The organism is Streptomyces sp. NBC_00440 (assembly GCF_036014215.1).
GTDB lineage: Bacteria > Actinomycetota > Actinomycetes > Streptomycetales > Streptomycetaceae > Streptomyces.
The window spans coordinates 230,687-346,029 of record NZ_CP107921.1 but is presented as its reverse complement, the minus strand read 5'-3'; the positions used below and the strand labels follow the sequence as shown (position 1 = coordinate 346,029).

Genomic DNA, 115,343 nt, shown 5'->3' with positions numbered 1-115,343 from the left:
GAAGTCGAAGACGGCCTGGGCGCCGAGCCCGCCGGTCAGCGCACGGACCTTGCCGGCCGCGTGCTCGTCGGAGAGCACCGCCTCGTGGGCGCCCACCGTCTTCGCCAGCGCGAGCTTGTCCTCCGTGACGTCGAGCGCCACGACCCGCGCTGCGGACATCGCCCGCAGCAGCTGGATGGCCACGTGCCCGAGGCCGCCGGTACCGATGACCACAGCGGTGGAGCCGGGGGTGAGCTTCGCCAGTGAGCGCTTGATGGCGTGGTACGGAGTCAGGCCGGCATCGGTGAGCGGCACGGCCCCGACCGGATCGAGGTCGCCGAGCGGCACCAGATGGCGCGGGCTGTCCACGATCATGTACTCGGCCATCGCGCCGGGGGAACCCAGGCCGGGCGGGCGGATGCCGAGTTCGGCGGCGCGCAGGCAGTAGTTCTCCTTGCCCTCGGCGCACTTGATACAGGTGCCGCAGCCCCACGGTCCGTAGACCGCGACGGACTCGCCCTCGGTGAGGCCGGTGACACCGGCGCCCAGCGCGGCGACCGTGCCGGCCCCCTCGTGCCCGAGGGTGAGCGGAAGCTCGTACGGCAGGCTCTCCGCGGGCCGGCTCATCACGGCGATGTCGGAGTGGCAGACGCCAGCGGCGGTCACCTTCAGGAGGACCTGTCCCGGCCCCGGCTCGGGGTCGGGGACGGTGACGACCTCGGGTGCTGCCCCGACGGTGCGGTACTGAACTGCTTTCATGGTGTGCTCCTCAGCTGAGCAGCGGGCCCGCCCCCGATGTCGGCCCGCCGCGGTGATCGGTCAGCGCGCGGCGTAGCCGCCGTCGACGAGGTGGTAGCTGCCGTGGATGAACGAGGCGCGGTCCGAGAGCAGGAACGCCGTCAGCTCCGCCACTTCGTCGGCCGTCCCCAGACGGCCCGCCGGGTGCAGCGAGACGAGCTGCTCCCGCATCGGGTTTTCGGTGCCGTGCAGCAGCGGGGTGTCGATGAAGCCAGGACCGACGGCGTTGACGCGGATGTTCTGTGCGGCGTATTCGAGCGCCGCGGTCTTCGTCAGCCCGACGACGCCGTGCTTGGCGGCGACATAGGCGGGGGATCCCGCGAAACCGTTGGTGCCGAGGATGGAAGCCATGTTGACGATCGCGCCGCCGCCCGCCGCGAGCATCGCGGGCAGCTCGTACTTGAGCGAGTAGAAGACGCCGTTGAGGTTGGTGTCGATGACGCGCTGCCAGTCGGCCACCTCGTACTCACCGGTCGGCCGGCTATGGCCGCCGATCCCGGCGTTGTTCACGGCGAGGTGCAGTGCGCCGAAGGTGTCGGTGGAGTGCCGCACGGCACGCTCCACCGATGCGGGGTCGGTGACGTCCACGGCGACGGCGGTGGCGCGGGCCCCGGACGCCTCAAGACCGGCGGCGGCCTTGCGGGCGCCTTCCTCGTTGTAGTCGGCCACGACGACCGCGGCGCCGCCGCGGGCGAGCCGGCCGGCGATGGCCAGGCCGATGCCGGACGCGCCGCCGGTGACCAGCGCGGTCCGGCCGGCGAACTCATCTGTGGGGGTGGTGTTGCTCATGGTGCCTGTGTTCCTTTCGTGCTGTGCGCCGCGGTGGCGTCACGACAGAGGCAGTTCGCCGGTGAGTGCGGCGAACGCGGCATGAACGAGGCTGGGGAGAGCGTCCTGGCGGGAGCCCCGGACCCAGGCGGACTGGGCCGCCACGAGGGCTCCCGCACCCACGGCCACCAGAACGGCGGGGCGCAGGTCGTGCTCGTCGCGGATGCCCATCCGGGCGGCCAGGATCCGGATCGAGTCCGCCTGGGCCTCCACCCGGATGTGCTGGAAGGCCGCGTACAGCGTCGGCTCGCCGTCCGCGATCCGCATGAGTTCGAAGATCCTCGGGCGCCGGTGCCAGGCCGGGTGTGCGTCGTCCGTGAGCCAGTCGTCCACCGCGTTGCGGTAGGCCGCGAGCGGGGTCTCTTCGGCCGGCCGCCCGCTGAGGGCGGCGTTGATCCGGTCGCCGTCGGCCCGTACGGAGTCCAGCACCGCGTCCTCCTTGCTGGAGAAATACCGGCTGAACGTCCGGCGGGCGACGTCGGCGCGGTCGGCGATGTCCTCGACCGTGACGGCCTTGAGCCCACGGTCGCACACGAGGGTGCAGGCGGCTTCCGCAAGCGCTTCACGGGTGCGGCGGGCCTTGCGGCTCCGCCGGTCATCGGTGGTTCCCGCATCGTTCATACATGCACCGTACACCTAAAAATGTCCCACTGGGACATGATGCCCAGTGGGACATTTCTGTGTGCACGGGTGTGCTCAGGTGCTCCGGTGCTGCTCGGGCGGGCCGGGGTTCCGGCGTTGCGGGCGGTGCCCGGTCAGCAGGCTCCCTTGTCCCGCCAGACGCCCCAGTCGCCCGTGGTCCCCGGCTCCTCGTTCTGGGTCCACCACTGGGCCTGCCAGGTGTGTCCGCCGTGGGAGACCGTGTCGCCGCCCGTGTAGGTCGCGGTGCTGCTCCAGGCGGCCGCGGTGCAGGTGCCGCCGGGCGGTGTGGGGGAGGTGGAGACGGGTGGTGTCGTCGGAGGTGTGGTGGGTGGTGTCGCCCCGGCGAACGTCACCGCGTACTTGGCGAACTCCCAGTCCGTCTGCGGCACGCTGCTGCAGGTTCCGGATGTGGTGCCGTTGTCCGGCGGGCTGCACTGGCGGTCGCGGTTGAGTGACCAGAACGTGAAGCGGTCCATGTGGTGGCTGGTGGCGAAGTCCAGGACGGTCTGGAAGTCCGCCTGCTTGAAGTACTCGCCGGTGTCGCTGCGACCGTTCATACCGGAGAAGCCCTCGTGGGCGTAGGCGGTCGCTTCGTCCCAGCCGAACGTGGACTGCAGGATGGTGTTGAAGTTGGTGAGCGCGCTCGTCTGCGAGGCGGCCCCGCTGAACCCCCCGTCGAAGGGCATGATCGAGAAGTTGTTGGGCGTGAACCCCTGCGACTTGGCCTCGTTCAGCATCTGCTTGCCGAACCAGCCGGTGCCGTCGGCCGTGCCCGCGGTGGTGACCGACACATACAGGCCGGGGTTGTTCTGCTGGAGGATCTTCGCCGCGCCGATCTCGTGCGCGACGGCCGCGGTGTTCTCGTACTCCGGCTCCTCCAGGTCGAAGTCGATAGCCTTCAGCTGGTACTTGGTGATGACCTGCTGGTACGCGGCGGCAGTCGATGCCGCGTCGGAGCATGCCTGGCCGAGCTTGGTGCCGCCGTACCCGCCGATGGAGACTGAGACGTCGCCGCCCTTGGCGCGGATCGAGCTGATGACGGAGCCCACCGCGGTGTCGGACGACACGGCAGATGTGCCACCCCAAGTCGGGCTGCAGCCCCCGCCGTTGGGGGCCAGGATGAACGCGAGCTGGAAGGCCTTGAGTCCGGTGGCGTCCATGATGGCACCGGCGTCGGGCGGGTTGTTGTCGGTGGGCATGAGGTAAGGGGCCGCCGCGTACCAGCGGTTGCTGAGCGCGGTGGCCCCGGTGGTGCCGGCGCCGGTGGTCGCTCCGGCCGCCTGGCCGGTACTGAATGCGGCCAGCCCGGCGGCGGCCAGCGCGGCGGTCGCCACGCCGCAGAACAGGGCTCGGATGCGAATGCGTTTCATCTGACGGTCTCCTGAATGGGGGAGTGGCCGCCAGAATCGGGTCCTGTCGGGTGCGCGTCAACGACTTGGACTAGACCATTGCCAATCCTTGGGGAACGCCGCTGCGGGGAAACGGCTTGAGCGGAGGGCCGGCGGGGCTTCAGTCCGCCGGCAGCTCCTCACCGCACCGGGAGCAGAAACGTGCGCCGGACTCCTGCGCGAGGCGCCCGCAGCCGGGGCAGACCAGATGGAGCAGACATGCCGCTTCGCCGCCTCCGTACTCGACGGCGGAGGAGGCGGAGGCGGCCGTGGGAGCGGGGCCGACGGTGAGGCCGGGGCGGCGGCGGTGCACGGTGAGATAGCAGAGCCCGTCCGGTCCGGCGGCGAGCGAGCGCCGGACGCCGTGCGGCAGCCAGACGACCGCGCCCGGCGCCAGCTCCTGGCGTCCCCCGGCCGTCTCCAGCAGCCCGCCGCCGCCGACCACGCACACGAGCACGTCGAGGTCCGGTTCCACATGTCCGGCGACCTCGGCGTCCGGTGCCAGCCGGATCACGTTCGAGTCCAGCTGCCGCCCCGGCTCGGCCAGCCGCCAGAGCGCACCCCGGTCCCCGTCGGAGGCGTCGCGGACGAGGCGGGCGGTGTCGGTGACGACACCGGGGGCGGGGGTGCTGGACAACGGATCCTCCTGCTGCGGACGTACGGCCGGCGCAGCGGAAATGCTACGCCCGCCCGCCGCAGTCAGGACCTGGTGAGCACCACCACGGGGATCTCACGCTCGGTCTTGGTCTGGTACTCGTCGTACGCGGGCCAGGCGGCAGCCATCTTCCGCCACATGTCCGGCTTCTCGCCGGGCTGCGCGGTCCGGGCGTGCGCCGTGAACCGGTCGCCCTTCACCTGCACCTGCACCTCGGGCTCCGCCTGGAGGTTCAGATACCAGGCCGGCGGCTGGTCGGAGCCGCCCTTGGAGGCGACGACCAGCACGTCGTCCCCGTACTCCTGGTAGATCAGCGGAGTGCTGCGCTGCTGGCCGCTCTTGCGGCCGGTGGTGGTCAGGATCAGGGTCGTCGTGCCCTGCCAGTCATGTCCCTCGGCGCCGTCGGTTGCGACGTAACGCTCGACATGCTCCTTGCCGAACAGCATCTCTGACCCCATTCGTTGTCGGAATCCTCAGGTACTCCGGTGCCCAACCTACGCCGCTGCGAGGCTGGTTCAGCCGCCGACGCCCAGGCGCTCGGGCACGCTGCCGGGTGTGTCCAGCTGCTGTGTCGTGTCCTGGTGGAGCAGCCCGATCAGCCGGTCCGCCTCGGCGCGCGTCAGATGGAGGAGCATGGCGTCCTCGGGATGCGCGGGACCGGGCGGGGCGATCACCAGCCGCGCGGTGCTCGCACCGGCCGAGTCGGTGGTGAAGGACGGCGGGAACGCCTGGCGCCAGTTGACGAGCGCGTCCCTGAGCCGGCCGTGCGGAGAGCTGAGATCGCGCGCGACCCAGCCTGTCGTCACCTGGGCGAGATGATCCAGTTTCTGAGAATTCGTCACCGTTCCATAGTGGCCGCACGGCCGTTGGCGCGCTCGCTGGAGGCACGCGGAGGGGTGACGCCACCTGGTAGAGCCCTGCCGGGCCCCTCGTCAGTACTCGGGCGGGCGCCCGGCCGACGGGACCTCCTCGGCCGGTGCGACCGGAGCCGGCGGTGTGCCGTCCCCGAACGGGCGGCCGCCGAGCTCCTCCCGGTAGTGCGGGGTGAACCAGCCGCTCAGGTCCGGGCCGAGCGGCACGATGCCGGTCGGGTTGATCCCCGTGTGCACCTGGTAGTAGTGCCGTTTGATGTGGTCGAAGTCGACCGTGTCACCGAAACCGGGTGTCTGGTACAAGTCTCTCGTGTACGCCCAGAGCACCGGGTCCTCGGTCAGCTTCGACCGGTTGCACTTGAAGTGGCCGTGGTACACGGCGTCGAACCGCACCAGTGTGGTGAAGAGCCGGATGTCCGCCTCGGTGATCGTGTCTCCCACCAGATAGCGCTGCCCGGTCAGCCGCTCGGACACCAGGTCGAGCCGCTGGAACACATCGCGGTAGGCGGCCTCGTACTCGCCCTGCTCCGACGCGAACCCGGCCCGGTACACCCCGTTGTTGACGTCGCGGTAGATCCCCTCCATGACCTCGTCGATCTCGCTGCGCAGCCGCTCCGGATACAGGTCGGGCGCACCGGTCCTGTGCAGCGCGGACCACTCGGTGGCGAGGTCCAGCGTGATCTGCTGGAAGTCGTTGGTGACCAGCTGCCCGCTGGGTACGTCGACGATCGCGGGGACGCTGACACCGCCGGGGTAGCCCGACTCCCGTGCGTCGTAGGCCTCGCTGAGGAAGCGGATGCCGAGGACCGGGTCCCGGCCGCCCGGGTCGAGGGTGAAGCGCCAGCTGCGGTCGTCCTGGATCGGGTCGGTGATGCCCAGCGACAGTGCGTCCTCCAGGCCGAGCAGCCGCCGTGACACGAGTGCGCGGCTCGCCCACGGGCAGGCCCTGCTGACCACCAGCCGGTACCGCCCGGCCTCGGCCGGCCAGCCGTCGCGGCCATCGGCGGTGATGCGGTCGGCGAAGTGGCTCCTCGACCGTTTGAACGGCTTCCTGCCGTATCCGGAGTTGCCGTCGTCGTCGCCGCCGTTGCCGGTGTCGTCGCTGTCGGTGGGGTGGTTCATCACCGTGATCCTTCCCGTCGTCCGGTGCCCGGTGCCCGGTGTGCGGTCGCCCGGTCTCCTGCCCCCGCACCCGTCGGCGGATACGCGGGAACCGTGCGCCCCCTCCAGGCTGACACCGTTCGCCCGCACCGCACAGCCGAAGGCGGTACGGGCCTCGGCCGGGCGGGGCGGCTGCCGCGCTCAGGAAGAAGCACACTCAGGAAGAAGCGGGCACCGTGGCGCCCACCGGCTCCCTCCGGACCACGTCCACCAGCGACCGATCCGTGATCTTGAGGCTGGGCGACACCGCGAGCGTCAGGGTCGACACGCTCATGAACGGGTTGAGGTGGTCCCAGCCCCACTCCGTCAGCGCGGTCCGCACCGCACCCGACTGCGCGGCGATCTCCTCGGCCGGTGCCGGGGACATCACGCCCCCGACCGGCAGCGGCAGCCTGGCCGCCACCGTCTCGCCGTGCACGACGGCGACCCCGCCGCCGTCGGCGAGCACCGCGGCCGCGGCCTTCGCCATCGAGGTCCTGGACGTCCCCACGGTCACCAGGTTGTGACTGTCATGGGCGTACGTCGTCGCGACCGCGCCCGCACCCAGCTCCCGGCCCAGCAGTGGGGCGAAGACCGTACCGGAGCGGCCGTAGCGGTTCCGCACCCGGACCAGTATCACCCGGCCCTCCCACTGCACCTCGCCGTCCAGGACCGGCAGTTCGGCCTCCGCGGCGTCGGTGTACGTGTCACGCGAGTTGACCCGCATCGCCCGGAAGCGGTGCATCCCGTCGGGGAGCTCCACCTGCCAGCGGAAGCCCTCCGGGGTCTGCGGCTCGACGTCGAACGTGCCGGACAGCGCACCGGCCACCGGCTCCGTCGCGTACACCGGTTTCCCGTCCCGTGCCACGGTCCGGCCGCCCGCGATCACCAGTGCCGGGTCGAACGCGGCCAGCTCGCCGCGGAGCAGGACCAGATCGGCCCGCTTGCCCGGAGCGACCACCCCGCGGTCGTACAGCCGCAGCCGCTGCGCCGGGTTCCAGGTCAGGGCGCGCAGGACGTCGACCGCGGGCAGCCCGGCCCGGACCGCGACGCGCGCGATGTGGTCGAGGTGGCCGGTGGAGAGGATGTGGTCGGCGGCCAGATCGTCGGTGACCAGGCACAGTGGCGGCAGCTGCGGCAGCGCAAGCAGCGCCTCGATTACCTCGGGGAGCAGGCACTTCTCCTGGAGCATCATCAGCATGCCCATCCTGGCCTTCTCCAGGACGACTTCGGTGCGGTTCTTGGTGTGGTCCGAGTCGACGCCGGTGGCCATGTACGCGCTGAGTTCGGCCCCGCTGAGGTTCGGGCAGTGGCCGTCGAGGATGACTCCGCGGTCGCGGGCCGCGCCCACGATGCCCCGCATCCGGGGTTCGTCGGCCACCACGGCCCGGTAGTCCATGACCTCGCCCAGCGCGATGACGCCCGGCCACTGGAGCATCGCGTCGATGTCGTCGGCGGAGAGACTGGCGCCCGCGTGCTCCAGGCCTTCGAGCGCGGGAACACAGGACGGCACACCCCAGAGCTGGGTCTGCGGAGTGCCCTGCCCGGCCTCGGTCATCCAGCGCATCGCCTCGGCGCCCGCGACATTGACGATCTCGTGCGGGTCGGCAAGGACCGTCGTCGTCCCGCGGGCCAGCGTCAGCCCGGCGAAGGTCTGCGGGGTGAGGAACGAGCTCTCGATGTGCATGTGCGCGTCGACGAAGCCCGGCACGACGAGCATCCCGGTCGCGTCCACCTGCTCCCGCGCGTCGCCGGGCGCGCCGGGCGGCAGCACACCGGTGATGCGGTCGCCGCGCAGCAGGACATCGGCTGCGAACTCCTCACCCGTGAAAGTGGACACCACCCGGCCGCCGCTGATGCGGACGTCGTGCGGTTCCGGCAGGTGCTGCTGGTCAGTGGTCATGCGGTAGGTGCTCCTCAGCGAGCCGTCGGAGTCCAGGACCTCTGCCCCGAACCCTCGGGGCGGCGGGGTCAGGGGACGAGTGTGTAGAAGTAGTAGCCGAGCGGGATCATCACGATCCACAGCCCGAGCGGGATCTCCCGGAACCGGCCCGCGGCGGCCTTGACCAGGACGTGGGCGGCGAGGCCGACGGCGATCCCGGTGCCGAAGTTGCCGAAGAAGATGGTCGTCGCGACGACCAGCGCGGCCGGGATCGCGTCCGTCGGGTCCCGGAAGTCGACGTTGCGCAGAGCGCCGAGCATGCTCAGACCGATGTACATCAGCACCGGAGCGGTCGCGGCCGACGGGATCAGGGTGGCGAACGGCGTGACGAGCAGCAGCGCCGCGAAGCCGAGCGCCGCGTACACCGAGGTGAGGCCCGTACGGCCGCCGCTGTCCGCGCCCGCCGACGACTCCAGATACGCGGTCATGCTGGGCGCGCCGAGTCCGGCGCCGCCGATCACCGCGCCCGAGTCGACGTAGAACGGGCGCCGGATGCCCGGGACGTTGCCGTCCTTGTCGGTCAGACCGGCCCGGCCGGCCACGGCGAGCAGCGTGCCCGTCATGGAGAAGAACTCCGAGACGAAGAAGGCGAAGATGTACGGGAAGTACGCGGGCTTCAGCGCGCCCAGGATGTCGACGTGGAACATGACGGGACCCGGGCCGGCGGGCGCCCCGAAGAAGTGACCGGGCAGCTCGGTCACCCCGCACGGGATGCCCGCCAGGGTCACCACGGCCATGGTGATGAGGAACGCGCCCGGCACCTTCCGGGTCACCAGGGCCGTCAGCAGCACCAGGCCGCCGAGCGCGAGCAGGGCCGCCGGCTGCGAGATGTCGCCGATGCTCAGCGAATTGCCCGCGGGCTTCGCGATCACCAGCCCGCTGTCGCGGAAGCCCAGCAGCGCGATGAAGAGCCCGAGGCCGCCACTGATCGCGTACTTGAGGTTGAGCGGCATCAGCCGGGTGATCAGGTCGCGGATACCCAGGGCGGTGAGCACCAGGAACGCCACACCGGACCAGAACACCATGCCCAGTGCGGAGCTCCAGGGGACCCCGTCCTGGCCGACGATCGTGACGGCGAGCAGCGCCACCCCGCCGAGACCGGGTGCGAGGACGAACGGCAGGTTCGCGAACAGGCCCATCGCGAGCGTGGCCAGCACGATCGCGATGATCACGGCGGTGGTGACGGGGCCGAGCGGGAGGCCCGCCTTTGCCAGCTGGCCGGGCACGACCACCGCCGCGTAGGCGGCCGCGACGAACATGGAGAGGCCGGCGACGGCCTCGGTCCGTGGTGTGCTGCCGCGCTCGCGGATGTGGAACACCCGTTCCAGCAGCGAGGAGCGTGGCCCTGGGGCGTGCGCGTCCTGAACGTCGGGCGCGTCCTGTACGTCGGGCGCGTCGGGTCGGTGCATGAGTACCTCGGCAGGATGAGGGGGCGAGGCCGGTGTTCCGGGTCTTGTGCACATCTCCGGCGCGACTCCGCTGTGCCGCGCCGCCGGACTTTCTGCAACCGGTCTCTGTAACCGGTTGCAGAGACCGGTTGCGGATAGGATGGCACGACCGGGCCGCCACGTGAACCCCGTGATCGGTCACACTGCGGTCACACGGTTCGTACGGAGGCGCGTGCCGACGGCCGACCCGTACGGCGGACGGAGGGGGATCCGACGATGGCGACGCTGGCTGACGTGGCCCGTGCGGCAGGTGTGTCCAAGGCCACGGCCTCCCGTGCGCTGATGCGCCCGGAGATGGTCGCCGAAACCACGCTCCAGCGGGTGCGAGGCGCCGCGGAACGTCTCGGCTTCCACCCGAATCCGGCCGCCCGCGCTCTGACCACCGGGCGTACCGGCATGGTCGGACTGATCGTACCGACCCTCGCCAACCCGTTTTTCGCACCGCTGGTCCTGGGCGCTCAGCAGGCCGCCGAGGAGACCGACAGCCATCTGCTGCTCACCGTCTCCGAGTACAGCGCCGAACGTGAGGCGGCGCTCGCCGACCGGATCTCCGAGCAGGTCGACGGTCTGATCATGGTCGCGCCCGTCGGCTCGGACGCGGCGCTGCGCGAGCGGGCCCGCCGCCGCCCGCTGGTCCTGGTCGACCGCCGCTCCGGCCGGCTGCCCGCCGTCGTCCTCGACACGGCATCCGGCACGTCCGCCCTGGTCCGGCATCTGCTCGACCTGGGGCACCGCGACATCGCGTATGTGTCGGGTCCGTCCGGGTCCTGGGCCGACGCGCAGCGCCGCGCTGCCATGGCGGAGCAGGCCGAGGCCGCCGGAGCGCGGCTGCGGGTGCTCGGGCCGCTGCCGCCCACCTTCGACGCGGGGATCGGGGCCGCCGCGGCGCTGCCGTCCGGGGCGACCGCGGTGATCGCGTACAACAGTTATCTGGTGCTCGGCCTGCTGCACGGGCTCAAGGCGGCCGGTGTCCGCGTCCCCGAGGACATGAGCCTGGCCGCGGCCGACGACCTCACGGCGCTCGGGGCGACATCCCCGGCCGTCACCGCGCTGGGTGTCCCGGTCGGTGAGGCGGGAGCGCTCGCGGTGACCCGGCTGCTGGAGGTCTGCGCAGGCAGCCGAAGGACCGTCGTGACCGAGCTGCCGACCGTGCTCCACCGCCGGGAGTCGACGGCCGCACCGGAGCGCCCGGCGGACGGTCCCCCTTCGGTCTGATCACGGTCCGGGCTGGTTACGGTCCGGCCTGATCACGGTCCGGGCTGATCAAGTTTCGGACCGGTCGGGGGTTCTGGCTGATCGCGGTTCGGCGGGAGTCGATCCGCCGGCAGACGATCGGCCGGTGGACGATCCGCCGGGAGTCGATCCGCCGGTGGACGGTCTGATCGTCCGCATCCGTCCGAACGCGTAGACGCACCCGGCCAGCGACAGGTCGGAGAGCAGCATGAAGCCGATCGAGTAGGTGCCCTTGGCGCTGTAGATCGCCCCCATGACCAGGGGCGGAACGAAGCCGCCCAGTCCGCCCATCGCCCCGACGATCCCGGTCACGCTGCCCACCTGGGGCTGCGGGGTGACCTGGGAGACCAGGGCGAACACACTGCCGCTCGCTGTGCCGAGGCCCGCCGCCATGAGGAGCAAGCAGACGGTGCCGGTGGGGTTCAGCTGCGGATCGAAGGCCTGGACGATCGCCATCAGCGCGACCCGGGCGAGGGCGCCCGCGGTGACGACGGCGGGGTGGATCAGGTCGGCGAGGCGTCCGCCGACGGGCCGGAAGACGACGGTGACGAGCGCGAAACCGGCGGCCTTGGTACCCGCGTCGGTGGGGGAGAGGTTGTACCAGGTCTTCAGATACGTGGGCAGATAGACGCCGAACGCCACGATCCCGCCGAACCCGATCGCGTACAGCGCCGACAGCTCCCACGTCACCCGCAGCCGTCCGGCGCTGCCGAGCCGGGTCGCCAGCGTGGTGGTGGGCACCTGCCGGTCCGGATGGTCGGTGATCAGCAATGCGCCGAGCCCGGCGAACGCGGCCAGCGCGATCGCCACCACGATGAACGGCAGGTTGACGCCGTGCTCGGCGATCCGCGTCGTGAAGTAACCGGAGAGGGCGACTCCGCCCATGCCCATACCGAACACACGGAGCGCCAGGCCCCGTTCGGAGGGCGGGAACCAGGAGTTGACCAGCGGGATGCCGATCGCGAAGGTCGTACCGCCGAGCCCCAGCAGAAAGCCGACGGCGAGCAGCGCGCCGTACGAGTTCTTCGCGGGGATCAGCAGCAGCACCGGCACGATGGTGAACGCCGTGACCAGCGGGAACATCACCTTCGCGCCGCACCGGTCGGTGAGTGCGCCGACCGGGATCCCGCCCAGTGAGCCGACGATCACGGGCACGGCGACCAGCAGCGACTGCTGAAAGGAGCTGAGCCCGAGCCGGTCCTTGTAGTCGCTGCCCAGCGGTGCGATCAGGGACCACGCCCAGAAGGTCAGAGTGAAGCCGATCGTCGCGAGCACCAGGTTCCGGTACGCGGACGCGGTGGGTTTCGTGGGTGCGGGCGTCGGGGCGGCGATGGGTGTTGCGGTGCCCATGTTCCTCCGGCTTCCTCTGCGCTGCCTATTTCCGAGGCTCGGGTTCTTTCCGAGGCTCGGGGCGGCCGTGGAGTACCGCCACTTGGCGCATCCGAATGGATCTGTACGGACAGGCGCGACCGGGCTGAGCGGCGAGCGGGCTGAGGCGGGTTGCGCGCCGCCGGATCGCCGTGCGGCGCGCGCCCTGTGCGTCAGCGGGCCGAGGGAGCCCGCCCGAAGCCTTCGATCACCGGGTGCCACGTCGGCCGGAGCTGCGGCAGCGTCGAACCGACCGCCCAGACGGTGGGGCCTCCCGGTCTCGGGTGCGGGACGGTGGCGACGCCGAAGAGCGAGGCGCCCTTGCCGCCGGGTCCACTGTCGGCGGGCACGGTGTGCCACGCCCTGCCGTCCCAGCGCAGGGTGAACGCCGGTGTGGCGACGCCCTGTTGCTCGCCGGCCGCCCAGAGCCCGCCGTGCGCGTCCGCGGAGACGGAGTGCAGGTCGGCGTCGGCCGGGGGCGTCGCGACCGAGGCCCAGATGTGGCCGTCCCAGTGCAGGGTCAGCGGGTGCGAGGCCCCGGTGGCGGGCCCGCCACCGCCGACCGCCCAGACGTCATCGGGTGCGACAGCGGTGACCCCGTCGAGCGACTCGCCCTGGCCCGCCGTGTGCGGCGCGTCGACGATCCGCCAGGACCTGCCGTCCCAGTGCTCGGTCAGCGGGCGGCCGGCGCCCTGCGCGTCGTACGCCACGCCGACGGCCCACACGCCTCCCGCGCCGTCGGAGGCCGCGCCCTGCAGCAGGGCGTCGCCACCGGTGGACGGGGTGGGGACGGACGACCAGCGGTGGCCGTCCCAGTGGTAGGCCAGCGGCCGGGGTGTGCCGACCCGGTCCTCGGCGGTGACTCCGACCGCCCAGATGTCGTCGGGGCCCATGGCGGCGAGCGCCGAGGGATAGGCCGACCGGTTCGCGGGTTCGGCGGGCAGCGGGACGGTGCGCCAGGTCCGGCCGTCGAAGTGCTCGGCGAGCGAGCGGTCCTGCGCGGCCGGGGCATCGTTCCAGGTCCCCACAGCCCATACGTCGTGGGCGGAGAGCGGAGCCACGGCGTCGAGCCGGCCCGACCCCGAGTGGCCGGGCACGGGCGTCGCCCGCCAGGCCCGGCCGTCGAAACGCTCGGCGACGGGCACGTCGACGCCCGCGCCGTTCTCGCGGTATCCGACCGCCCAGGCGTCGGCCGGGCCGCGGGCCGCGACTCCACGCAACTCCTCGTCGCGCTGGGGCCCGGCCGGACTCCAGGTGTGCCAGCCGTCGCCCGGCGCCCCGCCGGCCGCCAGGGCCGGGGCCGCCATCGCCAGCGAGGCGGCCAGCGTCACGAGAGCGAGCCTCCCGCTGTGCCGTACTGCTCTGCCGTGCATCCGTACTCCCTCTGTCGGTAACCGTGCGTAACTGTTCGTACGGTCGCCGTGCCAAACGCCGCCGGGCGGGCCGAGGGTGCGGCGGCTCACCCGGCTGAACACGGCTGCGGACCAGTCGGCAGTTGCGCGCTGTGCGCCGGACCGGAATACGGACGGGGGGTCGGCCGTTGTACGATTCAGTTCAACATTCAACTACTAATCGAGCAGTCAAAGCCAGAGCCAGAGCTTCGAGAGGTGAGCGCGATGCAGTTCGGAATCTTCACCGTCGGCGACGTCACGACCGACCCGACCACGGGGAAGGCGCCGTCCGAGCACGAGCGGATCAAGGCGATGGTCGCCATCGCGCTCAAGGCGGAGGAGGTGGGCCTGGACGTCTTCGCTACCGGCGAGCACCACAACCCGCCGTTCGTGCCGTCTTCCCCCACCACGCTGCTCGGCCATGTCGCGGCCCGCACCGAGAACATCATCCTCTCCACCTCCACCACCCTCATCACGACGAACGACCCGGTGAAGATCGCCGAGGACTACGCGATGCTCCAGCACCTGGCCGACGGCCGCGTCGACCTGATGATGGGCCGCGGGAACACCGGGCCGGTCTACCCGTGGTTCGGCCAGGACATCCGGCAGGGGATCCCGCTCGCCGTGGAGAACTACGCACTGCTGCACGAGCTGTGGCGGAACGACGTCGTGGACTGGGAGGGCAAGTTCCGTACACCGCTGCAGAGTTTCACCGCCACGCCCCGCCCCCTCGACGGTGTGCCGCCGTTCGTCTGGCACGGCTCGATCCGCAGTCCGGAGATCGCCGAGCAGGCGGCGTACTACGGCGACGGCTTCTTCGCCAACAACATCTTCTGGCCGAAGGACCACTTCAAGCGGCTGATCACGTTCTACCGGGAGCGCTTCGCCTTCTACGGACACGGAACTCCCCGGCAGGCGACGGTGGGACTCGGCGGGCAGGTGTTCATGCGGAAGAACTCGCAGGACGCCGTACGTGAGTTCCGGCCCTACTTCGACAACGCGCCGGTGTACGGGCACGGGCCCTCGCTGGAGGAGTTCACCGAGCAGACACCGCTGACCGTGGGCAGTCCGCAGGAGGTCATCGAGAAGACCCTGACGTTCCGGGAGTCCTTCGGCGACTACCAGCGCCAGCTGTTCCTGATGGACCACGCGGGCCTGCCGCTGAAGACCGTCCTCGAACAGCTCGACATCCTCGGCGAGGAGGTGGTGCCGGTGCTGCGAAAGGAGTTCGCGAAGGACCGGCCGGCGGACGTGCCGGACGGTCCCACCCATGCGGCGCTCGTCGCCGAACGTGACCGCGGTCTGCGGGCCGGGACCGAGGAGGCAGTGGTATGACCGCGCTGAAACTGGTGGCGGTATCGGCCGGTCTCGGCCGGCCGTCGTCGACCAGGCTGCTGGCCGACCGGCTGACGGAGGCCACGTCCCGCGCGCTCGACGGCGGCGACGTCGAGGTACAGGTCATCGAGATCCGTGATCTGGCGACCGCCATCGCCAACCACCTGGTGACCGGCTTCCCGAACCCCGCCCTGCGTGAAGCCATCGACGCTGTGGCAGAGGCCGACGGCCTGATCGCGGTGACGCCGGTCTTCACCGCCTCGTACAGCGGGCTCTTCAAGTCGTTCTTCGACCTGATCGACAACACCGCGCTGGCCGGTACCCCGGTGCTCGTCGCCGCTACCGGCGGCACCGCACGCCACTCGCTCGTACTGGAACACGCGATGCGCCCGCTCTTCGCCTATCTGCGGGCGGTGGTCGTCCCCACCGCCGTCTACGCCGCATCCGAGGACTGGGGATCGGACGGCGACGGCGACGGCGGGAGCCTTCCGGGCCGCATCGAGCGGGCCGGCCGGGAACTGGCCGCACTGATGGCGGGCAGGTCCGCGACGGCCGGAGCGGAGGACATCTACGAGAACGTGGTGCCGTTCGCGCAGCAGTTGGCCGGACTCCGCGCCGACTGACCCTGCCAGGCAGGCACCGGGGGAGCCTGCCGTGCCGATGGGCCGCCCGGGGGAAGATGCCGGGCGGCGGAATAGGCGCCGGACCGAAAGCGGTTGGGGTTTCCATGACCTCTGAGAGCTCTGACGAAGTCGCGCGATTCGGCACCATCGGCATCTGGAGTGCGGCTCTGCACCCCGCGGGTCCCGACCGCGGCGGTGAAGTGACCGAGGCCGTGGCCGAGCTGGACGAGCTCGGCTACGGCACCCTCTGGATCGGCGGCAGCCCGTCCATGGACGACGTGGTGCCCTTCGTCGACGCGACGCGGCGCATCACCGTAGCGACCGGCATCCTGAGCATCTGGCAGCACAGCGCCACCGATGTCGCGGAGCAGGTGGCGGGGATCGAGAAGCGCCACCCGGGCCGGTTCGTGCTCGGGATCGGGGTCAGCCATGACGCACTCGCCCCGAAGTACGCCCGTCCGTACTCGGAGATGGTCGCCTACCTCGACGCCCTGGACACCGCGTCCGTCCCGGTGCCCGCCTCGCGCCGGGTGCTGGCCGCGCTCGGCCCGAAGATGCTGAAGCTCTCGGCCGAACGGGCCGTGGGCGCCCATCCCTATCTGGTCACCGCCGAACACACGGCGCAGGCGCGCGAAGCCCTCGGCGCCGACGCCCTGCTCGCTCCCGAGCTGAAGGTCGTACTCGACACCGATCTCGACCGGGCGCGCACCGTCGCGCGCGGCACGCTCTCGATGTACCTGCAACTCTCCAACTACACCAGCAATCTGCTGCGGCTCGGTTTCGAGGACGCCGACTTCGCCGACGGCGGCAGCAACCGGCTCCTTGACGCACTGTTCGCGCTGGGCGACCTGGAGACGGTGCGGGCCCGGGTGGACGCGTACCGTGCGGCGGGCGCCGACCATGTGGCGCTCCAGGTGCTGACGGGGGACCGGCGCAGCGACCTGCCCCGCGCCGAGTGGCGCGAGCTGGCGTCGGCCTTCTCCCTCGGCTGACCCCGCCCGCACCGGACCGGCCCTGCGCCACTGACCGGACCGATCAGTACCACTGTCCGGATGGATCATTCACCCATATTTCGACGGCCCCGCGGCCCGGTCCGCGGGGCCGTCGCCGTCGTTCGGGGGAACTCGCCGCCGGACCACGCCTATTGACGCCTCTGTCCACCGCTCCTAAGGTCTCGAACCACTCGACACATGACGTCTGACGTCATGCGTCGATGTTCAGTGGTCCACGAGTTCCCCGCACCCTCCCCATCGCACCAAGGAGCGTTCGAGCAGATGGCATTGACGTGGAGAGCACCAACGTCCCTGCGGAGACTGGCTGTTGCCCTGTCGGCGGTGGTGGCGGCACTCGCCGCCGTCGCCGTGGTGACAACGGGCCCGGCCGCCGCGGCCGACGGCAGCCAGTCGGCCGTGGTCAGCCAGGACTGCACCAGCAGCCGGATCCGGGTGGCGCTGCTCAACCCCACCGCCGCGGCCACCACCTTCACGGTCACCTGGCCGGGCAACGGCACCTGGACCCGGGCGGTGGCCGCCGGTGACCGTACCGATCTGTACTTCTCCAAGCCCAGCGGTACGGACTACTCGTTCCGCACCACCACACCCCAGGGGCTGGACAGGACCACGACGGGCACCCTGGACTGCGGCCGGTCGATGGCCGCGCAGGTCAGCGCGGAGTGCCCGCGCGCCGCTGACGGTTCGCCGGCCGCGACCCACCGGCTGAAGCTCACCCTGGTCAACCGCTCCGACACATCGAAGACCTTCACTGTGGGGTGGGAGGGCCGCTCCGGCTCCCCCTGGACCCGGACCGTGGCGGCGCGCAGTTCCGACGACACGCTGTCGTGGACGGTGGCCGACGGAACCCCGTACCGGATCAGGACGACGGCCACCGGCTTCGACCGCACCGAGAGCGGGACCGTGCGCTGCGGGCTGGCCGCGGGCACACCCGGAATGAACGCTCGGACGCTCTTCGCCGCGCACACCTCCACCAGCGCGGGAACCCCGATCGCCGGTCTGAACCGGGCCAAGGCGGACGGCAGCGGCTACGAGACCTACACCGGCACCGCCGCGTCGGTCCGTATCCCCGCGATGGCCGTCACCGACAACGGCACGGTCATCGCCATGGCCGACGCCCGCATCGACAGCTCCGGCGACCTGGGCGGCAGCAGCAACAACATTCAGGTGGCCATGCGCCGCAGCACCGACGGCGGCGCCACCTGGACGGGCGCCTCCACGGTCGCGCACGCGGCGACGACCAGCGAGGGGTACGGCGACAGCAGCCTCCTGGTGGACCGTTCGGCCGGTCCGGACGGCAAGGTCTACGCGTTCATCAACTACTCGCCCGCGCCCGGCATCGGCTACGCGGGCTCGTCGGCCGGCTCGAACTCGGCGACCGACACCACCGCCATGCACATCCGGGTGATCTCCTCCACGGACAACGGTGCCACCTGGAGCCGCCCGGTGGATCTGAACCCGCAGGTCAAAAGCGTCAAGTGGGCCGGGATGTTCGCCTCTTCCGGCCACGGCATCCAGCTCTCCGACGGCCGCCTCGTCCAGCCGATCGTCTACAAGCAGGACGGGGCCGACCACGCGGGCAACATCTACTCCGACGACCACGGCGCCACCTGGCACGCGGGCGCCGCGGCGGCGACCGGCGTCAACGAGAACAAGGCGGTCCAGCGCGACAGCGGCCAGGTGGTGCAGAACCTGAGGTCGGACAGCGGAGGCAACCGCTGGTACGCCACCGCCGCGGACACGGCCGCCGGCCGCAACGTCGCGGGCGCCTACGGTCCGGCCTGGAACTCCGGCCTGATCGACCCCGGTTGCAACGGCGACGAGATCTCGTACCTCAGGCCCACCGATGTGGGATCCGGCGGATACCCGGCCCTGACGCCCGTCACGGTGCAGAGCAACAACGCGTCCGGCGATCGCAGTGAGCTGACCGTGCGGACCAGCGAGGACGACGGTGTGACCTGGCCGCACCAGGTGCTGATCAAGTCGGGCGCGGCCGGCTACTCGACCACGGCGGTCCTCAACGACGGGGTGATCGGCGACCTCTACGAGATCGGCGACACCGGCGGCATCGTCTTCAGCAGCTTCACCCCCGACTGGGCACGGCAGTCCTGACCCGCACGTGATCCGGTGCTTGCGGTGCGGTCAGCCGATCAGTTCCCGGACCCGGGTCGGCTGGCGGGCCCGGTGCGGGCGTACGGGCCCGCCCCCTCGTCAAGGTGCGGGGGCGGGCCCGGAGTTCCGGAGGGGCGGGTCAGCCGGCCGGAGCCGCCGCCCGTGCCTCCTGTACCCGTCGCCTGACCGGTGCGTAGTGCTCGGCGATGGCGCGGGTGAAGGCCTCGGCATCGCCGGCGCGGGCGGCGTCGACGATCCTGCGGTGGTTGGCCACGGTCTCGGCCTCGTCCTTGCTGGTGATCACGCCGAGATGCGGCACGACGATCGTGTAGACATCCCAGAACGCGAGCGACAACTGCCCTATCAGCTCGTTGCCGAGGGGCTCGACCAGCAGGGCGTGGAAGGCGCGGTCGGCCTCGACGAAGCCCGTACCGTCGCCGCTCCCCGAGCGCTCCATGTCGTCCACGATGCGGTAGAGGGTGCGGAGGTGGTCGCTGTCCAGGGAGGTGAGGATGCGCTCCGCCATCCCGCGCTCGAACAGTTCGCGTACGTCCACCAGGTCCGACATGACCTTGAAGTCGTCGTCACGGCTGAGCAGTCCGCGGAAGGTGAGCCCCTCCACCAGAGCCGAGAGGGTGAGCCTGCCGACGTAAGTGCCGTGGCCGTGCCGCACCTCCACGATGTCCAGCGCGTCGAGGGTCTTGACCGCCTCGCGGACGCTCGACCGGCTGGCGCCGAGCGTGGCGCTCAGTTCGCTCTCGGTGGGCAGCGGATCTCCCGGGCGGAGTTTGTTCTCCAGGATGTACCGCTTGATGCCCTCGCTGACCTCCTGTCTCAGCAGGGAACGCCCCTGACGTCCTTCCAGGATGTGTCGGCTCTCCACCCCTTGACCCCTCTCCTCGTCCCAGCTACGTTCACACGTTACCAGCCATCAGACATCAGACATCAGACAAATTTCTGCACCCGATGCCGTCGCTGTTCGGTTCCCCCGCATCGGGAGGACCCCCGGGTCTCAGAGCACGAGCACCGTCTCAGCGCACGAGTACCGCGGCCGGGACCAGGCAGCTCACGTCAAGCGGAGGCACCAAGCCCCCGCCGAACCGCTCGAACTGGTCCGGCTCGCCCCGGAGCGCACCCTGCGGAGCTACCCGTACGAGCTCTCCGGCGGGCCGGCGCCGGCGCGTCGCCATCGCACGGGCGCTCGCCCTGGAGCCCGAGCTGATCGTCGTCGACGAGCCGCGTGCCGGACACCGCGCTGACGTCTTACGGCGACCCGGACCTGGGCAGGATGATGGCCCCATGAGCGATCACGACGAGACCGCGGGCAGCCGGAGCGCTTTCGACGAGGAGGCACGACAGGTCCTCGCGACGGGCGCACGCGAGGAGAAGCTGCGCCGCCGCTACCCGATCGAATCGACGTCCTTCGAGCGGACCCGGATGGCGCCGTACACCGCGTACGCGGCGATGGTCCTCGAAGGCGCGGGCTGGCGGCAGATGTTCCCGGCCCAGCCGAGCGAGGACGAGGCGCGGCTCGATCTGGCAGCGGTCCTGCGCGGTACCACCGAGCACCCGCAGGTCACGGCGGTCCGCTACGCACAGGCGGCCGACGCCGTCGAGAACGGCGCGGACCAGGTGGTCCTCGGTGAGAGGGTCTACCGCATCGTGCGCGTCGAACAGACGGTCGTCATGACGGAGTACGGCCCCGAGCCGCCCCAGGGCACGGACTGTCCCTTCCCCGAGGAGTTCGACGACCGGGAGTCCGAACACTGAACCGGCATGTCCGTCAGGCCAGTTCGGCGAGGGTGTTCCAGAACATCAGCTCGTAGCTCTGCAACAGCCGCCCGTGCCGGCGGGCGGCTGCGGTGTCCAGGCCGCCGTCGAGCCCGGCCTGGACGGCGGCCGCTGCCTGCGTTTCGAGACCGGGCGCGGGCTCGCCGAAGAAGTCGAAGAACCCGCAGGCCTCGTCGTCGAAGCCGTAGTGGGTGCGCAGCCCCTCCGCGATCGCCGCGCAGTAGCCACCCCAGGCGGCGAAATTGGCGGTGAGTGCGAGGGCCGCCTCCGCCGGTGCGGCGGTCAGCGCCAGCCTGGCCACGTACGAGGGGTAGGCCTGGCAGCCGGCCGTCGGTTCGTACGCCGCCACGTCGGCGCTGTCGAGTCCGCACGCGGAGGTCAGCGCTTCGAGCCGCTCGGCCGCGGTGTTCTCGCCGCCCGCGAGGGAGGCGAAGAATACGGCACAGGCGTCCTCCCGGCGAGCGGCCGACCGCTCGGCCAGATACGCGAAGGCGCTCCGGTCGCTCGCGATGATGTACTGCTGTTCCAGCGCGAGCGCCGACAGTGCGCCGGGGTCCGCGGTACCCGCGGCGATGAGCGGCACGAGCCGGTTGTCCGCCGCGCCCGGTGCGAGCGCGGCCGTGGTGCTCCTGAGTACGTCCAGCGCTGTACGGTCCATTCCGGTCCCCTTCGTCACGGGTACGCGGTACCCGCCCAGAGTGTGTGCGGCACCTGTCGTGCGCACCCCGGGCGGCGGTGCCATACTCGGACATGTTCACTCGAACGGCTGTCCCTGTCCGAAAGGACGACGCCATGACCTGGGCTTCGTGGACCACCAGCGGAATCTTCGCGGGACCGGGCGGAGTCCGTACGGAAGAGGTCGGTGTGCTGACCGGCGACCTGACGGTGCACACCACGTGGTCGGAGGACCAGGCGTCCTTCGCCGTGCAGTACAGCGGGTCGTCGGACTGGTTCACCCTGGTCGGCAGCCCCGTGCCCTGCGGCTCGGAGCGAGCCAGCCGGGAACTCCACCAGATCGTCGTCGAGGCGGTCCGCACCGGCGGCGGAGCCACGGCCCAGACCGTCACGTACAACGCAGGGCCCTGGACGACTCAGCAGTAGGGCACGCTCACCGGCGCGGTGTGCGTAGCCGTACCCGGCCCGTCAGCCGCGGGAGCCCGCCGTGCCGGCCGCGTCCGCCGCTTCGGGGGCCCGCGGGGCCGTCGGCGGTGCGGCTGTCGTTCCGCGGCGGAGCCGGCGTGCCAGCGGCTCGGTCCAGCGGGCGGTCAGCGGGCCCACGATGACCAGGATCAGGACGTATGCCGTAGCCAGCGGGCCGATGCGCGGCTCGACGCCGACCGCCAGACCCGCGATCACGATGGAGAACTCACCGCGCGCCACCAGTGTGCCGCCGGCCCGCCAGCGTCCCGCCGGTCTGATCCCGGCCCGGCGGGCCGCGTACCAGCCCGTGGCGATCTTCGTCAGCACCGTCACGATCGCGAGCAGCAGCGCGGGGACGAGGACGGGCGGAATGTCGGCGGGGTTGGTGCTCAGCCCGAAGAAGACGAAGAAGACGGCGGCGAAGAGGTCACGCAGCGGAGTCAGCAGATTGTGCGCGCCTTCGGCGACCTCACCGGAGAGCGCGATACCGACCAGGAACGCACCGACCGCCGCGGAGACCTGGAGCTGCTGCGCGATCCCCGCGACGAACAGCGTCAGCCCGAGGACCACGAGGAGCAGCATCTCGGGGTTGTCGGACGAGACCGCCCGGCTGATGAACCGGCCGTGGCGCAGCGCCACGTAGAGGACCGCGCCGACCGTGCCGAGAGAGATCAGCAGAGTGAGGCTGCCCCCGGCCAGGCTGAGCCCGGCGAGCAGCGCGGTGAGCAGCGGCAGGTAGACGGCCATCGCCAGGTCTTCGATGACCAGCACGCCGAGGACGACCGGTGTCTCCCGGTTGCCGAGGCGGCCGAGATCCCCGAGCACCTTGGCGATCACTCCCGATGAGGAGATCCAGGTGACACCGGCGAGCGCGACGGCGGCGACCGGGCCCCAGCCGAGGATGAGCGCGGCGGCAGCGCCCGGGGTCGCGTTCAGTACGAAGTCGACGATCCCGGAGGGGTACTGCGTCTTGAGGTTGGTGACGAGTTCGGACGCGCTGTACTCAAGTCCCAGCAGCAGGAGCAGCAGGATGACGCCGATCTCGGCGCCGGTGGCGGTGAACTCCTCGCTGGCGTCCAGCGGGATGAGGCCGCCGTGGCCGAAGGCGAGTCCGGCCAGCAGGTACAGCGGAATGGGGGAGAAGCCGATGCGGCCGGCGAAGCGGCCGAGGAGGCCCAGGGCAAGGATGACCGCCCCGAGTTCGATGAGCAGCGCGGACATGTCGTGCACAGGCGTCTATCCTCCGGTGATCAGTTCCGCGACGGCGTCCACGCCTTCGCGGGTGCCGACGACAACGAGGATGTCGCCACTGGCGAAGCGGAAGTCCGGGGTGGGAGAGGGGAATGCGGTGGTCCGCCGCAGCACGGCGACGATGGAGGCGCCGGTCCTGGTGCGCGCCTGAGTGGCGCCGAGGACGCGCCCCGCGTACGGGGACCTCTTGGTGATCGCGATGCGTTCGCTCACCAGGTCGATCTCCAGGTGCTCGTGCAACTGGGCCACCGGCGCCGGTGTGAGCAGCCGGGACAGCGCGGCCGCTTCGTGCGAGGCGAGCGGAGTCGAGCTGCGGCAGCTGTCGTCGTCCTCGGGGTCGTGGAAAGCGAGGATGCGCCGGCCGTCCTGATGTGCCACGACCGAAATGTGCTGTCCGGCATCGGTGTTGAGGTCGTACCTGGTTCCGACTCCGGGCAGGCCGGTTTTCCGGATGCGGGCGGCGGGTTCCATGGAAGGCTCCATCAAGGCATTGAGGGGCGGTGTACGGACACGGTTGCCGGAGGCGCGGCCCGACCGCGCTCGGTCTCGGTGGATCCGGTCCGGTGGGCAGCCGGTAGCCCTGCTCATACTCTAGCGCAGGTCAAGTAATGGTAAATAGTGCGGTCTTTATGGGGTGGTTGGTGGCTTTATGGCCGAATTATCAAGGAAGCGAGACCGGTGACGGCAGTGCTCTGCGCCGAGGCCGCCCGGTAAAGGTGTGGTGCCGGGCCCGCCGCTGTTGCTGGCATGATCGGGGGCATGGCTGAACGCGTTATCGCCGCGTGTGACGGGGCGTCGAAAGGAAATCCGGGACCTGCCGCATGGGCCTGGGTCATTGCCGACGGTGCGGGGGCACCCGTCCGCTGGGAGGCGGGTCCGCTGGGCACGGCGACCAACAACGTCGCCGAACTGACGGCTCTGGAGAGCCTGCTGGCAGCCGTGGACCCGGGCGTAGCGATGGAGATCCGGATGGACTCCCAGTACGCGATGAAAGCGGTCACGACCTGGCTGCCCGGCTGGAAGCGCAAGGGCTGGAAGACGTCGGCCGGCAAGCCGGTCGCGAACCAGGAACTCGTGATGCGGATCGATGAGCTGCTCACCGGCCGTACCGTCGAGTTCCGCTACGTCCCCGCGCACCAGGTCAACGGTGACCCGCTCAATGACTTCGCCGACCGGGCCGCCAGCCAGGCCGCGATCGCGCAGCAGGCCGCTGGCAGCCACCTCGGCTCCCCGCAGCCGCCCGCCGCGCCCGACGCCGTCCGTACCGGCGGGGCGTCCCGGCGTCCCTCCGGGGGCGCCACGAAGGCCGGGCCGTCGGCGAAGCGCACCTCGTCGCGGACACTGAACGCGAAGTTCCCCGGCCGGTGCCGCTGCGGCCGTTCCTACGCGACCGGTGAGCCCATCGCCAAGAACGCGGACGGCTGGGGTCACCCCGACTGCCGCACGGCGGACGCCTGAGCCGAGCGGCCGGCCGGATCAGCCGGCCGGGGAGTACGAGTAGACCGTCGTGGACACCATGCAGGCGCCCGGCTGGACGACCTCCGCGCGCAGGGTGGACGTCTTCGGGTCGTAGTCGACGCCCTCGGACTCGAAGGTGCCGGAGCAGATGCTGCGCCGGGGGAGCTGGAGCAGTGTCGTCACCCGGCCGGTGACCGCACTGCCGTCCAGGGCGTGCGGGAGGTCGACCTGGAGCAGGTCCTTGGCCTCGTCGTCGGATACACACACCAGCCGGGTGTCCGATACGAAGTCGCAGCCCTGGATGTCGCTCACCGCGCGGTCCAGTGAGATCTGGCCGGCCTGCGGGAGCGCCCCGCCCGTGGGTGGAGTGGCCGGATTCAGCAGCGGAGCCGGGAAGACCTGGAGGCGGTCCTGGTCGCCCCACTCCCCGGAGACCATCCACTGCGAGTCCGGAGAGGCCGCGGTGAAGGAGTTGTTGAGCTTCTCGCCCGGGTCGAGTCGGTGGACGTACTCGTACCGCTTCCCGTCGGGGGTCGTCACCGCGTACATCTTCGATGTCGCGTCGTCCCCGCCCTGGTAGGCGTCGAAGACATCGCCGTCGGCGATGTCCGGATCGCCCACGTGGTTCCAGCCCTTGGCGCGGAGGTCCAGCGGCACCGACGCGAGCCCGCGGAAGAGCAGCGAGCCGTCCGCCCGGCTGGCGACGCCCTCGCCGCCGGTCAGGGAGCCGGTGTAGGAGGTGCCCGACTCGGTCCAGCCACCGGGGGAGGCGGCGGTCGCGCTGGGCAGGAACGCGACGGAGAGCGCTATGGCGCCCGTCAGGACGGCGGCAACGCGGAGCGTCTTGGGGGGCACTGATCCTCCGGCGGTTCGGCAGCGGGAGGCGAAGCGTAGACCGGACGTCCGTACGAACGCACCACCCCGGCACGGCGGTTGCCTGCTGATGGCCGGAATGCGACGTAGCCGCGAGCCCGGCCGGCTCCCAGCGAAAGGACCTAGTCGGCGGGCTCGGCGGTCCAGGTGATCAGCGGGGGCCGCACCGACCCGCAGAGCGGCTGCCCCTGGCCGTCCGTGAGGCGCAGCCGGGCGGTGAGACGGCCGGACCGTACCGCCGCGTCGAGCACTTCTGGGCTGACGGCGTCCAGCATCAGTTTGGCGCGCCGGAACATGGTGGCGGTGCCGTCCTCGTCCGCGGTGGTCCAGGACAGATAGACGAAGCGTCCGCCGAAGCGGTTCTGGATGTACGGACCGGAGATGACGGTGCCGTCGGGCCCCGGCGCCGTCGTGCACTCCAGCGTCCACCGGGCCGACGGCAGGTCGCCGGCGTGCGGTGCGGCCACTTCCTGGGGGCGGTCCTTGGCCTGGACGCCGACGTGGATGTCGACGGCGTCGGCGAAAGCGGAACTGGTGCGGCCGGGGAGGCCGGAGGCTTCGATACGGAGCTGCATGCCGCCATTGTCCAGGGCCGGGGCGTTCGGCAGATCGGCACACGCTCGTTCCGTGTTCTTCACACGCCGGACCGGGGGCCGTGGCAGTGTCCTGTGAACCGTACATGACATCAACCACGTGCTACCGCGCGCCAGTTGGAGAGGACACCCCACATGTCCCGTCTTACAGCGACGAGATGGATGACCGCCGCGGCCCTGGCGGCGGTCGCCGCGCTGAGCGTGGCACCCCCCGCGCCCGCGGCGGCCCGCCCGGCTCCCCTCCCGGCGGCGACGGCCGCCGGGGTGCTGGACGATTCGTACTACGCGGACGCCGAGGGCAAGTCCGGCGCGGCGCTCAAGAGCGCGCTCCACACGATCATCAGCAAGCAGTCGACGGTCAGCTACGCCCAGGTCTGGGACGCGCTGGAGGTCACCGACCAGGACCCGGCCAACTCCTCCGACGTGATCGAGCTGTACACCGGGAAGTCCGTGCCCAAGTCGAGCAGCGGCGGCAGCACGGGGGACTGGAACCGCGAGCACGTCTGGGCCAAGTCGCACGGGGACTTCGGTACCACCACCGGACCGGGCACCGATCTCCACCATCTGCGGCCCGCGGACGTCTCGGTGAACGGTGTCCGGGGGAACAAGGACTTCGACAACGGCGGCACGGCGGTGGCCGGAGCCCCCGGCAACTTCACCGACTCGGACTCCTTCGAGCCGCGCGACGCGGTCAAGGGGGATGTCGCGCGCATGATCCTCTACATGGCCGTGCGGTACGACGGTGGTGACGGATTCCCGGACCTGGAGCCGAACGACAAGGTGGACAACGGATCGGCGCCGGCCATCGGCCGGATCAGCGTGCTCACGAAGTGGAGCGACGAGGACCCGCCCGACGCCTTCGAGGAACACCGTAACGACGTGATCTACAGCGACTACCAGCACAACCGCAACCCGTTCATCGACCACCCCGAGTGGGTCGACTCGATCTGGTAGACGCGGGCGGTACGACAAGGGGTGGGCCCGCGTCCGGGCCCACCCCTTACTGCGTCCGGGGCGTGCCGGGGCTCAGGGGCTCTCCACGTCTCCGCTCACGTCTCCGCTCCCCTTGGAGGTGTGGGCGATGCACTCGACGTCGATCTGGTCGGCGAGTTTCGCCAGTTCGATGGTGAGGGCGGCCACGGTGTCCTCGTCGGCGTTCGACGCGTCGTCGCGCACCGCCTGGAGCCAGCCGGCGCCGAGCGTCCGCAGCATGTGGCTCACGTCGGCGGCTGCCACATGCAGCACGCCCTGTTCGTCGGGGACCAGGGCCAGCATGACGTCACGGTTCAAGTCTCTCCGCCTCCAGTGTCTGCGGAATGCTCCGCGATGCGACTCTAATGACACCTTGCGCCCTCACGCGGGACATGAGGTCCATGCCCGCCGAGGGCGCAGCCGATGCACGAGGCATCCGGGTGTGTGGTGTCAGGTGCCCGCTCACGCGCCTACCCACCCCGCACGATCGGAGCGGCACGCGGAGTCGTGGGCGGGGCCGGACCTCACCGGCGCTCGGCGCGGCGGCGCCGGATGACGGCGATGTCGATGGCCGACACGGCGGTGAAGAGAGCGCAGACGGCGGCGAGAGCCACCAGGACCGCTGTGCCCGGGGATCCCGCGGGGCGCGCGGAAGCCGCCCACAGGGCGAGGAGCGCCGCCCCCGCGGCGAACAGCGGCAGGGCGATGGCGGAGAGCACCAGGCGGGCGCCCAGTGCGCTGTAGGCGGTCAGCGGTTCGGTCCCGGTCCTGACCCATCGGGGGCCGGAGAACACTGAGTGCGAGTGCGGGGCGCGTCCGCCGTGGCCTGTTCCCAGTGCGGCACGGTGGGACATGAGGAATCCCCTTCCCGGCTGCGGCCACCGGGAACGCGGGCGGCCGCGCACCTGATCACACGGATCCTGTACCACCCAGTGTGCTCCGCCCGCGCCGCTCCCGGCCGGATCCGGAGGAGACTCCCCAGGGCCGGGGCTCCAGGTTCTGTCCGGCCCTAGCGGATGCGCCCCACCGCTGCGTAGATCCCGCTGCCCTCCGCTTCCGGGGAGGCCGTGTCCTTGAACCACTCGGTCGCGGTCACCAGGCCGGGCTCGACGAGATCGATTCCGTCGAAGAACCGGGCCACCTCGGTACGGGTGCGGAAGCCGAGCCGGATGCCGCCCTTGGCGTACTGCGCCGTCACCATGGCCGCCAGTTCCTCGTACCGGTCCGACGCGGCGTGGGACATCACCAGGCAGCTGCCCGGCGCCAACGTCTCCACCAGGGCGCCGACGATGCCGTACGGGTCCTGGTCGTCCGGCACGAAGTGCATCAGCGCGATCAGGGAGAGCGCGATCGGCCGGTCGAAGTCCAGGAACTTCCTGGCGTGGTCGATGATCGTGCGCGGCTCGCGCACATCCGCCTGGATGTAGTCGGTCGCGCCCTCCGGGCTGCTGACCAGCAGGGCTTCCGCGTGCCGCAGGACGATGGGGTCGTTGTCCGTGTAGACGATCCGCGCCGACGGCACGGTCTGCTGGACGATCTGGTGCAGGTTCGGCCGAGTGGGTATGCCGGTGCCTATGTCGAGGAACTGGTCGATGCCGCTGCCCGCCAGCCACCCGGCGGCGCGGTTCATGAACGCGCGGTTCTGCCGGGCGGCGTCCTTCGCCTCGGGCGGAAGGCTCTCGCCCACCTCCTGGTCGACGGGGTAGTTGTCCTTGCCGCCCAGCAGCCAGTCGTAGACCCGCGCGGGGTGCGGCTTGCTCGTGTCGATCCGGGGGGCGGGTGCGGCTGCCGTCATGGCGGGCTCCGTTGCGCGAGGAGTGGACGGGGCAGGCCCCTGGGTGAGGCCGGGGGAGAGGGTGACTGCCGCACTGTCGCAGTCCACCGCACCCCGGCCGACCAGCGCCTTGTCGGCGCAGTCTGCCACAGCAACTCGCCACCCAGCACATGGCATTGGCCCCGCGGAACTGAGGGGACGGGGGGAAATGAAGACGGACCGGGCCCGCCGGGCCCGGTCCGTCCTGTGCGTGGATCAGTGGTCGTGTCCGTCGTGGTCCGGCATGTCCGCACCGGACCCGGAGCCGTCGTGCGAGGCCGCCGCCTGCACGGTGAACTCGGCTGTGTGGACCTTCCCCTGGTGCTGGAAGTCCAGATACAGCCGGTACGCGGTGGCGCTGGGAAATTCCGCGTGGAAGGTGATCCCGGGCCCGGGGCGCGTGGTGCCGTCGCCGGGGGCTCCCTGCGGATGCACGTGGAGGTAGGCGAGGTCGCCCTGGCGCAGGGCGACGAGATGCCCGTACGCACCGAGGTAGGGCTGGAGATCGGTGACCGGCCGGCCGTTCCTCGCCACCGACAGGGTGAGCATGCTCGCCGCGCCGGCCGTCGCATCCCCGGACAGGGTGACGGTGTATCCGTCGACATGTGCCGTGCGGGAGGGGGCGGGCAGCGGAGTGGGCCGGTAGTCGCCCGCGACGGAGACGTCCGCGCCCAGCGTGAGTCCGCTGCCGCCCGCGGGCACGAAGTCGGTGAAGACGCGGTAGCTCCCGGCCGATCCGAAGGTGAGCGGTACCGACCAGGTGCCGTCGGCGCCCAGTTCGGGATGGACGTGCTGGAAGCCGGACAGGTCGCGGCGGGCGACGATGAAGTGCAGGTCCTTGCCGTGCGACTGCGTGTAGCGGGTGACCGGTCTGCCGTCGGGCCCCGTGATCCGGAAGCGGAAGTCGGTCTGCTTGCCGGCCGGCAGCGGATCCGACGGCGGTACGAGGGTGTACCCGTGCTCGGAGACCTGCAGGCCGCCGGGCACGGTGTCGCCCGACCCCATCGGGTCGGCGGAACCGGCCATGTCGTGGCCGGCGTGGGCCTCGGCGCTGTCACCCACAGGCCCCACCGCGTGGCCGATACCGAGGGAGGCCCCGAAGACCAGGGCGAGACCTACCGCGAACGTTGCTGTCTTGCCGATGGTGTTCATCGCTTGTCCTTCCGGGGAGCCGACGGCTCCGTGCCGATCGTGCGGGGGGCGGGATACGGCCGCCGGCGGCCGGCGCCCGCTGTGCGCGGGCCGCCGGGCCGGGGCGGCGGGCTGGATCAGTGGCAGCTGCCGCAGCAGCTCCCCGACGCCTGCTCGGGTGCCGCGGTGACCTCGTAACCGGCCTCGTCGATGGCGGCGGCGAATGCCGCGTCGTCCACGGCGGCGGTGGACGTCACCGTCACCTTGCCGGTGGACAGGTCGACATCGACCTGGGTCACGCCGTCGATCTTGGAGACCTCTTCGGTGACGGACTTGACGCAGTGCGCACAGGTCATGCCGCTGACGGTGTAGACGGCCGGGGACGCGGACGCGGTGGTGGTCATGGCGAAGCCTCCTGCTTCTCGGTCGCGCCGGCGGTCTCTCCGCCGGTCACTCGTCCGACTACATACCCCTTGGGGGTATCTCGTCAAGTCGGATCGATACGACATCGGGACTGGCGTTACGTACCCCCTGGGGGTATGTTGCAACTCCAACGATACCCCCCTCCGGTATGGGAGCACAGTGATGTCAGACTCAGCCGCACCTCCGCATCCGCGGCGCTGGACCGCGCTCGCGGTGATCGCCCTGGCGCAGTTCATGGTGATCATGGACACGTCGATCATTGGCGTGGCCCTGCCCGATATGCAGCACGACCTGGGGTTCTCGCAGGAGAACCTGTCCTGGGTCTTCAACGCCTACGTCGTGGCGTTCGGCGGGCTCCTGCTCCTCGGCGGCCGGCTGTCGGACCTGTTCGGGGCCAAACGGCTCTTCGTCATCGGCTGGACGGTCCTCGCGGTCGGTTCCCTGACCGCGGGGCTGGCCGGCGAGGTCTGGATCGAGCTGACCGGCCGCGCGCTGCAGGGCATCGGCGCCGCACTGATCGCGCCGTCGGCGCTGACGCTGCTGATGATGCTCTTCGGATCCCGCCCGGCCGAGCTCCCCAAGGCCTTGTCGCTCTACGGTGCGGCAGCCCCGGCGGGCGGCACCGCGGGCGTCTTCCTCGGCGGCCTCATCACCCAGTACGCCAGCTGGCCCTGGGTCTTCTACATCAACATCCCCATCGCGATCGCCGTCCTGGCGATCACGCCGGGCGTCATGCCGTCGGTCCCGGCGCGCCGGGGTTCCATCGACCTCGCCGGAGCCGTCACGGTCACGGCGGGGCTGGCCATCGCCGTCTTCGCGGTGGTCCGTGCCCCCGGAACGGGCTGGGGCTCGCCCAGGACCTGGCTCGTCCTGCTGGCCGGGATCGCCCTGATCGGTGCCTTCGTCGTCATCCAGTCCCGGCGGCGTGAGCCGCTGATGCGGCTCGCCATCCTGCGTTCACCCAATCTGGCGGGTGCCAATATCGCCCAGCTGCTGATGGCCGCCGCCTGGATCCCGATGTGGTTCTTCCTCAACCTCTACCTGCAGCAGGTGCTGGGGCTCGGTGCGTTCGCCTCCGGGGCCGCGCTGCTGCCCATGACGGTCGCGATCATGGTCATGATGATCGTCCTCGCGCCCCGGCTGATGGCCCGGTTCGGCCCCAAGCCGATGATCGTCACAGGTCTGTTCGCGCTGGCCGCCGGCATGGTCTGGCTCTCCTTCGTCCGCGCCGACGGCACCTTCTGGGTCGATGTCCTGCCCGCCTCGCTGCTGGCCGCGGTCGGTATGTCGCTGGCCTTCATCCCCTCGCTCGGTACGGCCCTCTCCAGCGCGCGTCCCGAGGAGGGCGGGCTGGCGTCCGGCATCGTCAACACCAGCTACCAGGTCGGCTCGGCCCTGGGGCTCGCGGCCATGACGGCGGTCGCCGCCGCGCACGGCTCCAACGAACTGGGCCATCCCGAGGCCCTCGCCAACGGCTTCTCCGCCGCGTTCATCGGTGCGGCGGTCCTCGCCGCGGCCGGCGGGGCCGCCTCGCTCCTCACCCTGCGCGGCGCGCCGGCGATCTCCGGAACGGAGGGAGCTGTGCCGCAGGAGCAGCCCGAGGCCGTCTGACGGCCCTGTTCCACCACCCGGGCCGGGCGGCCCGCCGGACGGCATACGACTCCGTCCGGCGGGCCGCCGGACCTGTGGCCTGGGGCTCCGGGGCGGACGTGACAGGATGTCTCCATGTCTAACAACGTTTTCTTCGACATCACCATTAACGGCGAGGCCGCGGGAAGGATCGTCTTCGAGCTCTTCGACGGCGTCGTTCCCAAGACCGCGCAGAACTTCCGCGAGCTCGCCACCGGCCAGCACGGCTTCGGTTACGCGGGCTCGGGCTTCCACCGTGTCATCCCGGAGTTCATGCTCCAGGGCGGCGACTTCACCCGGGGCGACGGCACCGGCGGCAAGAGCATCTACGGCGAGAAGTTCGCCGACGAGAACTTCACGCTGAAGCACGAGCGTCCGTACCTGCTGTCGATGGCCAACGCCGGCCGGAACACCAACGGTTCGCAGTTCTTCATCACCACGGTGGTGACCCCGTGGCTGGACGGCAAGCACGTCGTCTTCGGCGAGGTCATCGAGGGTCAGGACCTCGTGAAGAAGATCGAGTCGCTGGGATCCCGCTCCGGCGGCACCAGCGCGAAGATCGAGATCGCGGCTTCCGGAGTCGTCGAGAAGTAACCCCCCCCTGGGGTTTCTGACGGGGCCCTTCGGGACCCTTCCCGGCACGGACCGGAGATGTCCGGGTGCCTCCGCGACCGCCGCCAGTGCGAGCGGTCGCGGAGCCCCGGACCCGGTCGTGCCTCCTGAGGCTTCACCCACCCGGCGCGGCCAGCACCCGGGCCCGGCAGGCGGACGGGGAGCCCCAGGCCGAGCGCAGGGCGCGGGCCTTGCGGATCCACAGCGACAGGTCGTACTCGGCGGTGTAGCCGATGGCGCCGTGCAGTTGCAGTGCGGTACGGGCCGCCGCGTAGGCCGCCTCGCCCGCCGCCACCTTCGCGGCCGCGACCTCGGCCCCCGCATCCGGCGACCTGCCCGCCAGGGCCACCGCCGCACCGTGCACCAGCGGGCGCGCGAACTCCAGCCCGGTCAGCGCGTCGGCCAGCCGGTGCTTCACGGCCTGGAAAGAGCCGATGGTGGTGGAGAACTGGGTGCGCTGCTTGGCGTAGGCGACCGTCCGCTCGACCAGCGCCAGACCGACCCCCAGCGACTGGGCCGCAGTCGCGAACGCCGCCCAGTCGGCGGCAGCACGGGCCGCCGCGCCGACATCCGCGCCCGACGCGAGCGGGACTCCGCCGGCGATGTGCGGGACCGCGAGCCGCCGGGCCGGATCGACCGAGGGCTGGACGGTGCCGTGCCCGGACGCCGCGTGCAGCTCCGTCTCTCCCTGTCCCACCACGAAGGTGACGTCGGCGGTGTCCACGTCCAGGGCGTACGGGCCGCCCGCCGGCATGGCCAGCGACGCCATCGCCTGTCCCGATGCGAGCCGCGGCAGCCAGCGGTCCGCGGTCGCCGTGTCCGGGCACCCTGCGGGCCCGCCGAGAAGGACGCCCGCCGCTACGGTCTCCACCAGCGGCCCCGGTACGGCGTGCCGCCCCAACTCGATGAAGGAGACGGCGAGTTCGACGGGGAGCAGGCCCATTCCCTCGTACTTGTCCGGTACAGCGAGGGCGAAGACCCCCGCGTCGGCGATCCGCTTCCACAGCGCGCGGCCGGGGCCGGTGTCGCCAGTGCCCCAGGCCCGTACGGCGGCCGGAACGTCGGCCGATGTGAGCATCCGGTCCAGCGTCCGGCCGAACTCGGTCTGTTCGTCGTCCAGCAGGAATTTCATGACCGGCGTCCCTTCGGCAGGCCCAGCAGCCGCTCGGCGATGATGTCGCGCTGGATCTCGTTGGTCCCCGCGTAGATGGGGCCCGCCAGCGAGAAGGTGTAGCCGTCGGCCCAGCTGCCGTCGGCGGGTGCGTCCGCTGCCTCGTCCGAGAGCTCGCCGCGCGGCCCGAGGAGGTCGAGTGCCGTCTCGTGCAGGCTGATGTCCAGCTCCGACCAGAAGACCTTGTTCAGGCTGGACTCGGCGCCGATGGAGCCGCCGGCCGCGATCCGTGAGGCGTTGGCATAGGTGAACAGCTGGTAGGCGCGCGAGCGGATCACGGCGTCGGCGACCCGGTCGCGCAGCGCGGTGTCGTCCGGGTCGGCCTCGGCGCGCCACAGCGCGGTGAGCCGTTCGGCCGCGGCGGTGAAGCGTCCCGGGCTGCGCAGCGTCAGGCCGCGTTCGTTGCCCGCTGTGCTCATCGCGACCTGCCAGCCGCGGTTCGGCTCGCCGATGACGTCGGCGTCGGGCACGAAGACGTCGTCGAGGAAGAGTTCGGCGAAGGCCGGCTTGCCGTCGAGGCGTCCGACGGGCCGTACGGTCACGCCGTCGGCGTCGAGCGGGAACATCAGATAGGTGAGGCCGCGGTGCGGCCGGTCCGCGTCCGGGTCGCTGCGGAAGAGCCCGAAGGCCCGGTCGGCGAAGGCGGCCCGCGACGACCACGCCTTCTGGCCGTTGAGCAGCCAGCCGCCGGCCGTCCGGGTCGCGGTGGAGCGCAGCGAGGCCAGATCCGAGCCGGACTCGGGCTCGGACCAGGCCTGCGCCCAGATCACCTCACCGCTCGCCATGGCGGGCAGGATCCGGGCGCACTGCTCGGGGCTGCCGTGCTCGAAGAGGGTGGGGGCGAGGAGGTTGATGCCGTTCTGGCTGACGCGGCCGGGTGCGCCAGCCGCGAAGTACTCCTCCTCGAAGATCAGCCACTGCAGGATCGAGGCGTCCCGGCCGCCGTGCCGGGCGGGCCAGGAGACCACCGACCAGCGGTCGGCCGAGAGGGTCCCTTCCCAGGCGCGGTGGGCCGCGAAGCCCTCGGCGGTCTCCAGGGAGGGCAGGGGCGAGGCGGGGACATGCGCGGCGAGCCATTCGCGGGCCTCGGCGCGGAAGGTGTCCTCGGCGGCGGTGAAGTCGAGATCCATCAGCGTCCTGCCTTCTTCATCGCACCGATGTCCATACCGCCGAGCGAGTCGGCCGCCGTCTCGGCGTTGTGCGCGTGGGCGAGATGGTGCAGGCCGAACACCGAGTCGAGACCGGTGTGCAGGCCCTGAAGATCCTCGGCCTGGTTGACCGCGCGCTTGGTCAGGGCCAGCCCCATCCGGGGCATCTCGGCGATGCGCGCGGCGAGTTCACGGGTGCGGTCGGTGAGCTCGGCCGCGGGAACGACCCGGTTGACCATGCCGACCTCGTAGGCGCGCTGCGCGCTCATCCGGTCACCGGTGAAGAGGAACTCCTTGGCGATCCGCGGGGGCATCACCCAGGGGTGGGCGAAGTACTCGACGCCGGGGATCCCCATCCGTACGACCGGGTCCGCGAAGAAGGCGTCGTCGGAGGCGACGATGAGGTCGCAGACCCAGGCGAGCATCAGCCCGCCCGCCACACACGCGCCCTGCACGGAGGCGATCAGCGGCTTCGGCAGCTCGCGCCACCGCCGGCACATGCCCAGATAGACCTCGGACTCCCGGGCGAAACGGCTCTCCGCGCCCGTCTTGTCCGAGTGGTCCCACCAGAGTCCCGCCGTGCGGTCGAAGGGGAGGTGCGCGTCGCGCTCCGGGGTGCCGATGTCGTGCCCCGCGGAGAAGTGCCGGCCGGCGCCCGCCAGGACGACGGCCTTGACCTCGCTGTCGTCGGCGGCGCGGTAGAAGGCGCGGTCGAGTGCGTACGTCATCGCGGAGTTCTGGGCGTTGCGGTAGTCAGGGCGGTTCATGGTGACGAGGGCTATGGGGCCCTGCCGCTCGTAGCGCACCACGGGCTCTTCGTGGTCGGCGGTCATCGGCGGCTCCTTCTCTGGCAGGTATTCTTCCCTAACAAGTGTTTGGTAGGTTAACCTACGGCCATGAGCAGCGTCGAGGAATCCGGCACCGGGACCGCCCGGCAGCGGACCGCATCGCGAGGTGGACATCCGTGAACAAGCCCCCGCAGTACCTCCCCGGGCACCAGCTGCTCGCCGGCCGTACCGCAGTGATCACCGCGGCAGCCGGCGCGGGGATCGGCGGCGCCACCGCGCGCCGGTTCCTGGAGGAGGACGCCCGCGTCGTCCTCGGCGACAGCCACGCCCGCCGCCTCGACGAGACCGTCCGGGCCCTGGCCGATGAGTTCGGCGCCGACCGGGTCGCCGGCGCCACCTGCGACGTCACCGACGAGGACCAGGTGGGCGCCCTCTTCGACCTGGCCGAGGAACGGCACGGCGGGCTCGACCTCGTCGTCAACAACGCGGGGCTCGGCGGAACCGCCGAGCTGACCGAGATGACCGACGCCCAGTGGGACAAGGTCATCGACGTCACCCTGAACGGGACCTTCCGGTGCACCCGCGCCGCGCTGCGCCGGATGAAGGCCTCCGGCGGCGGGGGAGTCGTCGTCAACAACGCCTCCGTCATCGGCTGGCGCGCCCAGCGCGGACAGGCCCACTACGCGGCCGCGAAGGCCGGCGTGATGGCACTCACCCGCTGCGCCGCCGTGGAGGCCGCCGAGTACGGCGTACGGGTCAACGCGGTCTCGCCCAGCCTGGCCATGCACCCGCACCTGGTGAAGGTCACCACGCCCGAGCTGCTCGAACAGCTCACCGAGGCCGAGGCCTTCGGCCGGTACGCCGAGCCGTGGGAGATCGCCAACGTCATCGTCTTCCTGGCCAGCGGCTACTCCTCGTACATGACGGGCGAGACGGTGTCGGTCAGCAGTCAGCACGCGTGAGCGGGGAACGACAATGGGTCTGTGCCTACAGCCAAGAACGCGCCGGCCGACAACGTGCCGGGCAAGAACGCGACCGCAGCCAAGAAGAAGACCGCGATGAGTCCCTCGCCCGCGCGGCGCAGGGAGCTGCTCGCCACCGCCGCCGAGGTGTTCGCAGCTCAGGGCTACAACGCCACCACGGTGCGGAAGATCGCGGACGAGGCCGGGATCCTGGCCGGCAGCCTCTACTACCACTTCGACTCCAAGGAGTCGATGCTCGATGAAATCCTGACCACCTTCCTGGACGAGCTGTGGGCCCGCTACGACGCCGTACTCGCCTCCGGTCTCGGCCCCAGGGAGACCATCGAAGCCCTTGTGACCGAGTCCTTCCGGGAGATCGACCGGCACCGCGCCGCAGTCGCCATCTACCAGAAGGAATCGAAGTACCTCTCCGTGCAGCCGCGCTTCGGCTATCTCGCCGACTCGCAGGAGAAGTACGAGAAGGCCTGGCTCGGAACGCTCGAACGCGGCGTCTCCGATGGGGCCTTCCGCGGCGATCTCGACGTCCGTCTCACCTACCGCTTCGTGCGCGACACCGTCTGGGTCGCCGCGAGCTGGTACCGGCCGGGCGGACAGCACAGCCCGGAGGAGATCGCCCGCCAGTACCTGGCGATGGTGCTGGAAGGCATCGCGTCCGGGCCGCACCAGGAAACGTAGACCGACCGCCGGTTGCCGGACGGTCGGAACCCCATCAGGTTCCCATGGAGGAGCAGTCATGGCCGAGGCCTACATCGTCGAAGCGGTACGCACCCCGGTCGGGCGGCGCAAGGGCGGGCTCAGCGCCGTCCACCCGGCCGACCTCGGCGCGCATGTGCTCCGGGCGCTCGTGGAGCGCTCCGGTATCGACCCGTCCGCCGTCGAGGACGTCGTGTTCGGCTGCCTGGACACGGTCGGCCCGCAGGCCGGGGACATCGCCCGGACGAGCTGGCTGGCCGCCGGGCTCCCCGAGGAGGTGCCGGGTGTGACCGTCGACCGGCAGTGCGGTTCCTCCCAGCAGGCCGTGCACTTCGCCGCGCAGGGGGTGCTGTCCGGCACCCAGGACCTCGTGGTCGCGGGCGGCACCCAGAACATGTCGATGATTCCCATCGCCTTCGCCAGCCGGCAGGCCGCCGAGCCGCTGGGGCTGACCGAAGGGCCGTACGCCGGGTCCGAGGGGTGGCGGGCGCGCTACGGCGACCAGCCCGTCAACCAGTTCCACGGCGCCGAACTGATCGCCGAGAAGTGGGGCATCTCCCGTACCGACATGGAGGAGTTCGCGCTCCGCTCGCACCAGCGCGCGCTCCGGGCGATCGACGAAGGGCGCTTCGCACGCGAGACGGTCGCCTACGGGGAGGTCACCACCGACGAGGGGCCGCGCCGGGACACCTCACTGGAGAAGATGGCCGGACTGAAGCCGGTTGTCGAAGGCGGCCGGCTCACCGCCGGCGTCTCGTCCCAGGTCTCCGACGGGGCGTCGGCCATGCTGCTCGCATCCGAACGGGCCGTACGCGAGCACGGGCTGACGCCCCGGGCCCGGATCCACCACCTCTCGGTACGCGGCGAGGACCCGATCCGGATGCTGTCCGCGCCCATACCGGCCACGGCGTACGCGCTGAAGAAGGCGGGCATGTCCATGGACGACATCGACCTGGTCGAGATCAACGAGGCGTTCGCGCCTGTGGTGCTGGCCTGGCTGAAGGAGACCGGCACCGATCCGGAGAAGGTCAATGTCAACGGTGGTGCCATCGCACTGGGCCACCCGCTCGGGGCGACCGGCACCAAGCTGATGACGACGCTCCTGCACGAACTGGAGCGCACCGGCGGGCGCTACGGCCTCCAGACCATGTGCGAGGGCGGCGGCCAGGCCAACGTCACCATCATCGAGCGCCTCTGACACGACGGCCCCGTCGGATGCCTCCTACCGGCATCCGGCGGGGCTTCCGGCAGGCCTCTCACGCAATGCGGCCGTGCCGTTCCCAGCACCTCCAGGTGCCGGGAAGGCACGGCCGTTGCATGTCCCGGTGTTCTCAGCCGGTCCCGGTGGACGCACCAGGGACGGCGACTCCGGCCTCCAGCGCGGCCAGCGACCGCAGCGTCTCGTGGGCCTCGGACATGATCCGGCCGACGAGCTCGGCACAGGACGGCAGATCGTCGATCAATCCGGCGACCTGCCCCGACGCCATCACCCCCAGATCGGGGCGGCCGTCCACCATCGACGCCTTGAGCATCATCGGTGTGTTGGCGGCCAGCAGCACCTGACTCCAGGTCAGGTCCTTGCCGTGCTTCATGGCCAGGCCGTCGCGGACCATCTCCGCCCAGCCGAGACCGGAGTGCGCCTTGAAACCGGCGGCGTGTCGCAGCGCCCGCAGCAGCGCCGCGGGCCGCCCCGAGCGTTCCAGCGAGGCGACCAGCGGCGTACGGAGCATCCGGTGCGGCAGCCCGTCGACCTTGGTGGTGACGGTGATGTCCTTGACACCCGCCGCGAGATACTCCGCCTTCACCGCGTCAGGCACCGTGCTGTCCGAAGTCAGCAGGAACCGGGTGCCCATCGCCACGCCCGCCGCGCCCTGGGCGAGCGCGGCCACCAGACCGCGGCCGTCACGGAAACCGCCCGCCGCCACGACCGGGATGTCCACCGCGTCGACGACCTGCGGAAGCAGCACCGTGGTGGCGACCTCACCGGTGTGCCCGCCGCCCTCGCCGCCCTGCACGATGACCGCGTCGGCGCCCCACGCGGCCACCTTCTCGGCGTGCCGGCGCGCACCGATGGACGGGATCACCACGACGCCCGCGTCCTTCAGCCGGCCGATCAGGGCCTCGGAAGGGGCGAGCGCGAAGGACGCCACCCGCACGCCCTCCTCGATGATGAGGGCCACCCGGTCCGCGGCGTCGCCCGCGTCGGCCCGGAGGTTGACGCCGAAGGGCTGGTCCGTACGGGACCTGACCTCGCGCACCGCCGAGCGCAGCTGCTCCAGCGTCATGGTCGCGGAGGCCAGGATGCCCAGCGCCCCGGCGTTGGCCGACGCCGACACCAGACGGGGCCCCGCCACCCACCCCATGCCGGTCTGCACGACCGGATGGCGCACGCCGACCAGCTCGGTGAACGGGGTGGAGAGCGCGGCGGCCGGGCCCGTACCGCCGCTGTCCCCGGTCACGTACGCACCTCACGGTTGCGCAGCCCCGCAGGGTCGATGACCGTACGGATCAGCCGGAGTTCCTCCGCGCTCGGCTCGCGGGTACGGGGTACGTCGTCGGCGATCGTGAGCGGGAAGCCGGTGGCCTCGCGCACCTGGTCCGCGCTCACCCCGGGGTGCAGCGAGCGTACGCGCAGTGTGCGGTCCGGGGTCTCGAAGTCCAGCACCGCCAGATCGGTGACGACCCGGCGCAGCTCGTGGAATCGGGTGGCCGAAGGGCCCGCGGCGGCGGCGCGGTCGTGGCCGACACCGCTGACCATGTCGACCTTGTCGACGAACACCCGGGTGGAGTGCCGCGGCACCCAGTAACTCGTCGGGTTGTTGATGGTGTTGACCGGGGCGCCGCGCACACCCAGCAGCTGCCTGGCGGGCTGCTTCCAGTCGCCGATGCAGCTGATGTTCTGGTTGCCGTGCCGGTCGAGCTGGCTGGCGCCCATCATCACGTGCCGCTTGCCGCCGGTCACCATGGAGAGGTGCCGCCGGTACGGCAGCCAGCCCTCGACGACCTCCGGCGTGGCGCCGATGGCGGGGACATCGCCGATCACCAGCGCCTCGCCGTCGGTGAGCAGCAGGTCGGGGGAGAAGGTCAGCCGGGCGAGCCGGGCACCGACAGCGGGCACGGTACCCATCGGGCTGGCCAGGATCTCGCCGTCACCCCGCCAGGCCTCCGCGCAGGCGATGACGCAGTACTCGGCGCGGGTGACATCGCTCCGCTCATCGGCGGTGGCGTCCTGTGTGCTCATGCGCCCTCCTCGGCGAACGCCGCGACCGCGGCCTGATAGGTGTCCTCGTCCCCGGACAGGAAGCGTGCGGTGAACTCCCGCCAGGCGTCCGGATCCGCGGCGGCCTTGGCGTACGCCGCCTGGAACGGCTCGTCGCGTCCGTAGTCCGGCATGCAGGAGGTGAAGTGCGCCCCGTTCGGGGTCTCGACGACCCCGGTCACCGACTGCCGCCCCACCAACAGGGTCTGCGGCGCGCCCGCATCGGCGAACTCCGTGCTCGGCACGAGGCGTTCGCACGAGACGTACGCCTCGGTCGCCGCGTCGCAGAAGAGGTCGTCGAAGTACGGGTCGGGGCCCAGGTACTGGGCGTTGCCCCGTGCGTCGGCCCGGTTGAGGTGGACGAGTGCGGCGTCCATCCGCAGCGCGGGCACGGCCACCAGTTCCTCGCCGTCCGCGTACGGCGAAGTGACCGTACGCAGCTCGGGGTTGACCCGCATCACGTCCGAGCCGAGACCGGCCCGCACCGGCAGGAACGGCAGCCGGTGGGTGGCCGCGGTCAGCCCCCACATGAACATCGACTCGTCCAGCTCGGTCAGCTCGAAGTCACCGCGCTGGCGCGCCGCACGGAAGTGCGGCTCCAGCGGGATGGAGTCGAGCGTGGTGAAGGCGGCAACCAGCTTGCGGATCTTCCCGGCGGCGGCCAGCAGGCCCACATCGGGGCCGCCGTACGAGATGACGGTCAGATCGGTGACGTCCGACCGCAGCAGGGCCCGGACGAGCGCCATGGGCTTGCGCCGGGAGCCCCAGCCGCCGATCCCGATCGTCATGCCGCTGCGCAGCCGTCCGGCGACCTCGTCCGGCGACATGATCTTTCCGGTCTGCCCGGTCTCCCCGGGTGTGTCGCTGCTCACGACTTCTCCTTGCTTCCGAAGGTGTCACGGACCCGGTCGGCGACGCCGATCAGGTTGGCCTCGAAGGTGAAGCCCTGTTCGAAGCGGTAGCTGCGGCGGACGTCGACCGGGTCGATCCCGTTGATGGCCGCCTTCGCGAGGCGGATCAGAGTGCCGTCCTTGGCGGCGATCTCCGCCGCCAGCCGTACGGCCGCGTCCAGCACCTCCGCGCGCGGGACGATCTTCCACACCGAGCCATGGTGGTGCAGTTCCTGCGCGGTGGCGGTGCGCGAGGTGTAGTAGAGGGTGCGCATCAGATGCTGCGGGACCAGGCGCGCGAGGTGGGTCGCGGCGCCGAGCGCGCCCCGGTCCAGCTCGGGGAGGCCGAAGGTCGCGTCGTCGCTCGCCACGATGGCGTCCGCGTTGCCCACCAGGCCGATACCGCCGCCCAGGCAGAAGCCCGCCACGGCCGCGACCACCGGGACCTCGCACTCGTACACCGCGGCGAACGCCTCGGCGCAGCCGCGGTTGGCGCCCACCAGTGCCTCATGGCCGTCGGTGCGCTGCATTTCCTTGATGTCGACTCCGGCGTTGAATCCGCGCCCGGCCGCGGCGAGCACCACGCAGCGCACGGACGGGTCGGCGCCCGCGGCGCGCACGGCCGCTGCCAGGTCGTACCAGCCCTGTACGGGCAGGGCGTTGACCGGAGGGAAGTCGACGGTGACCACGGTTACGCCGCTGAGCGGGCTTGAGGTGGAGACACCCATGAGCAGATCAGCTACCTTTCCACCAAACATTTGTTAGGTGAGAAGGTAGCAGTGGTTCGCGTACCGCGGGAGGGGGCGCCCGGCGTCCCTGCCCGTACGACTGCCGGCGAAGCCGAAGAGACGAAGCCGAAGAAGCGAAGAGGAGAAGTGGGATGACGTCACAGAACGTGCAAGGCGCGACGGACGGCACGGCCGGGAACGGCGGGGGAATCTGCGCGGGGCGGGTCGCCGTCGTCACCGGGGCGGGCCGGGGTCTGGGCCGCGCCCACGCGCGCGCCCTGGCGGCCGAGGGTGCCCGGGTCGTCGTCAACGACCTGGGGGTCGGGCTCGACGGCGCGGGCGGCTCGGCGGGCCCCGCGCAGGAGGTCGTGGACGAGATCGTCGCGGCGGGCGGCGAGGCCGTCGCGCACGGTGGGGACATCGCCACGACGGACGGTGCGGCCTCCCTGGTCACCGCCGCGCTCGACGCCTTCGGGCGGCTGGACATCCTGGTGAACAACGCCGGGTTCCTGCGGGACAAGATGCTCGTCAACCTGGACGAGGAGAGCTGGGACGCGGTCATGCGGGTTCACCTCAAGGGTCACTTCCTGGCGCTCAAGCACGCCGGGGCGCACTGGCGCGCGGAGGCCAAGGCGGGGCGGATGCCGCAGGCCCGGGTGATCAACACCAGTTCGGGTGCCGGGCTGCTCGGCAGTGTGGGGCAGGGCAACTACGCGGCGGCCAAGGCCGGGATCCTGGGGCTGACCCTGGTCGCCGCTGCCGAACTGGGCCGCTACGGCGTCCAGGTCAACGCCATCGCCCCCGCCGCCCGCACCCGGATGACGGAGACGGTCTTCGCCGACGCCATGGCGGCCTCCGGCGACGGCGGCTTCGACGCGATGGCCCCGGAGAACGTCTCGCCGCTCGTGGTCTGGCTGGCCTCCGGAGCGTCCGGCGGAGTCTCCGGCCGGGTCTTCGAGGCGGAGGCCGGGCGGATCACCGTCATGGAGGGCTGGCGGCCGGGGCCCGGCGCCGACAAGGGGGCGCGCTGGACGCCGGCCGAGGCGGGCGAGGCGGCGCTGCGGCTGCTCGCCGCCGCCGAGCCGCCGCAGCCGGTGTACGGCGCGCAGTGAGCATCGCCGTGCGGGCGCCCGTTCGTGGCGCCCGCGCGGCGGTCGGCCCGGCGCCGGGCCGGTCGCGGCCCGTCAGCCTGCGGCCGTGTCGGCGGAGCGCGCCGCGAGGTAGCGGCCCGGTACGTCGCCGCCCCCGTGGACGGCGAGATCGGCGCCGTTCACGTACGACGCCTGAGGGCCCGCCAGGAACAGGCAGGCGTCGGCCACGTCGGGCGGCACGGCCATCCGCCCCATCGGGATGGTCCGCGCCACCGCCGCACCTCCGTCGCTGCCGTAGACGGCCGCCGCGTTCGCGGTGCGGATCAGCCCGGTGGTGATGTGGTTGACGCGGACCAGCGGCGCCCACTCCAGTGCCAGGGCGCGGGTCAGGCCGAGCAGTCCGGCCTTGGCGGCCGAGTAGGCGGCCGTGCCCGGCTGCGGATCGTGGCCCGAGACGCTGCCGATGTTCACGACCGATCCGCCCTCGTCCTGCGTCCGCATGACGCGGTTGGCCGCCTGGGCCGTGTAGAAGGGCGCCAGCAGATTGAGTGCGACGATCCGCTCGACGAACCGCGGCGAGACGGTGGCGGCGTCCGAATCGGGCGAGCCCCCCGCGTTGTTGACGAGCGTGTCCAGCCGGCCGAACCGGGCCGCCGCGTGCTCGATGAGGCCGGCCGCCGCGTCGGGGTCGCGTACGTCCGCCGCGAGGAAGGCCGCGGTGCGTCCGCCGGCGGCGGGCAGGGAATCCGGTTCACCGCGGCCGCACACGAGGACCTCGGCCCCCGCGCCGAGGAACGCCTCGGCGATCGCGTATCCGATTCCCTTGGTGCCGCCCGTGACGACGACTGCCCGTCCAGTGAAGTCCGCCGGGTTCCTGATGGTCATGAGCCGCCTCCGTGCCGTCCGGGCCCGGCTGCGCCTTGGACGGCCGGGAGCTGGTGCGACATCAACCTACCAAGCGTTAGGTAGGTGGACTAGAGTGCACTGGATTACGAGCTTTCATTCCGAGAATTCCTACGACGAGGGGTCTCCATGACGCAGGACGAGCCGGCCCGCACTGTTCCCGGCGTGCTGGCCACGACGGCCCGCAGCCACCCGGACACCGAGGCGCTCGTCGACGGCGCGACCCGGCTGACGTACGGCGAACTGGCCGCGCGGGTGCGGCGCGCCACCGCCGCCCTGATGGCGTCGGGCGTCGTCCCCGGCGACCGGGTGGCCGTCTGGGCCCCCAACGGGCACCGCTGGGTGGTGGCGGCACTCGGGGCGCTCGGTGCGGGGGCCGTGCTGGTGCCGGTCAACACCCGCTACAAGGGCGAGGAAGCGGGCTGGCTGCTCGCTCGGAGCGGGGCCAGGACCCTGTTCGTGGACAACGGCTTCCTGGGCCACGACTACCTCGGCTACCTCGGCGGGCTGCCCGCCGTACGCGGCACGGGGCTGGTCCCCGCGCTGCCGGCACTGCTCGACGTGGTGCTCATCGGGGACGGCGCGGTCCCCGGGGCGCGCGGCTGGCAGGAGTTCCTGGCCGCGGGCGGGCCCGTGTCCGACGCGGCGGCCGACGCACGGGCCGCCGCGGTCGGCGAAGAGGACGCCTGCGACATGTTCTTCACCTCGGGCACCACCGGCAGACCGAAGGGCGCACTGACGGCACACGGCCAGAACATCCGCGCCTTCGACGCCTGGAGCGAGCGGGCCGGGCTGCGCCACGGGGACCGGTATCTCATCGTCAACCCTCTCTTCCACACCTTCGGGTACAAGGCCGGAGTCCTCGCCTGTCTGGGCCGGGCGGCCACGATGGTGCTCCAGCCGGTCTTCGACGTGCGGGAGACTCTGCGGCTGGTGAGCGAGGAGAAGGTGACCGTGCTGCCCGGTCCGCCCGCCATCTACACCTCGATCCTCGACCACCCGGACCGCCACGCCTACGACACCTCGTCGCTGCGCCTGGCCGTCACCGGCGCTTCCGTCGTACCCGTCGCACTGGTCGAGCGGATGCGGGAGGAACTGAAGCTGACCGTGCTCACCGCGTACGGCCTCACCGAGTCGTGCGGCATGGTCTCCATGTGCACCGCCGACGACGACGCGCGGACCGTCGCCCGGACCTCCGGCCGGGCTGTCGACGGCGTGGACCTCTGTGTGGTGGACGCGGCGGGCAACCCGCTCGGGGCCGGGGAGAACGGCGAGATCGTGGTGGGCGGATACAACGTGATGCGCGGGTACTTCGAGGACCCCGCCGCGACCGCCGAGGCGATCGACGCGCTGGGCCGCCTCCACACCGGCGACGTCGGGTGCCTCGACGAGGAAGGCAACCTCACCGTCACCGGACGGCTCAAGGACATGTTCCTGGTCGGCGGGTTCAACGTGTACCCCGCCGAGATCGAGCAACTGCTCGCCCGCCACGGGCAGATCTCCGAGGCCGCCGTCGTCGGAATACCGGATCCGAGGCTGGGCGAGGTGGGCCGGGCCTATGTCACGGCCCGGCCGGGCGAGCGGCCGGACCCCGCGGAGGTGATCGCCTTCTGCCGGGAGCGGCTGGCCAACTTCAAGGTGCCGCGCGAGGTCGTGGTCCTCGACCGGTTCCCGCGCAACGCCATGGGGAAAGTCCTCAAGACCGCCCTGGACAGGAGCTGACCGCGATGCACGCCGCCAAGTACCGGATCCCGCCGGGTGAGTTCACCGCCGTACCGGGAGCCACGGCGTGAGCGCGCCGCGCACCCCGGCGGGTGCCTGGCGCGGCCGTGAGCTGGGGGAGCGCACCGTCAGCTACGACGAGCGCGACGCGATCCTCTACGCCCTCGCGATCGGCGCCGAAGCCACCGACCTGGACCTGGTCTTCGAGGAACGGCTGCGGGTGCTGCCCACCTTCGCGCTCACCCTCGCCCAGTGGGCGCCCGACGCACTCGGCTCGCTGGGCGCGTTCGACATCCGTACCGCGGTCCACGGTGCCCAGCGGCTCCAGGTGAAGGCACCGCTGCCGCGCTCCGGCAAGCTGTCCATGCGCGCGTACGTGAGCGAGGTCTGGGACAAGGGATCGGCCGCGGTGTTCGAGGTCGTCGTGGTCAGCGACTGCTCCGTCGCCACCTGGTCGCTCTTCGCCCCGGGATGCGGCGGCTTCGGCGGCGAACGCGGCCCGGCCGCACCGTCCGCCCCGCCGGAACCGCCCGGCCACCGGGCCGAGGTGGCGACCGCCCCGAACCAGGCGGCGCTCTACCGGCTGCTCGGGGACCGCCACGCCATGCACATCGACCCGGACGCCGCACGGGCGGCCGGGCAGCCGAGGCCGTTCCTGCACGGGCTGTGCTCGATGGCGGCCGCGACGCTGCCGCTGGCACGGGCGGTCGGCGCTCATCCGGCCGATCTGGTCAGCCTCGAAGGCCGCTTCGCGGCCCCGGTGTTCCCGGGGGACCGCCTCACGGCACACGCCTGGGAGCCCGCGGGTCCGGAGGCGCGCCCGCCTGCCGGCGCGCGCCCGGCGCCGCCCGCCGAACTGCGCTTCGAACTCCTCGGCGGCGGCCGCTCAGTGGTGTCCGGCGGACGGGCCGGGTTCAGCGCCTGACCGCACCGGCCGGAGCGGTGTAAGTGCACGGTGAGTGAGCCGGGTCACTTTCTGTTGATGTTCAGGCATAGGTAAAGGCCAATCGGGGAGGTGACCGGACCACTGGTCGAACCAGTGGATTCAGTTGAGTGAGGAAAGGCAGAACACACGTGTCGGCAAGCGAGACCATTCATGTAGACGGGATGTGGCGGGGCGCCGCATCCGGCGCCACACGGGAGGTCATCGACCCCGCCGACGCGAAGACCCTGCAAGTCGTCGCCGAAGGCGGCGCGGAGGACGCGGACGCCGCCGTACTGGCCGCGCACACCGCCTTCGCCGGCGGCCGGGGCGACTGGCCCCTCACGCCGGTGTCCGAACGCGCCGCGCTGCTGCGCCGGGTCGCCGGGCTGCTCCAGCGCGACCGCGAGGAGATCGCGCTCATCGAGAGCCGCGACACCGGCAAGACCCTGGAGGAGGGCCGGGTCGACGTCGACGACGTCACCAACGCCTTCCGGTACTTCGCCGATCTGGTGATGAACGAGAGCGGCGGCCGGGTCGTCGACGCCGGATCGCCCGACGTCCACAGCGTCGTCGTCCATGAGCCGGTCGGCGTCTGCGCGCTGATCACCCCCTGGAACTACCCGCTGCTGCAGGCCAGCTGGAAGATCGCACCGGCGCTCGCCGCGGGCAACACCTTCGTGATCAAGCCCAGCGAGGTCACCCCGCTCTCCACCGTCCACCTGGTGAAGCTCCTGGCGGAGGCCGGCCTGCCCGCCGGAGTGGCCAACATCGTCACCGGCCCCGGAGTACCCGTGGGGGCCAGGCTCGCCGAACACCCGCAGGTCGACCTGTTCTCCTTCACCGGGGGACTGGCCAGCGGTACCACGGCCGCGAGTTCGGCCGTCGCCGGAGCGAAGAAGATCGCCCTGGAGCTGGGCGGCAAGAACCCCAATGTCGTCTTCGCCGACGCCTGCTCCACCGAGGAAGGCTTCGACACCGCCGTGGACCAGGCGCTGAACGCCGCCTTCATCCACAGCGGCCAGGTCTGCTCGGCCGGTGCCAGGCTCATCATCGAGGAGTCCGTCCGGGACCGCTTCGTCGCCGAACTGGCCCGCCGCGCCGAGCGGATCAGGCTCGGCCGCGGCACCGCCGAAGGCGTCGAGTGCGGGCCGCTGGTCTCCCAGCAGCAGCTGGACAAGGTCGAGGCGTACGTGGCGTCGGCCCTGGCCGAAGGAGCGCAGCTGCGCTGCGGCGGCAAGCGCCCCGAGCCGTCCGACGAGCGGCCCGCCACCGGATACTTCTACGCGCCCACCGTCCTCGACGGCTGCCACCGCTCCATGAAGGTCGTACGCGAGGAGACCTTCGGCCCGATCCTGACCGTCGAGACCTTCCGTGACGAGGAGGAGGCGGTGACACTGGCCAACGACACCGAGTACGGACTGGCCGGCGCCGTCTGGTCGGCCGACACCGCCCGCGCCCGCCGCGTCGCAGCCCGGCTCCGGCACGGCACTGTCTGGATCAACGACTACCACCCCTACCTCCCGCAGGCGGAGTGGGGCGGTTTCGGCAAGTCCGGCATCGGCCGCGAGCTGGGCCCCACCGGCCTGGACGAGTACCGCGAGTCCAAGCACATCTACGAGAACCTCCGGCCCGCACCGGTCCGCTGGTTCACGGGCTGACTGCCCGTCTGTTCGCAGCACCGCTTACCGCCGTCAGCACTTTGCAGAAGGAGCAACGCCTCATGCCTCCGGAGATCTCCACGGTCGCCGCCGACTACGTCATAGTCGGCGGCGGCACCGCGGGTTCGGTGATCGCCTCCCGGCTCACCGAGGATCCCGCCGTCAGCGTCGTCGTCGTCGAGGGCGGCCCGACCGACATCGACCGCGACGACGTCCTCACCCTCCGCCGCTGGCTCGGTCTGCTCGGTGGCGACCTGGACTACGCGTACCCCACCACCGAGCAGCCGCGCGGCAATTCGCACATCCTGCACAGCCGCGCCAAGGTGCTCGGCGGCTGTTCCTCGCACAACACCCTGATCTCGTTCAAGCCGCTGCCCGGCGACTGGGACGAGTGGTCCGAGCACGGTGCGGCCGGCTGGGACGCGAAGTCCATGGACCCGTACTTCTTCAAGCTCCGCAACAACATCGTCGCGGTGGACGAGAAGGACCGGAACGCCATCGCCAGCGACTTCGTCGCCGCGGCCCAGCAGGCGGCCGGTGTCCCGCGTGTGGAGGGCTTCAACAAGAAGCCCTTCCACGAGGGCGTCGGCTTCTTCGACCTCGCCTACCACCCGGAGAACAACAAGCGCTCCTCCGCTTCGGTGGCCTACCTCCACCCGCACATCGAGGCCGGCGACCGGCCCAACCTCACCATCATGCTGGAGACCTGGGCCCACCGGCTCGAACTGGACGGCAACCGTGCCACCGGTGTGCACGTGCGCACCAAGGACGGCGAAGAGGTCCTGCTGCGGGCCGGCCGCGAAGTGCTGGTCTGCGCGGGCGCCGTGGACACCCCGCGGCTGCTGATGCTGTCGGGCATCGGCCCGAAGCAGGACCTGGAAGCCCTCGGCATTCCCGTCGTGCACGACCTGCCGGGCGTCGGCGAGAACCTCCTCGACCACCCCGAGTCCGTCATCGTGTGGGAGACCGACGGGCCCATCCCGGAGAACTCGGCGATGGACTCCGACGCCGGACTCTTCGTCCGCCGCGACCCCGGATCGCGCGGCCCTGACCTGATGTTCCACTTCTACCAGATCCCCTTCACCGACAACCCGGAGCGGCTGGGCTACGAGAAGCCCGAGCACGGTGTGTCGATGACACCCAACATCCCCAAGCCGCGCAGCCGCGGCCGCCTCTACCTCACCAGCGCCGACCCCGAGGTCAAACCGGCCCTGGACTTCCGGTACTTCACCGACGAGGACGACTACGACGGCCGGACGCTGGTCGACGGCATCCGCCTCGCCCGCGAGATCGCGAAGACCGAACCGCTCGCCCACTGGCTCAAGCGCGAGGTCTGCCCGGGTCCCGATGTCACGTCCGACGAGGACATCAGCGAGTACGCCCGCAAGGTCGCGCACACCGTCTACCACCCGGCGGGCACCTGCCGGATGGGCGCCCCCGACGACGCCCTCGCCGTGGTCGACCCCGAGCTGCGGATCCGCGGACTGGCCGGTATCCGTATCGCCGACGCGTCCGTCTTCCCGACGATGCCGTCGGTCAACCCCATGATCGGAGTCCTCATGGTCGGCGAGAAGTGCGCCGAACTGCTGGCCGCCACCCCCGCCCAGGGAGGTACGGCATGACAGCGACCGGCACCCCGGCCGCCTCCGGCGACGCCGGACGGCACAGCGGCGAACCGACGACGCCCGCATCGGAGGCGAAGCCCGCATCGGACGTCGCGCCCGCATCGGACGTCGCGCCCGCATCGGACGTCGCGCCTGTATCGAACGTGACGCCTGTATCGGACGTGACGCCCGCATCGGACGCTGCCGCCGCACCGGCGGACGAGAAGCGCGGCACCGTCTTCTCCGTGCGCAATCTGTGGAAGGTCTTCGGCCCCCGCGCCGACCGGATCCCCGGTGACAGCGCGCTGACCGGGCTGACCGGCGAGGAGCTGCGCCTGCGCACCGGCTGCACCGCCGCCGTGCGCGACGTCTCCTTCGACGTCCACGAGGGCGAGGTCTTCGTGGTCATGGGCCTGTCCGGCTCCGGCAAGTCGACGCTCGTGCGCTGTCTGACCCGGCTCATCGAGCCCACCAGCGGCGACCTCACCATGGACGGTGAGGACGTCCGCGCCATGGACAGGACCAAGCTGCGCGAACTGCGCCGTCACCGCGCCGCCATGGTCTTCCAGCACTTCGGCCTGCTCCCGCACCGCACGGTCCTGGACAACGTCGCCTACGGGCTGGAGATCCAGGGCGTCGGCCGGGCCGAACGCCGCACCAAGGCAGCCGAGTTCATCGAGAAGGTCGGCCTGACGGGCCTGGAGCACCGGCGGCCGAGCGAACTCTCCGGCGGCCAGCAGCAGCGGGTCGGCCTGGCCCGCGCGCTCGCCGTGGACCCAGAAGTCCTGCTCTTCGACGAGCCGTTCAGCGCGCTCGACCCGCTCATCCGGCGGGACATGCAGCAGGAGGTCGTCCGGCTGCACAAGGACGAGGGCCGCACCATGGTCTTCATCACCCACGACCTGTCCGAGGCGCTGACCCTGGGCGACCGCATCGCGCTGATGCGCGACGGCCGGATCGTGCAGCTCGGCACGCCGGAGGAGATCGTCGGCTCGCCGGCCGACGACTACGTACGCGACTTCGTACGCGACGTGCCGCGCGAGCAGGTCCTCACCGTCCGCCGGGCCATGCGCCCCGCACAGGACGGCGAGGCCGGCGAGGGCGAGTCGGTGCCCGCCGGCACGCTCATATCCGACGCCATCGACACCGTCGTCCGCTCCGGAGGCGCCGTCCGCGTCGTCGAGGGGGACCGGTGCCTGGGCATCGTGGACCACGCCTGTTTGCTCGCCGTCGTGGCCCGTCTCGACGAGAGCCCGGCCGAGAGCGGAGTGGCCGCCTGATGCGTACGCACCACGCGCCCGCGCGCCTGCTCCACCCGGCCACCCGGAGGCGCGCATGACGACCGCCACCACCACGCCCCTCGGCGCCGAAAGCCCGGCCGCGCCCGGCAGAGCCGGCCGGATCCGTACCGCACTGCTCCACCGCGGTCCGGGCAAGCTCCTCGTGCTCGCCGTCGCCGCCGCCGTCCTGGTACCGATCGCGAACTCCGTCTGGTCCAGCGGACTGTGGCCCGGTGCGCTCACCGTGGACGTCTCGGCACCGCTGGGCCACGTCAGCGACTGGATCATCGACAACCGCGACACCCACCCGCTGTTCCTGTACTTCCTCGGCTATCTGAGCAACGCCGTGGTCATCGCCGTACGCGCCGTCTATCTGGTGCTGCTCGCCCTCGGCTGGACCGGAGTCACCGCCGCGGTCACCCTGGTGGCCTGGCGGGTGGCAGGATGGCGCATCGCCGCAACCGCCCTGGTCTCCCTCCTGGTCAGCGGAGTGCTGGACATGTGGGTGCCGACCATGCAGACGCTCGCGCTGATGGTGGTGGCGGTCATCGTGTCCGCCGTCGTCGGAGCCGTGCTGGGTCTGGCGGGCGGTCTCTCCGACCGGCTGTTCCGCATCCTGCGCCCGGTGCTCGACACCATGCAGGTGCTGCCGGCCTTCGCGTATCTGCTGCCCGTGGTCCTGGTGTTCGGCATCGGTGTCCCGGCCGCCCTGCTCGCCACCGTGGTCTACGCGGCTCCGCCGATGGCCCGGCTCACGGCGCTCGGGCTGCGCGGCGCCGACGTCGGAGTCCTGGAGGCCGTCGCCTCGCTCGGCTCCACCGCACGCCAGCGGCTGATCACCGCCCGGCTGCCGCTGGCCCGCAAGGAACTGCTCCTCGGTCTCAACCAGACCATCATGATGGCGCTCTCGATGGTCGTCATCGCCTCACTCATCGGCGCCGCCGGTCTCGGCGACCGCGTCTACCAGGCGCTGGCCTCCGTCGACGTCGGCGGGGCGCTGGCCGCGGCCATCCCGATCGTGCTCCTCGCCATCGTCATGGACCGCACCACCGCCGCGGCCGGGACCCGCCTCGGCAGCGAGCCCTCCGGACCCGCCGCTCTGCGCGGCTGGCGCGGCTGGGCCCTCGCGGCCGTCGGTACCGCCGTCGTCGCGGTGGCCGGCCGGCTGGCCGGCTCCACGCTCTGGCCCGCCGGAACCACCGTGGCCATCGCGCGGCCCGTCAACGACTTCAAGGAGTGGATGGTCGACCACCTCTACTCCGGAGTCCCCGTCGTCGGCGGCACCGCCGACTGGGCCGCGCACTTCACCTCCTGGATCCTCGACCCCCTCAGGGACGGGCTCACCGGGCTGCCCTGGTGGGGCGCGCTGCTGATCGTCGCCGCCCTCGCCTGGCTGATCGGCACCTGGCAGACCGCCCTGACCGCGGTACTCGCGCTCTGCGCCATCGGCGTACTCGGCATGTGGAAGCCGTCCATGGACACGCTCTCCCAGGTCCTGGCCGCGCTGGTCGTCACGCTCGTCATCGGGTTCGCCGTGGGGATCCTCGCAGCGGGCAGCCGACGCGCCGAGGCCGTACTGCGCCCGGTCCTGGACGTCATGCAGACCATGCCGCAGTTCGTGTACCTCATCCCGGTCGTCGCCCTCTTCGCCGTGGGCCGCGCCCCGGCCGCCGCCGCCGCGGTCGTCTACGCGCTCCCCGCCGTCATCCGCATCACCACCCAGGGCCTGCGCCAGGTCGACCCGGCAGCGGTGGAAGCCGCCCGGTCGCTCGGCGCCACCCGGCTGCAGACGCTGCGTCAGGTCCAGCTGCCGCTGGCCCGCCCGGCGCTGCTGCTGGCCGTCAACCAGGGCGTCGTCCTCGTACTCGCCGTGGTCATCATCGGCGGCCTGGTGGGCGGCGGCGCCCTCGGCTACGACGTCGTCACCGGACTGGCCACGGGCGACCTCGCCATCGGCCTCGTCGCGGGTGTGGCCATCGTCTGCCTCGGCCTGATGCTCGACCGGGTCACCCAGCCCACCGAACGCCGCACCCGGAAGGGGGCCTGAGCCGTGACCCGTACCCGCACCCGTGGCGCACGCCGCGCCACGACCGTACTCGCCGCCCTGGCGTCGGGCGCCCTGCTCGTCTCGCTCAGCGGCTGCGGGGCCGCCGACATGACGAAGCAGGCCTCACCGTTCGCGGCGGCCAAGGGCGCCAAGTCCGTCACGCTGTCCGTGCAGAGCTGGGTCGGCGCACAGGCGAACGTGGCCGTCGCCAAGTATCTGCTCGAACACAAGCTCGGCTACCGCGTCGACACCGTCCAGGTGGATGAGATCCCCGCCTGGGACGCGCTCAGCCAGGGCCGGGTCGACGCGATCCTGGAGGACTGGGGCCACCCCGACCAGGAGAAGCGGTACGTCAAGGACAAGAAGACGATCACCGCGGGCGGCGACCTGGGGGTCACCGGCCACATCGGCTGGTTCGTCCCGAAGTACTGGGCGGACAAACACCCGGATGTCACCGACTGGAAGAACCTCAACAAGTACGCCGGTCAGCTGCGTACGGCGGAGAGCGGCAGCAAGGGCCAGCTGATGGACGGCTCGCCGTCCTATGTCACCAACGACAAGGCCCTGGTGAAGAACCTCAAGCTGAACTACGACGTGGTCTTCGCCGGGTCCGAGGCCGCGCAGATCACCCAGATCCAGCAGTTCGCCAAGGAGAAGAAGCCCTTCCTCAGCTACTGGTACGAGCCGCAGTGGCTCTTCAACCAGGTACCGATGAAGGAGGTCAAGCTCCCCCCGTACACGGCGAAGTGCGCGGACAAGGGGGTCAAGGACCCGAAGTCCATCGACTGCGCCTACCCGTCGACGCCCCTCCAGAAGTACTTCAACACCGAGTTCACCAGGACGGGCGGCGACGCCGTGACGTTCCTGAAGAACTTCAAGTGGACGAAGGACGACCAGAACAAGGTCTCCGAGATGATCGCCTCACAGAGGCTCTCGGCCGAGGAGGCAGCCAAGCGCTGGGTGGACCAGAACCCGGGCATCTGGAAGAAGTGGCTCCCCGGCAAGAAATGACAGCGCGTCATGCCGCCGGTCCACGCGGACCGGCGGCATGCGGCGCTCCGCGTCCTTTCCCTGCGCAGCCCTGCACCATCGCTTCCCGAGCGGGTCGACGGTCTTGTGTGTTGAGTTTTTCTGTCTGATGCTGGCGGTTCTTGTTCTCTTACGTTCGGAGCTGCCGTATGAGTGCACACCGGGTAAGCAGACGTTCCGTCCTCGTCACCGGGGCCGCCCTCGCGGGATGGGCCGCCTTCTCCGCGCAGAAACTCGCCTTCGCCGCGGATGCCGCGGATACCGGGGGCGGGACGGGCGCGGAGTGGGACGCGCAGCCGAAGGTCTTCCAGATCGGCAGAGAAGAAGCCCGCGCCAGGCTCGTCCCGTACGCGACCGAGTCCGACGCGCTGCACGGCGACTTCGCGAAGTCCCCCTACTTCCGCTCCCTGAACGGGACCTGGCGGTTCCACTGGTCCAAGAACCCCGACGCGCGGCCGACCGGTTTCCAGGCCCCCGGTTACGACGACCACGGGTGGGACCGCATCGCCGTCCCGTCGAACTGGGAGATCAAGGGCTACCAGGAGCCCATCTACCTCAACATCCCCTACCCGTGGACCGGTTACGAGAAGCCCGAACCGCCCGACGTCCCGCACGAGTTCAACCCGGTCGGCTCCTACCGGCGTACCTTCACCGTGCCCCGCGGCTGGTCCGGCCGCCGCACCCTGATCTCCTTCCAGGGCGTCAAGTCCGCGTTCTTCGTCTGGGTCAACGGCAAGCGCGTCGGCTACAGCGAGGACAGCTACACCCCGGCCGAGTTCGACATCACCGACCATGTGCACGCCGGTGACAACAGCCTCGCCGTAGAGGTCTACCGCTGGTCCGACGGCAGCTGGCTCGAGGACCAGGACATGATCGACCTCTCCGGAATCTTCCGGGACGTGTATGTCTACGCGATCCCGCCGGTCCATGTGCAGGACCTGTTCGTACGGACCGCGCTGGACGACGCCTGCCGCGACGCGACCCTGACCGTCACCGCGACCGTGCGCAACCGGGGCAGCGCCACGGCAGGCGGGCACCGCGTCGAGGCCGTGCTGTACGACGCCGGGGGGCGGCGCGTGGGCAGCCCGATGCGCGGCGGGGTCACCCCCGGCAGGAAGGACGCCGACGTGCAGCTCACCGCCGGCGTCCGCGCCCCGGCGCTCTGGTCGGCGGAGCAGCCGAACCTGTACACCCTGGTCGTCACCCTCACCGACGGCCGGGGGAGAGCGGTCGACATCCAGCGCACCACGCTCGGATTCCGCGAAGTCGCTTACGGGCCAGGCAAGTTCACCGTCAACGGCAAGCCGGTCATGTTCCGCGGCACCAACCGCCACGAGACCGACCCCGACCACGGCCAGGCCATCCGGGAGGACCGGATGATCCAGGACATCCGGCTGATGAAGCAGTACAACATCAACGCCGTCCGCACCTCGCACTACCCGAACCACCCCCGCTGGCTCGAACTGTGCGACGAGTACGGCCTCTACGTCATCGGTGAGACGAACCTGGAGTCCCACGGGGTGCGCGACACTGTACCCGCCTCGCTGCCCGAGTGGACCGGTGCCTGCGTGGACCGCCTGCGCTCCCTGGTCGAGCGCGACAAGAACCACCCCAGCGTCGTCGTCTGGTCGCTGGGCAACGAGGCAGGGCAGGGATCCAACTTCCGGGCCATGGCCGACTGGGTCCGCACCCGGGACAGCTCCCGTCCGGTCCACTACGAAGGCATGAACGCGGTCGCGGATCTGCACAGTCAGATGTACACCGTGCCCGCCGACGTGGAGGCGTACGGAAAGTCGGGCAGTGAAACGCCCTTCATCCTCTGCGAGTACGCCCACGCGATGGGCAACAGCAGCGGCAACCTCAAGGAGTACTGGGAGATCTTCGAGCGCTACCCCAATCTGCACGGCGCTTTCGTGTGGGACTGGGTCGACCAGGCGATCAGGCTGCCGGTCCCCGGCGACCCCCGGCACAACTACCTCTCGTACGGCGGGGACTGGCACCCCGGATACCCCACTGACGCCAACTTCTGCTGCAACGGCCTGATGGCGGCGGACCGCAGCCCCCACCCCGGGCTCCTGGAGCTCAAGAAGGTCTACCAACCGGTGGGGATCAGCGCCGCCGACCTCACCGCGGGCACGGTGACGGTGCGGAACAAGCACCTGTTCAGCGACCTGGGAGCGTACGAGCTGCGGTGGACGGTGACCTGTGACGGACGGACGGCGCAGCACGGCACGCTGCCCCCGCCGAAGGCGGCGCCAGGGGGCGAGGCGACCGTCCGTATCCCCTGGAGCAAGCCGCGCACGCCGGAGCCCGGCGCCGAGTACTGGCTGAACCTCACCTTCGTGCTGGCTTCGGACACCAGCTGGGCGGATGCCGGACACACCGTGGCCGGTGAGCAGTTCGCGCTGGACTGGCACGCTCCGGCGCCGGCCGACCCCGATCCCGACGGGCTGCCCGCCCTCACCCTGGAGGAGAGCGACAGCAGTGTCAGGGTCACCGGGCGTCACGTGGACGTGGTGCTCGACAGGGCGACCGGGACGCTCAGCTCCTACCGCTGGAAGGGCCGGCTCCTGCTGTCCGGCGGCCCGGTGCCGAACTTCTGGCGCGGCCCGACCGACAACGACATCGGGCGCGGCGCCCAGGACACCCTGCGGACCTGGCGGGACGCGGGGACCAAGCGCACGGTGACGTCCGTCGAGGCCGCACAGCCGTCGCGGGGCGCGGTCGCCATCACGGTGGAGTGCACCCTGCCCACGGCGCCGAAGACATCCACCTGGTCCACCGAGTTCACCGTCAGGGGCGACGGGGAGGTGCGTATCAGGCACACCCTGACCGCTGCTGACGGGCTGCCCGATCTGCCCGTGGTCGGCGCCCTGCTGACGGTGCCTCAGGGATTCGAGCGCATCGACTGGTACGGCCGCGGCCCGCAGGAGAACTACTGGGACCGCAACTCCGGTGCCTTCGTGGGCCGTTACCGCTCCACCGTCGACGCGCAGGTGGCGCCCTACGTCCGTCCCGAGCAGACCGGGAACATGACCGACGTGCGCACGCTGTCGCTCACGGAACGCTCCGGCGCGGGGCTGACTGTACGGGCCGACCCGGCCGACGGCGAACCGATGCTGGAGACCAGCGCGCTGCACTATTCGCCGTTCGACCTGGAGGGGCCCAGGCATCCGTACGAGCTGAAGCGGCGCGACGAGACCCTGCTCGGGGTCAACCACCGGCAGATGGGCGTCGGCGGCAACGACTCGTGGGGTGCGCCGCCGCTCGACGCGTATCTGCTGCACGCGGGACGTACCTACACCTATGCGTACCGGCTGAGCCCGGCTCAGGAGACCGTCCAGTCCTGAGCTGTCCGGTCCGGCCACCGGGCGCGACCGGTCGCGGTCCACCCGGGGCCGGCCGCGCTGGGCCGTACGGGTGGGGCCCGGGAGCCGTCCGTAGGGCGTGGCCCACGTTCCTGTTTCGGAGACCTGGCCGCGCCGGTACGGATGGGGGACAGTCAGCGGCTGCCGTGCCCATCGGGGGCAAGAGGGATTCCCGGGCCGTGGACGGCCGGCCCCACCACCACCCGTACACCGGAGGATCTCCCGTGCTGACGACCCACTTCGTCCCAGGCGCGCCGAACTGGCTCGACCTCGGCGCCCCCGACATCGACGCGGCTGTCGCCTTCTACACCGGCGTGTTCGACTGGACCTTCCAGTCGGCGGGCCCCGAAGCCGGCGGCTACGGCTTCCTTCAGAAGGACGGCAGAACGGTCGGAGCCGTCGGCCCGCTGACGGAGAAGGGCGCGACCGCCGCCTGGACGGTCTACTTCCACACCTCCGACGCCGACGCCACCGGCCGCGCGGTCCAGCAGGCCGGCGGAACAATCCGCGTTCCGGCGACGGACGTCTTCACCGCCGGCCGCATGGCGGGCTTCACCGACCCGACCGGCGCCGAGTTCGGCGTCTGGCAGCCGGGCGACGTACAGGGCCTGGAAACCGTCATGGAGCCGGACGCGATGTGCTGGACGGAGCTGCACACCACCGACGCGGCAGCGGCGAAGACCTTCTACCGTGCGGTCTTCTCCTGGGACTACCAGGACATGTCCATGGGGGACGGCATGGTCTACACCGTCGTGTCCGCGGCCGGCGGCGGCAAGGGCGACGACACCAGCCACGGCGGCATCATGCAGCTCCCGAAGGAGAACATCGAAGCCGGGGCGGGGTCGGAGTGGCACCCGTACTTCGGCGTCGAGGACTGCGATGCCACGTTCGCCGCGGCCACCGGGGGCGGCGCCACGGTCCTCATGCCGCCGAGCAACGTTGCGGGGGTCGGCCGGCTGGCCATGCTCAAGGACCCGGACGGCGCGGTGTTCGCGCTGATCAAGGGCGATCCTTCGATGACCTGAGCCGGACTGAGCCGGACTGAGCCGGACTGAGCCTGCGGCGATCCGAGCGGGCGATGGCCTGAGCGCGTGCACGGGGGAGGGGTTCCGCCCGTGCACGCGCACCGTGCGAGAAGGCCTGCCGTCACCCGGCGGGAGCCGCGTTGAGCAGGTCGAGCGTGCTCTGCTGGCAGCCGTAGTCCGGCGTGCCGGCCCACGGGCCGTTCCAGTGCGGCCCGTACATGTCGAGCGCGTTGCGGTCCTTGCTGTGGGCGGCGTCCGCCCACCGGTTCAGCGGTGTGCTGTACGGGTGGTCCGACAGCTCTCCGTCGAGCTTGCCGAGCCCCCGGACGTAGGCCCCCTTGAAGGACGGACCGTCACCGGTGCAGCCGTCGGACTCACCGGGCTCGCGCAGCACTCCGTCGGTCTCCAGCCGGGTGGTGGAGGCATCGGCCAGGGTCCGCGCGGTGTCCAGGAGCGCGCTGTCGCCGGTGGCCCGGTGAAGCTCGGTCAGTCCGCCGAGGATCACGCCCTGGTTGTATGTCCAGGTCTGCTGGCCGTTGTTGGAGCAGTCGTCGTTCAGACCGTCGTTGATCAGGTGGTCCGAGTTGATCATGCCGCTGGCGCTGAACCACGACCACTCGTTCTTCGCCCGGTCCAGATAGGCGGAGTCGCCGGGGATCCGGTTGTGCAGGGCGGCGTTGAGCTGGAGGAACAGCTCGTTGGTGATCGCGTTCTTGTAGGTCTTGTTCTCGTTCCACAGGACCCCGCCGCCACAGGTGTCCGTCCAGTTGGCGAACATGTGGTCGGCGTCGGCGCGTGCGGTGGTCAGGTAGCGGCTGTCGCCGGTCAGGTCGTACGCGGCGACCCAGGCCAGCCCCCACCAGCCGGTGTCGTCGAGATAGTCGTTGGTGAAGTTGCCGCCCTGCGCGCCGATGTTCTTGTCGTAGGTGCTGGAGACGGCGTACTTGTAGCTGGGCATCCCGCTGGTGCGGATGTTGTCGATGACGGCCGTCAGCGCGTTGGCGCTGGTCCACCAGCCGTTGCCGCCGAACAGGCCGGTGTTCCGGTCGAACGACATCATCAGCGCGGTCGCGGCGGCGGTGCTCCTGCTGCCCGCGTTCCAGTCCGTGCGCGCCCACTCGGTACAGGCGATCTCGGCCCGGTCCCCGGCCTTTCCGCAGGCCCGGAGTGCGCCGACGCCGGCCGAGTTCCAGTCGTCGACGTTGTACATCTGGGTGCGCCAGCCGCCTGCTCCCGAAGGGGTCCTGGTGTCGCCCAGCTTGCTGCCCGACGACCAGGTCCTGCCTCCGTCGAAGGAGCGGTCCAGCCAGACCTCGTCACCCGCACTGCCGTTGTCGATGGAGGCCCAGCCCATGACATCGTTGTCATCGATATGCAGAGCGATGGTGCGCGAGTAGATCGAGGTGGTGACCGGCGTTCGGTCCTTCGTCGCCGCGGCGGGATCCCGGGCGTCGCAGTACTTGTTGCAGATCGCTCCCTGAGTGTCGGCGGAAGCGGTCCGCGGGCCGGCGGAGGCCGCCTGCGGCAGGAAGCCGAGAAGCAGGCACGACAGTGCGGAGAGCAGGGTCAGCCGTCTGGGCGTGGGGGACATGTGGGCCTTCCGGTGCGGGGTGGGGGACCGTCAGGGCGGCGCCCGGAGCGGGCGGGCGAACAAGGTATCAGGTTCATGCCAAGAGTGGACCCGCGCCGCGCGACGGCTCCGCGGACGGCTGCTGCGTTTGCGGGGGTGTGTCACTCGCGCCGAGAATCGGACGCAGTACGGACCGGCCCTGTCCGGGGCGCGCCGAGGCTGCGAACGCGGCCGGCCGTGTCCGCGCCCCGTCACGACAGGGTGCGTGCACAACCGGCGGCGAGAACCGGCGCGATCCGCGCCGAGAACGGAGCACGGCCATGAAGCCGATCGTCACCGTGGGCCTGGACAGCAGGGCCGAGTCGCTCGCCACGGCCCGCTGGGCCGCGCGCGAGGCACAGTCGCGCGGCGCGGGGCTGCGCATCCTGCACGCACGGGCGGGGCGCCCCGACGGTCCTGACCGGCCGGCGAACGGGGGAGGTCAGGACGGCCTGCCCCGGTGGATCATGGAGCGGGCGCGGATCGTCGTGGACGAGCGCTGTCCGGGGCTGCCCGTCACCGAGGAGCTGACGGAGGGCGACCCGGTGGCGTCGCTGCTGGAGGCGGCGGGCGATTCGCAGGTCGTGGTGCTCGGCTCCCGGGACATGGCGCCACTGGCCAGTTACTACCTGGGCGACATCGGCCTGCACGTGGTGGCACGCGCCGACGCGCCCGTCGTCCTCGTCCGGGCGCGGGAAGCCACCGGCCCGGTGGCGGAGGACGGCGCCGTGGTGCTGGGCCTTTCACTGCACGGGCCGTGCGAGGAGCTGTGCGAGTTCGCCTTCGCCACGGCGGCCAGGCGCGGCGTCATGCTGCGGGCCGTGCACGGCAGAAGCCTTCCGGAGCACGCGTACACCCGGAGCGGAGTCGATTCGCGGGTCTCCGGGCGAACGACCGAGCGCGCCCAGTCGGAGCTCGGCGAGGCGCTGCGGCCCTGGCGGGAGAAGTTCCCGCAGGTCCGCACGGCCGACCGGGTACGCACGGAGAGCCCGGCCCACGCCGTCGTACGGGGTGCCACAGGCGCGGGGCTGCTCGTCGTGGGGCGCCGCAGGAGGGGGCCCGCGCTGTCGCCGCCCGTCGGCCACGTCCTGTCCTCGGCCGTGCACCACGCGCCGTGCCCGGTGGCAGTCGTCCCGCACGGCTGAAGCGAACACGACCGGACAGGGGCACCACTGAACAAGCACCACCGAGCACCCGCGGTCCAGCAGGCACCGAGCAGGAACTGAGCAGGCACAGCCCGGCAGTGATGACCCAGGAGGCAGCGAGCGCCATGCGCGAGACCAGTACGGAAGCACCGGCCGCGGTCACCGACGAGGAACTCGCGTCGCTGGTCGCCCACTGGCGGGCCGCCAACTACCTGGCGGTCGGCCAGATCTACCTCCTGGACAATCCGCTGCTCGCCGAGCCGCTGCGGCCGGAACACATCAAACCCCGGCTGCTCGGCCACTGGGGCACCTCGCCCGGACTGAACCTGGTCCACACGCACCTGAACCGCGTCGCCAAGGCGCGCGGCCAGGACACGGTGTGCGTCTGGGGGCCCGGACACGGCGGCCCGGCCGTACTGGCCAACTCGTGGCTGGAGGGCAGCTACTCCGAGACGTACCCGGACATCGGCCGGGACGCCGCGGGGATGGCCCGGCTCTTCCGCCAGTTCTCCTTCCCCGGCGGCGTGCCCAGCCATGTCGCGCCCGAGACACCGGGCTCGATCCACGAGGGCGGGGAGCTGGGCTACTCGCTCTCCCACGCGTACGGCGCGGCTTTCGACAACCCGGACCTGCTGGTCGCCTGTGTCATCGGTGACGGCGAGGCGGAGACCGGCCCGCTCGCGGCGTCATGGCACTCCAACAAGTTTCTCGACCCGGTGTACGACGGCGCCGTCCTGCCGGTCCTGCACCTGAACGGATACAAGATCGCCAATCCGGCGGTGCTGGCGCGCATTCCCGAAGCGGAGCTGGACGAACTGCTCCGCGGGTACGGCCATGACGTCCTGCACGTCACCGGCGCCGATCCGGACAGCGTGCACCGGGCCATGGCCGAGGCGATGGACACCGCACTGGACCGCATCGGCCTCATCCAGCGCGCCGCCCGCGAGGAGGGCAGCACCGCGCGCCCGCGCTGGCCCATGATCGTGCTGCGTACGCCCAAGGGCTGGACCGGCCCCGTGAGCGTCGACGGCCTGCCGGTCGAGAGCACCTGGCGGGCCCACCAGGTCCCGCTGCCCGCTGTCCGCGAGAACCCGGAACATCTCAGGCAGCTGGAGATGTGGCTGCGCTCCTACCGGCCGGAGGACCTCTTCGACCCCGCGGGGCGGCCCCGCGCCGAGGTCCTGGCCTGTATCCCCGACGGGCCCCTGCGCCTCGGAGCCAACCCGCACACCAACGGCGGGCTGCACCTGCTCGACCTGCCCGTACCGCCCCTGGAGGAGTACGCCGTGGACGTCGCACGGCCCGGCGCGACCCTGCACGAACCGACCCGCGTACTCGGCGATCTGCTGGAGGCGGTCATGGCGGCCACCGCGGAGCGCCGCGACTTCCGCGTGGTGGGACCGGACGAGACCGCCTCCAACCGGCTCCAGGCTCTGTACGGCGCCACCGGAAAGGCCTGGCAGGCGGAGACGCTCGGCGTCGACGAGCACCTGGACCGGCACGGCCGGGTGCTGGAGATCCTCTCCGAACACACCTGTCAGGGCTGGCTGGAGGGATACCTCCTCACCGGGCGGCACGGGCTCTTCTCCTGCTACGAAGCCTTCGTCCACATCGTCGACTCGATGGTCAACCAGCACATCAAGTGGCTGAAGGTGTCCCGCACCCTGCCCTGGCGCCGCCCCATCGCCTCCCTCAACTACCTGCTGACCTCGCACGTCTGGCGCCAGGACCACAACGGCTTCTCCCACCAGGACCCCGGCTTCGTCGACCACGTACTCAACAAGTCCCCGGAAGTCGTACGTGTCTACCTCCCGCCGGATGCCAACACCCTGCTCTGCGTCGCCGAACACGTCCTGCACAGCCGCGACTACGTGAATGTCGTCGTGGCGGGCAAGCAGCCCTGCTTCGACTGGCTCACTCTCGACGAGGCGCGTGCTCACTGTGCGCGCGGAGCCGGGGTCTGGGAGTGGGCAGGTACTGAGCGGGAGGGCGAGGAGCCCGATGTCGTGCTGGCCTGCGCGGGCGACGTACCCACCCAGGAGGTGCTGGCCGCCGCCCTGTTGATCCGCCGTCACCTGCCGGGCCTCGCGGTGCGCGTGGTCAACGTGGTCGACCTGGCCCGGCTGCTCCCGGAATCGGATCACCCGCACGGACTGTCCGGCAGGCAGTACGACGCGCTCTTCACCCGCGACAAGCCGGTGATCTTCGCGTACCACGGCTATCCGTGGCTGATCCACCGTCTCGCCTACCGCCAGGCCGGTCACGCGAACCTGCACGTACGCGGCTACAAGGAGTCCGGGACCACGACCACCCCCTTCGACATGGTGGTCCGCAACGACCTGGACCGATACCGGCTGGTCCTGGACGTCATCGACCGCGTCCCCGGGCTCGCGGTCCGCGCCACCCACGCCCGCCAGACCATGGAGGACGCCCGCCTCAGGCACCACGCGTGGATCCGCGAGCACGGCACCGACCTCCCCGAGGTGGCCGACTGGACCTGGCAGCCCCTGCCCCTGGGCACCTGAGCCACTGCCTCGGACCGGCACTTGGGACATTCCCGCGGATGACGCCGCGTCCGTGACCCCCGGGCGGCACAATCGGTGGTGCCGTACGAGACCCGCGGTGCCGCCGGGGCCCGTCCGTACAGCCGTTGCGGAAGGGGCCCTTCTGATGACAACTCCTCGCGTGCGCCGGGTGGAAGTGCCGCAAGTGGCCCGGACCGCCGGCGAGTTCGCCACGGCCGACTACGCCTCCGCCTTCGAACTGCCCTCCCGGCACGCGCGTTCCCGGACACCGGAGCAGTGGGCACGAGCCACCTTCGAGGACGCTCCGGCCGCTGTGCGGTGGATCCTGCTGCGGGGCTGGACTCTCGGCCTCGGGCTGCGGATGGGGCCGAGGCCGTCGCCGGACCACGTCCTCGGCTGGCTGGGCTCGGAATCCGGCCCCGGATCGGTGACCCTCGACGCGAGTTCGCCCCTGGTCGCCACCCGCAACGTCGTCGTGGTGAACGGCTCCGGCGTCGTGTGGGTCACCTTCGTGCGCTTCAACCGGCGGGTCTCCCGGCTGGTGTGGTCCGCGGCCGCGCCCGTCCACCACCTCGCGGTGCCCTATCTCCTCGGCCGGGCCGACCGCACCCGTACGGCTCCCCAGGGCCATGAGTCCGGGTCGGGCCGGGCTCCCGGGCTCAGACGTCGGCCCAGACCAGCCGGCCGCCGGCGTCCTGGCAGGTGCCCCAGGCGGCGGCGAGTGCGGTGACGATGAGCAGACCGCGGCCGCGTTCCGACAGACCGGTCCGGGCGGCGCCGTCCGGCTCGGTCCCGTACTCCGGTGGCCGGCGCTGGGCCGGAACGCCGTCGCCGCCCGCGTCCCACACCTGGATCCTTATCCCGGAGCAGGTGCGCCGCAGACAGCAGCGCACCGTCGCGGACCGGGCGCTGTAGCGCACGGAGTTGGTGACGAGTTCGGAGACCAGCAGGACGGCGGTCTCGGTCCGCTCCTCCGGCTCGCCCCAGGCCAGCATGGCGTCGCGTACGTGCTGCCGGGAGTCGATGACCCCCTCGGGTATGCGCGGCGTCGACCAGCGGTAGGCGGAGTCGTCCCTGTCGTCGGAGTACGCGGCAGAGGCATCACCATCGAATTCAGACATATATGCACTATCAACATATTCGGCATACTCTGCAACTGTCAGAGTGTGAATCACACAGAATGTGACACGACGGCTGCCCGGATTCACCGCGAAGGAGATGGACGCCGTGAGAGCCCGCTCAGGCCCGACCCTGGAGCACCGTGTCGTCGCGGAACAGCTCCGCCTGGCCCGTGAGCGGGCCGGTTGCGGCCTCGCGGCGGTCGCCGCCGCGCTGGACCTGTCCGAGGCCACCGTGCGGCGCATCGAGCGGGCGGAGACCGCTCTGGATGCCGGGCAGGTCCGGGATCTCCTGAAGTACTACAAGCACCCCGAGGCCGACGCCCGGCGGATCAGGGCCAGCCTGGCCAGGGCGAACGAGCCCGGATGGTGGCACCGCTGGCGTGACGTCCTGCCCGCCTGGCAGCGGGACGTCCTCGGTATCGAGTCGTCGGCCGGGGTGATCCGGATGTGGCACCCCGCGCTGGTCCCCGACCTGCTGCGGACCGCCGATTACGCCGCCGCCGTCGAGGCGGTCCGGCACCCACAGGCGCCGCCCGCCGCACGGGCCCGGCGCACGGAGTTCCTCCGGGCCCGGCAGGAGCGGTTGCGCGAACGGGGCGCGGTCCTGTGGGGGCTGATTCCGGAAGCCGCCCTCTGTACGTGTGTCGGCTCCCCGGATGTCATGCGGGAGCAGCTGGACGCCTTGCGGCTCGCGACCGCCCACCCGAACATCACCCTGCAGGTCATGCCTCTGACGGCCGGGCCGCACGCGCTGACCGGAGCCCCGCCGCTGGAGCTGCTGCGCCTTCCGGTGCCGGAGGTCCCGGATCACGCCGTCGTCGGAGGTCCGGGCGGCGAGGCCACCCTCACCCATGACCGCGCCACTGTCTCCGCGTACCGGATGCTGATGGACTCCGCCTGCGGCGCGGCACCGGCAGCAGGCGCCGAGCTGCCCGCCCTGTACCGGTGGTGAGCTCAGCCCGGCGCTCGGATGTCGCCGGATGCAAGGATTTGATGACACCTGGTGTCCGGCGTGGCCGAGGTCGACCGAGGCAGGCGAAGGTCAGTCGAGGTGGCTGAAAACAGGCCTGAGGATACGCAGGGCGACCATACGATCTCGCTAAGTCGCCCGGTAGGCGGACGATGTACGTCCAGTTACATGTAGTGCGGGGTGAAAGCCTGTCAGAGTGGCTACGGGCGAAGCCGGTACGGGTCCTCAAGCCGTGGTCGCCGTATCGGCCTGTTGCGCCGTGACACCAATCGTGAGGCCGCGGCTTTACCCCATTCGAGAAGCGGTTCCCAGCCAGTTCGAAGCCGTTGCAGAAGCTGATACAGAAGCCGATTCCAGAAGCCGATTCAAAGGTTCTTCATGGCCCGTTCCCCCGCGTCCGTCCCCCCGCCACGCCGGACGCAGTACCTCTGGCCGACGGTTCTGAGCCTCGCGCTCATCACGTTCGCCGCTCCCGTGGTGCCCCTGGCCGCCGGCAGCGCCGCAGGCCCCGTCGTTCTCGTGGTGTACCTCGCCGCGGCCCTGGCCGTGCTCACGCTCCTGGTGAGACTGCGCGGACAGCACAGGGACGCAGAGGCCGGGGCGGCCCGCTCGCTGCGTGAGGCCGGGGATCAGGCCGACCGTGCGGCCCTCCGCGACACCGAGTGGCGCCGCCGGGCGCAGCAGCAGAGCGATCTGGTCCAGGCGGAGGTCGAGCACGCCGTCAAGGAGCGGCTGCCCGCAGCACTGGCCGGCCGGGAGGACCCGGGCCCTTCGAACGGGACATGGCCGCTGGACGAGAACGTGACCGGCCTGCTCGACCGGCTGCTCGGCGAGGTGCGCGAAGCAGCCGAGTACCGCGAGGAGTCGCAGCGGCTGGCCCTCGTCGAGCTCGCCAGCCGGGTCCAGACCTCCGCACACCGGATCCAGGCCGCCGTGACGGGGATCGCCGACCGGTACCCCGGCGACGCCGAACTCCTCGAATCCACCATGCGGGTGGACCATGCGGCGACCCAGCAGGCCCGGCACGCCCAGAGCCTCAAGGTGCTGTGCGGCGAGTGGCCGGGACAGCAGTGGCAGAAGCCGCTCGCCCTGGTCGATGTGGTGCGGGCCGCCTCGGGACGGATCGTCGCGTTCACCCGTGTCGAGGTATCGGGCGACCCCGACGTGGGGATCGCGGCGCCCGTCGTCGAACCGCTGATCCATCTGCTGGCGGAGCTGCTGGCCAACGCGACCGAGTACTCGCCCCCGAGTACCGCGGTACCGGTGACCGTACGGACCGTGCAGCGCGGCGCAGTCATCGAAGTGGACGACGGCGGTCTGGGCCTGGACGAGTACCGGCTCGTTGAAGCGCGTGAAGTCGCCTCGGGCCGCAGGATCCTGGGCGTCGGCGACGTCGGCGAGATCCCGCAGACCGGCTTCGCAGTGGTGGGGCGCTTCGCCCAGCGCCACGGGTTCGGCGTCGACCTGGGGCCTTCCCCGTACGGCGGTGTCCGCGGCGTGGTGCTGATTCCCACACACGTACTGGAAGCCATCGACCCGCCCGGTTCGCCCGCGGACGGCTCCGACGCTCAGCACCCGCCCGCCCCCGATTCCGGGGCAGGGCAGTCGCCCACCGTCCCCGGGCAGACCTCGCAGAGCCCCGAGATCCCCGCCGAACAGCCGGTGCAACAGGCCATTCCGCTGTACGAGCAGGGCGGCGAGCGGACCAGGCGCCTCCCGCGCCGGCGGTCGCGCCGCGACGAGTACCGCTTGTCCGACGGGCCGCCGGACGGGCCGCCCCCGGCCGGCTCCATGTCCTCGGCGACCCCGGACGAGGCGGGCGACTGGATGGAGCAGTTCTTCGAGGGCGGCCGGTCCGTGCCCGAACCCGGCTCCGGCCAGGACGGCCGCGACGATTCTTCCCCCCACACCCCCGATTCCGCAGAAGGACAGGCGTGAGCATGAGTTACGTGGACAACCCCGAGCAGCGTGGCTGGATGATCTCGGAGGTCGCGGCGGTGCCCGGGGTACGCCAGGCGATCGTCTTCAGCGCCGACGGACTCCTGCTGGTCAGCTCCGACGGCATGGACCGGGACGCCGCCGACCGCCTCTCGGCGAACTGCTCGGGGCTGCAGTCCCTGGGCCGCAGCCTCGGACGGGAGTTCGGCGAGGACGGCGGCTCGGTCCACCAGCAGATGGTGGAGTTCAACGGCGGCTTCCTCTTCATGCGCAGCGCCGACAACGTCCATCTCGCCGTGGTGACAGGACCGGTGGTCGACCCGAAGCTGGTGGCCCGTCAGATGCAGGCACAGGTCATGAGAATCGGCGCGGCCAACCTCAGCAGCCCGCCGAGGCCGGGAGCCGCCCGGTGAGCGACCCGGAGGGGGAGTACACGGACCGGGCGTTGCGCCCCTATGTGATCAGCAAAGGGCGCTCACGCCCCACGCGTAACACCATCGGTATTGAGACACTGCTCATCGCCGTCGACCCTCCGCACGACCTGCCCGTCTCCGCCACCCGGGAAGAACGCGCCCTCCTGCGGATGTGCCGTCGGCTGCTCTCCCTGGTGGAGGCGGCCGCCCACCTCCAACTGCCGGTGAGCCTGGTCAAAGTACTGGTGTCCGACCTCGCCGACAGCGGTCATCTGTCGGCGCGCCCCGGCGTACCGCAGGCCGCTCCCCCCGATGGCCAACTGCTTCAGGAGGTACTCGATGGTCTCCGCCGTCTCCGCTGACCGCTATCTGGCCGGCACCGTCCAGCAGGCCGCCAAGATCCTCGTCGTCGGTGCTTTCGGCGTCGGCAAGACCACGCTGGTCGGGTCGGTCAGCGAGATCGAACCGCTGCGCACCGAGGAGGTGATGACCCGGGCGAGCATCGGGGTGGACGACCTCTCGGGTACGGGCACCAAGACCACCACAACCGTCGCGATGGACTTCGGCCGGATCACGGTCACTTCGCGGCTGGTGCTCTACCTCTTCGGCACTCCCGGCCAGCGCCGGTTCTGGGACCTGTGGGAAGGGCTGGCCGAGGGCTCCATCGGCGTGCTGGTCCTGGTCGACACCCGCAGGATCGAGGACAGTTTCGACGTACTGGAGCAACTGGAGATCCGCGGGCTGCCGTTCGCCGTCGCCGTGAACCAGTTCCCGGACAGCGAGTACTACTCCGCCGACGAACTCCGTGTCGCGCTCGATCTGCTGCCGGAGACCCCCGTCGTCATCTGTGACGCACGGGAGCGCACCTCGTCGCTCGACGCGCTGATCAGCCTTGTTCACTACGTGCTGAGCGCCGGAGCGGCGCGCGTACCGGAGAGCGCCTCATGAACCATCCCCTCCCGCCGCCGTCCTGCCCGGCCCGCGGTGGCCACACCACCGGGCTGCTCCCGCTGTCCGAGGCCGTCGGTTCCAGCGATCCGCAGGCGGCCTACCGCAGGCTGCGTGAGCAGTGGGGCAGCGTGGCCAAGGTGGAACTGGAGCCGGGGGTGCCCGCCTGGCTCGTCATGGGCTACCGCGAACTGCTGACCATCACCCGCCAGGAGCAGGTGTACTCGCGGGACGCGCGCAACTGGCGCGACCTCAACGACGGTGTAGTGTCACCGGATTCGGGCCTGCTCCCGATGATGGCCTGGCGGGCCAACGTCGTCGGCGCCGACGGCCCGGAGCACCGCAGGTTGCGGCAGCCGCTCGACGACGGCGTCGCCCGGATCGACCAGCGCCGTACCCGGCACCAGGTCGAGGCGGTCTGCGCGCAACTGATCGCCGGGTTCTCCGCACGCGGCAGCGCCGACCTGGTCAACGAGTACGCCACGATCGTCCCGATGCTCTCCACGGCCTCGCTGTTCGGCCTGGACAGCGCCGAAGGGCGTGAACTGCTGAACGCGCTCATCGCACTGGTCGGCAGCGCGGACGACTCGCAGAGCGGAAACCGCCACTTCGAGGAGATCCTCGCCGACACGCTCAGAGCCCGCCGTGCCGAGCCCGCGGACGACCTGACAACCGCCCTGCTCGACCACCCCAACCTGCGGGACGAGGTGGAGCAGCTCCAGTCGATGGTCCTGATGGTCTCCGCGGGCAACGAGACCGTCACCGCCTGGATCTCACACACCCTGCGGCTGATGCTCACCGACCCGCGGTTCGCGGCCCGGATGCACGGCGGGCGGCTCGGCGTGGACGACGCACTCGACGAGGCGCTCTGGCGCGACCCGCCGATGAACAACGTGCCCGCCCGCTACGCACTGCGCGACACCGAACTGGGCGGACAGCAGATCAGGCGGGGCGACGTCCTCATCCTGGGGATCAGCGCCGCCAACGGCGACCCCGCGGTCCGCGCGCCCGACGGCGGGGTGGAGCCGGGCAACCGCGCGCACCTCGCCTTCTCGGCCGGCGCGCATGTGTGCCCCGCCCAGGTGCCGGCCCGGCTGATCACCCGTACCGCGGTCAACACCGTCCTGCATCTGCTGCCCGACATGAAGCTCAGCATCCCTGCCCGCGACGTGGCCTGGCGCCCCTCGCCCTGGACCCGCGTCCCCGTCTCGCTGCCCGTCGACTTCTCCGCGCGGTAAGGAGCGGACACCGGCGACGGCACATCCCGGTGACCGGACACCCACCCCTCGCGTCGACTTGGCGAAGCACATGACCTCGCACCCGGTGCCCCGTCCCCGGAGGTCACCCTCGACCCGCACGGCGCCGACCACCACGCCGAGGCCGCCAGGCTTCCCCTTCCGCTACCCCCTGGAGGACGTGGAGATCGCCGGGGTACGGATCCCCAGGGGCGAGGCCATCATGGCCCCGTACAGCGCGGTCGGCCGTGACGAGGGGCAGCACGGTGCGGATGCCGGGACCTTCGACATCGCCCGCGAGCGGCGCAGGCATCTGGCCTTCGGTCACGGACCGCACTTCTGCCTGGGCGCTCCGCTGGCCCGGCTGGAGGCGGCACTCGCCCTGCCGGCCGTCTTCGCCAGGTATCCCGGCCTGACCCTGGCCGCGGATCCGGACCGGCTGACCCCGGTGCCGTCCCTGTTCTCCAACAGCACCGCCACCCTGCCGGTACGGCTGACCGCGGGGGACTGACCGGTGCACTCACCGGGGCCCCGCCCTCGCCGGACACCCGGCGGGCGGCGGGGGGTTGGGACGGGCCGTCGTCACTCGTACCGGCATGATCGGGCGAATCTCACCGTAAAGTGGATCAAGATCCGGTATTCCTGTGCGCATGGATACAGATGGAACTTCCCGATCCGATTCTTCCTCCTCCCGCACCTCCGGTTCCTCCCGCGTCTCCGGCCGCGCAGGCCGGACCCGTTCCCTCTCCGGCCTGCGCGCCGGTACCGCGCTGCTCGCCGCCGCCACGGCCGTACTGGCTGCCACGGTGCCCGGTGCATCGGCGGCCGCCCCCCGGGACAGACTCGCCGCGGAACGCCCCTGGCAGGACGGGGCTGCCGGGACTCAGCGGTACCTCGACAAGGTGAAGGACAACCCGGACCGGCTCAGGGCCTTTCTGCGCCCGATGCCGAAGGGCGGGGACCTGCACACCCACCTGTCGGGCGCAGTGCCGGTCGAGGCGCTGATCGGCTTCGCCGCCGACGACGGGCTGTGCATCGACGAGACCACGCTGTCGGCGTCCGCACCGCCGTGCGGGCCCGGGACCCGGCCCGCCCGGGACGCCGTGTCCGACCACGACTTCCGGCAGGACGTCATCCACGCCTGGTCCATGGAGGGGTTCAAGGAGACTCCCGCCGAGAGCGGACACGACCACTTCTTCGCCACCTTCGGAAAGTTCAAGGCCGTCACCGGAACGCACCGTGGCAGGCTCGTCGCAGAGGTGACGAAGGTGGCCGCCGCCAACCACCAGGACTACGTGGAACCGCTCTTCACCCCGCAGGGCGACGCCCTGCGGAATCTGGGAACGAATCTCCGGTGGACCGGTGACTTCGACCGGATGCGGGACTCCCTGCGGGCCGACGGCAAGCTGAACCGCGTCCTGGACGACGCGAAGGCCGAGACCGCCCGGGAGATGGCGGAGCAGCGCGCCACCCTCGGCTGCGACGGCTCCGACCCGCAGCCCGCGTGCAAGGTGCAGGTGCGCTTCGACTTCCAGGTCGGCCGCGCGTCCGAGCCGCAGTACGTCTTCACCCAGCTCCTCGCCGGTTTCGAGATGGCCGACAAGGACCCCCGCTACGTGGGGGTCAACCTGGTGCAGGCCGAGGACGCCCCCATCGCGCTGCGCGACTACCACCTGCAGATGCGCATGATCAAGTACCTGCGGTCCGTCTACCGCACGGCACATGTCACGCTGCACGCCGGTGAGCTGACCAGCAAGGTCGCCCCCCGCGAGGACCTCAGGTTCCACATCCGCGACGCCGTCGAGACCGCGGGCGCCGAGCGCATCGGCCACGGTGTGGACATCATGAGCGAGGACCGGCCGCAGCAGCTCCTGCGGACCATGGCCCGCAGGCACATCGCGGTGGAGGTACCGCTGACCAGTAACTGTCAGATCCTCGAAGTCTGCGGCGCCGACCACCCGGTCAACCGCTACCTGGCGGCCGGTGTCCCGGTGGCGCTGTCCACCGACGACCAGGGCGTGTCGGGCACCGACATCACCATCGAGTACGCACGCGCCGTCAGCGAGCACCACCTGTCGTACCGTCAGCTGCGCGACAGTGCCCGGACCTCGCTGGAGTACGCCTTCATCCAGGGCCGCAGCCTCTGGCGCGCCGTGGGCGACCACCGGCCCACCGCCGCCTGCGCCACCAGCGACCCCCGTACCGGCAGGATCACCCAGAGCTGCCGGGAGCTGCTGAACGCCAGCCCCAAGGCGACCCTCCAGTGGCGCTACGAGACCGAGCGCGCAGCCTTCGAGGCCCGTCACCAGGCCTAGGTCCTGTCCGGCCGGTCTTCGTGGGCCCGCGACGCCTGGCACGGCACCTCGCCGCGTTGTCGGAGTCACCCCAGTACGTCCAGTACGGGGGCGATCCTCCGCCTTGCGAGGCACCGCACCGGACGCCGCGGCCTGATCCACGAAGGTCGGCCGGACAGGCCCTGGCTGATCCGTTCCACGGTGTCACCCGGCCCGTCGCACCGGCTCAGCCCGTCGGGCGGTCGGCCAGCTGGGCCACGGCGCCCGCGACCGCACGGGTAACGTCGGCCGCGAACTCCAGGTCGAGCGTCCCGAGGGTGTCGGTCGCCTTGTGGTAGTGCGGATTACGCAGGTTGGCCGTATCGGTGACGAGCAGCCCGCGGCGACCACTGCGCCAGTACGGCAGGTGGTCGCTGCGTGCGGCGTCCCTGAGCAGACCCCCGAGTCGCTTGACCGGGTAGAGCCGCAGCCCCGGAACGTACTGCCGGGCGCTGCGCTGCACCGCGTTGGCGAACGGCAGTGAGCGCAGGTCGGCGATGATCGCGATGAAGTCGCCGGTCCTCGGCGGCGAGAACACCCCCGGAATGCGCAGCGGGCTGCGCTGTGCGCCGGGGCGCGCGTCCCGGAAGCCGATCATCTCCAGCACGATCAGGCCCTCCACCACCTCGCCGCCGGCCTCGATGTCCGACACATGCTCGCGGCTCCCCAGCATCCACTCCTCCTCCTCGCCGAAGAGGCAGAACCGGACGCCGCGTTGACGCGGGCCGAGAGTGCGCAGGGCGCGGGCCGTTTCGAGCAGACCGGCGACCCCGCTCGCGTTGTCGTCGGCTCCGGGACTGCCCTGCTTGGAGTCCCAGTGGGCGCCGACCTCCACCAGCGGTGCGTCGATGTCGCGGCCCGGCAGCGTGGCGAACAGGTTGACCTGGTGCGGCGCTTCGCCGTACCGCGTCTCCACCACCGGGTAGCCGTACCCGGACAGTTCCTCGCGGAGGTGGCGGAGGGTCTCCCGGACGTTCTCCTCGTCCTCACGCCAGCGCGGCCCGCCGGCCGTCAACGCGGTGATGTGCCGCTCCACTCCGGCCGCGGTGATGCCGGGGAGTGCCGCCGCCAGGTCCCGGTCGAACCCGGGCCGCGTCCTGAGTTCGCCGAGGGTGTCGACGATCTGACACCGGATCTCACCCCAACCAGGCAGATATTCGAGCCAGTTACGGTTCATGCGGCGCCGCCCGCGGAAGCAGTGAGGTCCTCGGCGTCTCCCGTCGCGCCGCCTGTGGCAGCCGCGGCCCGCTTCGCCTGCGCCCTGGCCACCAGCGGCACCACGGCGACCCCGGACAACAGGAACACTGCCGCGATGGCCAGCCAGCCGGGCGGGCCCTCGCGGACACCGAGGAATGCCGTCGCAGCCGGCCCGACCGTCTCGGAGAAGGCCGCGCCGAGTGCGTAGACGCCCAGGTACTCGCCGCGGGCGTGCTCCGGGGCCAGGCCGTACGAGATTCCCCAACTCCCGGCCATGGCGAGGAGTTCGCCTGCGGTCAGTACCAGGACCGCCAGAGTCAGGAAAGTGATCTTCAGAGCGGTACCGTGTGCCGCCACCGCGGCCGCGATCCCCACACAGGAGACCGCCAGCAGGAAGCCGGACCGGCGCTGGGCGCGGGCACCCCCCTCCAGCGTGTCGGCGCCACGGCTCAACCGCACCTGGAAGATCACGATCAGTACGGTGTTGACGGTGACGAAGAGACCGGCCAGGGCTTTCGGGATGCCTTGCCCGGAGACGATCAACAGCGGCAGCGCCAGCGTGAGGACGATCCCGTTCATGCCGAGCAGACCGTTCATCAGGGTGAGCAGGACGAAGGGGATGTCCTTGAGCGCAGGCGCCTTGCTCGCCCCCGCGGGCCGCTGCCGGGGCGGCATGGCGGGCAACGGGATGAGAGTGAGGGCCGCGAGCACGTAGGTGACCGCGTTCCCGAGGATCACCAGCTCGCAGGCGAGATGCGAACCGTCGGCCAGCGCCCAGGCGGCCAGCGCGGAACCACCGGCGAAGCCGCCGTTGAACACCGCGCGCAGATAGGCCCGTCCGGCCACCAGACGGTCGGGCTCCAGTACGGCGCCGATCAGTGCGGCCCGGACGGTACTGGTGGCCCGGATCGCCAGCGAGGTCGCGCAGGCCACCACGACGAAGCCGAGGAAGGAGTGCACCAGCGGATAGAGGCAGAAGAGCACGGCCTCCGCCACGTGCAGCACGATCAGCAGCCGGCGGGTGTCCATCCGGTCCGCGAGCCATCCGGTGGGCACCGAGGCCCCGAGCGTGATCAGCCCCGCCAGTGAGAACCCGGCGCCGACCTGTGCCGGCGTCAGCCCGACCACGTGCACGAAGAACGCCACACCGCCGGTGAGGAACAGTCCCGTCCCGAGCGAGTCGACCAGATAGTTGACCGACAGGGGCCGCGTCGCCCCGCGGGCAGGTAAAAGGGAGGCGAATGGCCGCATGCTGAGGGATTCCTTCCGGCAGAGAGCTGGGGCTTCGGGGGTTCTCCCGGTCCCGGCGACCGGCGGGCTGTCCGCGGTGCGGCCGGCGGCACTCTCGGAAGTGATATCGGCGATCGGCAGGCGGTATCACATCGCGAATCGCAAAGAAATATTCAATCGCACTCTCCCCCGATTCGTGGATCCTAGGTGCGTCGACTTCGCGGGTCAAGATCTGCCGGATTTCTGATCCCCGGAGAGCTGTCACAGGAATGCGACCCGGCCGGCCGATTTACGGCGATCAGTACGCAAGCTGTCCCGCCGGGCCTCCCTTGTCGTCGGAGAGGTGCCTGTTCGGGCAGTGATATTGGTACGCCTGGGCCGCGCTCGACGAGGGTGGAGCGTGCGCCGGCTGTCCGCCTCCGGCTGTCCCCGGGGTCTTACGTTGGACTCGTCGTCCGGACCGATAGTTACCTTTTTGGTGGGTTATGGTCACTGGGTAATGTCCAGTGATTCCTGATTTATCGAGCTGATGGCTTTTATCATGCTTGATATCCCATATCCGTAATGCGGTCCATGGTGTTGCTGCCCCCGGCACGCCGCGTTGCTGCCCCTGGCGCACCGGATGATGCCCCGGCATGCCGCACAGATGCCCCCGATGCACCGCATTGCTGCCCTGGCGGTGAAATCGGGTCTTTCTTGCGATCGACACATCGTGTTAATGTTTGGATTCGGGAGCGGGCTATGACCGGTTCTCTCCCAGGGGGCGGCGGGAGATTCAAGACTCTCGTCAGTGTTTCGGGTTTTCCACTTTCTTTCTCGTGCGTCGAGTGCTGCCACAGGCGCGCTCGCGTCCCCTTTCCTGTGTATGAGCACTCCAAGGTTTGAGGCGATAGTGTTCCACCACGAATCATCGATTGATTTCCGCGTAGTCGTGAACGGCGAGGAGCAGTACTCCATCTGGCCGGCCGACATCGAACTCCCTGCGGGATGGCGGCCTGAGGGCGTCAGAGGCACGCGCGAAGAGTGCCTCGCGCACGTGGAACGGGTCTGGACCGACATGCGTCCACTCAGCCTGCGTGGCTGATCCGGCCACGCCCGTTCCTGGAAGGAGTGCCGCGGTGATCAGCACCACCCACTCCCGGTCCTCCCGGTGGTGGACCGGCCTGCCCGGTCCAGCCACCGGGCGGACACTCGTCTGCCTCCCGTACGCCGGTGGGGGACCTCAGACCTATGAGGGCTGGGAGGCATCGCTGCCGGCGGACACGTCCGTGCTCGCGGTGACGCCTCCGGGCCGTGGCCGCCGGTTCGGCGAGCCCCTCTGCCGCGACATCCCGTCACTGGTGCAGCCCCTGGCGCGGGAGTTGGCAGCTGCCGTGGACGGTCCGTACACACTGTTCGGGCACAGCCTGGGGGCCACGGTGGCCTTCGAGTTGTGCCGGGAGCTCCGCAGACTCGGATTCCGCCCGCCCGCCGCCCTGGTGGTCTCCGGACGCCAGGCACCGGATCTGCCGTGGACCGAGCGGCCGATCAGCGGTCTGCCGGACGCCGAATTCACCGAGGCGCTGCGCGACCTCGGCGGTACCCCCGAAGCCGTCTTCCAGCAGCCGGAGTTGATGGGTCTTCTGATGCCGTTGCTCCGGGCCGACTTCACGATCGTCGAGTCCTACCGCTGCCGGGACGAGGCGCCCCTCGATGTGCCGATCCTGGCCCTGGCGGGCACCCGTGACCAGCGCGCGACGGCGGACCTGATGTCGGGCTGGGCCCGGCAGACCAGCGCGTCGTTCACCCTGCGCACGGTGCTCGGCGAGCACTTCTTCGTAGACACCGACCCCGAATACGTCACCGGCCTGCTGTCGGCCGTCCTCTGAGCAGCGGGTCCGCCCCCGCCACCTGATCCACCCGTCGGCATCCACCCGCCGGCCGGCCGCGCCCGCGTGCCGCGCGAGGCCGTGCCGCGCGCCGCTGTGCGCCCGCCGAACCGCAAGCCATTCCGTTCTGACGTCATTTCTGGGGGAAGCCCGTGAGCCACGCCATCGACATGTCACCGTCCACGGACATGAGCACGCTGGTCGACGTGCTCAGCCACCGTGCCGAAGCCCAACCGCACCGCCGCGCCTTCGGCTTCCTGCGGGCCACGGGGGGAATGGCCGAGGAGTTGAGCTACGCCGAACTGGACGGGCGGGTGCGCGCACTGGCGGCGCGCCTGGAGTCCGAACACCCTTCCGGCAGCCGGTTGTTGCTGCTCTACCCGCCCGGCCTCGACTTCGTGGTGGGATTCCTGGCCTGTCTGTATGCGGGCATGGTGGCGGTACCGATGCCTCTGCCGACCAGCCGCAAGCGCGCACAACGCCAGCTGGCCGCAGCCACCGACGCCCGGGTGGCCGCCTGGCTGACGGTCGCCTCCTCCCGCAGGATGCTCGACGAGCACGCGGCGGACGCCGGTGGCGGCCCGGTCACGGTCCACACCACCGACGGCGCGCCCACCCACCGGGCCGATGACTGGTCCGGACGCCGTCCGGCCCCTGCCGACCTCGCCTTCCTGCAGTACACCTCGGGCTCGACCGGCGCTCCTCGCGGTGTCATGGTCACCCACCACAACCTGATGGCCAACGCTGAGGCGATCCGGTCGAAGTTCGCTCTCACCGCGCAGGATTCTTCGGTGATCTGGCTCCCGCCGTTCCACGACATGGGCCTGATCGGCGGCATCCTCCAGCCCGTCCACACCGGTTTCCCCGCGCTGCTGATGTCGCCCCAGGCCCTGATGCGGGACCCCGGGAGCTGGCTGGAGGCGATCTCCGAGCACCGGGCGACCGTCAGCGGCGGTCCCAACTTCGGATACGCGCACTGCGTCCGGCACATCGACGCCGAACGTGCGGCCGGACTCGATCTCAGCAGCTGGCGGGTGGCGTTCAACGGCGCCGAACCGATCCGCGCGGAGAGCCAGGACGGCTTCGCTGAGGCCTTCGCGGCGCAGGGGTTCGACCCCCGCGCCTTCTTCGCCTGCTACGGGATCGCCGAGGCCACCCTGCTGGTCTCCGGTGCCGACCGCGGCGAAGGCGCCCGGGTACTGGCCGTGGACGACGACCAACTCGCCCTGCACGGACGGGCAGTGCCCGCAGCGGAAGGCCGCGGCATTCGGCTCGTCAGCTGTGGTGCACCGGCGGCCGGCCACCAGGTCCTGATCGTCGATCCGGACCTCGGATGCCGGGTGGACGACGGAACCGTCGGCGAGATATGGGTCAGCGGCCCGAGCGTGGCGGCCGGTTACCTCGATGCTCCGGAGGCCACCGCGGCCACCTTCGGCGCACAGGTGGCCGACGTGGCAGGCACCTTCCTCCGTACCGGCGACCTCGGGTTCCGCCACGACGGCGAGCTCTATGTCACCGGACGGATCAAGGACCTGATCGTGGTCCGCGGACGCAACGTCCATCCGCAGGACGCCGAGCGGATCGCCGCGGCAAGCCACCCCGGGCTCGACCCGGACGCGGCTGCCGCCTTCGGCTACGAGGAGGACGGCGCCGAGGCCCTGGGGATCGTCCTCGAAGTGGACCGGCACATCTCCGCCGACCGGCTCGCCTCCATGGCGGACAGCGTGCGGACGGCGGCCACCGCCGAACTCGGCGTCGCGGTCGGTGCCGTCTTCTTCACCCGGCGCGGCGGCGTCCCGCGGACCACCAGCGGCAAGATCCGCCGGCAGGCATGCCGGGAACAGTGGCTGGGCGGTGAACTGCCGCTGGTCGGTGGTGACACGCCGGGCACCTCGGCCCCGTCCGGCGAGGAGGGCGCCGGTGTCCGCGCCGTGCTGGCTGCCGTGGCGCGGCTCTCACCGGAGGCGCTGGACGACTCCACGGGCATCTTCGATCTGGGTCTTGACTCGCTGGGCGTGGTCGACCTGAGGTTACGCGTCCTCGCCGAGCTGGGGGTCGAGCTGTCCCTGTCCGACCTGCTCGCCGGGCCGACCGTCGCCGAACTGGCGGCCGCCGTCGCGGCGGCACCGCGGGTCTCGACCGGGCCGGAGGCGGCCGAGGCCGCCTACTCCGGGGCTTCGCCGGGCCAGGAGGCGCTGCTCCTCGCGGACGAACTCGCCGGTGATGACGCCCCCTACGTGGTCGGCCGCGCGGTCAAGGTGCTCGGCGCGTTCCGCGTGGACGACTTCCTGGCGGCGGTACGAGCGGTGGTGGCCCGCCATCCGGCCCTGCGGACCTCGTTCGTCCCGGGCGACGAGGTACTGGGACGGGTACTGCACCCCGAGCTCCCGCCCGAGCTGGCCGTGCTCGACGCCCGGGGCCAGGACGCGGCCGCGGTGACGGCGCTGCTGGAGGACGCGGCCTGCCGCCGTATGGACCCGGCCACCGGCCCACTCGTCAGGGTCACCGCCATCCGCACCGCCGAGACCGAGACGGTCGTGGTCTTCGCCGTCCACCACGCGGTCTGCGATCTGCGCTCGCTCGGACTGCTCCTGCTGGAGGTCGCCGACGCATACCGGTCGGCCGACACCACCACGTCCGACACCGCCACCTCCGGCGCAGCGGTGTCCAGGACCCACGACGAGGCCCACGACGCGGCGTACGGTGCGTTCGCGGCCGGCCAGCGCCGCCTGGTCGAGACCGGCGACGAGGACCGGCTCCGGCGGCACTGGAAGACAGAACTCAGCGGTGTCCCGCTGGAGATCCGGTTGCCGATGGCCCGAGCCGCGACGGGGTCCGCCCGTGGCGCTGTGGAGCGCTTCGTGGTCCCCGCCGAACTGTCCGCGCAGGTACACGACTTCGCGCGGACCCACCGGCTGACCGTCAACGCCGTGCTGCAGGCCGCCCTGCACGTCCTGCTGCACCGCCTCACCGGCGAGGAGCGGGTCGCCGTCGGCACCCCCTCCGCCAACCGCGGCCGCAGCGACCGGATGGACGTCGTCGGCTACTTCGTCAACGTACTGCCGCTGGCCAGCACCCACCGTCCGGAGACCGGCTTCGCGGAGGCGGCTGCACAACTGCAGCACACCCTCGCCGTCGGCCTGGAGCACGGCGAGCTGCCGTACGCCGCGATCCTGCAGGCCGCCGACAGGTCCACCGACCGGTGCAACGTCCTGGTCGCCTACCAGAGCATCCAGTCCGAGCACACGGCGGACATCGCCCGGATCGCCCTTGAGGACCCACGGCTGCCGGTCCGGGTCGGCGGGCTCACCATGCTGCCGGTACCGCTGCCCCGCCGGGACAACGCCTTCGACCTCACCATGAACCTGGCGGACTCCGGAGCCGAACTGCTCGGCAACGTGGAGTACCGGGCTGACCTGTTCGCCGCCGGGGACGTGCGTCAGTTCGTCGACTGCTACCTGGGCCTGCTCCGCTCCGCGCTGGCCGACCCCGCGCAGCCGACCGCCGCCCTGAGCCTGTCCGGCACACCGCAGGGGGCGGCTCTCCCGGCACTCGCGACGCCCGCAGCCCCCGGGGCGTACGACGAGACCAGCCTGACCGGCCTGATCGACGATTGGGTCCGGCGCACGCCGGAGGCCACCGCGCTGACCGACGGACGACGCACCCTCGACTACCGCGAACTCGACCGTGCCGCAGGCCGCCTGGCCGCCGAACTTGCCGCCCGCGGAGTCGGCGCGGAGTCCGTGGTCGGCGTGGTCACCGGCCGCGACGTCAGGACCGTGATCGCGCTGCTGGGCGTGCTCAAGGCCGGCGCCGCCTATCTGCCGCTCGACCCTTCGCTGCCCGACGACCGTCTCCAGTGGATACTCGGCCGGGCAGGGGTGCCGCTGGTGGTCGCCGCCGGCGATGCGCGTGACCTGCCCGGGGACCTGCCCGTGGTGCCGGCGGAGCCGACGTCCGAGCTGCCACCGCCGCCTGACGTTCCGGTGCGTCCCGGCAACCTCGCCTACGTCCTGTTCACCTCCGGCTCGACCGGTCGTCCGAAGGGCGTCGCGCTCACCCACCGCAACGCTGTCTCCTTTCTCGCCTGGGCGCGGGAGCGGTTCGGTACCGACCTGAGCGCGGTGCTCGCCGCCACCTCCTTCTCCTTCGACCTGAGCGTCTTCGAGATCTTCGGCCCGCTCACCAGCGGCGGCACCGTCGTCGTGGCCCGGGACGTACTCGTGCTGGCCGAGGACGCCCTGCCGGCGCCCGTCGCCCTGGTCAACACCGTTCCCTCGCCCCTCGCCGAGCTACTGCGTTCGGGACGGCTCCCGCAGGGAGTACGCACCGTGAACCTGGCCGGTGAGCCGCTGCCCCGACAGCTCGCCGACGCCGTACTCGGCCATCCCTCGGTCGACCGGCTGATGAACCTCTACGGTCCGACCGAGGCGACGACGTACGCCTGCGAAGCGCTGATCCGGGCCGGCGACCCGGGCGAGCCGCCGATCGGCCGCCCCATCTCCGGCACCCACGCCTATGTGCTCGACGACCGGCTGCGGCCGGTGGCCCCGGGCGTCCCCGGTGAGCTGTACCTGGGCGGGCCCGGCCTGGCCCGCGGCTATCTCAACGACCCCGCGCTGACCGCCGACCGCTTCCTGCCCGACCTGGCCCGGCCCGGAGAGCGGATGTACCGCACCGGCGACGTGGTCCGGGTGGACGCCGACGGGCAGTTGCGCTACCTGGGCCGCTCCGACGACCAGGTGAAGATCCGCGGCTTCCGGATCGAGCCGGGAGAGTGCGCGGAGGCGCTGCGCCGCCACCCGGCGGTCGCCGACGCCGCGGTGCTGCCGCGTGAGGTCCCGGGTGCGGGAACGGTGCTGTGCGCCTGGCTGGTCCCGGCCGCAGGCAGCACCCTGGAGCCCGGACAGGTGCAGGCGTTCGCCCGCACCCGGCTGCCGCACTACATGGTGCCTTCGGCGATCGCCGTGGTGGACCGGCTGCCGCAGACCCCGAACGGCAAGCTCGACAAGCGTGCCCTGACCACACCGGGACTCGCCGCCGCCGCGGGCACGGCTGCCCCCGACGGGCCGGTCGAGCAGCAACTGCTGGAGATCTTCACCGAGCTGCTGGCCCGGCAGGACTTCGGCGTCGAGGACAGCTTCTTCGACCTCGGCGGCCACTCGCTGCTGGTCGCACGCCTGATCACCCGGATCCGGCGGGCGTTCGGTGTCGCCCTGCCCATGCGGGCGGTCTTCGAGCACCCCCGCATCCGCGCTCTCGCGCCGCTGGTCGCGGCGGCAGCCGGTCAGGAAGCCGACGCCACCGTCCGGCTCCTCCCGGTCTCCCGTGAGCCGGCTCCGGCGCCGTCGTCGGCGCAGGAGCGGATGTGGCTGATGCAGCAGATGATGCCCGGCAACACCGCCTACAGCGTCGCGGGTGCGGTCCGGGTGCGGGGTCCGCTCGACACCGGACTGCTGCGCCGCGCCCTGCGGGAGACCGTCCGCCGCCACGAGGTGCTGCGTACCCGGCTGGTGTCCGGCGACGGTGGCGTCCGCCAAGTGATCGCTGAGGAACCCGACTTCGGCTGGATCGAGGAGGATCTCACCGAGCTGCCGGAGCCGGAGCGGACGGCGGCCGCGGTGCGGCGGATGTCCGCGGAGGCCGCCGTCCCCGTCGACCTGGGCGGCAGCAGGCCGGTCCGGCTCGTCGTACTCCGGCTGGCCGCCGACGAGCACCTGGTCGGGCTGGTCAGCCATCTCGCGGTGATGGACGGCTGGTCGTCCGGGGTGTTCTTCCGGGACCTCGCGCTCGCCTACCGTTCGCTCTCCGGCGATGAGGGGGCCGGCGTCATCGAACCGGCCGTGCAGTACGCCGACTTCGCGGACTGGCAGCGGGCCTCGCTGGAGCCCGTCAAGCAGGAACTGCTCTCCTGGTGGACCGAACGGCTCGACGGCCTCCCGGCGCTGGCCGTCCCCGCCGACCGGCCCCGGCCCTCGGTGATGGGCTTCCGCGGCGGCAGTGTCCCGGTCCGGTTCGACCGCGGACTGCGCGACCGGCTTGCGGGTCTTGGCACCGGCCGGGACGCGACCCTGTTCATGGTGCTGCTCTCGGCCTTCGCCACCGTACTGATGCGCCACAGCGGGCAGCACGACTTCGCGGTGGGCACACCGATCGCCGAGCGGCCGCTTCCCGAACTCGACGACGTCATGGGCCCGTTCACCAACACGGTGCCGATCAGGCTGGACCTCTCCGGCGACCCGTCCTTCGCGGAGCTGCTGGACCGCACCAGGGAGCGGGCGCTGGAGGCCTACGCACACGGCACGTTGCCCTTCGAGACCCTGGTGGGCGAACTCGGTCTGGCCCGCGACCTCAGCCGCACCCCGGTGTTCCAGACCATGGTCTCGCTGCAGGACGACCCGCTGGGCGGGCTCGACCTGCCGGGGATGAGCAGCGAGCGTCTCGACGTGCCGCGTGACACCGCCAGGTTCGATCTGCTGCTCGCTCTCTCCGACGGTCCGGCCGGCCTGTCCGGAGCGATGGAGTTCAACCAGGAGATCTTCGACCGCGCCACGGTGGAGGAGCTGATCGCCCATCTGGAGGCGCTCCTGGAGCGGGTCGTGGGCGACGCCGGGGCGCCGGTCTCCCGGATCCCGCTGCTCGACGCCACGCAGACGAATCGCATCCTGCACGAGTGGAACGACACCGCGGCGCCGCAGCAGCCCGTCGCGATCCACACCCTCTTCGACGAGCAGGAGGCCGCGACCCCGGACGCGGTGGCGGTGTGCGACCTCAGCCGCAGCTGGACCTACCACGAACTGCGCGGCAGGGCCGAGCGGGTGGCGCGGGAACTGCTGCCCGTGCCCGGCCGGGACGTGGCCGTACTGATGGGCCGGTCGGCGGCGGCGGTGGCCGCGGTGCTGGGGGTGCTGAAGGCGGGCAAGGCGTACGTGCCGATCGACCCGGCCTTCCCGAGCGGCCGGATCGCCGGGATCCTGGACATCTGCGGCGCCGTCTGCCTGCTCGCCGACCCGGAGCACCTGGCACAGGCCGAGGAACTGGCGGCCGGCCGGCCGGGGACGCGGGTGGTGCTGGTCGACGCCGACTCCGCACCGACGGCCGTTCCCGATACGGTCGAACTGCCGTCAGTGGCACCGGAGTCGGTCGCGTACACGATCTTCACCTCCGGGTCCACCGGCGTCCCGCAAGGGGTTGTGCTCCAGCATGCGGCGGTGGTCAACACGCTGCGCTGGGTCATCGGCACCCTGGACTTCCGGCCGTCGGACCGACTGCTGTGGGTCACCTCGCTCTGCTTCGACCTCTCGGTCTTCGACATCTTCGGCACCCTCGCGTCGGGCGGCCGGATCAGGGTCGCCGAGGAGGAGGAACTCGCCGAGCCTTCGCGCCTGGCGGAGTTGCTGCTTGGCGGCGAGGTCACCGTCTGGGACTCGGCGCCTGCCGCACTGCAGCGACTGCTGCCGGCCCTGGAGCGCCGCGCGGCGCAGCCGAACAGTCCCGCGGTCCGCCTGGTCATGCTCAGCGGTGACTGGATCCCGGTGACCATGCCGGACCGGTTGCGCGAGCTGCTGCCCGGCTGCCATGTGCGGGCTCTCGGCGGGGCCACCGAGGCGGCCATCTGGTCCAACCACTTCCCCGTGGAACACGTCGACCCGTCCTGGACCAGCATCCCGTACGGCCGTCCGATCCAGAACGCCCGCTACCACGTACTGGACCGCTGGATGCAGCCCTGCTCCGTCGGTGTGCCGGGCGACCTGTACATCGGCGGCGCCTGCCTGGCCCTCGGCTACGTCGACCCGAAGATGACCGCGCAGCGGTTCGTGCCGGACCCGCACAGCGGGCGGGCCGGTGAGCGCCTGTACCGCACCGGCGACCTGGCGCGCTACTGGCGCGACGGGACCCTGGAGTTCCTCGGCCGCTCGGACCAGCAAGTGAAGATCCGCGGCTTCCGGGTGGAGCCCGGGGAGGTGGAGGCCGCGCTGCGCCACTGCGCGGACGTCCGCGAGGCGACCGTGGCCGTGCGCGACGACCTGCCGGGCGGGCGCTGCCTGGTGGGCTACGCCGTCCCGGCCGAGGGACGCAGCCTCGACGAGGCGCAGTTGGGCAAGGAACTGCGTACCCGATTGCCCGCGTACATGGTGCCGGGCCACCTCGTCCAGTTGGAGCGGCTCCCGGTGACCCCCAACGGCAAGCTCGACCGGCGCGCGCTTCCGGCCCCGGTCCTGGGCTCAGGGGGAGCGGACTTCGCGAGCCCGCGCACCGGGACCGAACAGTTCATCGCCGGGGTGTGGAGCCAGGTGCTCGGGGTGGAGCGGCCGGGCAGCCGCGACAACATCTTCGACCTGGGCGGCAACTCGCTGCGGCTGGCCGAGATCCACGCCCTGCTCCAGCAGCGCTTCGACGGACAGCTCCAGCTTGTCCACCTGTTCGAGAACCCGACGATCGAGGGCCTGGCCCGGATGGTCGACGGCCTGGCGGACACCGGATCGGCGACCGACCGGACCCAGGACCGCGCCGAGCGTCAGAAGCAGGCCATGCAGCGACGGCGTGCACCGCGCCGCGCCGAGTGAGGAAAGGAACGAGGGCATGGACGAATCCAATGTCAACACCAACGCCATCGCCATCGTCGGAATGTCGGGACGGTTTCCCGGCGCCGCCGACGTCCAGGCTTTCTGGGCGAACCTGCTGGCCGGCCTCAGCGGCACCGTCGCCCCGACGGACCAGGATCTCGACGCGGCCGGAGTGCCGCCCCAGGTTCGCACCGACCCGGCCTATGTGCGGGCCACCGGCGCGCTCGAAGGGATCGAGGAGTTCGACGCGCAGTTCTTCGGCCTGACGCCCCGCGAGGCCCAGTTGATGGACCCGCAGCAACGGCTCTTCCTGGAGTGTGCCTGGCACGCCCTGGAGGACTCCGGGAACCGGGCCGGCGCCGGGCTCCCGGCCGCCGTATTCGGCGGCACCGGCGCCAACGGCTACCTGCTGTACAACCTGGCGCCGCAGGAGTGGCTCCGCGACCCGGCGCACGAGTACTCGGTGATCCTCGGCAACGACAAGGACTACCTGGCCCCCCGCACCTCCTACAAGCTCGGCCTCTCCGGTCCGAGCATCACGGTGCAGACGGCCTGCTCCACCTCGCTCGTCGCGACCGCCATGGCCTGCCAGAGCCTGCTGGACTACCAGTGCGACCTGGCCCTGGCGGGCGGGTCCGCGGTCGTCGTACCGCACCGCACCGGCTACCTCTACCAGGAGAGCGGCATCGCCTCACCGGACGGCGTCTGCCGGCCCTTCGACGCCGACGCCAACGGCACCGTGCGGGGGAGCGGAGCCGCGGTCGTGGTCCTCAAGCGGCTTGAGGACGCGCTCGCCGACGGGGACACCGTGCACGCCGTGATCCGCGGCTGGGCGGTCAACAACGACGGTTCGGCCAAGGCGGGCTTCACCGCGCCCTCAGTGGGCGCACAGGCCGAGGTGATCGCCCTGGCGCACCAACTCGCCGAGGTCGAGCCGGCCTCGATCGGATTCATCGAGGCCCACGGCACCGGAACCACCCTCGGAGACATGGTCGAGGCCGAGGCGCTCCGCCAGGCATTCGACGGCGTTCCCGGCCGCTGCGCGCTGGGCTCGGTCAAGGCCTCGATCGGGCACCTCGACGCGGCCTCCGGGGTGGCCGGTCTGATCAAGACGGCCCTCGCGGTCAAGCACGGCACGGTGCCGCCGACCCTGAACTTCCGGCGGCCGGGCCTGGCGCTGAGCTCGGACGGCAACCGGTTCTTCGTCAACTCCGAGGCGATCGACTGGCCGGTGGACACCGGGCCCCGGCGCGCGGGCGTCAGCTCCCTGGGGATCGGCGGCACCAACGCGCACCTCGTCCTGGAGCAGGCACCGGAGCAGCCGGACCGCCCGGGGGCCGGCACGGACGTGCTGCCGCTGGTGCTGCCGTTGTCGGCGCGTACCGACGCCGCCGTCGCGCAGGCGGCTGAGCGGCTCGCCGGCCACCTGGAGCGGGCCGGCGCCGACCTGCCGGTGGCGGACGTCGCGCACACCCTGATCACCGGCCGTGCGGAGTTCGACTCCCGGACCCACGTGGTCGCCGCCACCGCCGCGGAGGCCGCCGCGGCCCTGCGTACGCCGGCCGCACCACCGGCCGGGGGCACGGCAGCGCGACCGCTGGTGATGATGTTCCCCGGCCAGGGCGCCCAGCACCCCGGGATGGCCGAGTCGCTCTACCGCACCCAGCCCGTGGTGCGCGAGGCGGTCGACGAGTGCGCCGGACTGCTCAGGACCGAGCTCGGCCAGGACCTGCGCGAGCTGCTCTTCCCCGGAACCGACCCCGCCCGGGTGGCGGAGGCGGCGGCGCGGCTGGAGCGCACCGAGTACACCCAGCCGGCCCTGTTCACCGTGGAGTACGCACTGGCGCGGCTGTGGCAGAGCTGGGGCGTGCAGCCGGATCTGATGGTGGGTCACAGCATCGGCGAGTACGCCGCCGCCTGCATCGCCGGTGTGCTCAGCCTCCCGGACGCCGTCCACCTGGTCGCCCTGCGCGGCCGGCTGCTCGCGGACCAGCCGGCCGGCGGCATGCTGTCGGCCGCGCTGGCCGAGGACGAACTGCGCCGACGGCTGCCGAAGGGCTCCGTGATCGCGGCCGTCAACGCACCGAAGCAGTGCACGGTCGCCGGCCCGCACGCGGAGCTGGAAGCGCTCAGGGCCGAACTCTCGGCCGACGGCGTGCGGGTCACCGCCCTGCACACCTCGCACGCATTTCACTCGCCGCTCGTCGCAGGCGCGGTGGAACCGTTCCGGCGGGCCGTCGCGCAGGTGCGGCTGAACCCTCCGCTCCTGCCGTACGTCTCCTCCGTCACCGGCGCCCTGATCACCGCGGAACAGGCGACCGACCCCGGCTACTGGGCCGGCCAGCTGGTGGCGCCGGTGCGCTGGCACCAGGCCCTGCTGACCGCCGCCGGGCCCCGGGCCGTCCTGCTGGAGGCCGGGCCTGGACAGTCGCTCGGAGCACTGGCCCGGCTCGGCCTGGACCTCAACGCCGGGCATGTCGTCGCCAGTACCCTCCCCAGGCCCGGCGGCGACGAGCGCCGCGCGGTCCTTGAGGCAGCAGGCCTGCTCCGGGACGCGGGTGTCCCGGTGGACCTCACCGCCGTGAACGGCGCGCCCGGCCGTCGGGTGCCACTGCCCGGATACCCGTTCCAGCGCCGCCGCCACTGGATCGACGCGCCGCAGCCCCGGGCCGGCGGCGCGGACGCGGCACCGCAGCCCGAGCCCGTCGCGGTGGCCGTGAACGACATGGACGATGCCGGCACCGTGAACACCGACGCCGTTAGGGCCGCGGTCGACCGGGCCTGGGCCGAGGTGCTGCTCGGCGCCGACCCGGGTCCGGAGGACAACTTCTTCGACCAGGGGGGCCAGTCCCTGGTCGCCGTCCAACTGCTGTCCCGGATATCCCAGTTGGTCAAGGTCAGGCTCCCGCTGCAGCTGATCTTCGACCATCCGACCCCGCGCGGGCTGGCGGTCGCGGTCGCCGCCGAGGCTCTGCGTGGCGCGTCCCGGCCCGACCTGCCGGTCCGGCAGGCTGACCGCTCCGGCGCGCTGGCCCTCTCGCCCGCACAGGAACGGCTCTGGTTCATCGAGCAGCTGGAGCCCGGAGGCAGCGCCTACAACGTGCCGCAGACCCTGATGCTGGAGGGCGTGCTCGACCAGGCGGCACTGGAGCGGACCTTCACCGCGCTGGTCGCCCGCCACGAGGCCCTGCGCACCCGGATGGGGATGCACGACGACGCACCGGTGCAGATCGTCGACGAACCGTACGAGGTCACGGTGCCCCTGCTGCTGCCGAGCGGCGCCACCGGAGACGCCGGGGCCGAGGCGCGGGAGATGGCACTGACCGAACTCCGGCGCCCGTTCGACCTGCTGGCCGGTCCGCTGCTGCGAGCGGCGCTGATCCGGCTCGCACCCGAGCGGCACCTGCTGGTGGTGACCATGCACCACCTGGTCACCGACGGCTGGTCCTTCCTCGTGCTGACCCGCGAACTCGTGGAGCTGTACGACGCGTTCACCAGCGGACGGGCTCCGCAGCTGCCGCCCGCCCCCTTCCAGGCGGCCGACCACGCCGCGTGGCAGCGCGTACTGGTGACGGGCGACCACCTCGCCGAGCAGACCGCGTTCTGGACGGAGTACCTCACCGACGCCCCGGCCGCGCTGCCCCTGCCGCTCGACCGGCCGCGCCCGGCCGTCCAGCGCCGCCGCGGCCGCCGCCACCGGATCGAGGTGTCCGCGGACCTCACCCGGCGCCTGACCGCGCTGGGCGCTTCGCGGGGCACGACCCCGTTCACCACGCTGCTGGCCCTGTTCTCCGCCGTCCTGCACGCCCACACCGGCAGCCAGGACCTGCTGGTGGCGACCCCGGTGGCCGGCCGCGACCGGGCCGAACTCGAAGGCATCGTCGGCTATCTGGTGAACACCGTCGTGGTGCGTGCCCGGTTCGAGGGCGCCCGCACCGCTGTCGACCTGGTCGACCGGGTACGCGACAGCGCCCTCAAGGCCCTCAGCAACCCGGACGTTCCCTTCGACCAGGTCGTCCAACTGTCCGGAGCAGGACAGCAGTTGGACCGCAACCCGCTCGCCCAGGTGCTGTTCACCCTGGAGAACCGGATGAACGAGGACGTGCGGCTGGCCGGCCTGGAGCTGTCGCCGGTCGACCTCGACCCGGGGATCGCCCAGTTCGACCTCGCCCTGCACCTCCAGGAGCACGAGGACGGCCTGGCGGGCTGGTTCGAGTACGACAAGGAGCTGTTCCTGCCGGACACCGTGGCGCGGCTCGGGGACCACTTCCTGGAAGTGCTGCGCCGCGCCGTGGACGCACCGGACCAGCGGCTGTCCGAACTGGTGCGGGTGCCGGACGAGGTGCACCGGCTGCTGACCGAGGAATGGAACACCGGCACCGGACAGCTGCCGGCGGACGCGTCACTGGTCGACCTGTTCACCACAGCGATGGCCGAAGGACCGGACCGTCCGGCGGTGATCGACGGCGGGACGACCTGGTCCTACCGGGAGCTCGACCGGGCATCGGACCGCATCGCGGCCGCCCTCGTCACGCAGGGGGCGGTGCCCGGCGACCGGATCGGCGTCCTGCTCGAACGCGGTGCGGACCTGATCGCCGCGATCTTCGGCGTACTGAAGACGGGCGCCGCCTACGTCCCGCTCGACCCGACGCACCCGGCCGAACGGCTCGGCCTCGCCGTCGACGACAGCGGTGTACGGCTGGTGCTGACCCAGCGGTCCCTGGCGGACCGGCAGCCTCCCGGCGACGCCCCGACGGTACTCGTCGACGGACCCGAAGTGCGGTCCGCGACCGTGGACTTCACCCCGTACCCGGTGGACCCGGGGAGTCCCGCGTACGTCATCTACACCTCCGGCTCGACCGGGCGCCCCAAGGGCGTCGAGGTGACGCACCACAACGTGGTACGTCTGCTGAGGGTCTCGGACCGGTCGTTCGAGTTCGGCCCCGATGACGTGTTCGCGCAGTTCTTCTCGCACGCCTTCGACGTCTCGGTGTGGGAGATCTTCGGTGCTCTCAGCCACGGTGCAGCCCTGGTCACGGTGGACTACTGGACCAGCCGCGACCCCGACGCCCTGGTGCGGCTGCTGGCCGAACGCCGCGTCACGGTCCTCAACCAGACCCCGTCGTCCTTCCACTCGCTGATCGAGGCCGAAGCGCGGTCGGCAGCCGGCCCGCTCTCGCTGCGCTCGGTCGTGCTGGCCGGCGAGAACCTGGACGTCGGCACCCTCGTCCCGTGGTTCGACCGCCACGGTGACCAGCGGCCCTCGATCGTCAACATGTACGGGATCACCGAGACCACCGTGCATGTGACGTACCGCCGGATGACGGCCGCCGACGTCCGCCCCGCGGTCGGCACGCCCGTCGGGACGGCCCTTCCCGACCTGCGGATCCGGCTGCTGGACCCGGACGGTGCGCTGGTGCCGATCGGTGTGCCCGGGGAGATCTGCGTCGGCGGCCCGGGACTGGCCGTGCAGTACGTCAACCTGCCCGAGCGGACCGCTGAGCGTTTCGTCTCCGACCCGTTCGACCCGAGTCCCGATGCCCGGCTGTACCGCTCGGGCGACCTGGCCCGGTACGACGGCGACGGCGAGCTGTACTACCTCGGCCGCGCCGACCACCAGGTGCAGATCCGCGGCTTCCGGGTCGAGCCGGGCGAGGTGCAGACGGTGCTCGCCCGGCACCCGGCGCTGGCCGGTGCGGTGGTGGTTTCCGCCGCCGCGCCCGACGGCGGAACGGAGCTGATCGGCTATCCGGTGCCGCTGCCCGGCACCGAGGGGCCGAGCGACACCGAGCTGCGGGAGTTCCTGCGCACCCGGCTGCCGGAGTACATGGTTCCCGCGCACCTGGTGACGATCGCGGAGATCCCGCTCACCGCGAACGGCAAGACCGACCGGGCGGCGCTGCCCGGACCGAGCCGGCAGTCGCCCACCTCGCGGCTCGCCGAGACCTTGCTGGAGAAGGAGGTCTGCCAGGTCTGGTGCGAGGTGCTCGGGCTGCCATCGGCCGGCGTCGACGACGTCTTCTTCGAGATCGGCGGCAACTCGCTCTCGGCCGTGCGCGTCAACAACCGGCTGGCCCGGCGCTTCGGCGTCGAGCTGCCGCTGCGGGCGCTGTTCGAGGAGCCGACTCCGGCCGCGGTGGCCCGGCGGATCGAGGCCGCCCTGTCCGCGGCCGACGGTCCGGAGGCACCGGCCGGCCGGCTGCTGACCGACCCGGCCACACCGTCCCCGCTCTCCACCGAGCAGGAAGGCATCTACCTGGCCGAGCAACTGACGCCCGGTACCGCCGCCTTCCACATCGGAGCCGTGCTGCGGCTGCGCGGCGCACTCGACCCGGACCGGCTGCGGCAGGCGTTCACCCGGGTCATCGCCCGGCAGGAGGCGCTGCGGGTCGGCTTCGCCGACACCACCGACGGCATCCGGATGCGGCCGGCCGACCCCGGACCGGCACCGCTGATCGTGCTGTACCCGCCGGCGGGTGCGGACCGCGAGGCGTTCGTCGCCGATCTGTACGAGCGGGAACTGGCCCGCCCCTTCGACCTGGAGCAGCCACCGCTGCTGCGTGCCGCTCTGGTGCCGGGAGAGCAGGAACACATCCTGGTGATGGTGGTCCACCACCTGATCTGCGACGGCTGGTCGCTGGGCGTGCTGCTGGACGAGCTCTCGGCGGCGTACGCATCCGACGACGCCCGTCCGCTCCCGGCCGTCGGCTACCGCGAGGCGGCCGCCCGCTCGCGGGCCCGGCTGGAGTCCGGGGAGGCGGCGGCCGATCTGGACTGGTGGCGGCAGCATCTGGACCGGTACCGGGCCACCGCGCCGCTGCCCGCCCTGCCCGGCGCTCCCGAGCGCGGCCCGTTCCGGGCGAGCCGGCGCACCATGACCCTGCCCACCGAGGTGCGCGCCGGGGTGCTGGCGTCCTGCCGCGAGCTCGGCGTGACGCCCTTCGCCCATCTGGCCACTGCCTTCCAGCTGGCCCTGTCGGCGGTGGGGGTCGAGGCCCCGGTGCTCGGCTTCCCGACCGCCGGGCGCACCGAGGCCGACGAGGGCGTGATCGGCTGCTTCATCCGCACCGCCGTGCTGCCCTCGGCCGACCGGGCGGTGACCTTCGCCGACGCGGTCAGGGAAGTCCGGGACCACCTGGTGGCCGCGCTGGAGCACGGCTCGGTGTCGGCGGACGCCGCCGACCGCCGCCGGGACCCCTTCCACGCCTGGTTCGTGCTGCAGAACACCCCGATGGCAGGCTCGGGTCCCGGCGGCACGGCCGTGGAGCCGGTGCCCCAGCCCCCCGCGACCAGCAAGTTCCGGCTGGCGCTGGATGTGACCGACACCGGTGACGAGTTCGTCTGCTGGTGGGACTCCGCCCCGGATGTTCTGGGCGAGGAACTGCCGCAGCGGGTGGCCGACGGTTTCCTCGCGGTCCTGACAGCCGCGCCGGCCCCCGGGACCCCCCTGAGCGAACTGCTCGCCGCAGCTTCCACCCCCGTACCCCGGCGGCCCAGGCGCGGGCTCCGATCGGTCTCCCGTCGCGCCCCTTCCCGGCCGGCCACCCAGGCCGACGCCCCCGGCCAGCACGGCCACGTCAAGCAAGGAGATGAGTCATGAGCGCGCAGTTCTCACGCGTCGGGACGGTCCGCAGGGCATTGCGGTCCGCCGCCGGACCCGACGCCGTCACGATCGAGCCGCTGACCGCCGACGGGAACCCGCCGATGGTGGTACGCCCGAAGGAGCCGGGCACCGACCTGGCGACCTGGGCCGCCGCGAGCAAGGAGTGGGTGGCTGACGCTCTGCTGGAACATCGCGCGCTGCTGTTCCGCGGCTGGCCGGTGGCGGACGCCCCGGGCTTCCAGCGGTTCGTGGCGGCGGTCTCCGACGGTGAGCCGCTGCAGTACCGGGACCGCTCGACGCCCCGGGACGAAGTGAGCCAGAACGTCTACCTGTCCACCACCTACCCCGCGGCCGAGCGGATCGAGCCGCACAACGAGGGCACCTACTGGTCGACCTGGCCGCAGAAGCTGTTCTTCTGCTGCCTGATCGCTCCGCCCGTCGGAGGCGAGACCCCGATCATCGACAACCGCAAGGTCATCGAGCGGATACCGGTCGCCGTCCGGGAGCGGCTGGAGCGGCTCGGCGTGCGCTATGTGCGCAACTACAACAGCGGTTTCGGCCTCACCTGGCAGGAGGGCTACCAGACCGACTCCCGTGCGGACGTCGACCGGTACGCCGCGGCCAACGGCACGGTCACCGAGTGGCTGGAGGGCGACCGCCTGCGCACCGTGCAGATCCGCCCGGCCGTACGCACCCACCCGGTGACCGGCGAGAAGCTCTGGTTCAACCACGCCGGGTTCTTCCACATATCGAGCCGCGACCCGCAGATGAGGGAGGCGCTCGTCGAAGCACTGGGCGAGGACGGACTGCCGACCACCACCACCCACGGCGACGGCTCGCCGATCGCCGACGAGGACGTCCAGGCCATCAACGAGGCGTACCGCGCCGGGGAGATCGCCTTCCGCTGGGAGGTGGGCGACGTGATGATGCTGGACAACATGTCGATGGCGCACGCCCGCCGGCCCTACGAGGGCGACCGCAAGATCGTGGTCGCGATGACCGATCCCGTCAGCGGCGAGGACGCCACCCAGTCCGGTCCTGCCGTCGCGGCCGACGGTGAGGAGGCGTGATGAGTGACGACATCGCGGGCTTCCGGGTCTCCCCGGCCCAGCACCACCTGCACCGGCTCAGGTCGGCGCTCACCGGCGCCGCCCCCTTCGTCGTGCGGCTCGAAGCGGAGCTTCCGGGCAGCGCCGACCCGGAGCGGCTGCGTCAGGCCCTGCTCTCCGCGACGGCCCGGCACGAGGTCCTGCGCACCCAGGTGGTGGCGGCCTCAGGCGTCGGCGTCCCGGTGCAGGTCATCGCGGACGAGCCGGGGATCGGCGACGCCGACGCCGCGGGCAGCGGTCTCCCGGTCCGGTTCGGCATCGGCGAATCCGCCGACGGGACCCGCCGGCTCACCCTTGCCGCCGATCCGGCGGCGGCCGACCTGGCCACCCTGGTGGGGCTGCTCTCCGCTGCTCTCGGCCGTGCGGCCGGGGACGACGAGGAGGAGCCCGTCCAGTACGCCGACGTCGCCGAGTGGTTCCACCAGCTGCTCGACGAACCGGAGACCACAGCCGCGCAGGACCGCTGGCGCCGGGTGCTGGCGGCCGAGGCGGCCGAGCCCGACCTGCCGCTCCGCCCGGCCGCCCCGACGGACTACCGTCCGGAGACCACCGCGCTCGTCCTGGCCCCGGGCCTCTCCCGGCAGATCGCCGTACGGGCCGCCGAACTCGGTGTCACCGAAGGCGCGCTGACCACTGCCGCCTGGGGCGTGGCGCTCGGCGGCGGCGGGAACGGGGAGCCGCCGGCGCTCGGGGTGACCGTGAACGGCCGTGCCGCCCCCGAGCTCCAGGGCGCCCCCGGCCCGTACGACCGCACCGTGCCGATCGCGTTCCCGGACGGCGCGGACACCTCCTCGCTGGCCCGGGCGGTGGACGCCGCGATCCGGCAGGCCACCGAGGACGCCGACGTCTTCCGCTGGGACGCCGCCGCAACCGGCGACAACGAGCCGTACTGCCGCTTCTCGGCCGGTCATCTGGACATCTCCGCGCTGGTCGCGGACGGCACGGTGCGCGGCCTGGCCGTGACCGACCGGGCGGACCGCCACGATCTGCGGCTCCTGGTGGTCCGGCACTCGCCGGACCGGCTCGAACTGCGCCTCGACTACGACGCCGCCCGGTGCGAGCCGCAGTCCGCCGAACTGATCGCGGCCCGGACGGCCGCCGCGCTGGCGCAGTTCTGCGCCGAACAGGCGATCCCGCTCGGCGACTTGGCACTGAGCACCGAGCGGGACGCCGAGCTGTGCCGGCGGCACGGCACCGGCGAGACACTGCCGGACTCCGACAGGACCGTGCTCCACCTGATCCGCGAACACGTCCTCGCCCGCCCCGAGGCCCCCGCGGTGGTGTCCCACGACGGCCGGCTCGACTACGCCGGACTCGACGCGGCGGCCGACTCGCTGGCCACCGCACTGCGCGCGGCAGGCTGCGCGCCGGGTGACCGGGTCGCGCTCTGCCTCGACCGCGGTGTGCTGACCCCCGTGGCCGTGCTCGCGATCCTGCGCTGCGGCGCCGCCTATGTGCCGCTGGACAGCCGCAATCCGGCCGAACGCCTGGCCGGCATGGTCGCGGACGCCGGGGTCACCGTACTGCTGGCCGACGAGACCGGACAGAAGGCCCTGGCAGGCGCCGGCCCCGGAATTCCGGTGGTGGCCCCTGCCGCGGCGTGGACCACCCCCGCGGACGGGAACACGGTGCCGGTCACGCCGGACCGTCCCGCCTACGTGATCTTCACTTCGGGTTCCACCGGACGCCCCAAGGGCGTCGAGATCACCCACCGCAATCTGGCCCACTCGACCCGTGCGCGGCTCAGCGTCTACCGGCCCGAGCCGGAAAGCGCCGCACTGCTGATCCCCACGATCGCCTTCGACAGTTCCGTCGCCGTGCTGTTCGGCGCGCTGGCCGCGGGCGGCTGTCTCGTGGTGCCCGGCGACAAGGAGTCGGGCGACCCGGCCGCACTGGCCGGGCTGGCCGTCGACCACGGGGTGACCGATCTGCTCTGTGTGCCCACGCTGTACCGCCCGCTGATCGAGGAGCTGTCCGCCCGCGAAGGGGTACGGCTGCGGCGCGCCCTGGTCGCGGGCGAGGAGTGTCCGGCGGCGCTGGCGGACCGTCACCACGAAGTGCTGCCCAGTGTGCTGCTGTTCAACGAGTACGGGCCGACCGAGGCCACCGTCTGGTGCACGGTCCAGCAGGTGACCCCGGAGCGCTCCGAGCGGGTGCCCATCGGCCGCCCCCGGCCCGGCGTCCGGCTCCATGTGGTCGGACCGGACGGCGCGCAGGTGCCCTACGGCGCCCGCGGTGAACTCTGGATCGGTGGCCCGAGCGTGGCGGTCGGCTATGTCGGCAGCCCCGAACTCACCGCCGAGCGCTTCCTCGACGACCCGTTCACCGCCGAGCCGGGGTCCCGCGTCTACCGCTCGGGCGACCTGGTGCGCTACCGGTCCGACGGGGTGCTGGAGTTCCTCGGCCGTACCGACCGCCAGGTCAAGATCCGCGGCTTCCGGGTCGAACTGGAGGAGATCGAGAGCCGGTTGGCAGCCCAGCCCGGAGTCACAGCGGCGGCCGTGGTCGACCGTACCGACGAGGCGGGCTCGACCCGGCTCGCGGCCTATGTGGTGCTGCGCGCCCCGGCCACCGCCGACTCGGTGCGGGCGGCGGCCCAGTCCGCGCTCCCGGCCTACATGCTGCCCGCGATAGACGCACTGCCCGAGCTGCCGACCCTGCCCAACGGCAAGGTCGACCACGCCGCTCTCCGAAAGCTCGCGCCGATCCGCGCCGCGGCCGTGTACGTCGCGCCGCGCACGCCGGTCGAGCAGGTACTCGCCGAGGCCTGGCAGCAGGTGCTGGGGTGCGAACGGGTGGGTGTCGAGGACAACTTCTTCGACCTCGGCGGCGATTCCATCCGGGTGGTCCAGGTGCGCCTGCAGGCCCGCAGGCGCGGAGTGCTCATCCAGGTCACCGACCTGATGCGGCATCCCACCATCGCGGCGCTCGCCCCGCTGGCGACCGCTGTCGAGGACGGCGAGCCGACCCCGACAGCGACGGAACCGCTGCTGCCCGATGGCGTGCGCGCCGGGCTGCCGGACGAGGTGGAGAACGCCTGGCCGCTGTCCAGCCTCCAGGCGGGCATGCTCTTCCACACCGCCTTCGAGCGCGGTGAACGGCTGCTCTACCACGACGTCACCACGCTGCGGCTGCGCTCGGCGCTCGATGTGCCGGCCTTCGAGGCGGCCGTCGCCGAACTCTGCCGCCGCCATGCCATGCTGCGGGTTTCCATCGACCTGGCGCACCCCGCGGGGCCGCTCCAGCTGGTGCACCGGAGTGTCCCGGCCCCGCTGCGCATGGTCGACCTGCGCGATGTCCCCACCGGCCGGCAGCGTTCGCGGGTGGACGCCGACGTCGAGCACGAGCGGGCGACCCCGTTCGTCCTGGAGCAGGCCCCGTTGGTGCGCTTCGTCGTCCATCTGCTCGGCGAGGACGAGTTCCAGCTGACCCTCGCCGTGCACCACGCGGTGCTCGACGGCTGGAGCGTCACCGTCCTGCTGACCGAGCTGATGGACTGCTACCAGCACGCGGCGGATCCGGCCGCGCCCGCACCGCGGCCGGCCCCCGCAGCCACCTACGGCCGCTTCCTCGCCCTGGAACAGGCGGCACTCGAAGGACCGGACGGCGACTGGTGGGCTCGTCGGACGGAGGATCTGCCGACCGGCCGGCTCGGCGGCAGCGGCCTGGCCGACGGCGTCGGCGAGCAGCGGCTGGGCACCCAGCTCGCGCCGGAGACCTGCGAGGCAGTGCAGCGCGTCGCCGGGCAGGCAGGCGTGCCGGTCAAGAACGTACTGCTGGCCGTCCACCTCAAGGTGCTTGCGGTGATGACCGGACGCGACGACGTGGTCACCGGTCTCGTCACCAACGGCCGCCCCGAGGACGAGGAGGACTCCGATGCGATGCTCGGGCTCTTCCTCAACACCTTGCCGCTGCGGACCGCGCTGCCCGGGGGCAGCTGGCTCGATCTCATCGGGCACGTCTTCGCGGAGGAGCGGGCGATGCTCCCGCACAGGTGGTACCCGATGAGCCGGATCCGCCAGGCCCGGGCGGCGGACTCGCTGTTCGAGGCCGCCTTCAACTACGTGCACTTCCACCGCTACGGCGAACTGTCCACCCGCAGCGGGGTGGAGGTGCTGGACGCCGTGTTCCACGGGGACACCAACCTGCCGCTGATGACGGACTTCATCCAGGACCCGGTCGGCGGCGGGATCGAGCTGTCCATCGCCTTCGACCCGTCGCTCCACCGCCCGGAGTTCATCGAGGCGATGGTCGACAGGTACCGCTCGGCGCTCGACGCGCTCATCGCGGCGCCGGAGCTGCCGCACACGGCGGACCCGCTGCTGTCGTACGCCGAACGGCTCCGCCTCACCGCCACCGCGCACGGCGCGAAAACGGCGCCGGCCGCAGGCAGTCCGGTGGCCGGGCTGGCTGCCGCGCTCGCGGCGTCCGGCGACCGTACGGCAGTCGAGGCGTCCGACGGGTCCATCAGCCACCGGCAACTGCTCGATGCCGCACGGGCCTTCGGCGCCGCGGCCCGCCCGGAGCCGGCCGCCCCCGGGACCGGCGGGGAGCCGGCTGTCGCCCTGTTGCTGCCGCGCGGTGTCGCACTGGTCACCGCTGCCGTCGGCTGTCTGCTGGCCGGTGTGCCGTTCGTGGTCTGCGACCCGGACCAGCCGGCCGAGCGGCTGCGGGACATGCTGGTGGACGCCGGGGCCGGGCTGATCGTCGCCGCCGACCCCGGCCGGATCGCGGGAGCCGTGCCGGAGGGCGTGCCCTGCCGGACGCCGGACGAGCTGCGCGGTTCCGGCGCACCGGGCCCGGATGCCGATCCGCACCCCGAGCACCTGGCCTATCTGGTGTTCACCTCGGGCAGCACCGGCCGCCCGAAGCCGGTCGCGGTCTCGCACCGCGCACTGGCCAACCGTGTCGAGTGGGCGCAGCGGACCTACCCGCTGGGGCCCGATGACCGGCTTCTCGCCCTGGCCTCACCCGTGTTCGACTTCGCCGTCTGGGAAGTGTTCGGACCGCTGCTGGCCGGCGCCTGCCTGGTCGAGGCCCCCGACCTCACGGAAACCGGCGTCAGCCTCGCCGAGCTCCTGCGCAGCACCCGGACGACGGTCGCACACCTCGTACCCTCTCTGCTGGGCGGGCTGCTGACCGACCCCGCGCTTGCCGAAGGCAACGACCTGCGGCTGCTGCTCGTGGGCGGCGAGGCGTTCCCCGCACCGCTGCTGGCGGAGCTCCGCAACCAGCTCCGATGCGAGGTGATCAACCAGTACGGACCGGCGGAGGCAACGATCGACGCCACCTTCCACCGGGCCGGCCCGGAGGTATCCGGGCAGCCCGGCCGGCCGGCCACCGTGCCGATCGGACGGCCGATCAGCAACGTCTCGGTCCACCTGCTCGGTGAGAACCTCGCCCCCGTCCCGCCCGGCTGTGTCGGCGAGATGTTCATCGGCGGGGAGGCGCCCGCCCGCGGCTACCACGGCCGGCCGGCCCGCACCGCTGAAGCGTTCCTGCCCGACCCGTACTCCGGGGTCCCGGGCGCCCGGATGTACCGGACCGGGGACCTGGCCCGGCTGCTGCCCGACGGAGCGCTGGAATTCCTCGGCCGCACCGACGACCAGGTCCAGGTGAACGGCGTACGGGTGGAGCCCGGCGAGATCGAGGCCGCGCTGTACGCGGACGGGCGGCTGGCCGAGGCCGCGGTGGTCGCACACTCCACACACCGCGGTGGCGTGCAGCTGGTGGCCCATGTGACGCCCCGCGAGGGCGTCGGCCTGACGCCCGACGAGGTACTCGACGGCCTGACCGGGCTGCCCGACGCGCTGCGCCCGGGGCTCGCGGTGGTCCACGGCGCCCTGCCGCGCACTGCGGGCGGCAAGATCGACCGGGTGGCACTGCGGACGGCCGGGCTGCCCGGCCGTCCCGGGAGCGACCGGGTGGCGGCAGCCACGGAGCTCGAAGGACGGCTCGCGGTCCGGTGGTCGGAGGTCTTCGATACGACCGAGCTCGGGGTGACCGACGACTTCTTCGAGCTCGGCGGCGACTCCATCCTCGCCCTGCAACTGGTGGCCCGGGCCCGGCGCGACGGAATCGCGCTGACGCCCCGGTCGATCTACACCCACCGCACCATCCGGGCCCTGGCCCGGGAACTGGGCGGTGCGGAGCCCTCCGGGGCCACGGCGGTGCCGGGCCGAGGGGCCGCCGCGCTGGTGGCGCTGCGCGCGGACGGCGATCTGCCGCCCTTCTTCTGCGTACACGCCAGCAACGGTTCCGCCGCTCCCTACGCGGCCCTCGCCGCCACCCTCACCCGGCCCGGGCCGTTCTTCGCCCTGGACGCGGAAGGGCTGGCACCCGACGGTCCGGAGCTTGCCTCGGTACCCGCTCTTGCCGCGCACTATCTGGCGCAGATACGCGCCGAGCAGCCGAACGGCCCCTACCGGCTGGGTGGTTGGTCGACCGGCGCGGCGGTCGCCCACGAGATGGCCGCCCAGCTCAGGGCGGCGGGTGACGAGGTCGCCGCGCTGGTCCTGCTCGACCCGTCGACGCCACCGAGGCTTCCCTCTCCGCCGGACCAGGCCGACCTGCTGTGGCTGTTCCTGAGGGACCTGGCGGGCCTGACCGGTCGTGCGGCACCACCGCTCGATGCCGAGCAGGTGAGGAAGCTCGACCCGGCCGACCGGCGCCGGGCCGTGCTGTCCGCGATCCGCTCGGCCGGGCTGGTGGCGGAGGAGACGATGCCCGAGGTGGCCGCCCGGCTGGGAGTCTTCGGCGCGATGGTCTCGGCCGCCGCCGTATGGCAACCAGCCCGCTATGACGGCCCGTTGGCCCTCATGGTGGCCGGGGACGCCGGGGCGGCAGCGGAACGGCTCTCCGGCTGGCGTCGGTTCACCACCGGGGAGGCCACCGCCCGGGCGGTGGCGGGCAATCACCACACCATGCTGCGCCCGCCCGCGGTCGCCGGGCTGGCCGAGGTGCTGGACAGCCTGCTGAACGGGTAGCGACCACTCACAGGTGGCACAGTGCGATCGGACGGGGTCCCGGTGGTCCACCGGGACCCCGTCCGGCTGTTCCACGGACCGACGGATACCGCGGCTCACGAGCCGTCGGGAGCCTTTCCGGTGGTCACGTGAGCCGTGTTGGAGCGGGTGCCGTAGTAGAACGCCCTGACCCGGTACGAGGCGTGCTTCTCGTCCGGCAGGGTGCTCAGGCCGAAGGAGTTGATGTCCGGCGCCAGCACCGCGACCACCCGGTAGGCGCCGCTGCCGCGCGTCCTGAGCTCCAGCAGCCAGCCCTGTTCGTCGCTGGCGTGATCGGTCCAGGTGAACCTGATGCCGTTCGCCCGCACGGCCGTGGCGCGGAGGCCCGTCGGGGTCCCTGCGCCCGGCACCCGCAGCGAGCCGGTGGCGGGCGCGCGCCCGGATCGGACGGTCCGCGGTCTCGCCCAGACGTTGTCGTCCTGCTTGTCCTTCGCACTGAGGCCGCCCGGGGGCAGATCGACCTCGACAGCGGAGGAGGCCGGCCCGTAGTAGGGGCGGAGCCGGTAGTAGAACGGCGTCTGCGGCATCAACCTGGGGTGGTGGTACGAGTGCTGCGCGGCCGGTACGTACTGCAGCAGCGTGTACGGGCCGCCCGGCGAGGTGGCGAACTCGACGGCGTGACCGGCCGCGCCCCGGTCGCTTCCGTCCGCCCAGGTGAGTGTGGCGTCGACCGGCGAAGTGAGCGCGGCGTGCAGGGTCCCGCGGGTCGGCGGGGAAGGCGCGGCGGATGTCGCCGTACTCAGGGCAGGGGCCGAACACCCCACCGGGGCGGCGCAGATGACGAGCGCGGCCAGACAGCGGAGCAGGGGGCGGACGCGAAGTTTCAAGGCGAGCCTCGTGGGGGTCGGCGGCCGGCGGGCACGGCCGCCGCGGGGTGCGGTCGGCCGGGACGGGGCTGCCCCGGAACGCAGGCACGAGCCGTCCGGGGCGGCCCGGCGCTCACTTGCTCCAGAACTTCACATTGCTCCAGGTGACAGTGATCGGGCCGTTCCCGCTGCTGGTGCGGTACGCACCGAACTTGTCGTAGTAGCTGCCGGACGGGCTGTCCACCGTGTTGGCCAGCGAGCCGTTGATGTAGGTGCGATGTGTCTTGCCGACCTGGTTGACGGTGTTGACGCGGACCGTCGCGCCGACGGTGCCCGCGTCGGACACCGTCGTGCCTCCCGCCACGGTGTACAGCCGGCCGCCGTTCTCCACGGCGAGCATGTAGTACGGCCCCTGGGAACCGCTGGTGTCCCGGAAGGTCTGCTTGAGCGAGATGCGGCTGCCGCCCATGCTGGAGATACGGAAGTACCCCTCGAACTGGTGCGTCCCGCCGGTGTACGTGTCGTAGCGCCGCTCCGCACGCTGCTCACCGCTGGTGTCGCCGCAGGTGAGACTGAACGTCATTCCGTCGGCATGGCCGCACCCCTTCTCCTGGACCTTGTAGCCCGGTGACTGAGGGGTCCAGCCGCCTGGCTCGACCTCGGCGTTCGCCTGGGGGGCGGCCATGAGCAGTCCGCAGACGGCCGCGAGACCGGCGGCCCATCGGTACCTCTTCACCATCACTCACTCCCATTTCTCGCTGAATGGCAGATCGAGCAGACCTTGAGCCGGTCAAGGCTGCGCACAGCGTAGGAGTGGTGCCCCGGAGCGACAAGACTGAGGCTGCCGCCGTCCGAACCGACGGCGCCCGAAAGGGCCGTGTACATGTGGCGGGCCCCCGCCTTCCGGCAGGGGCCCGCCGTGCGTGAGGCTCAGTCCCCAAGCGAGTCCTTCATGCCCTGGGCGCGGTCCTTCGCGTCACCGAGAGCACCCTTGGCCTTGCCCTTCGTCTGGTCGGTCCTGCCCTCGGCCTCCTGGCGCTTGTTGCCGGTGGCCTTCCCGGCCGCCTCCTTGGCCTTGCCCTTGATCTTGTCCATGGCGCTGTCGTCGCCCATCGCTGCTCCTTGTGCGGTGCGGATAGCTGGCCAGCTCACGGTAGGACTGTTCCGCGCGTACTGCCCGATATCGCGCCCAATGGCGCAGTGGCACCACCGGCGGCCACTGTCCGGTGCCTCAGCGCGCCGCCGGGCAGTGCCGTGACCGTGCGGGCGACTCGCTCAGCAGGAAGTCCGCCACGGCATCGGCCGGGCACCCCTTCGCCATGGCCACACCGTGGCCGGTCGCCTCGACGGTGACCATGGCGGCCCGGCCGCCGAACGCGCGCAGTGTCCGGCGGGCCTCGCTCACCGGAGTCGACGGGTCCTGGGTGTTCTGCGCCATGAGGATGTTGTGCGGACCGCGCGCGACCGGCTTCGGCGGGTGGTCGGAACCGGCCATGGGCCAGAAGGCGCAGGGCCAGATGTTCGCGGGTGACCCTGCCGTCAGGGGGAACTGCGCGTTGCTGTGGGTGACCGCCCGCCGGTAGCCCGCGACATCCTTCGGCCAGACGCTGTCGTTGCAGACGATGGCGTCCTGCGCGCTGAAGAAGTTGTCCGGGAACACGCTGTCGAACTGGAGCTTCGACGTCAGACCGGCGGGGATCGAACCGGCGTGGGCCGCACCGAGCAGCTCGGCGAGCCCCGGAAAGTAGCCCTGCTGTTCGAGCAGCGACTCCTCGGCCTCCAGCAGCAGGTTCCCGGTGAGGCTCTTACCGGTCATCAGCGGGAGCGGTGTCCCGTTGAGCTGCCGCACCGTGGACAGGACCGTTCGCCGCACGTCCGGTGCCGAACCGCCCAGATGGTAGGCGCTGTCCCGGGCCGCCACCCACCGCGCGAAGCCGCCGAAGGCGTCCTCGACCCCACGTCCCTTGTTCTGGATGGTCGCCTTCACACCGCCCGGCGGGACGACGCTGTCCAGGAGCACCCGGCCCGAGGTCGCGGGGTACAGCGAGGCGTAGACCTGCCCGACGAACGTCCCGTACGAGGTGCCCGTGTAGGACAGCGTCCGCAGCCCCAGGGCGATCCGGATCCGGTTGATGTCACGGGCGATGTTCACCGTGTTGAAGAACGGCAGTGCGGAGCCCGCGTGCTGAGTGCAGGCTCTCGCGACGCGCCGGGCCCACGCGACATTGGCGTCGATGCTGCCGTCGGCCGCCGGATAGGAGATGCCGGTGGCCGTGGTGCGGTCGGAGCGTGCGATGCCGCAGTGCAGCGGGTCGCTATGGCCGATACCCCGGTAGTCGAGCCCGTACAGGTCGGTGGTCCGGGTGACTCGTGCGGGCAGCGCCGACACATCCTGCGACGGCAGGTCGAGCCCGCTGCTGCCGGGGCCGCCCTGGCCTGTCATCAGGGAGTTCGGGCGGGGCGCCCCGGAGCGGATCCGGGACACCTCGATGGTGAGCCGGCGGCCGCCGGGGGCGCGGTAGTCGAGCGGTACGCGGACGGTCGTGCACTGCTGGCGCGGATCACGTCTCACCGGGGGGCCGCCGCCCGTACCGGCGTCCGCCGCGGGGCAGGCGCCCCACCTCTGCCCTGCCGTGCCGGACATGCCCGCGGTCGGCGAACCCGCCGTGCGTCGCTCGGCCCCGCCGCTGCACGCGACCGCCCCGGCCATGAGGGAAGCGACGACAGCCAGGGTGACCGGGGCGGGGTGCGGCCTCTCGCGCGGCGGTCGCGCGGCGGGCCGGCGGGTGAGCAGCCGGACCAGTACGACGACAGCGGCAGCGGCAGCGACGGTGTGGACACCGGGGCTATTCACGGAGACGGGGCCTTTCAGCACGACGGATGGAGCCGTTACCTGCTGAGTGTGTGGCCTGCGACCCGTGAGAACGGTCAACCGGCTGGGTGGAGTGTTGGGCGGAGCCCGGCCCCCCCCGGGGGTATCCGGCTCGGACGCCGGACGTACGGGACGGCGCGGCCGACGGCAGCGCCCCGGCTGCGGGCGCAGTCGGGGCGGTGGGGCCGGGGCGGGGGTGCGGAGGACGGCGGTGAGACCGTGTAACCGGGCCCTCCGGCCGGGGCCTGCCGTGGGCTGAGTGGCGGGGTCCCATCAGAGGGGGCGCGACTGCCCAACGAGGTGGGATGTCAAAGGGTGTTGGGGCCGATGTGATTCAACGGCCCGGTGATCCGGCCGATTTCGCTTCGGCCGGGGACGAACTGCGCGGGGGGTGAACTGGGCGGGGGACGAACGGCACGAGCCCGCCGGTGATCGCGGTCCGCTGGGGGATCCGCTGTCACCGGGGCTCGTGTCCGCCGTTCGTCCGGGGCTTTAGCTCACCCGCGTCAGACCGGTCCACGTCGTGGATCTGCGGCTCAGTACGCCGAGTTGACGTTGTCGATGGAGCCGTAGCGGTGGGCCGCGTAGTTGGCGGCGGCCGTCAGGTTCGCGACCGGGTCGGTCAGCTTGTCCGCGGTTCCGGGGACGTGGAACGTGTCGAAGGTGGGCTGGATCACCTGGAGCAGGCCCTTCGAGGGGACGCCGTTCTGGGCGTTGATGTCCCAGTTGTTCACGGCGTTCGGGTTGCCGCTGGACTCACGCATGATGTTGCGGTGCAGGCCCTCGTAGGTGCCGGGAATGTGGTGGGCCTTCATGATGGCCAGCGATTCCTTGATCCAGCCGTCGAGGTTGTTCTTGTAGATCGTGGGCGCCGCGGCCTTGTGCTTCGCGGCGCTCTTCTTGGCGGCGGCCTTGGCCTTCGCGGCCTTCGCAGCCTTCGCGGCCTTGGCCTTGGCCGCCTTCGCCGCCTTGTCGTCCTTCTCGCTCTTCTTGGCGGGCTTGGCAGCGGCCTTCTTCGGGGCGTCCTTCGCGGGAAGGCCGTTGGCGGAGACGGGCTTCACCGATGCGGTGGCCTGCGCGGGTATCTGGGCGCTGCTCGTCTCGGCGGTGGCGGCGAGGGCCGTGCTGGCTCCCACGGTCACGAGGACGGCGGCGGCGATCTTGTGCGTACGGGTGGTGCGGGGCAGAGAGATGCGGGGCATGCTGGCCTCTTCCAGATGGGGGACGTGACGTGCGGCCTTCGGCGGCGCAGTGGATGTGAACCGAGGGTCTTGGCCGCGTTCGCCGACTGGCGTTGGTCGCTGGCTCGTTCTCGGTGCTTGCCGGGATCCATGGTTAGCGCCCGTCTTCGGCGGTGGCAATGACCCTCTGTACTACCTCTCATCGTGAGATGGGGTGAAATGCCCGAAATCATGGCCGTTCTGCCGTGCGAGGCTGGGGGCGGGGGCCGACTATCGAGGGTCGTAAGTGACATAGGTCCTGTGGCTGGTGTCACCCCGCCAAACGCCCGGAAATGCCCTAAAAGTTGTGTGGGTCACAGGGGTTGGGGTGGTTTCCGGTGATTCAGTGCCGCTTCAGCGGGTAAATGTCCACGCCACTTCCGGTGGGCGCGGACTTCCGGGCCGTCGCCGGTGCGGACACGGGATCACCGTGTGCGAGGGGGAGGGGCACCACTGGAGGGGGCCTGGAGCGCCAGGGGGAGGGCACCGATACCGGCAGGGAAGGCCACCAATAAGGGAGCCGGAGCCCGAGGCTGGGCAAGGGCCAATGAGGGGGGCCTGGAGCTGGAGGGGGAGCGGGCGCCAATAAGGGGGCCCGGAGCCGAAGGGGATCTGGCGCCGGCAGAAGAGCCGGAGCCGGAAGTGACGGCGGCAGCGGAGATACCCTCGAAGCAAGGGGATCCCCGCCCGTCATCCGGCGATACGGCGGCCGTGGCGCGCGGGGCACTCAGCGAGGAGGTTCCCCACGATGACTTCCACCACACGGCTGATGAACGTTCTTCCCGCATTCCACCGTGAACGCCTTATGGATCTGGCCCGCGACGTCTTCTTCCCCCAGGACGCGCGGATCTTCGAGGAGGAATCACCCGCGGACAAGTTCTGGATCATCCATACCGGCACCGTGGCACTCGACCTGCACGTACCGCAGCGGGGCAGGGTGATGGTCGACACCCTGGAGGTCGGGGACCTGCTCGGCTGGTCCTGGCTCTTCCCTCCGCACCGGTGGCACTTCGGCGCCGAGGCGTTCAGTCCGGTCCGGGCCCACGAGTTCGACGCGGTCACCGCCAGGAAAGTGTGCGAGACCGATCCCGAGCTGGGCCTGGCGCTGGCCCGGTCCGTCGCCGAGGTCCTCGCCACCCGCCTGGAGGTCGCCCGTACGAAGCTGCTCGACCAGTACATGCTCCACGGGGCCACCGGCGTATAAGGACCCGGCCGGGCCGTACAAGGGGAGTAGCGCGGGGGAGCGGTCAGGGCTGCTGCGACGCGGGTACCGCGCTGCCGGTCACCGGCTGTGCCGAGGCCGTCACCGCCGTGCGGCGGAGCCGCCTGAGCCGGTGCATCACGTCGTTCGCGCCCCGGCCGAAATAGTCGTGCAGCAGGCAGTACTCGCCATAGAGAAGGTCGTACGCCGCCGACCTGGCCGGATCCGGCTCGTACACGGTGGGCCGGATCCCGCCCATCGCTGACGCGGCCGCATGAATGTCCCGGTACGCGCCCGCGGCGACCGCCGCGTGCATCGCAGAGCCGAGCGCCGGGCCCCGGGACGAGCGGATCAGGCTCAGTGGCCGCCGGGTGACATCGGCGTACAGCTGGGTCAGGAAGGTGTTCTCCAGCAGACCGCCCGCGAGGGTGATGCCGGTGACCGGCACCCCGGCCTCCTCGAAGGCCTCGATGATCCGTCGGGTGCCGAAGGCCGTCGCCTCCAGCAGCGCGCGGTAGACATCCTCGGGCCTGGTGGCCAGCGTCAGCCCCACGACGGTGCCGCTGAGCTCATGATCGACGAGCACCGACCGGTTGCCGCTGTGCCAGTCCAGGGCCACCAGACCGTGCTCCCCGACGGCCTGCGCGGCGCCCAGCCGGGTCAGATGCTCGTGGAGCGTGCGGCCCAGCCGCCGTGCCTCCTGCGCGCAGGACTCCGGGACCGCGGTCCGTACGAACCAGCCGAAGATGTCGCCGACGCCGCTCTGCCCGGCCTCGTAACCCCACAGACCGGGCACGATGCCGCCGTCGACCACCCCTGACATGCCCGGTACCGGGCTCGGGTCCGGCGAGCTCACCATGTGGCAGGCGGATGTCCCCATGATCAGGACCATCCGGCCGGCCCCGGCCGCTCCCGTCGCGGGCACGGTCGCATGCGCGTCGATGTTCCCGACACACACCGCGATCCCCTCGGGCAGCCCGGTCCAGCCGGCCGCCTGCGCGGTCAGACCGCCCGCCCTGGTCCCGAGCGCGCCGGTCGGGTGCTCGACCTTGCCGCTCACGAAGTCCCGGAATCCGGGGTCGAGCGCGGCGAGGAACTCGTCGGACGGGTGGGCGCCGTCCTGCAACAGGCCCTTGTAACCGGCGGCGCAGGCGCTGCGGACGTAGGAGCCGCACAGCTGCCAGACGATCCAGTCCGTCGCCTCGACCCAGTGGTCCGTCAGGGCGTACAGCTCCGGGTCCTCCTCCAGGAGCTGGAGCCCCTTGGCGAACTGCCCCTCCGACGAGACCCGGCCCCCGTAGCGGTTCAGCCACGGTTCGGCCCGCTCGGCCGCCAGGGCGTTGATCCGGTCGGCCTGGGGCTGCGCCGAGTGGTGTTTCCAGAGCTTGACGTACGCGTGCGGCCGCTCCCTGTTCTGCGGCAGCTCGCAGAGCGGTGTGCCGTCGGCCGTCACCGGGATCATGGTGCACGACGTGAAGTCCGTCCCCACCCCGATCACCCGCTCCGCCGGGACTCCGCTCGCCTCCAGCGCCCGCGGTACGGCGTGGCGCAGTACCCCGAGGTAGTCGGAGGGAACCTGGAGCGCCCACTCGGGCGGCAGCCGAGGGCCGCCGTGCGGGAGTGTCTCGTCGAGCACACCGTGCGGGTAGAGGTGCTCGGCAGCGCCCAGCTCGGCGCCGTCCCGTACCCGGACCACCACCGCACGGCCGGACAGGGTGCCGAAGTCCACGCCCACGACATACGAATCCTGGTCCCGGCCGCTCCCCGGCGCTGCGCTCACGACTCACTTCTCCTGCCCGTAAGGAGGGGCCGGCCTGCGCTGCCGGTTCCGTCGGCGGCGGCTGCGCGGGAGCGCCGCTCGCCGCCGGTCATCGTACGCGTCCGGGGTCCGGGCGAGGGTCTGCCGGGCCGGGACGTGGAACCGCAGCAGGGTGGTGCCGGAATTCAGCGCCCCTGGTCCGCACCGAGGTTGGGACGGGCGGGGATCCGGTGCCCGAAGTAGTCGAGGACCGTACCGTCGTCCACCGGGGAGCCCGCACCGCGCGCGGGGGAGCCGGGGCGCAGCCGGACATCGTCCGGCGCCGTGGGGTGTGCGGAGCGCAGCAGCGGGTCCGCCTCGACGGCGGCGGGGTCGCGGGGCTGCGCGGTGTTCCAGTACAGGTTGCCGGAGTACGTGCTGAGGGTGTCCGTGACCGGCGAGCCGCCCGCGGCGCCGACGAAGACATTGTCCGAGAACGTCACCCCGGTCTGGCCGTTGTCGGAGACCATCGCGGTGCCCGGACGGTCGGTGACCACGGTGTTGCGGTAGACGCGGGTGTCCGTGGTGCTGCCGCAGACCACCGAGATCACCCCGTAGGGGGCCGAGGTGTTCCGGTCGTTGATGCTGATGTTGTCGTGCACCCGGTTGCCGTCCGTGGTCGTGGTGGCACCGTTGCAGACCAGCAGGAAGCCGCCCTCGTTGTCATGGCTGTAGTTGTAGCGGTAGACGTTGCGGGTGTTGGCGCCGTCGATGTCGTACGCCATGGAGTCCCGGGTCCCGTGGCCCCCGCTCACCTCGTTGTACTGGTAGAGCACGTCATCCGAATTCCAGGCCCACACACCGGCGTTGTAGGCGGCGGAGCGCATGTTGAAGCCGTCGACGCGGTTGTGCTCGACCAGGGCCCCGCGCGCGTTCTGCACGACGATCCCGTCGCCGCCCGCGTCCGATACCTTGTTCCGGTCGATCACCAGACCGGTGATGGCCTGCCAGCTGCTGCCGGTCCCGTCCGGGTTCTCGGCCCGGTGACTCCACGTCGACGACGTCCCGATGCCGGTGCGGTCCGTGTGCCGGACGGTCGAGTCCGTGATCCGTACGCCGTCGAAGCGGGTCGGCACATCGGAGCCCTGCACCACGAAGAGGATGCCGCCGCTGGGGTCCGGGTCCTTGCTGTCCGAGCCGTTGACGTCATGGACGTCCACACCGTCGACGACGTAGTGGTGGCCGACGCCGAAGTCCCGCAGCAGGACGAGCAGTCCCGCCCGGCGGTCCGTGGTCGTGGCCGGGCCCGTGTCGGAGAGGTCGAGATCGCGCACCTCCCAGCCCTCGGAGTCGCGCAGCAGGACCGCGGCGCGTGCGCCGGCGCCCTCGATGTGCGGTTTGGCGCCGGTGCCGTACGCGCCGAGCCGGATGGGCTCGGCGGCCGTGCCCGAGCCGGTGGGGGCGAGTGTCCCGGTGCAGCTGCGCCCGCGCCGCAGCAGCAGCCGGTCGCCGGGGGCGTAGGCCCGCGAGGCCTTGGCGAGGCTGTGCCAGGCGCGGGCCGCACTGGTGCCCGGGGCGCTGTCGCTGCCGTCGCGGCAGTCCACGTAATAGGTGGTGCCCGTGTGGTGCTGGGCGGCGGCAGCGGTGGGCGCCAGTCCGGCGACGGCGGCCGCCAGCGTGGTCAGTACGGCCTTCGTTCGCAGCAGTTCTCTGAGCATGGCCGGACGGTAGCCGGGGCCCCGCCACCCCCGCCATGGACATATGTGCAGGGCACTTGGACCCCTGTGTGCGCGGTGGCGGCCGCCGCGTGGCGCGTCAGCTCCGGCCGGTGCCGGCGACCCTGCGGGCGATGCTCACGATGTCGCCGGACGGCTCCGCGCGGTACGGGGGATGGTCGCGGATCCAGCCGTCCTCGATCGCGTACCAGTCGATGTCCCGGGGCGCGCGGTGCTCGGCCAGCGCCGACTCCAGCTCCTTGAAGTACGTCTTCCAGCGCAGTGTGTAGAGCCCGCCGACCAGCCCGGCCCACTCGCGGTTCGCGTAGTCGCGCAGCCCGCCGTCGTCCGCCGCGCTTCGGTTGCCCCAGACGGTCAGGAGCGACACCGCGTCGTGGGCGAGCCGGTCCTTCTCGGCGCTGTCCGCGCCCCAGGACCTGGCGTCGGAGATCCAGCGCCCCAGCAGGAACCGGCGGTCGGTGGCGACGGTCTCCTCCAGCAGTCCCATCCACGCGAACCACTCCGCGGTGAGCCGCCGGAACGCCGTCAGGTCGGCGCCGTCGTACGCCGCCTTGACCTGCGGGAGCAGGGCGCGGCTGTGGTGGGAGAGCGTCTGGCGGGTGACATCGAGCAGGTCGTACCGGTAGGCGCTGCTGCGCCGCAACGCGGCCGGTACCGCCAGGAGTTCGGGCAGGGCGCGGGCGAACTCGGCGGTGTCGTAGCGCAGTCCGTCGGGCGACCAGGCCGCGCCGCTCCGCGCGGTCAGCGAGGGGCGGGCGCCGAAGAGGCCGTCCGGCGCCTCGCTCCAGCTGTCCTGGCGGGTGGTCCCGTACGCGGTGCGGCGCAGGATGTCCCAGGCCGCGGCCGCGTGCCGGTCGGGCGCCCCGTACCGCTCGGCCGACCACTGGTCGAACCAGGCGGTGAGGGAGACGGGCCCCTCGCTCCAGGGCAGGTCGCTGAAGAGCGCGAAGGCGGCGGGATTGTTGTCCGAGCCTTCGGGCATCAGCGCGATGCCGCTGAGGGCGCTGCCCTGCCGGGTGCGCCACTGCTCGTACAGGGCCGTCCAGTCGGGGGTGTTGGCCCCCATGGTGGTGTGTCCGCCGAAGTTCCAGATCGAACCGAAGGCGTACGGGGTTCCGGCCCAGTCCTTCTCGCGGTCGGTGACGGTCGGGAAGCGGTCCGAGAGACCGTCCACGATGAACATCTTCGACCGGTCGACCGCGTCGATGATCTCGCGGCGGGGGTTGGTCTGCCAGCCGAGTACGTTCCAGACGGCCCCGGGATGCGCGGTGCGCAGGGCCTTCTCGACGGCCTTCGCGGCCTCGCCCACGGGTACGTCCCCGGGGTTCCCGCCCTCGTGCAGCAGGTCGACCTTGTACATGTCCGAGTCGCCGAGGAGCGCGCTCTGGATCCGGTAGAAGGTCTCGGCGACCTGCCCGAAGACAGCGGTGCGCGGGTCCAGCCAGTCGGGGCGGGAGAACCCTGACCAGTCGCCCTGCGGTACGACACGGGCGCCCGGACTGCGGTCGGCGAAGCCGGGCGGGACCGTACCGAAGTAGCCGGGAAACACCGGCGTCATGCCCAGCTCGCGCACCCGCCCGACGATGCGCTGCGCGAGGCGCAACCGCCGGTCCAGGAGCTGCTGGGACACCGGTCCGCCGAAGCCCGACATGTTCTGCAGGAGCCACCACGGCTGGTGGGCCGGGCCCGGTATCCAGGCACGCAGCTCGGCGTCGCCGTACCCGAACTCCTGGAAGGTGCGGTGGTAGACGGTGTCCGCGCCCGCGTAGACCAGCACCTCGTTGTAGCCGTGCAGGGCCAGCACATCGAGTTCGTGCTCCCAGTAGTCCCAGCCGCTGTACGGGCCCGTGTAGCCGTCGTTGGTGTCGTTGAAGACAAACCGGTGAGCGACGTTCGCGGACTTGACCAGCGGCTTCCGCAGGCCGGGCAGCCGGCGGGGGAGACCGGTCTGCTCACCGTTCCACGAGAAGTGGGCGTACGCCGTCGATCTCAGATAGTGGTGCACCCCGGTGAGCTGCACGGCGGGGGTGGTGCCCTCGACCACGATCCGCCCGGTCGTCCCGGACACCCGGAAGGCGTCCGCGCCGTCCCTGGCCGGCACGGTGCGGAAGGTGACCTGGTCGCAGTGGTGGGGGAGGAGCCGCGCCAGCGCCCGGGAGGCCGCGGGCCGCTGCGCCGCCGCCGGGCTGCCGGGCGCGGCGCCGAGTGCGGCGGTGGCGCCGAGAGCGGTGATGATCGTGCGTCGGCCGATGTCCATGGGGCGACTCCCTAGCGGCAGTGGGGCGGACCGGATCACTGGGCGGGGATCTTAGGCGCAGATGCTGACGGCCGGTCAAGGTGCGCGTACGGGGGGAGTTGAGCAGGATGTGCGTGCGGACCCGCCGGAGTTGGGCATGTATACGTACGACTTGCCCGGGACGGCGGCCGGCCGGGCTCCGGCGAGGGACGCTCCGGGCGCTCGCCCCCGGTCAGTCCGCGGTGGCCGCTCCGCCCGGTCCGTCCCACAGTCGCAGGCCCGCGGTCAGCCCGTGGACACAGCGGGCCGCGAGTTCGGCGGGGCCGCCGGGGCCGTGGTCCGCCGCGTCCGTCGTGGCCCAGACCTCGACGGCGACACGCATCGCGGTGTTGGCGGCGGCGGAGGCCAGCCTGATCTCCAGCGGGTCCGCTTCACCGCCCGCCAACGCGGCGAGTACCGGGGTGAGTTCCTCCTCGGCGTCGTGGGTCACCCGCAGCCAGACGGAGAGCAGGGCCGGATGGGAGTCCATCGCGCGGATCAGCCCCCGCGTCCAGTGCAGCGCCTGGGTCTCGGCCTCGTCGGTCGGGGTGAGCGACCGCAGTGCGGCCCGTTCGAGCGCACGGGGTACGGGCAGATCGTCCGGGCTGTCGCGCAGATCGGCGATCCACTGCTTCACCCCGCTGGACAGCAGTGGAGCGACCGAGTCCTCCTTCGTCCGGAAGTACCGGTAGAAGGTGCGCAGCGCGATCCCCGACGCGTGGGCGATGTCCTCGGCCGTGGTGCTGTCGGCGCCCCGTTCGGCGAAGAGGGCGGCGGCGGTGCGGGCGATCTCCAGCTGGGTCGCCGCCTTGCGGCGCTCGGTCAGTGAAGGCCGGGTGGTGGCTGTCCGGGACGTGTCAGGCATGTCCAAAGGGTATGTCCCGATGCCCCCGGTCCACCCCGTCTGCCTATGTGGCACATCGTGCCATTGAGGCGTACCGTGCAAGGGAAGGGCTCGAAGGCGAGTCCGGAACGGAGACAGGACAATGAACCGCTTTGACGGACGCCGCGTACTGATCACCGGTGGTGGCTCGGGCATCGGGCAGGCCACCGTGGCCCGCATCCTCGCCGAGGGCGGCACCGTCGTCGCCGCCGACATCGTCGAGGCGGGCCTCGACACCACCCGTGAGCAGGCGCGCGCGGCAGGAACCGAGAGCCGGCTCACCACGGTCGTGGCCGACATCTCGGACGAGTCGTCGGTGCACACCGCCATCGGGGGCGCCATCAGCGACCTGGGCGGCCTGGACGCGCTGGTCAACGCGGCGGGCATCCTGCGGTCCTCGCACACCGCCGACACGACCCTGGAATTCTGGAACAGGATGCTCGCGGTGAACCTCACCGGTACCTTCCTGGTCACCCGCGAGGCGCTGCCCGCGCTGCTGGAGAACGGCAAGGGCGTGGTGGTCAACTTCAGCTCGACCTCCGCGACCTTCGCGCACCCGTACATGGCGGCCTACGCGGCGACGAAGGGCGGCATCCAGTCGTTCACCCATGCCATCGCCATCGAGTACGCCAAGCAGGGGCTGCGCGCCGTGTGTGTCGCGCCGGGCTCGATCGCCTCGGGCATGACCAGTGACCCGGGCCTGCCGGCGGACGCCGACTTCAGCCTGCTCGCGAAGCTCTCCCCGGCCATAGGCCAGGGCTTCGCCGGGCCGGAGACGGTGGCGGGCGTGATCGCCATGCTCGCGTCCGACGACGGTGCGTTCGTCACCGGCACCGAGCTCCGTATCGACGGCGGTACGCACGCCTGACCCGCTCCTCCCCGCGACTGCGCCGGCCACCGCCCGCCGACCGCCCCTCCGGAACCTCTCCGCCGGGCGTTCGACGAGCGGTGGCTGTCCGGTGTGGGCAGACTGGAGTGACCGGACGGGGCGCCGTCGCGGCGCCCTGCCCTTCC

The 115,343-nt window shown here is 71.6% G+C and carries 86 protein-coding genes and 2 pseudogenes (1 of these 88 cut by a window edge); 44 read left to right on the top strand and 44 right to left on the bottom strand.

The window, feature by feature from the left end; genetic code table 11:
• The 10 genes from OHB13_RS01545 to OHB13_RS01500 form a co-directional block, all read right to left on the bottom strand.
• Positions 1–738, bottom strand: the 5' portion of a protein-coding gene (locus OHB13_RS01545) for an NAD(P)-dependent alcohol dehydrogenase (RefSeq protein WP_328374990.1). It extends 303 nt beyond the left edge of the window; the window shows 738 of its 1,041 coding nt (coding positions 1–738); the start codon lies at positions 736–738; its stop codon lies beyond the left edge, outside the window.
• A gap of 60 nt (positions 739–798) precedes the next feature.
• Complete coding sequence (locus OHB13_RS01540) at positions 799–1,566, bottom strand: SDR family NAD(P)-dependent oxidoreductase (protein WP_328374988.1); 768 nt, start codon at positions 1,564–1,566, stop codon at positions 799–801.
• Between the two features lie 39 nt (positions 1,567–1,605).
• Complete coding sequence (locus OHB13_RS01535) at positions 1,606–2,226, bottom strand: TetR/AcrR family transcriptional regulator (RefSeq protein WP_328374987.1); 621 nt, start codon at positions 2,224–2,226, stop codon at positions 1,606–1,608.
• Between the two features lie 134 nt (positions 2,227–2,360).
• Positions 2,361–3,617 carry a chitinase gene (locus OHB13_RS01530; protein ID WP_328374986.1) on the bottom strand — a complete coding sequence of 419 codons (1,257 nt, stop codon included), beginning with the start codon at positions 3,615–3,617 and terminating at the stop codon, positions 2,361–2,363.
• A 139-nt stretch (positions 3,618–3,756) separates the two neighbouring features.
• Positions 3,757–4,272 (bottom strand): hypothetical protein, encoded by a 516-nt coding sequence (locus tag OHB13_RS01525; protein WP_328374984.1) that lies wholly within the window; start codon positions 4,270–4,272, stop codon positions 3,757–3,759.
• Positions 4,273–4,334: 62 nt separating this feature from the next.
• Complete coding sequence (locus OHB13_RS01520) at positions 4,335–4,748, bottom strand: nitroreductase family deazaflavin-dependent oxidoreductase (RefSeq protein WP_266860106.1); 414 nt, start codon at positions 4,746–4,748, stop codon at positions 4,335–4,337.
• Between the two features lie 57 nt (positions 4,749–4,805).
• The gene (locus OHB13_RS01515) at positions 4,806–5,132 is read right to left on the bottom strand and encodes a hypothetical protein (RefSeq protein ID WP_266860107.1); all 327 of its coding nucleotides are present in this window, start codon (positions 5,130–5,132) and stop codon (positions 4,806–4,808) included.
• Positions 5,133–5,222: 90 nt separating this feature from the next.
• On the bottom strand, positions 5,223–6,284 hold the full coding sequence (locus OHB13_RS01510; RefSeq protein WP_328374981.1) for a glutathione S-transferase family protein: 1,062 nt from the start codon (positions 6,282–6,284) through the stop codon (positions 5,223–5,225).
• A 196-nt stretch (positions 6,285–6,480) separates the two neighbouring features.
• A complete protein-coding gene (locus tag OHB13_RS01505) occupies positions 6,481–8,205 on the bottom strand; it encodes an adenine deaminase C-terminal domain-containing protein (protein WP_328374979.1) in 1,725 nt (574 codons plus the stop codon).
• A 68-nt stretch (positions 8,206–8,273) separates the two neighbouring features.
• Positions 8,274–9,653, bottom strand: coding sequence for an NCS2 family permease (locus OHB13_RS01500; protein ID WP_266860113.1), 1,380 nt, complete (start codon positions 9,651–9,653; stop codon positions 8,274–8,276).
• Between the two features lie 255 nt (positions 9,654–9,908).
• Here OHB13_RS01500 and OHB13_RS01495 point away from each other — a divergent pair, with 255 nt between their 5' ends.
• Positions 9,909–10,907 (top strand): LacI family DNA-binding transcriptional regulator, encoded by a 999-nt coding sequence (locus OHB13_RS01495; protein WP_328374976.1) that lies wholly within the window; start codon positions 9,909–9,911, stop codon positions 10,905–10,907.
• A 48-nt stretch (positions 10,908–10,955) separates the two neighbouring features.
• Here OHB13_RS01495 and OHB13_RS01490 read toward each other — a convergent pair whose 3' ends face one another.
• Both OHB13_RS01490 and OHB13_RS01485 read right to left on the bottom strand, forming a co-directional pair.
• On the bottom strand, positions 10,956–12,275 hold the full coding sequence (locus OHB13_RS01490) for a nitrate/nitrite transporter (protein WP_328374974.1): 1,320 nt from the start codon (positions 12,273–12,275) through the stop codon (positions 10,956–10,958).
• 191 nt (positions 12,276–12,466) lie between these two features.
• Positions 12,467–13,666: a hypothetical protein gene (locus OHB13_RS01485; protein ID WP_328374972.1), complete on the bottom strand. Its 1,200-nt coding sequence runs from the start codon at positions 13,664–13,666 to the stop codon at positions 12,467–12,469.
• Between the two features lie 243 nt (positions 13,667–13,909).
• Here OHB13_RS01485 and OHB13_RS01480 point away from each other — a divergent pair, with 243 nt between their 5' ends.
• The 4 genes from OHB13_RS01480 to OHB13_RS01465 all read left to right on the top strand — a co-directional run bounded on the left by OHB13_RS01480 (position 13,910) and on the right by OHB13_RS01465 (position 18,764).
• The gene (locus OHB13_RS01480) at positions 13,910–15,019 is read left to right on the top strand and encodes an LLM class flavin-dependent oxidoreductase (protein WP_266860121.1); all 1,110 of its coding nucleotides are present in this window, start codon (positions 13,910–13,912) and stop codon (positions 15,017–15,019) included.
• Positions 15,016–15,642: an FMN reductase gene (locus OHB13_RS01475; RefSeq protein ID WP_328374969.1), complete on the top strand. Its 627-nt coding sequence runs from the start codon at positions 15,016–15,018 to the stop codon at positions 15,640–15,642. Before OHB13_RS01480 ends, OHB13_RS01475 begins: the two co-directional genes overlap by 4 nt.
• 104 nt (positions 15,643–15,746) lie before the next feature.
• Entirely contained in the window at positions 15,747–16,634 is an 888-nt protein-coding gene (locus OHB13_RS01470) for an LLM class F420-dependent oxidoreductase (RefSeq protein WP_328374967.1), read from the top strand.
• A gap of 282 nt (positions 16,635–16,916) precedes the next feature.
• Positions 16,917–18,764, top strand: coding sequence for an exo-alpha-sialidase (locus OHB13_RS01465; protein ID WP_328374965.1), 1,848 nt, complete (start codon positions 16,917–16,919; stop codon positions 18,762–18,764).
• Positions 18,765–18,903: 139 nt separating this feature from the next.
• Here the strand turns inward: OHB13_RS01465 and OHB13_RS01460 are convergent, their stop codons facing one another.
• Positions 18,904–19,647: a FadR/GntR family transcriptional regulator gene (locus OHB13_RS01460; RefSeq protein WP_405748550.1), complete on the bottom strand. Its 744-nt coding sequence runs from the start codon at positions 19,645–19,647 to the stop codon at positions 18,904–18,906.
• Between the two features lie 146 nt (positions 19,648–19,793).
• Between OHB13_RS01460 and OHB13_RS01455 the strand changes: the two are divergent.
• A pseudogene (locus tag OHB13_RS01455) lies at positions 19,794–20,003 on the top strand (ATP-binding cassette domain-containing protein); the annotation flags it as partial.
• A gap of 60 nt (positions 20,004–20,063) precedes the next feature.
• Positions 20,064–20,534 (top strand): DUF5954 family protein, encoded by a 471-nt coding sequence (locus OHB13_RS01450; protein ID WP_328374963.1) that lies wholly within the window; start codon positions 20,064–20,066, stop codon positions 20,532–20,534.
• A gap of 13 nt (positions 20,535–20,547) precedes the next feature.
• On the opposite strand, the gene OHB13_RS01445 is transcribed toward OHB13_RS01450, so the two are convergent.
• Positions 20,548–21,213 (bottom strand): transcriptional regulator, encoded by a 666-nt coding sequence (locus OHB13_RS01445; protein WP_328374961.1) that lies wholly within the window; start codon positions 21,211–21,213, stop codon positions 20,548–20,550.
• Positions 21,214–21,347: 134 nt separating this feature from the next.
• Between OHB13_RS01445 and OHB13_RS01440 the strand changes: the two genes are divergently transcribed.
• Positions 21,348–21,656, top strand: coding sequence for a hypothetical protein (locus tag OHB13_RS01440; RefSeq protein ID WP_266860133.1), 309 nt, complete (start codon positions 21,348–21,350; stop codon positions 21,654–21,656).
• A 42-nt stretch (positions 21,657–21,698) separates the two neighbouring features.
• On the opposite strand, the gene OHB13_RS01435 is transcribed toward OHB13_RS01440, so the two are convergent.
• Positions 21,699–22,925 carry a cation:proton antiporter gene (locus OHB13_RS01435; RefSeq protein WP_328374958.1) on the bottom strand — a complete coding sequence of 409 codons (1,227 nt, stop codon included), beginning with the start codon at positions 22,923–22,925 and terminating at the stop codon, positions 21,699–21,701.
• 6 nt (positions 22,926–22,931) lie between these two features.
• Positions 22,932–23,417, bottom strand: coding sequence for a cation:proton antiporter regulatory subunit (locus OHB13_RS01430; RefSeq protein ID WP_266860137.1), 486 nt, complete (start codon positions 23,415–23,417; stop codon positions 22,932–22,934).
• Positions 23,418–23,693: 276 nt separating this feature from the next.
• Between OHB13_RS01430 and OHB13_RS01425 the strand changes: the two genes are divergently transcribed.
• Positions 23,694–24,404, top strand: coding sequence for a ribonuclease H family protein (locus OHB13_RS01425; RefSeq protein WP_328374955.1), 711 nt, complete (start codon positions 23,694–23,696; stop codon positions 24,402–24,404).
• Positions 24,405–24,422: 18 nt separating this feature from the next.
• On the opposite strand, the gene OHB13_RS01420 is transcribed toward OHB13_RS01425, so the two are convergent.
• Both OHB13_RS01420 and OHB13_RS01415 read right to left on the bottom strand, forming a co-directional pair.
• Entirely contained in the window at positions 24,423–25,259 is an 837-nt protein-coding gene (locus tag OHB13_RS01420; RefSeq protein ID WP_328374953.1) for a hypothetical protein, read from the bottom strand.
• A 140-nt stretch (positions 25,260–25,399) separates the two neighbouring features.
• On the bottom strand, positions 25,400–25,852 hold the full coding sequence (locus OHB13_RS01415) for a DUF5990 family protein (RefSeq protein ID WP_328374951.1): 453 nt from the start codon (positions 25,850–25,852) through the stop codon (positions 25,400–25,402).
• Positions 25,853–26,005: 153 nt separating this feature from the next.
• On the opposite strand from OHB13_RS01415, the gene OHB13_RS01410 reads away from it, so the two are divergent.
• Entirely contained in the window at positions 26,006–26,824 is an 819-nt protein-coding gene (locus OHB13_RS01410) for an endonuclease I family protein (protein ID WP_405748546.1), read from the top strand.
• 72 nt (positions 26,825–26,896) lie between these two features.
• Here the strand turns inward: OHB13_RS01410 and OHB13_RS01405 are convergent, their stop codons facing one another.
• The 5 genes from OHB13_RS01405 to OHB13_RS01385 all read right to left on the bottom strand — a co-directional run bounded on the left by OHB13_RS01405 (position 26,897) and on the right by OHB13_RS01385 (position 30,190).
• On the bottom strand, positions 26,897–27,160 hold the full coding sequence (locus OHB13_RS01405; protein ID WP_328374949.1) for a DUF6213 family protein: 264 nt from the start codon (positions 27,158–27,160) through the stop codon (positions 26,897–26,899).
• A gap of 206 nt (positions 27,161–27,366) precedes the next feature.
• Positions 27,367–27,696 carry a hypothetical protein gene (locus OHB13_RS01400; protein WP_266860147.1) on the bottom strand — a complete coding sequence of 110 codons (330 nt, stop codon included), beginning with the start codon at positions 27,694–27,696 and terminating at the stop codon, positions 27,367–27,369.
• Positions 27,697–27,851: 155 nt separating this feature from the next.
• Positions 27,852–28,637: an SAM-dependent methyltransferase gene (locus OHB13_RS01395; RefSeq protein ID WP_328374947.1), complete on the bottom strand. Its 786-nt coding sequence runs from the start codon at positions 28,635–28,637 to the stop codon at positions 27,852–27,854.
• A gap of 234 nt (positions 28,638–28,871) precedes the next feature.
• The gene (locus OHB13_RS01390) at positions 28,872–29,807 is read right to left on the bottom strand and encodes a hypothetical protein (protein ID WP_328374945.1); all 936 of its coding nucleotides are present in this window, start codon (positions 29,805–29,807) and stop codon (positions 28,872–28,874) included.
• Between the two features lie 116 nt (positions 29,808–29,923).
• Complete coding sequence (locus OHB13_RS01385; RefSeq protein ID WP_266860153.1) at positions 29,924–30,190, bottom strand: heavy-metal-associated domain-containing protein; 267 nt, start codon at positions 30,188–30,190, stop codon at positions 29,924–29,926.
• Positions 30,191–30,371: 181 nt separating this feature from the next.
• On the opposite strand from OHB13_RS01385, the gene OHB13_RS01380 reads away from it, so the two are divergent.
• Together OHB13_RS01380 and OHB13_RS01375 are read left to right on the top strand one after the other, a co-directional pair.
• Positions 30,372–31,820 carry an MFS transporter gene (locus OHB13_RS01380; protein WP_328374942.1) on the top strand — a complete coding sequence of 483 codons (1,449 nt, stop codon included), beginning with the start codon at positions 30,372–30,374 and terminating at the stop codon, positions 31,818–31,820.
• Between the two features lie 114 nt (positions 31,821–31,934).
• Positions 31,935–32,432, top strand: a complete 498-nt coding sequence (locus tag OHB13_RS01375; RefSeq protein WP_266860157.1) for a peptidylprolyl isomerase — start codon at positions 31,935–31,937, stop codon at positions 32,430–32,432.
• Positions 32,433–32,565: 133 nt separating this feature from the next.
• Here OHB13_RS01375 and OHB13_RS01370 read toward each other — a convergent pair whose 3' ends face one another.
• Genes OHB13_RS01370 through OHB13_RS01360 form a run of 3 tightly spaced genes read right to left on the bottom strand, consistent with a single transcriptional unit; the run spans position 32,566 to position 35,602 of the window.
• Positions 32,566–33,582 (bottom strand): acyl-CoA dehydrogenase family protein, encoded by a 1,017-nt coding sequence (locus tag OHB13_RS01370; RefSeq protein ID WP_328374940.1) that lies wholly within the window; start codon positions 33,580–33,582, stop codon positions 32,566–32,568.
• Positions 33,579–34,751 (bottom strand): acyl-CoA dehydrogenase family protein, encoded by a 1,173-nt coding sequence (locus OHB13_RS01365; protein WP_328374938.1) that lies wholly within the window; start codon positions 34,749–34,751, stop codon positions 33,579–33,581. Before OHB13_RS01365 ends, OHB13_RS01370 begins: the two co-directional genes overlap by 4 nt.
• On the bottom strand, positions 34,751–35,602 hold the full coding sequence (locus tag OHB13_RS01360; RefSeq protein WP_328374936.1) for an enoyl-CoA hydratase: 852 nt from the start codon (positions 35,600–35,602) through the stop codon (positions 34,751–34,753). The genes OHB13_RS01365 and OHB13_RS01360 overlap by 1 nt, the downstream gene beginning before the upstream one ends.
• A 131-nt stretch (positions 35,603–35,733) precedes the next feature.
• Here OHB13_RS01360 and OHB13_RS01355 point away from each other — a divergent pair, with 131 nt between their 5' ends.
• The 3 genes from OHB13_RS01355 to OHB13_RS01345 all read left to right on the top strand — a co-directional run bounded on the left by OHB13_RS01355 (position 35,734) and on the right by OHB13_RS01345 (position 38,431).
• Entirely contained in the window at positions 35,734–36,519 is a 786-nt protein-coding gene (locus OHB13_RS01355; protein WP_328374934.1) for an SDR family oxidoreductase, read from the top strand.
• Positions 36,520–36,615: 96 nt separating this feature from the next.
• Positions 36,616–37,215 (top strand): TetR/AcrR family transcriptional regulator, encoded by a 600-nt coding sequence (locus tag OHB13_RS01350; RefSeq protein WP_266861295.1) that lies wholly within the window; start codon positions 36,616–36,618, stop codon positions 37,213–37,215.
• Between the two features lie 58 nt (positions 37,216–37,273).
• Positions 37,274–38,431 carry an acetyl-CoA C-acetyltransferase gene (locus OHB13_RS01345; RefSeq protein WP_266860167.1) on the top strand — a complete coding sequence of 386 codons (1,158 nt, stop codon included), beginning with the start codon at positions 37,274–37,276 and terminating at the stop codon, positions 38,429–38,431.
• A gap of 133 nt (positions 38,432–38,564) precedes the next feature.
• Here the strand turns inward: OHB13_RS01345 and OHB13_RS01340 are convergent, their stop codons facing one another.
• From OHB13_RS01340 to OHB13_RS01325, 4 genes are read right to left on the bottom strand one after another with little or no spacing between them, the layout of a single operon-like run.
• Positions 38,565–39,692: an NAD(P)H-dependent flavin oxidoreductase gene (locus tag OHB13_RS01340; protein ID WP_328374931.1), complete on the bottom strand. Its 1,128-nt coding sequence runs from the start codon at positions 39,690–39,692 to the stop codon at positions 38,565–38,567.
• Positions 39,689–40,474, bottom strand: coding sequence for a CoA-transferase subunit beta (locus tag OHB13_RS01335; protein ID WP_328374929.1), 786 nt, complete (start codon positions 40,472–40,474; stop codon positions 39,689–39,691). The genes OHB13_RS01340 and OHB13_RS01335 overlap by 4 nt, the downstream gene beginning before the upstream one ends.
• Positions 40,471–41,319: a CoA transferase subunit A gene (locus OHB13_RS01330; protein WP_328380191.1), complete on the bottom strand. Its 849-nt coding sequence runs from the start codon at positions 41,317–41,319 to the stop codon at positions 40,471–40,473. Before OHB13_RS01330 ends, OHB13_RS01335 begins: the two co-directional genes overlap by 4 nt.
• A 41-nt stretch (positions 41,320–41,360) precedes the next feature.
• Positions 41,361–42,110 (bottom strand): enoyl-CoA hydratase family protein, encoded by a 750-nt coding sequence (locus OHB13_RS01325; protein WP_328374927.1) that lies wholly within the window; start codon positions 42,108–42,110, stop codon positions 41,361–41,363.
• A 152-nt stretch (positions 42,111–42,262) separates the two neighbouring features.
• Here OHB13_RS01325 and OHB13_RS01320 point away from each other — a divergent pair, with 152 nt between their 5' ends.
• Positions 42,263–43,222, top strand: coding sequence for an SDR family oxidoreductase (locus OHB13_RS01320; RefSeq protein WP_328374925.1), 960 nt, complete (start codon positions 42,263–42,265; stop codon positions 43,220–43,222).
• Between the two features lie 72 nt (positions 43,223–43,294).
• On the opposite strand, the gene OHB13_RS01315 is transcribed toward OHB13_RS01320, so the two are convergent.
• A complete protein-coding gene (locus OHB13_RS01315) occupies positions 43,295–44,086 on the bottom strand; it encodes an SDR family oxidoreductase (protein WP_328374923.1) in 792 nt (263 codons plus the stop codon).
• 147 nt (positions 44,087–44,233) lie between these two features.
• Between OHB13_RS01315 and OHB13_RS01310 the strand changes: the two genes are divergently transcribed.
• From OHB13_RS01310 to OHB13_RS01270, 9 genes are all read left to right on the top strand, one after another.
• The gene (locus tag OHB13_RS01310; RefSeq protein WP_328374921.1) at positions 44,234–45,826 is read left to right on the top strand and encodes a FadD3 family acyl-CoA ligase; all 1,593 of its coding nucleotides are present in this window, start codon (positions 44,234–44,236) and stop codon (positions 45,824–45,826) included.
• A gap of 67 nt (positions 45,827–45,893) precedes the next feature.
• A complete protein-coding gene (locus tag OHB13_RS01305) occupies positions 45,894–46,751 on the top strand; it encodes a MaoC/PaaZ C-terminal domain-containing protein (protein ID WP_328374920.1) in 858 nt (285 codons plus the stop codon).
• Positions 46,752–46,933: 182 nt separating this feature from the next.
• A complete protein-coding gene (locus OHB13_RS01300; protein WP_328380190.1) occupies positions 46,934–48,409 on the top strand; it encodes an aldehyde dehydrogenase family protein in 1,476 nt (491 codons plus the stop codon).
• Positions 48,410–48,471: 62 nt separating this feature from the next.
• Positions 48,472–50,031 carry a GMC family oxidoreductase gene (locus tag OHB13_RS01295; protein ID WP_328374919.1) on the top strand — a complete coding sequence of 520 codons (1,560 nt, stop codon included), beginning with the start codon at positions 48,472–48,474 and terminating at the stop codon, positions 50,029–50,031.
• Positions 50,032–50,177: 146 nt separating this feature from the next.
• Positions 50,178–51,293 (top strand): quaternary amine ABC transporter ATP-binding protein, encoded by a 1,116-nt coding sequence (locus OHB13_RS01290; protein WP_405755733.1) that lies wholly within the window; start codon positions 50,178–50,180, stop codon positions 51,291–51,293.
• Positions 51,294–51,348: 55 nt separating this feature from the next.
• Entirely contained in the window at positions 51,349–53,340 is a 1,992-nt protein-coding gene (locus tag OHB13_RS01285; RefSeq protein WP_328374915.1) for an ABC transporter permease, read from the top strand.
• A gap of 3 nt (positions 53,341–53,343) precedes the next feature.
• Entirely contained in the window at positions 53,344–54,351 is a 1,008-nt protein-coding gene (locus tag OHB13_RS01280; RefSeq protein ID WP_328374913.1) for an ABC transporter substrate-binding protein, read from the top strand.
• 167 nt (positions 54,352–54,518) lie between these two features.
• A complete protein-coding gene (locus OHB13_RS01275; RefSeq protein WP_328374911.1) occupies positions 54,519–57,719 on the top strand; it encodes a glycoside hydrolase family 2 TIM barrel-domain containing protein in 3,201 nt (1,066 codons plus the stop codon).
• Positions 57,720–57,961: 242 nt separating this feature from the next.
• Positions 57,962–58,762 (top strand): VOC family protein, encoded by an 801-nt coding sequence (locus tag OHB13_RS01270; RefSeq protein ID WP_328374910.1) that lies wholly within the window; start codon positions 57,962–57,964, stop codon positions 58,760–58,762.
• A 121-nt stretch (positions 58,763–58,883) separates the two neighbouring features.
• Here OHB13_RS01270 and OHB13_RS01265 read toward each other — a convergent pair whose 3' ends face one another.
• Positions 58,884–60,353 carry a glycoside hydrolase family 76 protein gene (locus OHB13_RS01265; RefSeq protein WP_328374908.1) on the bottom strand — a complete coding sequence of 490 codons (1,470 nt, stop codon included), beginning with the start codon at positions 60,351–60,353 and terminating at the stop codon, positions 58,884–58,886.
• A gap of 299 nt (positions 60,354–60,652) precedes the next feature.
• Here OHB13_RS01265 and OHB13_RS01260 point away from each other — a divergent pair, with 299 nt between their 5' ends.
• From OHB13_RS01260 to OHB13_RS01250, 3 genes are all read left to right on the top strand, one after another.
• Positions 60,653–61,516 carry a universal stress protein gene (locus OHB13_RS01260; protein WP_328374906.1) on the top strand — a complete coding sequence of 288 codons (864 nt, stop codon included), beginning with the start codon at positions 60,653–60,655 and terminating at the stop codon, positions 61,514–61,516.
• A gap of 125 nt (positions 61,517–61,641) precedes the next feature.
• Complete coding sequence (locus tag OHB13_RS01255; RefSeq protein ID WP_405755730.1) at positions 61,642–64,041, top strand: phosphoketolase family protein; 2,400 nt, start codon at positions 61,642–61,644, stop codon at positions 64,039–64,041.
• Positions 64,042–64,186: 145 nt separating this feature from the next.
• Complete coding sequence (locus OHB13_RS01250; protein ID WP_328374902.1) at positions 64,187–64,771, top strand: DUF2867 domain-containing protein; 585 nt, start codon at positions 64,187–64,189, stop codon at positions 64,769–64,771.
• Here OHB13_RS01250 and OHB13_RS01245 read toward each other — a convergent pair.
• Positions 64,701–65,162: an ATP-binding protein gene (locus tag OHB13_RS01245; RefSeq protein ID WP_328374901.1), complete on the bottom strand. Its 462-nt coding sequence runs from the start codon at positions 65,160–65,162 to the stop codon at positions 64,701–64,703. The genes OHB13_RS01250 and OHB13_RS01245 overlap by 71 nt on opposite strands.
• Positions 65,163–65,268: 106 nt before the next feature.
• On the opposite strand from OHB13_RS01245, the gene OHB13_RS01240 reads away from it, so the two are divergent.
• The 8 genes and pseudogenes from OHB13_RS01240 (at position 65,269) to OHB13_RS01205 (ending at position 72,981) form a co-directional block, all read left to right on the top strand.
• The gene (locus OHB13_RS01240; RefSeq protein WP_328374899.1) at positions 65,269–66,114 is read left to right on the top strand and encodes a DUF5753 domain-containing protein; all 846 of its coding nucleotides are present in this window, start codon (positions 65,269–65,271) and stop codon (positions 66,112–66,114) included.
• Between the two features lie 396 nt (positions 66,115–66,510).
• Positions 66,511–68,070, top strand: coding sequence for an ATP-binding protein (locus OHB13_RS01235; protein ID WP_328374897.1), 1,560 nt, complete (start codon positions 66,511–66,513; stop codon positions 68,068–68,070).
• A 2-nt stretch (positions 68,071–68,072) separates the two neighbouring features.
• Positions 68,073–68,483 (top strand): roadblock/LC7 domain-containing protein, encoded by a 411-nt coding sequence (locus OHB13_RS01230; RefSeq protein ID WP_266860207.1) that lies wholly within the window; start codon positions 68,073–68,075, stop codon positions 68,481–68,483.
• Positions 68,480–68,845: a DUF742 domain-containing protein gene (locus OHB13_RS01225; protein WP_328374895.1), complete on the top strand. Its 366-nt coding sequence runs from the start codon at positions 68,480–68,482 to the stop codon at positions 68,843–68,845. Before OHB13_RS01230 ends, OHB13_RS01225 begins: the two co-directional genes overlap by 4 nt.
• Positions 68,823–69,431, top strand: a complete 609-nt coding sequence (locus OHB13_RS01220; protein ID WP_266860211.1) for a GTP-binding protein — start codon at positions 68,823–68,825, stop codon at positions 69,429–69,431. Before OHB13_RS01225 ends, OHB13_RS01220 begins: the two co-directional genes overlap by 23 nt.
• Complete coding sequence (locus OHB13_RS01215; RefSeq protein WP_328374893.1) at positions 69,428–70,669, top strand: cytochrome P450; 1,242 nt, start codon at positions 69,428–69,430, stop codon at positions 70,667–70,669. Before OHB13_RS01220 ends, OHB13_RS01215 begins: the two co-directional genes overlap by 4 nt.
• 151 nt (positions 70,670–70,820) lie before the next feature.
• A pseudogene (locus OHB13_RS01210) lies at positions 70,821–71,177 on the top strand (cytochrome P450); the annotation flags it as partial.
• A gap of 139 nt (positions 71,178–71,316) precedes the next feature.
• Positions 71,317–72,981: an adenosine deaminase family protein gene (locus tag OHB13_RS01205; RefSeq protein WP_328374891.1), complete on the top strand. Its 1,665-nt coding sequence runs from the start codon at positions 71,317–71,319 to the stop codon at positions 72,979–72,981.
• 205 nt (positions 72,982–73,186) lie between these two features.
• Here the strand turns inward: OHB13_RS01205 and OHB13_RS01200 are convergent, their stop codons facing one another.
• Positions 73,187–74,176 carry a M20/M25/M40 family metallo-hydrolase gene (locus tag OHB13_RS01200; RefSeq protein ID WP_328374890.1) on the bottom strand — a complete coding sequence of 330 codons (990 nt, stop codon included), beginning with the start codon at positions 74,174–74,176 and terminating at the stop codon, positions 73,187–73,189.
• Positions 74,173–75,447, bottom strand: a complete 1,275-nt coding sequence (locus OHB13_RS01195) for an MFS transporter (protein ID WP_328374888.1) — start codon at positions 75,445–75,447, stop codon at positions 74,173–74,175. Before OHB13_RS01195 ends, OHB13_RS01200 begins: the two co-directional genes overlap by 4 nt.
• 844 nt (positions 75,448–76,291) lie before the next feature.
• Here OHB13_RS01195 and OHB13_RS01190 point away from each other — a divergent pair.
• The 6 genes from OHB13_RS01190 to OHB13_RS01165 all read left to right on the top strand — a co-directional run bounded on the left by OHB13_RS01190 (position 76,292) and on the right by OHB13_RS01165 (position 101,559).
• Positions 76,292–76,510 carry an MbtH family protein gene (locus OHB13_RS01190; RefSeq protein ID WP_266860221.1) on the top strand — a complete coding sequence of 73 codons (219 nt, stop codon included), beginning with the start codon at positions 76,292–76,294 and terminating at the stop codon, positions 76,508–76,510.
• A 34-nt stretch (positions 76,511–76,544) separates the two neighbouring features.
• Positions 76,545–77,294 (top strand): thioesterase II family protein, encoded by a 750-nt coding sequence (locus OHB13_RS01185; protein ID WP_328374885.1) that lies wholly within the window; start codon positions 76,545–76,547, stop codon positions 77,292–77,294.
• Between the two features lie 152 nt (positions 77,295–77,446).
• Entirely contained in the window at positions 77,447–85,861 is an 8,415-nt protein-coding gene (locus OHB13_RS01180; RefSeq protein ID WP_328374884.1) for a non-ribosomal peptide synthetase, read from the top strand.
• A gap of 16 nt (positions 85,862–85,877) precedes the next feature.
• Positions 85,878–93,461, top strand: a complete 7,584-nt coding sequence (locus tag OHB13_RS01175; RefSeq protein WP_328374882.1) for a non-ribosomal peptide synthetase/type I polyketide synthase — start codon at positions 85,878–85,880, stop codon at positions 93,459–93,461.
• Positions 93,458–94,534 carry a TauD/TfdA family dioxygenase gene (locus tag OHB13_RS01170; RefSeq protein WP_328374880.1) on the top strand — a complete coding sequence of 359 codons (1,077 nt, stop codon included), beginning with the start codon at positions 93,458–93,460 and terminating at the stop codon, positions 94,532–94,534. The genes OHB13_RS01175 and OHB13_RS01170 overlap by 4 nt, the downstream gene beginning before the upstream one ends.
• Positions 94,534–101,559: a non-ribosomal peptide synthetase gene (locus OHB13_RS01165; RefSeq protein WP_328374879.1), complete on the top strand. Its 7,026-nt coding sequence runs from the start codon at positions 94,534–94,536 to the stop codon at positions 101,557–101,559. Before OHB13_RS01170 ends, OHB13_RS01165 begins: the two co-directional genes overlap by 1 nt.
• A gap of 95 nt (positions 101,560–101,654) precedes the next feature.
• On the opposite strand, the gene OHB13_RS01160 is transcribed toward OHB13_RS01165, so the two are convergent.
• The 5 genes from OHB13_RS01160 to OHB13_RS01140 all read right to left on the bottom strand — a co-directional run bounded on the left by OHB13_RS01160 (position 101,655) and on the right by OHB13_RS01140 (position 106,478).
• Positions 101,655–102,425: a fibronectin type III domain-containing protein gene (locus tag OHB13_RS01160; protein WP_328374877.1), complete on the bottom strand. Its 771-nt coding sequence runs from the start codon at positions 102,423–102,425 to the stop codon at positions 101,655–101,657.
• 112 nt (positions 102,426–102,537) lie between these two features.
• Positions 102,538–103,143 (bottom strand): hypothetical protein, encoded by a 606-nt coding sequence (locus OHB13_RS01155; protein ID WP_328374876.1) that lies wholly within the window; start codon positions 103,141–103,143, stop codon positions 102,538–102,540.
• A gap of 191 nt (positions 103,144–103,334) precedes the next feature.
• A complete protein-coding gene (locus OHB13_RS01150) occupies positions 103,335–103,517 on the bottom strand; it encodes a CsbD family protein (protein WP_266860237.1) in 183 nt (60 codons plus the stop codon).
• Positions 103,518–103,635: 118 nt separating this feature from the next.
• Complete coding sequence (locus OHB13_RS01145; protein ID WP_328374875.1) at positions 103,636–105,258, bottom strand: alpha/beta fold hydrolase; 1,623 nt, start codon at positions 105,256–105,258, stop codon at positions 103,636–103,638.
• A 554-nt stretch (positions 105,259–105,812) separates the two neighbouring features.
• Positions 105,813–106,478, bottom strand: a complete 666-nt coding sequence (locus tag OHB13_RS01140; RefSeq protein WP_266860241.1) for a transglycosylase SLT domain-containing protein — start codon at positions 106,476–106,478, stop codon at positions 105,813–105,815.
• 766 nt (positions 106,479–107,244) lie between these two features.
• On the opposite strand from OHB13_RS01140, the gene OHB13_RS01135 reads away from it, so the two are divergent.
• Positions 107,245–107,700 (top strand): cyclic nucleotide-binding domain-containing protein, encoded by a 456-nt coding sequence (locus OHB13_RS01135; RefSeq protein ID WP_328374874.1) that lies wholly within the window; start codon positions 107,245–107,247, stop codon positions 107,698–107,700.
• Positions 107,701–107,743: 43 nt separating this feature from the next.
• On the opposite strand, the gene araB is transcribed toward OHB13_RS01135, so the two are convergent.
• The 4 genes from araB to OHB13_RS01115 all read right to left on the bottom strand — a co-directional run bounded on the left by araB (position 107,744) and on the right by OHB13_RS01115 (position 114,311).
• Positions 107,744–109,477, bottom strand: a complete 1,734-nt coding sequence (araB, locus tag OHB13_RS01130) for a ribulokinase (protein ID WP_328374873.1) — start codon at positions 109,475–109,477, stop codon at positions 107,744–107,746.
• A 164-nt stretch (positions 109,478–109,641) separates the two neighbouring features.
• A complete protein-coding gene (locus OHB13_RS01125) occupies positions 109,642–111,153 on the bottom strand; it encodes a right-handed parallel beta-helix repeat-containing protein (protein WP_328374871.1) in 1,512 nt (503 codons plus the stop codon).
• A gap of 97 nt (positions 111,154–111,250) precedes the next feature.
• A complete protein-coding gene (locus OHB13_RS01120; protein WP_328374868.1) occupies positions 111,251–113,428 on the bottom strand; it encodes an alpha-N-acetylglucosaminidase in 2,178 nt (725 codons plus the stop codon).
• A 211-nt stretch (positions 113,429–113,639) separates the two neighbouring features.
• The gene (locus tag OHB13_RS01115; protein WP_266860251.1) at positions 113,640–114,311 is read right to left on the bottom strand and encodes a TetR family transcriptional regulator; all 672 of its coding nucleotides are present in this window, start codon (positions 114,309–114,311) and stop codon (positions 113,640–113,642) included.
• Between the two features lie 121 nt (positions 114,312–114,432).
• Here OHB13_RS01115 and OHB13_RS01110 point away from each other — a divergent pair, with 121 nt between their 5' ends.
• Positions 114,433–115,197 carry an SDR family NAD(P)-dependent oxidoreductase gene (locus tag OHB13_RS01110; RefSeq protein ID WP_266860253.1) on the top strand — a complete coding sequence of 255 codons (765 nt, stop codon included), beginning with the start codon at positions 114,433–114,435 and terminating at the stop codon, positions 115,195–115,197.
• The last annotated feature ends 146 nt before the right edge of the window (positions 115,198–115,343 follow it).

Coding starts and splice junctions, on each gene's coding strand:
- OHB13_RS01295 (WP_328374919.1), top strand. CDS start 48,472: ATGCCTCCGGAGATCTCCACGGTCGCCGCCGACTACGTCATAGTCGGC.
- OHB13_RS01265 (WP_328374908.1), bottom strand. CDS start 60,353: ATGTCCCCCACGCCCAGACGGCTGACCCTGCTCTCCGCACTGTCGTGC.
- OHB13_RS01410 (WP_405748546.1), top strand. CDS start 26,006: ATGTCCCGTCTTACAGCGACGAGATGGATGACCGCCGCGGCCCTGGCG.
- OHB13_RS01500 (WP_266860113.1), bottom strand. CDS start 9,653: ATGCACCGACCCGACGCGCCCGACGTACAGGACGCGCCCGACGTTCAG.
- OHB13_RS01310 (WP_328374921.1), top strand. CDS start 44,234: ATGACGCAGGACGAGCCGGCCCGCACTGTTCCCGGCGTGCTGGCCACG.
- OHB13_RS01335 (WP_328374929.1), bottom strand. CDS start 40,474: ATGAGCACACAGGACGCCACCGCCGATGAGCGGAGCGATGTCACCCGC.
- OHB13_RS01325 (WP_328374927.1), bottom strand. CDS start 42,110: ATGGGTGTCTCCACCTCAAGCCCGCTCAGCGGCGTAACCGTGGTCACC.
- OHB13_RS01155 (WP_328374876.1), bottom strand. CDS start 103,143: ATGGTGAAGAGGTACCGATGGGCCGCCGGTCTCGCGGCCGTCTGCGGA.
- OHB13_RS01230 (WP_266860207.1), top strand. CDS start 68,073: ATGAGTTACGTGGACAACCCCGAGCAGCGTGGCTGGATGATCTCGGAG.
- OHB13_RS01110 (WP_266860253.1), top strand. CDS start 114,433: ATGAACCGCTTTGACGGACGCCGCGTACTGATCACCGGTGGTGGCTCG.
- OHB13_RS01235 (WP_328374897.1), top strand. CDS start 66,511: ATGGCCCGTTCCCCCGCGTCCGTCCCCCCGCCACGCCGGACGCAGTAC.
- OHB13_RS01350 (WP_266861295.1), top strand. CDS start 36,616: ATGAGTCCCTCGCCCGCGCGGCGCAGGGAGCTGCTCGCCACCGCCGCC.
- OHB13_RS01175 (WP_328374882.1), top strand. CDS start 85,878: ATGGACGAATCCAATGTCAACACCAACGCCATCGCCATCGTCGGAATG.
- OHB13_RS01245 (WP_328374901.1), bottom strand. CDS start 65,162: ATGTCTGAATTCGATGGTGATGCCTCTGCCGCGTACTCCGACGACAGG.
- OHB13_RS01540 (WP_328374988.1), bottom strand. CDS start 1,566: ATGAGCAACACCACCCCCACAGATGAGTTCGCCGGCCGGACCGCGCTG.
- OHB13_RS01195 (WP_328374888.1), bottom strand. CDS start 75,447: ATGCGGCCATTCGCCTCCCTTTTACCTGCCCGCGGGGCGACGCGGCCC.
- OHB13_RS01255 (WP_405755730.1), top strand. CDS start 61,642: ATGCGCGAGACCAGTACGGAAGCACCGGCCGCGGTCACCGACGAGGAA.
- OHB13_RS01520 (WP_266860106.1), bottom strand. CDS start 4,748: ATGGGGTCAGAGATGCTGTTCGGCAAGGAGCATGTCGAGCGTTACGTC.
- OHB13_RS01215 (WP_328374893.1), top strand. CDS start 69,428: ATGAACCATCCCCTCCCGCCGCCGTCCTGCCCGGCCCGCGGTGGCCAC.
- OHB13_RS01170 (WP_328374880.1), top strand. CDS start 93,458: ATGAGCGCGCAGTTCTCACGCGTCGGGACGGTCCGCAGGGCATTGCGG.
- OHB13_RS01480 (WP_266860121.1), top strand. CDS start 13,910: ATGCAGTTCGGAATCTTCACCGTCGGCGACGTCACGACCGACCCGACC.
- OHB13_RS01205 (WP_328374891.1), top strand. CDS start 71,317: ATGGATACAGATGGAACTTCCCGATCCGATTCTTCCTCCTCCCGCACC.
- OHB13_RS01475 (WP_328374969.1), top strand. CDS start 15,016: ATGACCGCGCTGAAACTGGTGGCGGTATCGGCCGGTCTCGGCCGGCCG.
- OHB13_RS01260 (WP_328374906.1), top strand. CDS start 60,653: ATGAAGCCGATCGTCACCGTGGGCCTGGACAGCAGGGCCGAGTCGCTC.
- OHB13_RS01530 (WP_328374986.1), bottom strand. CDS start 3,617: ATGAAACGCATTCGCATCCGAGCCCTGTTCTGCGGCGTGGCGACCGCC.
- OHB13_RS01165 (WP_328374879.1), top strand. CDS start 94,534: ATGAGTGACGACATCGCGGGCTTCCGGGTCTCCCCGGCCCAGCACCAC.
- OHB13_RS01430 (WP_266860137.1), bottom strand. CDS start 23,417: ATGGAACCCGCCGCCCGCATCCGGAAAACCGGCCTGCCCGGAGTCGGA.
- OHB13_RS01320 (WP_328374925.1), top strand. CDS start 42,263: ATGACGTCACAGAACGTGCAAGGCGCGACGGACGGCACGGCCGGGAAC.
- OHB13_RS01190 (WP_266860221.1), top strand. CDS start 76,292: ATGAGCACTCCAAGGTTTGAGGCGATAGTGTTCCACCACGAATCATCG.
- OHB13_RS01470 (WP_328374967.1), top strand. CDS start 15,747: ATGACCTCTGAGAGCTCTGACGAAGTCGCGCGATTCGGCACCATCGGC.
- OHB13_RS01495 (WP_328374976.1), top strand. CDS start 9,909: ATGGCGACGCTGGCTGACGTGGCCCGTGCGGCAGGTGTGTCCAAGGCC.
- OHB13_RS01445 (WP_328374961.1), bottom strand. CDS start 21,213: ATGGACCGTACAGCGCTGGACGTACTCAGGAGCACCACGGCCGCGCTC.
- OHB13_RS01425 (WP_328374955.1), top strand. CDS start 23,694: ATGATCGGGGGCATGGCTGAACGCGTTATCGCCGCGTGTGACGGGGCG.
- OHB13_RS01440 (WP_266860133.1), top strand. CDS start 21,348: ATGACCTGGGCTTCGTGGACCACCAGCGGAATCTTCGCGGGACCGGGC.
- OHB13_RS01395 (WP_328374947.1), bottom strand. CDS start 28,637: ATGACGGCAGCCGCACCCGCCCCCCGGATCGACACGAGCAAGCCGCAC.
- OHB13_RS01140 (WP_266860241.1), bottom strand. CDS start 106,478: ATGCCCCGCATCTCTCTGCCCCGCACCACCCGTACGCACAAGATCGCC.
- OHB13_RS01415 (WP_328374951.1), bottom strand. CDS start 25,852: ATGCAGCTCCGTATCGAAGCCTCCGGCCTCCCCGGCCGCACCAGTTCC.
- OHB13_RS01315 (WP_328374923.1), bottom strand. CDS start 44,086: ATGACCATCAGGAACCCGGCGGACTTCACTGGACGGGCAGTCGTCGTC.
- OHB13_RS01510 (WP_328374981.1), bottom strand. CDS start 6,284: ATGAACCACCCCACCGACAGCGACGACACCGGCAACGGCGGCGACGAC.
- OHB13_RS01285 (WP_328374915.1), top strand. CDS start 51,349: ATGACGACCGCCACCACCACGCCCCTCGGCGCCGAAAGCCCGGCCGCG.
- OHB13_RS01365 (WP_328374938.1), bottom strand. CDS start 34,751: ATGGATCTCGACTTCACCGCCGCCGAGGACACCTTCCGCGCCGAGGCC.
- OHB13_RS01505 (WP_328374979.1), bottom strand. CDS start 8,205: ATGACCACTGACCAGCAGCACCTGCCGGAACCGCACGACGTCCGCATC.
- OHB13_RS01115 (WP_266860251.1), bottom strand. CDS start 114,311: ATGCCTGACACGTCCCGGACAGCCACCACCCGGCCTTCACTGACCGAG.
- OHB13_RS01380 (WP_328374942.1), top strand. CDS start 30,372: ATGTCAGACTCAGCCGCACCTCCGCATCCGCGGCGCTGGACCGCGCTC.
- OHB13_RS01300 (WP_328380190.1), top strand. CDS start 46,934: ATGTGGCGGGGCGCCGCATCCGGCGCCACACGGGAGGTCATCGACCCC.
- OHB13_RS01465 (WP_328374965.1), top strand. CDS start 16,917: ATGGCATTGACGTGGAGAGCACCAACGTCCCTGCGGAGACTGGCTGTT.
- OHB13_RS01125 (WP_328374871.1), bottom strand. CDS start 111,153: ATGCTCAGAGAACTGCTGCGAACGAAGGCCGTACTGACCACGCTGGCG.
- OHB13_RS01250 (WP_328374902.1), top strand. CDS start 64,187: ATGACAACTCCTCGCGTGCGCCGGGTGGAAGTGCCGCAAGTGGCCCGG.
- OHB13_RS01400 (WP_266860147.1), bottom strand. CDS start 27,696: ATGTCCCACCGTGCCGCACTGGGAACAGGCCACGGCGGACGCGCCCCG.
- OHB13_RS01345 (WP_266860167.1), top strand. CDS start 37,274: ATGGCCGAGGCCTACATCGTCGAAGCGGTACGCACCCCGGTCGGGCGG.
- OHB13_RS01330 (WP_328380191.1), bottom strand. CDS start 41,319: ATGTCGCCGGACGAGGTCGCCGGACGGCTGCGCAGCGGCATGACGATC.
- OHB13_RS01385 (WP_266860153.1), bottom strand. CDS start 30,190: ATGACCACCACCGCGTCCGCGTCCCCGGCCGTCTACACCGTCAGCGGC.
- OHB13_RS01220 (WP_266860211.1), top strand. CDS start 68,823: ATGGTCTCCGCCGTCTCCGCTGACCGCTATCTGGCCGGCACCGTCCAG.
- OHB13_RS01390 (WP_328374945.1), bottom strand. CDS start 29,807: ATGAACACCATCGGCAAGACAGCAACGTTCGCGGTAGGTCTCGCCCTG.
- OHB13_RS01200 (WP_328374890.1), bottom strand. CDS start 74,176: ATGAACCGTAACTGGCTCGAATATCTGCCTGGTTGGGGTGAGATCCGG.
- OHB13_RS01375 (WP_266860157.1), top strand. CDS start 31,935: ATGTCTAACAACGTTTTCTTCGACATCACCATTAACGGCGAGGCCGCG.
- OHB13_RS01485 (WP_328374972.1), bottom strand. CDS start 13,666: ATGCACGGCAGAGCAGTACGGCACAGCGGGAGGCTCGCTCTCGTGACG.
- OHB13_RS01135 (WP_328374874.1), top strand. CDS start 107,245: ATGACTTCCACCACACGGCTGATGAACGTTCTTCCCGCATTCCACCGT.
- OHB13_RS01150 (WP_266860237.1), bottom strand. CDS start 103,517: ATGGGCGACGACAGCGCCATGGACAAGATCAAGGGCAAGGCCAAGGAG.
- OHB13_RS01450 (WP_328374963.1), top strand. CDS start 20,064: ATGAGCGATCACGACGAGACCGCGGGCAGCCGGAGCGCTTTCGACGAG.
- OHB13_RS01360 (WP_328374936.1), bottom strand. CDS start 35,602: ATGACCGCCGACCACGAAGAGCCCGTGGTGCGCTACGAGCGGCAGGGC.
- OHB13_RS01370 (WP_328374940.1), bottom strand. CDS start 33,582: ATGAAATTCCTGCTGGACGACGAACAGACCGAGTTCGGCCGGACGCTG.
- OHB13_RS01275 (WP_328374911.1), top strand. CDS start 54,519: ATGAGTGCACACCGGGTAAGCAGACGTTCCGTCCTCGTCACCGGGGCC.
- OHB13_RS01535 (WP_328374987.1), bottom strand. CDS start 2,226: ATGAACGATGCGGGAACCACCGATGACCGGCGGAGCCGCAAGGCCCGC.
- OHB13_RS01490 (WP_328374974.1), bottom strand. CDS start 12,275: ATGGGCACCGCAACACCCATCGCCGCCCCGACGCCCGCACCCACGAAA.
- OHB13_RS01120 (WP_328374868.1), bottom strand. CDS start 113,428: ATGGACATCGGCCGACGCACGATCATCACCGCTCTCGGCGCCACCGCC.